The organism is Alteromonas sp. AWM4_230 (genome assembly GCF_056158305.1).
In genome coordinates, this window is record NZ_JBSWTB010000001.1 from 2,930,661 (window position 1) to 3,046,003 (window position 115,343).

General features: G+C 43.6%; 99 protein-coding genes and 1 other RNA gene (1 of these 100 only partly in view). 47 read left to right on the forward strand and 53 right to left on the reverse strand.

All coding sequences use genetic code 11. The features are described from left to right. Positions 1–124: 124 nt before the first annotated feature. Positions 125–1,132 (forward strand): asparaginase, encoded by a 1,008-nt coding sequence (gene ansA, locus ACXACS_RS12635; protein WP_474807038.1) that lies wholly within the window; start codon positions 125–127, stop codon positions 1,130–1,132. 89 nt (positions 1,133–1,221) lie between these two features. Further along, entirely contained in the window at positions 1,222–2,061 is an 840-nt protein-coding gene (locus tag ACXACS_RS12640) for a DUF2797 domain-containing protein (RefSeq protein WP_474807040.1), read from the forward strand. 143 nt (positions 2,062–2,204) lie between these two features. Here ACXACS_RS12640 and ACXACS_RS12645 read toward each other — a convergent pair whose 3' ends face one another. Further along, positions 2,205–2,756, reverse strand: a complete 552-nt coding sequence (locus ACXACS_RS12645) for an NAD(P)H nitroreductase (RefSeq protein WP_474807042.1) — start codon at positions 2,754–2,756, stop codon at positions 2,205–2,207. Positions 2,757–2,954: 198 nt separating this feature from the next. Next, positions 2,955–3,566, reverse strand: a complete 612-nt coding sequence (locus ACXACS_RS12650) for an HvfX family Cu-binding RiPP maturation protein (RefSeq protein ID WP_474807044.1) — start codon at positions 3,564–3,566, stop codon at positions 2,955–2,957. 44 nt (positions 3,567–3,610) lie between these two features. On the opposite strand from ACXACS_RS12650, the gene ACXACS_RS12655 reads away from it, so the two are divergent. The 3 genes from ACXACS_RS12655 (at position 3,611) to ACXACS_RS12665 (ending at position 6,399) form a co-directional block, all read left to right on the forward strand. Next, positions 3,611–3,796, forward strand: coding sequence for a hypothetical protein (locus ACXACS_RS12655; protein ID WP_474807046.1), 186 nt, complete (start codon positions 3,611–3,613; stop codon positions 3,794–3,796). A gap of 195 nt (positions 3,797–3,991) precedes the next feature. Further along, the gene (gene sppA, locus ACXACS_RS12660) at positions 3,992–5,857 is read left to right on the forward strand and encodes a signal peptide peptidase SppA (RefSeq protein ID WP_474807047.1); all 1,866 of its coding nucleotides are present in this window, start codon (positions 3,992–3,994) and stop codon (positions 5,855–5,857) included. A gap of 89 nt (positions 5,858–5,946) precedes the next feature. Next, positions 5,947–6,399 (forward strand): SprT family zinc-dependent metalloprotease, encoded by a 453-nt coding sequence (locus ACXACS_RS12665; RefSeq protein ID WP_474809268.1) that lies wholly within the window; start codon positions 5,947–5,949, stop codon positions 6,397–6,399. A 160-nt stretch (positions 6,400–6,559) separates the two neighbouring features. Here ACXACS_RS12665 and yfbV read toward each other — a convergent pair whose 3' ends face one another. Continuing rightward, on the reverse strand, positions 6,560–7,009 hold the full coding sequence (gene yfbV, locus ACXACS_RS12670; RefSeq protein ID WP_269916513.1) for a terminus macrodomain insulation protein YfbV: 450 nt from the start codon (positions 7,007–7,009) through the stop codon (positions 6,560–6,562). Positions 7,010–7,591: 582 nt separating this feature from the next. Here yfbV and trxB point away from each other — a divergent pair. The 4 genes from trxB to infA all read left to right on the forward strand — a co-directional run bounded on the left by trxB (position 7,592) and on the right by infA (position 10,368). Next, positions 7,592–8,557: a thioredoxin-disulfide reductase gene (gene trxB, locus ACXACS_RS12675; RefSeq protein ID WP_118495102.1), complete on the forward strand. Its 966-nt coding sequence runs from the start codon at positions 7,592–7,594 to the stop codon at positions 8,555–8,557. A 51-nt stretch (positions 8,558–8,608) separates the two neighbouring features. Continuing rightward, positions 8,609–9,355 (forward strand): leucyl/phenylalanyl-tRNA--protein transferase, encoded by a 747-nt coding sequence (gene aat, locus ACXACS_RS12680; RefSeq protein ID WP_474807050.1) that lies wholly within the window; start codon positions 8,609–8,611, stop codon positions 9,353–9,355. After that, entirely contained in the window at positions 9,352–10,074 is a 723-nt protein-coding gene (locus tag ACXACS_RS12685; protein WP_474807052.1) for an arginyltransferase, read from the forward strand. Before aat ends, ACXACS_RS12685 begins: the two co-directional genes overlap by 4 nt. Before the next feature lie 75 nt (positions 10,075–10,149). Beyond that, the gene (gene infA / locus ACXACS_RS12690) at positions 10,150–10,368 is read left to right on the forward strand and encodes a translation initiation factor IF-1 (RefSeq protein ID WP_008844395.1); all 219 of its coding nucleotides are present in this window, start codon (positions 10,150–10,152) and stop codon (positions 10,366–10,368) included. Between the two features lie 163 nt (positions 10,369–10,531). Here infA and clpA read toward each other — a convergent pair whose 3' ends face one another. Both clpA and clpS read right to left on the reverse strand, forming a co-directional pair. Continuing rightward, entirely contained in the window at positions 10,532–12,808 is a 2,277-nt protein-coding gene (clpA, locus tag ACXACS_RS12695; RefSeq protein WP_474807054.1) for an ATP-dependent Clp protease ATP-binding subunit ClpA, read from the reverse strand. Between the two features lie 24 nt (positions 12,809–12,832). Beyond that, the gene (clpS, locus tag ACXACS_RS12700) at positions 12,833–13,153 is read right to left on the reverse strand and encodes an ATP-dependent Clp protease adapter ClpS (RefSeq protein ID WP_118495106.1); all 321 of its coding nucleotides are present in this window, start codon (positions 13,151–13,153) and stop codon (positions 12,833–12,835) included. A 245-nt stretch (positions 13,154–13,398) separates the two neighbouring features. Here clpS and cspD point away from each other — a divergent pair, with 245 nt between their 5' ends. Then, positions 13,399–13,617, forward strand: a complete 219-nt coding sequence (gene cspD / locus ACXACS_RS12705) for a cold shock domain-containing protein CspD (protein ID WP_014949330.1) — start codon at positions 13,399–13,401, stop codon at positions 13,615–13,617. Between the two features lie 398 nt (positions 13,618–14,015). Here the strand turns inward: cspD and ACXACS_RS12710 are convergent, their stop codons facing one another. Then, entirely contained in the window at positions 14,016–16,235 is a 2,220-nt protein-coding gene (locus ACXACS_RS12710) for an NADP-dependent isocitrate dehydrogenase (RefSeq protein WP_474807057.1), read from the reverse strand. A gap of 514 nt (positions 16,236–16,749) precedes the next feature. Between ACXACS_RS12710 and ACXACS_RS12715 the strand changes: the two genes are divergently transcribed. The 7 genes from ACXACS_RS12715 to ACXACS_RS12745 all read left to right on the forward strand — a co-directional run bounded on the left by ACXACS_RS12715 (position 16,750) and on the right by ACXACS_RS12745 (position 23,772). After that, the gene (locus ACXACS_RS12715) at positions 16,750–17,292 is read left to right on the forward strand and encodes an rRNA large subunit pseudouridine synthase E (RefSeq protein WP_474807059.1); all 543 of its coding nucleotides are present in this window, start codon (positions 16,750–16,752) and stop codon (positions 17,290–17,292) included. 424 nt (positions 17,293–17,716) lie between these two features. Next, entirely contained in the window at positions 17,717–18,844 is a 1,128-nt protein-coding gene (gene mnmA / locus ACXACS_RS12720) for a tRNA 2-thiouridine(34) synthase MnmA (protein WP_474807061.1), read from the forward strand. Then, positions 18,844–19,470 carry a high frequency lysogenization protein HflD gene (gene hflD / locus ACXACS_RS12725; protein WP_334058349.1) on the forward strand — a complete coding sequence of 209 codons (627 nt, stop codon included), beginning with the start codon at positions 18,844–18,846 and terminating at the stop codon, positions 19,468–19,470. Before mnmA ends, hflD begins: the two co-directional genes overlap by 1 nt. Positions 19,471–19,483: 13 nt before the next feature. Further along, a complete protein-coding gene (gene purB, locus ACXACS_RS12730; RefSeq protein WP_474807063.1) occupies positions 19,484–20,851 on the forward strand; it encodes an adenylosuccinate lyase in 1,368 nt (455 codons plus the stop codon). 105 nt (positions 20,852–20,956) lie between these two features. Then, positions 20,957–21,799 (forward strand): adenylate/guanylate cyclase domain-containing protein, encoded by an 843-nt coding sequence (locus ACXACS_RS12735; RefSeq protein WP_474807065.1) that lies wholly within the window; start codon positions 20,957–20,959, stop codon positions 21,797–21,799. A gap of 338 nt (positions 21,800–22,137) precedes the next feature. After that, positions 22,138–23,304, forward strand: coding sequence for a cupin domain-containing protein (locus tag ACXACS_RS12740; RefSeq protein ID WP_474807067.1), 1,167 nt, complete (start codon positions 22,138–22,140; stop codon positions 23,302–23,304). Between the two features lie 9 nt (positions 23,305–23,313). Then, positions 23,314–23,772, forward strand: a complete 459-nt coding sequence (locus ACXACS_RS12745) for a GNAT family N-acetyltransferase (protein WP_474807069.1) — start codon at positions 23,314–23,316, stop codon at positions 23,770–23,772. Positions 23,773–23,819: 47 nt separating this feature from the next. Here the strand turns inward: ACXACS_RS12745 and ACXACS_RS12750 are convergent, their stop codons facing one another. Further along, positions 23,820–24,236: a DUF4826 family protein gene (locus ACXACS_RS12750; RefSeq protein ID WP_474807071.1), complete on the reverse strand. Its 417-nt coding sequence runs from the start codon at positions 24,234–24,236 to the stop codon at positions 23,820–23,822. A 416-nt stretch (positions 24,237–24,652) separates the two neighbouring features. Between ACXACS_RS12750 and ACXACS_RS12755 the strand changes: the two genes are divergently transcribed. The 3 genes from ACXACS_RS12755 to ACXACS_RS12765 all read left to right on the forward strand — a co-directional run bounded on the left by ACXACS_RS12755 (position 24,653) and on the right by ACXACS_RS12765 (position 27,988). Continuing rightward, on the forward strand, positions 24,653–24,868 hold the full coding sequence (locus ACXACS_RS12755) for a PGPGW domain-containing protein (protein ID WP_179983293.1): 216 nt from the start codon (positions 24,653–24,655) through the stop codon (positions 24,866–24,868). 355 nt (positions 24,869–25,223) lie between these two features. Further along, positions 25,224–25,730, forward strand: coding sequence for a (2Fe-2S)-binding protein (locus ACXACS_RS12760; protein WP_474807073.1), 507 nt, complete (start codon positions 25,224–25,226; stop codon positions 25,728–25,730). Next, positions 25,727–27,988, forward strand: a complete 2,262-nt coding sequence (locus tag ACXACS_RS12765; RefSeq protein WP_474807075.1) for a molybdopterin cofactor-binding domain-containing protein — start codon at positions 25,727–25,729, stop codon at positions 27,986–27,988. Before ACXACS_RS12760 ends, ACXACS_RS12765 begins: the two co-directional genes overlap by 4 nt. 203 nt (positions 27,989–28,191) lie before the next feature. Here ACXACS_RS12765 and ACXACS_RS12770 read toward each other — a convergent pair whose 3' ends face one another. Then, complete coding sequence (locus ACXACS_RS12770) at positions 28,192–28,341, reverse strand: hypothetical protein (protein ID WP_474807077.1); 150 nt, start codon at positions 28,339–28,341, stop codon at positions 28,192–28,194. A gap of 293 nt (positions 28,342–28,634) precedes the next feature. Next, positions 28,635–31,007 carry a phosphoenolpyruvate synthase gene (gene ppsA / locus ACXACS_RS12775; protein ID WP_474807079.1) on the reverse strand — a complete coding sequence of 791 codons (2,373 nt, stop codon included), beginning with the start codon at positions 31,005–31,007 and terminating at the stop codon, positions 28,635–28,637. 271 nt (positions 31,008–31,278) lie between these two features. Between ppsA and ppsR the strand changes: the two genes are divergently transcribed. Then, positions 31,279–32,091, forward strand: coding sequence for a posphoenolpyruvate synthetase regulatory kinase/phosphorylase PpsR (ppsR, locus tag ACXACS_RS12780; protein ID WP_049586695.1), 813 nt, complete (start codon positions 31,279–31,281; stop codon positions 32,089–32,091). A gap of 216 nt (positions 32,092–32,307) precedes the next feature. On the opposite strand, the gene ACXACS_RS12785 is transcribed toward ppsR, so the two are convergent. Beyond that, the gene (locus ACXACS_RS12785; protein ID WP_474807081.1) at positions 32,308–32,496 is read right to left on the reverse strand and encodes a hypothetical protein; all 189 of its coding nucleotides are present in this window, start codon (positions 32,494–32,496) and stop codon (positions 32,308–32,310) included. A 438-nt stretch (positions 32,497–32,934) separates the two neighbouring features. Here ACXACS_RS12785 and ACXACS_RS12790 point away from each other — a divergent pair, with 438 nt between their 5' ends. Next, positions 32,935–33,399 (forward strand): hypothetical protein, encoded by a 465-nt coding sequence (locus ACXACS_RS12790; RefSeq protein ID WP_474807083.1) that lies wholly within the window; start codon positions 32,935–32,937, stop codon positions 33,397–33,399. Between the two features lie 80 nt (positions 33,400–33,479). Here ACXACS_RS12790 and ACXACS_RS12795 read toward each other — a convergent pair whose 3' ends face one another. Both ACXACS_RS12795 and ACXACS_RS12800 read right to left on the reverse strand, forming a co-directional pair. Beyond that, complete coding sequence (locus ACXACS_RS12795) at positions 33,480–35,468, reverse strand: sulfotransferase (protein ID WP_474807085.1); 1,989 nt, start codon at positions 35,466–35,468, stop codon at positions 33,480–33,482. 176 nt (positions 35,469–35,644) lie between these two features. After that, positions 35,645–38,347, reverse strand: coding sequence for a TonB-dependent receptor (locus tag ACXACS_RS12800; protein ID WP_474807086.1), 2,703 nt, complete (start codon positions 38,345–38,347; stop codon positions 35,645–35,647). Positions 38,348–38,669: 322 nt separating this feature from the next. Between ACXACS_RS12800 and ACXACS_RS12805 the strand changes: the two genes are divergently transcribed. Continuing rightward, entirely contained in the window at positions 38,670–40,640 is a 1,971-nt protein-coding gene (locus tag ACXACS_RS12805) for a BCCT family transporter (RefSeq protein WP_474807088.1), read from the forward strand. A 30-nt stretch (positions 40,641–40,670) separates the two neighbouring features. Beyond that, complete coding sequence (locus ACXACS_RS12810; RefSeq protein ID WP_012518305.1) at positions 40,671–41,147, forward strand: MarR family winged helix-turn-helix transcriptional regulator; 477 nt, start codon at positions 40,671–40,673, stop codon at positions 41,145–41,147. An 85-nt stretch (positions 41,148–41,232) separates the two neighbouring features. On the opposite strand, the gene ACXACS_RS12815 is transcribed toward ACXACS_RS12810, so the two are convergent. Both ACXACS_RS12815 and ACXACS_RS12820 read right to left on the reverse strand, forming a co-directional pair. Beyond that, positions 41,233–41,580 carry an RnfH family protein gene (locus ACXACS_RS12815; protein WP_136781355.1) on the reverse strand — a complete coding sequence of 116 codons (348 nt, stop codon included), beginning with the start codon at positions 41,578–41,580 and terminating at the stop codon, positions 41,233–41,235. Further along, entirely contained in the window at positions 41,577–42,008 is a 432-nt protein-coding gene (locus tag ACXACS_RS12820; protein ID WP_474807091.1) for a type II toxin-antitoxin system RatA family toxin, read from the reverse strand. Before ACXACS_RS12820 ends, ACXACS_RS12815 begins: the two co-directional genes overlap by 4 nt. A 145-nt stretch (positions 42,009–42,153) precedes the next feature. Between ACXACS_RS12820 and smpB the strand changes: the two genes are divergently transcribed. Next, entirely contained in the window at positions 42,154–42,633 is a 480-nt protein-coding gene (gene smpB, locus ACXACS_RS12825) for an SsrA-binding protein SmpB (RefSeq protein ID WP_179983283.1), read from the forward strand. Positions 42,634–42,731: 98 nt separating this feature from the next. Here smpB and ACXACS_RS12830 read toward each other — a convergent pair whose 3' ends face one another. After that, positions 42,732–43,955, reverse strand: a complete 1,224-nt coding sequence (locus tag ACXACS_RS12830) for an NADH:flavin oxidoreductase/NADH oxidase family protein (RefSeq protein WP_474807092.1) — start codon at positions 43,953–43,955, stop codon at positions 42,732–42,734. 393 nt (positions 43,956–44,348) lie between these two features. On the opposite strand from ACXACS_RS12830, the gene ssrA reads away from it, so the two are divergent. The 3 genes from ssrA (at position 44,349) to ACXACS_RS12845 (ending at position 46,700) form a co-directional block, all read left to right on the forward strand. Beyond that, positions 44,349–44,708, forward strand: a transfer-messenger RNA (tmRNA) gene (gene ssrA, locus ACXACS_RS12835). Between the two features lie 89 nt (positions 44,709–44,797). After that, the gene (locus tag ACXACS_RS12840) at positions 44,798–46,432 is read left to right on the forward strand and encodes a tyrosine-type recombinase/integrase (RefSeq protein ID WP_171338576.1); all 1,635 of its coding nucleotides are present in this window, start codon (positions 44,798–44,800) and stop codon (positions 46,430–46,432) included. A gap of 73 nt (positions 46,433–46,505) precedes the next feature. Beyond that, positions 46,506–46,700, forward strand: a complete 195-nt coding sequence (locus tag ACXACS_RS12845) for a hypothetical protein (protein WP_171338577.1) — start codon at positions 46,506–46,508, stop codon at positions 46,698–46,700. Positions 46,701–46,849: 149 nt separating this feature from the next. Here the strand turns inward: ACXACS_RS12845 and ACXACS_RS12850 are convergent, their stop codons facing one another. The 12 genes from ACXACS_RS12850 to ACXACS_RS12905 all read right to left on the reverse strand — a co-directional run bounded on the left by ACXACS_RS12850 (position 46,850) and on the right by ACXACS_RS12905 (position 59,573). Continuing rightward, positions 46,850–48,226 carry an AlbA family DNA-binding domain-containing protein gene (locus tag ACXACS_RS12850; RefSeq protein ID WP_171338578.1) on the reverse strand — a complete coding sequence of 459 codons (1,377 nt, stop codon included), beginning with the start codon at positions 48,224–48,226 and terminating at the stop codon, positions 46,850–46,852. Between the two features lie 529 nt (positions 48,227–48,755). Then, positions 48,756–51,440 (reverse strand): P-loop NTPase fold protein, encoded by a 2,685-nt coding sequence (locus tag ACXACS_RS12855; protein ID WP_171338579.1) that lies wholly within the window; start codon positions 51,438–51,440, stop codon positions 48,756–48,758. 598 nt (positions 51,441–52,038) lie between these two features. Beyond that, on the reverse strand, positions 52,039–52,926 hold the full coding sequence (locus tag ACXACS_RS12860; RefSeq protein ID WP_171338580.1) for a GIY-YIG nuclease family protein: 888 nt from the start codon (positions 52,924–52,926) through the stop codon (positions 52,039–52,041). Between the two features lie 42 nt (positions 52,927–52,968). Beyond that, a complete protein-coding gene (locus tag ACXACS_RS12865) occupies positions 52,969–53,391 on the reverse strand; it encodes a hypothetical protein (protein WP_171338581.1) in 423 nt (140 codons plus the stop codon). Between the two features lie 102 nt (positions 53,392–53,493). After that, positions 53,494–53,808 (reverse strand): hypothetical protein, encoded by a 315-nt coding sequence (locus ACXACS_RS12870; RefSeq protein ID WP_171338582.1) that lies wholly within the window; start codon positions 53,806–53,808, stop codon positions 53,494–53,496. Positions 53,809–54,120: 312 nt separating this feature from the next. Beyond that, complete coding sequence (locus ACXACS_RS12875; RefSeq protein WP_216600867.1) at positions 54,121–54,753, reverse strand: HNH endonuclease; 633 nt, start codon at positions 54,751–54,753, stop codon at positions 54,121–54,123. A 183-nt stretch (positions 54,754–54,936) separates the two neighbouring features. Then, a complete protein-coding gene (locus ACXACS_RS12880; protein WP_171338583.1) occupies positions 54,937–55,401 on the reverse strand; it encodes a hypothetical protein in 465 nt (154 codons plus the stop codon). Positions 55,402–55,688: 287 nt separating this feature from the next. Then, positions 55,689–56,252: a PDZ domain-containing protein gene (locus tag ACXACS_RS12885; RefSeq protein WP_171338584.1), complete on the reverse strand. Its 564-nt coding sequence runs from the start codon at positions 56,250–56,252 to the stop codon at positions 55,689–55,691. Between the two features lie 589 nt (positions 56,253–56,841). Then, on the reverse strand, positions 56,842–57,924 hold the full coding sequence (locus ACXACS_RS12890) for a hypothetical protein (RefSeq protein WP_474807098.1): 1,083 nt from the start codon (positions 57,922–57,924) through the stop codon (positions 56,842–56,844). A 1-nt stretch (position 57,925) separates the two neighbouring features. Beyond that, positions 57,926–58,147, reverse strand: a complete 222-nt coding sequence (locus ACXACS_RS12895) for a helix-turn-helix transcriptional regulator (RefSeq protein WP_474809269.1) — start codon at positions 58,145–58,147, stop codon at positions 57,926–57,928. Between the two features lie 285 nt (positions 58,148–58,432). Further along, on the reverse strand, positions 58,433–58,744 hold the full coding sequence (locus ACXACS_RS12900) for a hypothetical protein (RefSeq protein WP_474807099.1): 312 nt from the start codon (positions 58,742–58,744) through the stop codon (positions 58,433–58,435). Next, positions 58,737–59,573 carry a hypothetical protein gene (locus tag ACXACS_RS12905; protein WP_474807101.1) on the reverse strand — a complete coding sequence of 279 codons (837 nt, stop codon included), beginning with the start codon at positions 59,571–59,573 and terminating at the stop codon, positions 58,737–58,739. The genes ACXACS_RS12900 and ACXACS_RS12905 overlap by 8 nt, the downstream gene beginning before the upstream one ends. 183 nt (positions 59,574–59,756) lie before the next feature. Here ACXACS_RS12905 and ACXACS_RS12910 point away from each other — a divergent pair, with 183 nt between their 5' ends. Next, on the forward strand, positions 59,757–60,452 hold the full coding sequence (locus tag ACXACS_RS12910; protein WP_474807103.1) for a recombinase family protein: 696 nt from the start codon (positions 59,757–59,759) through the stop codon (positions 60,450–60,452). A gap of 123 nt (positions 60,453–60,575) precedes the next feature. Here ACXACS_RS12910 and ACXACS_RS12915 read toward each other — a convergent pair whose 3' ends face one another. Then, entirely contained in the window at positions 60,576–61,340 is a 765-nt protein-coding gene (locus ACXACS_RS12915; protein WP_171338589.1) for a hypothetical protein, read from the reverse strand. Positions 61,341–62,756: 1,416 nt separating this feature from the next. Here ACXACS_RS12915 and ACXACS_RS12920 point away from each other — a divergent pair. Both ACXACS_RS12920 and ACXACS_RS12925 read left to right on the forward strand, forming a co-directional pair. Beyond that, complete coding sequence (locus ACXACS_RS12920; protein ID WP_474807105.1) at positions 62,757–63,449, forward strand: YbjQ family protein; 693 nt, start codon at positions 62,757–62,759, stop codon at positions 63,447–63,449. 388 nt (positions 63,450–63,837) lie between these two features. Further along, on the forward strand, positions 63,838–64,596 hold the full coding sequence (locus ACXACS_RS12925) for a DUF2034 domain-containing protein (protein WP_474807107.1): 759 nt from the start codon (positions 63,838–63,840) through the stop codon (positions 64,594–64,596). A 135-nt stretch (positions 64,597–64,731) separates the two neighbouring features. Here the strand turns inward: ACXACS_RS12925 and ACXACS_RS12930 are convergent, their stop codons facing one another. Further along, a complete protein-coding gene (locus ACXACS_RS12930) occupies positions 64,732–65,334 on the reverse strand; it encodes a thiamine biosynthesis protein ThiC (RefSeq protein ID WP_474807109.1) in 603 nt (200 codons plus the stop codon). A gap of 309 nt (positions 65,335–65,643) precedes the next feature. On the opposite strand from ACXACS_RS12930, the gene ACXACS_RS12935 reads away from it, so the two are divergent. From ACXACS_RS12935 to ACXACS_RS12965, 7 genes are all read left to right on the forward strand, one after another. Next, entirely contained in the window at positions 65,644–66,366 is a 723-nt protein-coding gene (locus ACXACS_RS12935) for an ABC transporter ATP-binding protein (RefSeq protein ID WP_474807110.1), read from the forward strand. Next, positions 66,363–67,805 carry an ABC transporter permease gene (locus tag ACXACS_RS12940; RefSeq protein WP_474807112.1) on the forward strand — a complete coding sequence of 481 codons (1,443 nt, stop codon included), beginning with the start codon at positions 66,363–66,365 and terminating at the stop codon, positions 67,803–67,805. The genes ACXACS_RS12935 and ACXACS_RS12940 overlap by 4 nt, the downstream gene beginning before the upstream one ends. Continuing rightward, complete coding sequence (locus ACXACS_RS12945) at positions 67,802–69,118, forward strand: DUF3526 domain-containing protein (protein WP_474807114.1); 1,317 nt, start codon at positions 67,802–67,804, stop codon at positions 69,116–69,118. The genes ACXACS_RS12940 and ACXACS_RS12945 overlap by 4 nt, the downstream gene beginning before the upstream one ends. After that, entirely contained in the window at positions 69,115–71,310 is a 2,196-nt protein-coding gene (locus ACXACS_RS12950; protein ID WP_474807116.1) for a TonB-dependent siderophore receptor, read from the forward strand. The genes ACXACS_RS12945 and ACXACS_RS12950 overlap by 4 nt, the downstream gene beginning before the upstream one ends. A 187-nt stretch (positions 71,311–71,497) precedes the next feature. Beyond that, a complete protein-coding gene (locus ACXACS_RS12955; RefSeq protein ID WP_474807118.1) occupies positions 71,498–72,550 on the forward strand; it encodes a hypothetical protein in 1,053 nt (350 codons plus the stop codon). Between the two features lie 9 nt (positions 72,551–72,559). Next, complete coding sequence (locus tag ACXACS_RS12960; RefSeq protein WP_474807120.1) at positions 72,560–73,066, forward strand: YfiR family protein; 507 nt, start codon at positions 72,560–72,562, stop codon at positions 73,064–73,066. Further along, positions 73,066–75,105, forward strand: coding sequence for a putative bifunctional diguanylate cyclase/phosphodiesterase (locus ACXACS_RS12965; protein ID WP_474807122.1), 2,040 nt, complete (start codon positions 73,066–73,068; stop codon positions 75,103–75,105). Before ACXACS_RS12960 ends, ACXACS_RS12965 begins: the two co-directional genes overlap by 1 nt. Positions 75,106–75,145: 40 nt before the next feature. On the opposite strand, the gene ACXACS_RS12970 is transcribed toward ACXACS_RS12965, so the two are convergent. After that, on the reverse strand, positions 75,146–76,096 hold the full coding sequence (locus tag ACXACS_RS12970; protein ID WP_474807124.1) for a LysR family transcriptional regulator: 951 nt from the start codon (positions 76,094–76,096) through the stop codon (positions 75,146–75,148). A gap of 190 nt (positions 76,097–76,286) precedes the next feature. Between ACXACS_RS12970 and ACXACS_RS12975 the strand changes: the two genes are divergently transcribed. Beyond that, complete coding sequence (locus ACXACS_RS12975) at positions 76,287–77,117, forward strand: DUF4437 domain-containing protein (protein WP_474807126.1); 831 nt, start codon at positions 76,287–76,289, stop codon at positions 77,115–77,117. On the opposite strand, the gene ACXACS_RS12980 is transcribed toward ACXACS_RS12975, so the two are convergent. From ACXACS_RS12980 to ACXACS_RS13005, 6 genes are all read right to left on the reverse strand, one after another. Continuing rightward, a complete protein-coding gene (locus tag ACXACS_RS12980) occupies positions 77,095–77,385 on the reverse strand; it encodes a DUF3325 family protein (RefSeq protein ID WP_474807128.1) in 291 nt (96 codons plus the stop codon). The genes ACXACS_RS12975 and ACXACS_RS12980 overlap by 23 nt on opposite strands. Continuing rightward, entirely contained in the window at positions 77,385–78,956 is a 1,572-nt protein-coding gene (locus ACXACS_RS12985; RefSeq protein ID WP_474807130.1) for a PepSY-associated TM helix domain-containing protein, read from the reverse strand. Before ACXACS_RS12985 ends, ACXACS_RS12980 begins: the two co-directional genes overlap by 1 nt. A gap of 20 nt (positions 78,957–78,976) precedes the next feature. After that, the gene (locus ACXACS_RS12990; RefSeq protein WP_474807132.1) at positions 78,977–79,270 is read right to left on the reverse strand and encodes a hypothetical protein; all 294 of its coding nucleotides are present in this window, start codon (positions 79,268–79,270) and stop codon (positions 78,977–78,979) included. Between the two features lie 15 nt (positions 79,271–79,285). After that, the gene (locus tag ACXACS_RS12995; protein WP_474809271.1) at positions 79,286–81,649 is read right to left on the reverse strand and encodes a TonB-dependent receptor; all 2,364 of its coding nucleotides are present in this window, start codon (positions 81,647–81,649) and stop codon (positions 79,286–79,288) included. A 305-nt stretch (positions 81,650–81,954) separates the two neighbouring features. Then, positions 81,955–83,073 carry an ankyrin repeat domain-containing protein gene (locus ACXACS_RS13000; RefSeq protein WP_474807133.1) on the reverse strand — a complete coding sequence of 373 codons (1,119 nt, stop codon included), beginning with the start codon at positions 83,071–83,073 and terminating at the stop codon, positions 81,955–81,957. A 77-nt stretch (positions 83,074–83,150) separates the two neighbouring features. Then, entirely contained in the window at positions 83,151–84,122 is a 972-nt protein-coding gene (locus tag ACXACS_RS13005) for an NAD(P)H-dependent oxidoreductase (RefSeq protein WP_474807134.1), read from the reverse strand. 198 nt (positions 84,123–84,320) lie between these two features. Between ACXACS_RS13005 and ACXACS_RS13010 the strand changes: the two genes are divergently transcribed. After that, a complete protein-coding gene (locus ACXACS_RS13010; RefSeq protein WP_474807136.1) occupies positions 84,321–85,220 on the forward strand; it encodes a LysR family transcriptional regulator in 900 nt (299 codons plus the stop codon). 145 nt (positions 85,221–85,365) lie between these two features. On the opposite strand, the gene ACXACS_RS13015 is transcribed toward ACXACS_RS13010, so the two are convergent. Beyond that, positions 85,366–86,172, reverse strand: coding sequence for a DUF3307 domain-containing protein (locus tag ACXACS_RS13015; protein ID WP_474807138.1), 807 nt, complete (start codon positions 86,170–86,172; stop codon positions 85,366–85,368). A 50-nt stretch (positions 86,173–86,222) separates the two neighbouring features. Then, entirely contained in the window at positions 86,223–86,969 is a 747-nt protein-coding gene (locus tag ACXACS_RS13020; protein WP_474807140.1) for a hypothetical protein, read from the reverse strand. 277 nt (positions 86,970–87,246) lie between these two features. Here ACXACS_RS13020 and ACXACS_RS13025 point away from each other — a divergent pair, with 277 nt between their 5' ends. After that, the gene (locus ACXACS_RS13025; protein WP_474807142.1) at positions 87,247–87,765 is read left to right on the forward strand and encodes a TetR/AcrR family transcriptional regulator; all 519 of its coding nucleotides are present in this window, start codon (positions 87,247–87,249) and stop codon (positions 87,763–87,765) included. Positions 87,766–87,829: 64 nt separating this feature from the next. Then, positions 87,830–88,891, forward strand: a complete 1,062-nt coding sequence (locus ACXACS_RS13030; protein WP_474807144.1) for an alcohol dehydrogenase family protein — start codon at positions 87,830–87,832, stop codon at positions 88,889–88,891. A 109-nt stretch (positions 88,892–89,000) separates the two neighbouring features. Here ACXACS_RS13030 and ACXACS_RS13035 read toward each other — a convergent pair whose 3' ends face one another. Beyond that, on the reverse strand, positions 89,001–90,311 hold the full coding sequence (locus ACXACS_RS13035; RefSeq protein WP_474807146.1) for a sensor domain-containing diguanylate cyclase: 1,311 nt from the start codon (positions 90,309–90,311) through the stop codon (positions 89,001–89,003). 339 nt (positions 90,312–90,650) lie between these two features. On the opposite strand from ACXACS_RS13035, the gene ACXACS_RS13040 reads away from it, so the two are divergent. Together ACXACS_RS13040 and ACXACS_RS13045 are read left to right on the forward strand one after the other, a co-directional pair. After that, positions 90,651–91,226, forward strand: coding sequence for an exopolysaccharide biosynthesis protein (locus tag ACXACS_RS13040; RefSeq protein WP_474807148.1), 576 nt, complete (start codon positions 90,651–90,653; stop codon positions 91,224–91,226). A 138-nt stretch (positions 91,227–91,364) separates the two neighbouring features. Beyond that, on the forward strand, positions 91,365–92,138 hold the full coding sequence (locus tag ACXACS_RS13045; RefSeq protein ID WP_474807150.1) for a DNA/RNA non-specific endonuclease: 774 nt from the start codon (positions 91,365–91,367) through the stop codon (positions 92,136–92,138). A 60-nt stretch (positions 92,139–92,198) separates the two neighbouring features. Here ACXACS_RS13045 and ACXACS_RS13050 read toward each other — a convergent pair whose 3' ends face one another. The 8 genes from ACXACS_RS13050 to ACXACS_RS13085 form a co-directional block, all read right to left on the reverse strand. Beyond that, complete coding sequence (locus ACXACS_RS13050) at positions 92,199–93,050, reverse strand: sterol desaturase family protein (protein WP_474807152.1); 852 nt, start codon at positions 93,048–93,050, stop codon at positions 92,199–92,201. Positions 93,051–93,158: 108 nt separating this feature from the next. Then, a complete protein-coding gene (locus ACXACS_RS13055) occupies positions 93,159–93,809 on the reverse strand; it encodes a CDP-alcohol phosphatidyltransferase family protein (RefSeq protein ID WP_474807154.1) in 651 nt (216 codons plus the stop codon). Next, the gene (locus tag ACXACS_RS13060; protein ID WP_474807156.1) at positions 93,803–94,441 is read right to left on the reverse strand and encodes an ATP-binding cassette domain-containing protein; all 639 of its coding nucleotides are present in this window, start codon (positions 94,439–94,441) and stop codon (positions 93,803–93,805) included. The genes ACXACS_RS13055 and ACXACS_RS13060 overlap by 7 nt, the downstream gene beginning before the upstream one ends. Then, positions 94,431–96,194, reverse strand: coding sequence for an ABC transporter permease (locus ACXACS_RS13065; RefSeq protein WP_474807157.1), 1,764 nt, complete (start codon positions 96,192–96,194; stop codon positions 94,431–94,433). The genes ACXACS_RS13060 and ACXACS_RS13065 overlap by 11 nt, the downstream gene beginning before the upstream one ends. Further along, complete coding sequence (locus tag ACXACS_RS13070; protein WP_474807159.1) at positions 96,194–97,540, reverse strand: ABC transporter substrate-binding protein; 1,347 nt, start codon at positions 97,538–97,540, stop codon at positions 96,194–96,196. The genes ACXACS_RS13065 and ACXACS_RS13070 overlap by 1 nt, the downstream gene beginning before the upstream one ends. After that, a complete protein-coding gene (locus tag ACXACS_RS13075) occupies positions 97,527–98,390 on the reverse strand; it encodes a DUF547 domain-containing protein (protein ID WP_474809272.1) in 864 nt (287 codons plus the stop codon). The genes ACXACS_RS13070 and ACXACS_RS13075 overlap by 14 nt, the downstream gene beginning before the upstream one ends. A gap of 29 nt (positions 98,391–98,419) precedes the next feature. Continuing rightward, complete coding sequence (locus ACXACS_RS13080) at positions 98,420–100,573, reverse strand: FAD-dependent oxidoreductase (protein ID WP_474807160.1); 2,154 nt, start codon at positions 100,571–100,573, stop codon at positions 98,420–98,422. 15 nt (positions 100,574–100,588) lie between these two features. After that, complete coding sequence (locus tag ACXACS_RS13085) at positions 100,589–102,928, reverse strand: TonB-dependent receptor (RefSeq protein WP_474807162.1); 2,340 nt, start codon at positions 102,926–102,928, stop codon at positions 100,589–100,591. 166 nt (positions 102,929–103,094) lie between these two features. On the opposite strand from ACXACS_RS13085, the gene ACXACS_RS13090 reads away from it, so the two are divergent. After that, complete coding sequence (locus ACXACS_RS13090) at positions 103,095–103,505, forward strand: hypothetical protein (protein ID WP_474807164.1); 411 nt, start codon at positions 103,095–103,097, stop codon at positions 103,503–103,505. Positions 103,506–103,659: 154 nt separating this feature from the next. Here the strand turns inward: ACXACS_RS13090 and ACXACS_RS13095 are convergent, their stop codons facing one another. Further along, positions 103,660–104,124: an EVE domain-containing protein gene (locus tag ACXACS_RS13095; protein WP_474807166.1), complete on the reverse strand. Its 465-nt coding sequence runs from the start codon at positions 104,122–104,124 to the stop codon at positions 103,660–103,662. Positions 104,125–104,340: 216 nt separating this feature from the next. Here ACXACS_RS13095 and ACXACS_RS13100 point away from each other — a divergent pair, with 216 nt between their 5' ends. Next, positions 104,341–106,695, forward strand: a complete 2,355-nt coding sequence (locus tag ACXACS_RS13100) for a YgiQ family radical SAM protein (protein WP_474807168.1) — start codon at positions 104,341–104,343, stop codon at positions 106,693–106,695. A 148-nt stretch (positions 106,696–106,843) separates the two neighbouring features. Here the strand turns inward: ACXACS_RS13100 and ACXACS_RS13105 are convergent, their stop codons facing one another. From ACXACS_RS13105 to ACXACS_RS13120, 4 genes are all read right to left on the reverse strand, one after another. Next, positions 106,844–107,260, reverse strand: a complete 417-nt coding sequence (locus ACXACS_RS13105; protein ID WP_474807169.1) for a hypothetical protein — start codon at positions 107,258–107,260, stop codon at positions 106,844–106,846. Then, complete coding sequence (locus ACXACS_RS13110) at positions 107,257–108,912, reverse strand: S41 family peptidase (protein WP_474807170.1); 1,656 nt, start codon at positions 108,910–108,912, stop codon at positions 107,257–107,259. Before ACXACS_RS13110 ends, ACXACS_RS13105 begins: the two co-directional genes overlap by 4 nt. Positions 108,913–109,103: 191 nt before the next feature. Beyond that, positions 109,104–112,226, reverse strand: coding sequence for an efflux RND transporter permease subunit (locus ACXACS_RS13115; protein ID WP_474807172.1), 3,123 nt, complete (start codon positions 112,224–112,226; stop codon positions 109,104–109,106). Between the two features lie 8 nt (positions 112,227–112,234). Then, a complete protein-coding gene (locus ACXACS_RS13120; protein WP_474807173.1) occupies positions 112,235–113,413 on the reverse strand; it encodes an efflux RND transporter periplasmic adaptor subunit in 1,179 nt (392 codons plus the stop codon). A 173-nt stretch (positions 113,414–113,586) separates the two neighbouring features. On the opposite strand from ACXACS_RS13120, the gene ACXACS_RS13125 reads away from it, so the two are divergent. Further along, a complete protein-coding gene (locus ACXACS_RS13125; RefSeq protein WP_474807175.1) occupies positions 113,587–114,537 on the forward strand; it encodes a LysR family transcriptional regulator in 951 nt (316 codons plus the stop codon). Between the two features lie 44 nt (positions 114,538–114,581). Here ACXACS_RS13125 and ACXACS_RS13130 read toward each other — a convergent pair whose 3' ends face one another. Then, positions 114,582–115,343, reverse strand: partial view of an SMP-30/gluconolactonase/LRE family protein gene (locus ACXACS_RS13130; RefSeq protein ID WP_474807177.1) — the 3' portion only. It continues 315 nt past the right edge of the window; 762 of the gene's 1,077 nt are visible here — the last part of the coding sequence; the start codon falls outside the window, past its right edge — the gene reads right to left on this strand; it ends in the stop codon at positions 114,582–114,584.

The following is a 115,343-nucleotide window of genomic DNA, read 5'->3' on the forward strand; positions in this document are numbered from 1 at the left end:
GCGGTGTTCTTCACCGCTTTTTTTATGCCCCTATTTCTGGGTGACAAACCCGCAGGTCTTGTTAGAATGCCCTCAAAATACGCACGCCCTTTCTTTAAGGGCTTTGAAGGGTAAGAGCATTTTCATGCGCAAACATATTTATATCGCCTATACAGGCGGAACAATTGGTATGAAGCCATCTAAACAGGGCTACGTTCCAGCCGCCGGCTTCCTGTCAGACACGCTTAAAAATATGCCAGAGTTTCATCGTTCGGAGATGCCCCTTTTTACGCTCCATGAATACGATAACCTCATTGATTCTTCAGATATGGATCCTACGGATTGGCAGCGTATTGCCGATGATATCGCCGATAACTACGACAAGTACGACGGCTTCATTATATTGCATGGCACTGACACAATGGCTTACACCGCCTCAGCGCTAAGTTTCATGCTAGAGGACTTGTCTAAGCCAGTAATAGTAACTGGGTCACAAATCCCTTTAGCTGAGCTTCGTTCTGACGGCCAAGTTAACTTACTCAATGCGTTATTTGTAGCCGCGAACTTCCCTATCGCTGAGGTCGGACTTTTCTTTAATAACCGACTTTTACGTGGTAACCGAAGCCGTAAAGTGGATGCAGATGGATTTAGCGCATTCGACTCGCCTAACTTCCCTCCTCTATTAGAGGCTGGCATTAATATCCGCGTTAAAGCGGGAGAACTCGCAAAAGCGCCCACAAACAACTTAACCGTATCTAATGTGTCGGCACAGCCTATCGGCATGGTGAGTTTATACCCGGGCATTGCACCAGAGGTAATTAAAAACACCCTGCAGCAGCCTGTAAATGCGCTGATCTTACTTAGCTACGGCGTGGGGAATGCCCCCCAGAACCCAGAGCTTATTGCGCAGCTTAAATACGCTAAATCCCGTGAAATACCGGTTTTAAATTGCACCCAATGTATGCGTGGTCGCGTGAATATGGGGGGTTATGCTACGGGACACGGTTTGCAGGAAGTTGGCGTCTTGTCAGGTAGCGATATGACCCCTGAGGCCGCTCTTGCCAAACTGCACTATTTATTAAGTAAAGGGCTTCCTTTTGAAGAAGTGTGCAAGTTGCTAACGCAAAATCTGCGTGGTGAATTAAGCGACTAAGCTTGTATGAAAGGTTAATGTTTAAGGTTTTATTTAAACGTAGCAATAGTGCCAAGTAAGAAAGATTTCAAAGATTAAAGGTTTAAAAAGTGACAACAAACTATTCGGGTATGCTGAAAAAGATGCGTACCTCTGCTGATGAAAACAACAAAGTTAACTATACACTGCCTATTGGCGATGCATTGCTAGATATCAACGAGCTTATCGGAAAAGAGGTGTCCGTTACTTTTTCGGGTGAGATTAATTGTGTTCATTGTAACCGCAAAACTAAGAAGAGTTTTAACCAGGGGTATTGCTACCCCTGCCTAATTTCACTTGCTCAATGCGACAGTTGTATTATTAAACCAGAAAAGTGCCACTACCACGAAGGTACGTGTAGAGAGCCTCAATGGGGCGAAGAACATTGCTTTAGCGAACACTTTGTTTATTTAGCAAATACTGGCACCGTAAAAGTAGGTATTACCCGTCAAGTCACAGATGGCGTATCTACACGCTGGATGGACCAAGGTGCAACCCAGGCTACGGTTATGTTGCGCGTGCCTGACAGGCTGACAAGCGGGTTAGTTGAAACCTTATGCAAAGACCATATTGCCGACAAGACCAATTGGCGCACAATGCTTAAAGGAAAGCCCGATGAGGTCGACTTAGAGCAGGTTAAATCAGAGCTGATGAGCAAAATTGAAAATGATTTAGAGGCGTTAAAACAAGAGAAAGGGCTTCAGGCCGTTTCAGAATTGTCTACGCCGATACACGACATTCACTACCCTGTAGAAGAATACCCAGTTAAGATAAAATCTTTGAATCTTGATAAGGACCCGTCGTTTAGCGGCGTGTTGCAGGGGGTTAAAGGTCAGTATTGGATGCTAGACGGTGACCGCGTTATCAATATAAGAAAGTTCGCTGGCTACAACGTAGATCTATCGTTTTAAAACGTCTGCCAGGTCTGTTGTTAGATCTGGTGTTAGGGTCTGGTGTTAGGTCTGTTGTTGGGGATTAGCAACAACAGACCTGTAGCTAAAAAAGCTCGCTATGAATGTTGGTCACTGTGATGATTTAGCGAGGAAATTAACACTTACTGCCAATATTCAAAGTAGTCATCACTATTTCTTTGCGGCTTAGGTGCGGGTTCAAACACCGGCGTGCCTAAGTATAAAAATCCAACGAGTTCATCGTCTTCACTTAAACCTAAACCGTTTCTTACTGTTTCACAGTGTGCATAGCTGCCGGTGCGCCACATTCCATTGAATCCCTGTGCGACTGCTGCCATTTGCATGGCCATAACACCACAACTCGCAGAGGCAATTTGTTCAACGCGGGGGACTTTTTCGTGTTCTTTGTGTTTTGCAATAGCAACAATTATCATAGGCGCGCGTTTAGGGAGTTGAACTGCACGCTCAATTTCCTTCTGTGACTTCTCATTTTCTATCGCCGATTGCTCGTAAAGCGCACCCAGTTTGTCTAGGCCCTTTCCTGTACATACAATGAAACGCCACGGCGTTAAGCACGCGTGATCTGGCGCTCGAAGGGCTGCCTGCATAATATTTTCCAAGGCATCACCACTTGGCGCTGGTGCTTCTAATCGAGGCTGAGAACTTCTATTAAGTAATAATGTTAATGCGTCCATTTACGTCCCTACTTTTCACTCATATGGTTGTTGGCTCATATGGTTGTTGGCCCACATGCTAGCGCGTAATTAAAATGGTATGGCTGGGTTAAAAAAGCATACCTGTAGTATGTGGTAGATCCTACGGCTGATAAACAAAAAAGACCAGAAAATTCCGGCCTTTTAATGTGAATGTCTTGAGGGTAAATAGCCGTTAAGCTAATCCATTTTGCGACTAAATATTTTTCCTAAATAGTAATCCACACTGAAAAAACGACCGCCTCCATAAATGAACAAGACTAACAACATAACAAAATAGGTCGCCGCGAACTCGATACCGTTATTAAGTACAACAAAGTTGCCGCTTGAGGTTAGCCAGTCATAGTGACCGTGCTCTTGTAACAGCGACTTAGCAGCCGACAACTTTTCCGGTGCAGCCATAATGCTCTCATTTAATAAAATAGTACCGTCGGCTAACCAAGACGAAGCGTCCGCTATAGCTAGCCATCCATTTTCAGCATGCACGCTTACCATGGCGACGACCATAGTTATCATAAGGGGTATACTGACCAACCGTGTTAACGCACCAAACAACAACAAAATGCCACCTACTAGCTCAGCGGCAGTGGCAAGAAATGCCATCACTAAAGGTATAGGTAAACCAAGGCCGTAATCGTCGTTTCCAAACCAGTCGACTATACTGTCGAAACTAGATGCTTTATTCCACCCAGCCTGTATCATCACAGGCGCTAAATATAAGCGTAATAAAAGTAATGGGATGCCGGCGGCTAATTGAAGCCGTGTAACAAATTGTTGATAGAGGTGTGTCATTGTTTTACCTATTCGGTGTGCTTAGAAAATAAGAACGGCGCTTTATGAAAAAAATTTCACCTCACAAAAATAAGCCATCTCCTTTCTCTCGAATAATGCGAAAAGGCCAAGAAAAAACAAACTACAAAGCACGTAATGGCAAGCTTCTCATGCTGATGAGCGAAGAAGATCATGCGCGCATAGCTAAGTTAATTAGTAAATGGCTAGCGCAGGATGAAACAAACCTGTGACCTACACTAACCAACGCTGTTTTTAATTTAAATTTCTTCGATACCGGCACACAAACCGAGAATGCTTACAAAAAATTACAATTAAGTTCGCGATCTTACCCGATTTAGGTAACATAATAGGATGCAGTACATTGGGCTTGATACACCTGTTTCATCTTGCTCTGATTAGTTAATTCAAAAAAGGTAGTGATAAAAATGGCAGCCAAAGGAAATTGGACTAAATCCTTATTTATTGGCTTGTGGACGGTGCTTAACTTCACCCGCAAACTTTTCTTTAATGTGATATTCATTGTTATTTTTGTTGGGTTGATCATCGCCATTGCCGGTCAGGGCGATGAGCCGTTATCAGTAAATAAAGATAGCGCGTTGTTTCTTACCTTGAACGGTAAGCTCGTTATTGAAAAGGAAAGTATCGACCCATTTGAACAGTTTTTGCAAGAATCGCTTGGTAGCGAGCCCGAAAACCCTGAAGTACTCGTTCGCGATGTTATGAAGGTTTTAGAGAATGCCAAGAAAGACCGACGCATAAAAGCCCTAGTGCTTGACCTTCATGGGTTAACTGGTGGCGGTTTAGATAAATTGCGCACTGTCGCGAACGCTATCGATGCATTTAAAGAATCAGGAAAACCCGTTTACGCCATTGGCGATTACTTTTCGCAAGACCAATACTACTTGGCAGCACACGCAGACAACATCTACCTAAACCCAATGGGCGGATTAATGTTTGAAGGTTACGGGCGCTACGGCATGTACTTTAAAGACATGCTTGAGAAGCTAAAAGTAACAACCCATATCTTCCGTGTGGGTACGTATAAATCTGCCGTCGAGCCTATCATGCGAAATGATATGTCTGAGGAAGCTAAAGAAGCAGAGAAGCAATGGTTAGACGGCTATTGGGCACAATATAAAGCTGACGTTGCGGCTGCTCGCGGTATTGATGAAGCTAATTTCGATGAAACACTTCAAGGCCTATTAGCAAAATTTGAAGCGGCCGGTGGTGACTTCGCCCAGTACGCGCTTGAAAACGACTGGGTTGATGCGTTGAAAACTCGCGAAGAAGTGAGAGTAGAGTTAACCGAATTAGTGGGAGAAGGTGATAACAAACACGGTGTAAACCTCACTACATTTAACTCTTACCTCAAAGTCGTTAACCCACCTATGCCTGTCATTGAGTCAGACATGGATAAAGTGGCTATCGTCGTTGCTAAAGGCACTATTTTAGATGGTGATCAAAAAGCTGGCTCTATAGGCGGAGACAGTACCGCTCGCCTGTTGAGAAAAGCGCGTTTAGATGACAACGTTAAAGCCGTTGTCCTTCAAATAGACTCACCCGGTGGCAGTGCGTTTGCCTCTGAAATCATTCGCCAAGAAGTACTACAGCTTCAACAAGCAGGTAAGCCTGTTATTGCGTCTATGAGCACTTACGCAGCATCTGGTGGCTATTGGATAGCGGCAAGTACCGACAAAATTATCGCGAGCCCAAGCACTATCACAGGCTCTATCGGGGTGTTCGGTATGTTCATGACATACGAAAACTCTCTAGATTATTTGGGCATTCACAATGACGGTGTAGGCTCAACAGAACTTGCTGGTTTTTCTACTGTGCGCCCTCTTGCACCAGAGTTTGGTCAAATTCTTCAGCGTAACGTTGAAAATACTTATGGTAACTTCTTATCGCTAGTGTCTAACGCTCGTGGTATGTCAGTTGAGGAAGTGGATAGCGTTGCACAAGGTCGCGTTTGGATTGGTGAAGATGCAATTGAGCTAGGATTAGTTGACCAGTTAGGAACACTTGACGACGCTGTCGCTGCCGCCGCAGAGATTGCAGAACTTGAGAACTATGACACCTTCTATGTACAGCGCACGTTAACCGCACAGGAGATTTTCTGGAAAGAATTTTTCGGTCAAGCCATGACGTTTGTAGGAAAGTGGCAGTTTGCCCACGCCGACTCGTCACTCGTTAACGAGTTCAAGCGCGTACTTAAAGAGTTTAGTTTAATTAATAAGCTAAACGACCCTAAAGGAACCTATGTGCTTTGTTTACCTTGTGATGTCGAGTAGTTAACGTTAAATACAGTTGAATACGAAAAGATATAGAGTGAGGCAGAAACATCGCTTCAAATGATCTAAACCACGAACAGCGTCGCGTTATTACCGACGCTGTTTTTTATTGTTTTGAGCAAGCAGAGCGCTACTTTAACCGAAAGTTTGAACGCCCTACTGTTACGTTTAGACGCTCAGGTAGGAATGCGGGAACGGCGTTTTTACAGCAAAATCGTCTGAACTTTCACCCTATTCTCTTCAAAGAAAATGTCGACGCCTTTATAAATGACGTGATACCTCATGAAGTTAGCCATTTACTGGTATGGACGTTGTTTGGAAAGGTTCAGCCCCACGGCAAAGAATGGCAATCGGTTATGCATGGTGTTTTTAATCGTACACCAGCCGCTACACATCAATTCGATGTAAAACGAGTGACGAAAACCTTCCAGTACGTTTGCGACTGCGACACCTTTGCACTATCCACGCGCAGACACAATAGTATTTTGAAAGGCGGACAGTACAAATGTCGGAAGTGTCAGGCTTTGCTGCGAGCCGTATAAAAAGCTACGAGCCCTATAAAAAGCTACGAGCCGTATAAGCAGCTACGAGCGGCCTAAACAGCTACGAGCCGCCTAAACACTTCATTTCTCGGGCGAGAGTTTGCCTAGTAGCTAGACTACTAATAGTAGGCTACGAGAGTTTGGAAGCAACAGATGGCTTTTAATTAAACCAGTGTTTGGTAAATGCGTTATCGAGATCGTTAAAGGCCGTTTTAAGTAGCTGAGCCAGCTCCTTATACTTAGGCTTAGACTTAGCATTACTGATATTCACTCCCTGCGTGCGCATTTTAGAATGAATTTCCTGATACCAGCTTTTTAGTTGTGGTGGAAGATACTGATCTGAGCGATGCCCCAACCATAGTAAGCCCTGCATAGGTAAGCTTAGAAAAAAAGCACCTATTGTAATAGTTTGAGGAAGATAGTCTGTGCCTAAGTTCTGGTACAAAAGCGCACACGACACCATAGCAACCGGCGGCATAGTTTTAATAGCAAACTTGGTGGCTGCGACTACTCTGCATTCTGGGAAAAAAGCATAAAGTTCTTTTCTCACTGGCCATGTCTTCATGTACTGCTGACCGTTTTTCAACATTGTCATTACTGATTGAGACATGGTTCACCTCTTCGTTCTCAGATAGGTATAGTTAAATTGTAAACTGCTTTTTATCTATTACAATTTAGTTGCGTGATTTTTACTCGTTTTTTTTGCGCTAAACGCAGCACCTTCTACAAGGTATCTGCGAAACAAAACATTTTATCAAATAAGATAACGATTTGGGTAATTAAGTTTTATCTAAGGCGCTGTAAAGCGCTTCAGCGAACCCACTATGACTATTTACGCTCTGGCTTACTTTTTAGATGCGTTCGGCACATTGATTTCAGTGATTATGCTCTAAAGGTACTACAAAGTTAAAAGCATCGTAATAATTAAAAGGTATAAATTGAGCCTATCTTTAAGTGACATTTTTAGCACTTGAAGGCATCATATAGCGCTTTAGCCTGAACATAGTCTTGTATGGCTTAGTTGTTACTTTTGTTAACACAACTAACTGAAGACCTGCAGATAATGCGCTGGCAGATTACTATAAAAAAAGTAACTGGGTATTGAGCTTGATTTACGAATTTTCGCCCCTACCTAGCTTTCTAAGAGAATTTTATAAGTAACCCATAACGGGTGAATTATTTGGAGAGGAAAATGGCAGAAAGCAGACACGTCCGTCTACTTATCTTAGGTTCAGGCCCTGCGGGTTATTCAGCGGCGGTTTACGCTGCACGTGCAAACCTTGAACCTGTATTGTTAACTGGTATTCAACAAGGCGGACAGCTTACTACCACCACTGAAGTAGAAAACTGGCCGGGCGATCCAGAAGGACTTACAGGTCCTGACCTCATGGTTCGTATGCAGAAGCATGCAGAAAAGTTCGATACCGAAATTATTTTCGATCATATCAACAAAACTGACTTTTCAAAGCGCCCTTTCACTCTTTACGGTGACAGCGGTACGTATACCTGTGACGCATTAATTATCGCTACAGGTGCCTCTGCTAAATACCTAGGCCTAGAGTCAGAGCAAGCCTTTATGGGCAAAGGTGTATCTGCCTGTGCAACCTGTGACGGTTTCTTCTACCGCAACCAAAAAGTAGCGGTTATCGGTGGTGGTAACACGGCTGTTGAAGAAGCACTATACCTTTCGAACATTGCTTCAGAAGTACACGTTATCCATAGAAGAGACAGCTTTAGAAGCGAAAAAATTCTAGAGAAGCGTCTTCGCGAAAAAGCTGAGAATGGCAACGTGGTCCTTCACCTAAATCGTACCCTTGATGAAGTGCTTGGTGATGAGATGGGCGTAACCAAAGTTCGTATCAAAGATACCAACAGTGAGGCGACAGAAGAGATTGATGTTATGGGTCTTTTCGTGGCTATCGGCCACAAGCCAAACACTGATATCTTCGATGGCCAACTAGAAATGAAAGATGGCTATATCGTAGTGAATAGTGGAACTAACGGAAACGCAACTCAAACTAGCGTTGAAGGTGTATTTGCCGCGGGTGACGTGAGCGACCACATTTATCGTCAAGCTATTACATCAGCCGGAACTGGCTGTATGGCTGCGTTAGACGCCGAAAAGTACCTAGACGGTACCATGCCTGAGCAAGGTTAATACTCTATACCTAAGCCCTACATTCCTGTGGGGCTTTTTTCTGGCTGAATTATGATAGCGTTACACTACATAGAAGAAGGCGCTCCCTTCCCTTCTGTCGATACCGCATTGGAAGACCCCAACGGCCTGTTAGCGTTTGGTGGCGATCTCAGCCCAGCCCGTTTATTTTCAGCTTATTCGCAAGGAATTTTCCCCTGGTTTAGCGACGACGAACCTTTGTTGTGGTGGTCACCTGACCCAAGAGCCATTATCGAACTCGATAATTTTGTTGCTTCGAAAAGCCTTAAGAAACTCGCTCGTAAGAAAAAGTATCAAGTAACCTTGAATCATGCGTTCGACCGTGTGATAGAAGCGTGTTCATCAACACCTCGTAAGAACCCTAATACGGGTGAATTGAACAGCGAAACCTGGATTACCGACGACATGATTGGCGCCTATCGGCAGCTGAATGGTTTGGGTTTAGCGCACTCGGTAGAAGTATGGAATGGAGATTCGCTAGTTGGTGGGCTGTATGGCGTGGGAATTGGGAAAGTTTATTGCGGCGAGTCTATGTTCCACATTGAAAGCAACACATCTAAGCTTGCGATGTTGTCCTTGGTCGAACATATGAAATCGCAAAACATGGCGTTTATCGATTGCCAGCTCCCCACTGATCATTTGTCATCGCTGGGCGCTACCGTGTTGCCTCGCGACAACTTTATTGAAAAACTGGAAAAAAACAACCACACTTTAACTGAAGACGGTAGGCTGTCTGAAGACTACCTTAATCGTTGGAAGCCAAGAGTGATTACTCCGTGAAGTTTGGTATAACGCAATCATTTTCATGTAGCTATTTGCCTGATGAGCAAGAGCAGTTGTTAGTGTACGCCGAAAATAATGATTTTCAGGCGTGGCGTTATTCACAACTGATACAAGCGGGCTTTCGTCGAAGCGGCGAGCAAATTTATCGCCCCCACTGCCCTGCCTGCCAAGCGTGTAAATCTGTGCGAATACCGGTCCGCGATTTCGCGCCTTCTCGTAGTCAGAAGCGACTGCTTAAAAATAATAAAGGGTTTAGTGTTAAGCTTGTCGATAAAACCAAATCGACTTACTACCCCCTATATGAGCGCTACATTACAGAGCGCCATGCAGACGGCAGTATGTATCCGCCATCTAAAACACAGTTTGATAATTTCGTACTGTGTGAGTGGATGACAACTCATTATTTAGAGGCCTATGATGGCGATAAGCTTATTGCTGTAGCCGTCACTGATATCGTCGATGCCAACGAACACATGGGGGCGCTGTCTGCGCTTTACACGTTTTTTGACCCAGACTATAGTTCAGCCTCTTTGGGTACCTGGATGATATTGATGCAGATTGAGCAAGCGAAGGTTTTAGGCCATCGATACGTCTATCTGGGGTACTACGTAGATGGCTGTAAAAAAATGTCTTACAAACATAAGTTTTTGCCATTTGAGCAGTTTAGTGACAATGAATGGCATCTATTTAGCAAAAATAGTAAAATAGACACTTAATTGCTTTACACCGAACCCAAGATTGGGTAAGGTCTGCGCGGCAAAAATTTTGAATTACTGAGGTAACTGCTTTACATGGCAAAAGAAGATTGTATTGAAATGGAAGGTACTGTGTTGGACACACTACCTAACACTATGTTCCGCGTTGAACTAGAAAACGGTCACGTAGTGACTGCACACATCTCTGGTAAAATGCGTAAGAACTATATCCGTATTCTTACTGGCGATAAGGTCACTGTTGAGATGACTCCTTATGATTTGACCAAAGGTCGTATCATTTATCGCGCAAGATAATGAGCCATTTAAGCGGTAACGCATAAAAAAAGCCCGATGAATATCGGGCTTTTTCGTATCTAGTGGTTACAGCGACAAAAAGAAACTGTAGCGCTAAGATAAACAACCCCAGTTGTATTGCCTAACGCTACGTTCGGTCACTGTTCAGCATTAACGTGCTGTTCTAGCTTGGTTCTGCTTCCTCAGACTTAGCATCAACGCCTGAGTATTCGAAGGTAAGCTTGTCATCAACACAATCTACTTTCACATTTCCGCCTTTAGATAGCTCGCCGAACAATAATTCATTCGCCAGCTCTTTCTTAAGGTCGTCTTTAATAACCCGAGCCATAGGACGTGCGCCCATCGCTTTGTCATAGCCCTTCTCGGCCATGTAAGCACGTGCAGCACTGGTTACCTCTAGCGACACACCTTTAACGTCAAGCTGTGCCTGAAGCTCGATAATGAACTTATCGACCACTTGTAGGATGATCTCTGGGTCAAGGTGATTAAACCAAATAATACCATCAAGACGGTTTCTAAACTCAGGGGTAAACACCTTGTTGATTTCAGACATTGCATCGTGGCTGTGGTCTTGCTGTTTAAAGCCAATAGACTTACGCACCGTTTCCTGCACACCTGCGTTGGTAGTCATAACCAACACAACATTTCTGAAGTCTACTTTACGGCCGTTGTTATCGGTCAGCGTACCGTGATCCATGACTTGAAGAAGGATGTTGTATATATCGCTATGCGCTTTCTCAATCTCATCTAAAAGCACAACAGAGTACGGATTCTTTATTACCGCGTCTGTTAACAAACCACCTTGATCAAAACCTACGTAGCCTGGAGGAGCACCAATAAGACGGCTAACTGCGTGGCGTTCCATGTACTCAGACATATCAAAACGCACTAGCTCAACGCCCATGGTTTTCGCCAGTTGTTGTGTTACCTCTGTCTTACCCACCCCGGTAGGGCCAGCGAACAGGAAACTACCAATAGGTTTTGCTTCATTGCCTAAACCTGAGCGCGATAACAAAATAGCGTCATTTAGCGTCTCTATGGCTTTATCCTGACCGAACACAACCATCTTAAGGTTGCGGCCTAGGTTCTTGAGAACCTCTTTGTCAGAAGCCGATACAGATTTCTCAGGGATACGCGCCATTTTTGCAATAATTTGCTCAATATCGCCTACATTGATTGTCTTCTTGCGTTTTGACGGTGGCAATAGACGCTGGCTCGCGCCGGCTTCATCCATAACATCAATAGCTTTATCTGGAAGATGACGCTCATTGATGTATTTGGCTGACAGTTCAGCGGCCGCCTGAATCGCCTTTTGTGTAAAGCGCACATTGTGGTGCTCTTCATAACGGCTCTTAAGTCCAAGCAATATCTTAGTCGTATCGCTCACACTTGGCTCAGTCACATCTACTTTTTGGAAGCGACGAGCAAGGGCGCGATCTTTCTCAAAGATACCCTGGTACTCTTGATAGGTAGTCGAACCAATGCAGCGAAGTTCACCGCTAGATAACTTAGGCTTAAGCAAGTTAGACGCATCCATTACCCCGCCTGACGCCGCTCCAGCACCAATGATGGTATGAATTTCATCAATGAAGAGAATTGCGTGTTTGTCTTTACCAAGCTCTTTCAAAATCGCTTTTAAGCGTTTTTCAAAGTCACCACGATATTTGGTGCCAGCTAACAGCCCGCCCAAATCAAGTGAATACACTGTGCTCTCTGCGATAACTTCAGGCACGTCATCGTTTACAATCCTATAAGCTAGACCTTCGGCAATTGCAGTTTTACCTACACCAGCTTCACCCACAAGCAATGGATTATTTTTACGTCGACGACATAGAATTTGAATTGTGCGTTCTACTTCTGAATCGCGACCAATGAGCGGGTCAATTTTACCGTCTTTAGCGTGGCGGTTTAGATCAGTGGCGTATTTGCTTAATGCAGAACCGCCCTCTTCACCCGACTCACCTTCTTCAGAAGCTTCAGGATTAACGGGCTCATCGTCATCAGCTTTACTAACGCCGTGACTGATGAAGTTCACAACATCTAGACGAGTTACATCAGCTTTCTTGAGGATGTATACCGCCTGCGATTCTTGTTCGCTAAAAATAGCCACTAGCACGTTGGCGCCGGTTACTTCGTCTTTGCCCGACGACTGCACGTGAAATACCGCGCGCTGTAATACGCGTTGGAAGCCCAGCGTTGGCTGCGTTTCTCGTTCGTTTAATTGGTCATCTAAGATGAGTGGCGTGGTGTCTTTAACGAACGATAACAGTTCGCTTTTGATTGCCTCAATATCGGCACCACACGCTTTGAGCGCATCGCGAGCAGCTGAGTTATCAAGCAATGCCAACAACAAGTGCTCTACCGTCATAAACTCGTGACGGTGCTCTCTGGCAAATACAAACGCGTCGTTTAACGTTTGTTCTAATTCTTTATTTAACATATTGCTCGCCCTCTACAAAAAACCTTATGCTTGCTCCATCGTGCACATCAACGGATGCTGATGTTTGCGTGCGTACTGATTAACCTGCATCACTTTTGTCTCTGCTATCTCAGCAGTAAAAATGCCACACACGGCTTTTCCTTGATAATGAACGGTCAGCATAAGTTGGTTGGCTTTCTCATCGTCCATATTGAAAAACTTTTTGAGTACCTCAATGACAAAATCCATCGGTGTATAGTCGTCATTGTTCAACAACACTTTATACATGGGAGGCGGCTGCGGCTTTTGTCGCTGCGCGTCTTTTTGTTTTTCCTTTTCGATACTAATAGCGTTGTCTTTACTCATAACTTAATAATAGTGGTATACCGGCACATATGTGTACAAACTTTTGTCTAAATTTATTCACATTTGCCCTTGACATAATATGGTTAAAAAATCTACATTTTGTATAGTGGTTTTGAGTATTGCACGTTTGTCACTCTAAAGCAGTCACTTTATAGTTTCTATAGTGAATACTCTTTCCACCGTGTCTCCGGATCTATAATGGGGACATATACTCGTGAGTTCAAGGATTAAGAGGAAGTCGAAGTATGGCGGTTGGCAAAGTTAAATGGTTTAACAACGCAAAGGGTTTTGGATTTATCGTGCCTGAGGATGGTGGTGAAGATATTTTCGCACATTACTCTACGATTCAAATGGAAGGCTATCGTTCGCTAAAAGCAGGTCAGGAAGTAACGTTCGAAGTTCAGCAGGGCCCTAAAGGTCTTCACGCTGAGAACATTGGCTTCAAAGAAGAACCAGAGCGTTAAAAAAGAATTTAAAAAGCCTGACCCTCGTGTCGGGCTTTTGATTTTTTTGCTTTAAGTTTTGCTATGTATAAGTGTTATGGGCGCGATTTGGCGTCAAGTGCTCTGTCGTCTTTAAATCTTCTTATACAGTATTCTCAAACCTCCTACCCCTAGGGCCTTCACCTCTCTTTTCTGTCTTGTTATAAATTTTTAAGACAAACGATATTTCTCTTTAGCTTGCGCGAGCTAATAGTTACAGGCTGCTAAGACTGTTGTTTTTTTAGTTGCGTACTTTTAATACCAGCCCCAATTTGTAAGCGGCATAAAAAAAGCCCGCTTAAATATTTAAGCGGGCTTTTTAATTATTTGTAGATACGTTTACGCGGATGCAATCATACAGCCGCGTCTAAACACTACTATTATGCGCCAAGAATCGCTTTTAATGTCTGGCTAGGAGACATTGTTGCGAAAAGCTTGTCTTCGTCTGGGTAGTAGTAACCACCAATTTCTTGAGCGCTACCTTGAGTCGCATCAATCTCAGCCAAGATGTCATCAATTTTTGCAGATAACTCTTCATACACTGGCTTAAACTGCGCTGCTAGGTCTGCATCTTCAGTTTGGTTCGCTACTTCCTCAGCCCAGTATAGACCTAGGTAAACATGGCTACCGCGGTTGTCTAGCTGACCTGCTTTACGAAGTGGCGACTTACCATTGTTAAGCAGCTTCTCAGTTGCTTTATCAAGCGCTGTAGCAATAACTTTTGCTTTTGTATTGCTGTGCTTGATCGCGACATCTTCTAACGATACTGCTAATGCAAGGAATTCACCTAGTGAGTCCCAACGCAGGTGACCTTCTTCAACAAACTGTTGTACGTGCTTAGGTGCACTACCACCCGCACCTGTCTCATAAAGACCGCCGCCAGCCATTAATGGAACAATTGATAGCATCTTAGCGCTTGTACCCAACTCTAGAATTGGGAATAAGTCAGTTAGGTAGTCACGAAGTACGTTACCGGTTACTGAAATAGTGTCTAAACCGCGAAGCGCACGTTCCATGCTGTAGCGGATAGCGCGTACAGGAGACATAATTTGAATGTCTAAACCGTTTGTATCGTGGTCTTGAAGGTACTTTTCAACTTTCTTGATAAGTTGCGCATCGTGAGCACGCTCGTCATCAAGCCAGAATACTGCAGGCATACCAGATTGACGTGAACGAGTCACCGCTAGCTTAACCCAATCTTGAATAGGTGCATCTTTCACCTGACACATACGCCAGATATCACCTTCTTCAACATCGTGAGAAATAAGTACATTACCGTCCTGGTCAACAATTGACACAGTACCGTCTGCCTCTAGTTCAAACGTTTTATCGTGTGAACCGTATTCTTCTGCTTTTTGCGCCATTAGACCAACATTAGGTACGGTACCCATTGTAGTTGGATCGAATGCACCATGTGTCTTACAGAAGTTGATAACTTCTTGGTAAATAGTGGCGTAAGTACTTTCAGGAATAACCGCTTTAGTATCGTGCGCCTTTCCATCTGGTCCCCACATTTGACCAGAGTTACGGATCATTGCAGGCATAGACGCATCTACAATTACGTCACTTGGTACGTGTAGGTTTGAAATACCTTTGTCAGAGTTAACCATCGCAATTGGCGGACGGTCTGCATAACATGCATTGATGTCTTTTTGAATTTCTGAGCGCTGGCTTTCAGGTAGGCTCGCAATTTTGTCGTAAACGCTACCAAGACCGTTGTTAGGGTTAACACCAAGCTCTTCAAACAGGTCGCCCCATTTGTTGAATAGATCTTTGTAGAATACTTTTACACAGTGACCAAACACGATTGGGTGAGACACCTTCATCATGGTCGCTTTTACGTGTAGTGAGAATAGAACGCCAGTGTTCTTCGCATCTTCAATTTGCTCTTCGAAGAACTCGCAAAGCGCCTTTTTGCTCATGAACATGCCGTCGATAACTTCACCAGCAAGCAAGTCTACGCGAGGCTTAAGAGTTTTCTTGCTGCCATCTTTGCCAGTAAATTCAATGCTAACGTGACCATCTTTTTCTACTGTCACTGACTTCTCACCAGAGTAGAAGTCACCGCCGCGCATGTGCGCTACGTGTGAACGAGACGCTTGAGACCATTCACCCATTGAATGCGGGTGCTTACGCGCATAATTTTTAACAGCAGTAGGCGCACGACGGTCAGAGTTACCTTCACGCAATACAGGGTTAACCGCACTGCCTAGTACCTTACCGTAACGCTCACGAATTTCTTCCTCTTCAGCATTCTTAGGTGAATCAGGGAACGCTGGTACGTTGAAGCCTTTATCATTTAATTCTTTGATCGTTGCACGAAGCTGAGGAATTGAGGCACTGATGTTTGGAAGCTTGATGATGTTAGCATTCGGGTCTTGGGTCATCTCACCCAGTTCAGCTAACGCGTCTGGCACTTTTTGTTCTTCAGAAAGATACTCAGGGAAATTTGCCAAAACACGCGCAGCCAATGAAATATCGCTTAGCTCAACGTCGATATCTGCAGCTGCGGCAAACTTCTGGATGATTGGAAGAAGTGAGTAAGTCGCCAGCATTGGCGCTTCATCAGTCTTCGTATAGATGATCTTAGACTTGGTCATTATATACCTCAATTTTTTCGACAGGGTACTGTCGTTTTTAGTCCATTAGGTCGCAACAACCCGTAACATGTGTCATGTTACGCCCACAGTCATTGCGAAACGTATTTGATGTTTTCCACCTTTTGCTTTTATTAAGCATTAGGTCACTTGCTGTTTTCTTCCCTGCATATTATTCAATTCCCTATGTTAGCAATAAGCCCCTCGTTGCCATGCGCATAACTTAATAGTTACGTAAAGCGGCGAGGTCTAATGTACAAGCAAGCCCGCTTGTCACTGCTAAAACTGTCTAATAATTATGCAGATGCGCTCTCTTATAAAAATGGGAGCGACCATTAGTATAGGGTCGAAAGTTTGAGTTACAAGTCATACCATTGTCTTAGCACATAAGATCACCGAATTTATCGACAAACTACTGTGCAGAAACGTCTATTTGTACTAAATTTTCTCAAGCGCGTTAATTTGATTTGAAGTAAAATCCCCTCCGAAATCTCGACAATCAACAAGCGGAAGTAACATGTCTTCAAACGCCAAAGTGGTGCTGTTTAACAAGCCCTTTCAAGTTCTTTCTCAATTTACCGACGCGGACGGTAGAGAGACGCTAAAAGATTATATTGATATTCCCGATGTTTACGCTGCGGGCCGCCTAGACCGAGATTCTGAAGGCCTTTTAGTACTCACTAATGATGGTAAGCTTCAACACAAACTGGCAAACCCCAAAGCCAAGACCAGCAAAACCTATTGGGTGCAGGTTGAAGGTGTCATGGACGAAAAAGCCATGCAGGCACTACGCGACGGTGTTGAGTTAAAGGACGGTATGACACGCCCTGCCAAAGTAAAAGCAATGCAAGAGCCTGACGTATGGCCAAGAAATCCACCTGTGCGCTTTAGACAATCTATTCCAACTAGCTGGGTGTCAATTACCATCACAGAAGGCAGAAACCGACAAGTCAGGCGTATGACCGCACACGTAGGTTTCCCTACCCTTCGCCTTATAAGATATCGAGTAGGCAGTTGGACCATAGATGGCATTGAAAATGGCAAGTACGTGAGCTTTTGATTATAAAAGCAAATCCGATACTTGAATTCACCTTTGACGACCACACTAATGTGGCACCGAGAAGCTGGAAATATATCGACCGATAGGCCTAGCTGTACCTTATTGTGGTTCTTAATGCACGGAAACATTAATGCGTTAAATACCAAGCTTGTCCACGTACATATTTAATTACTTAATCAGATAAGGATTAGATGTGAATTACCGATCGGAATCTGATAAAATCCGCGACCTCGAAAACGGGCCTGTTTGTTCGTGCTTTCTTACTGTAAAGCTTACGGTGAAGCTCATGTTGCAGCTTGCATTGTAGCTTGGTGGATAGCGGCTTGGTGGAATAGCCCACCCAATGAGTTAGTGTATTGGCAAATTCATAAATATGTTAATGCATGACCCCATTAACAAATAAGGTTTCTTTTTTATTAATCAAATGAGTGTGCAATCTGTAGTGAGTGATATTGAATCTAACGCCAGCAAAAAAGTGATCGTCGGCATGTCCGGCGGTGTCGATTCGTCTGTTTCAGCCTACCTGCTTCAACAGCAGGGATACCAGGTTGAAGGTCTTTTTATGAAAAACTGGGAAGAAGATGATAACGATGAGTACTGCGCCGCTGCGGAAGATTTAAAAGATGCGCAAGCGGTTGCTGACAAGCTAGGCATTGAGCTGCACACCATCAACTTTGCTGCAGAATACTGGGATAACGTATTTGAGTATTTTTTAGAAGAATACAAAGCAGGCCGAACTCCTAACCCAGATATTATGTGCAACAAAGAAATTAAGTTTAAAGCGTTTCTTGAGTTCGCTGCAGAAGATCTTGGTGCAGACTATATAGCCACAGGACACTATGTTCGCCGCCGTGAGGTAGACGGTAAATGGCAGATGTTGCGCGGTCTCGACAACAACAAAGACCAAAGTTACTTCTTGTATACGCTAGGTGAAGAACACGTTGCTAAAACCCTTTTCCCTGTAGGTGATATTGAAAAACCACTGGTGCGTAAAATAGCTGAAGAGCAAGGGCTTATTACCCATGATAAGAAAGATTCAACAGGGATCTGCTTTATCGGCGAACGTAAGTTTAAAGACTTCCTAGCCCGCTACCTTCCAGCGCAGCCTGGCGTTATCGAAACCGCAGAAGGTGAAGAAATTGGGCAACACGAAGGTTTGATGTATCACACTTTAGGTCAGCGTAAAGGCCTTCATATTGGCGGTTTAGCTAAATACGGTGATGACCCTTGGTATGTGGTAGATAAAGACGTTGCCCGCAATGTTCTTATTGTTGGTCAAGGTGCCGATCACCCTCGCCTTTATTCAAAAGGTTTGGTTGCCAAGCAGCTACATTGGGTAGACAGAAAAACACTCAATGAGCCTATGCGCGCGGTGGTTAAGACGCGTTATCGCCAGGCGGATATCCCTTGTACTATTACACCAACTGAACACGACACCATTGAAGTAGTGTTTGACGAACCACAAAAGGCGGTAACACCTGGCCAGTCGGCGGTATTTTACAGTGAAGAGGTCTGCCTTGGCGGCGGTATTATTGAGAGTTACATTCGCTGATGCTAGATACCGATATAGAAAATAATTTGGCCCTAGCTGGGGTATGTCAGGCTGCTGCGCTAGTGCAGCAGCTAGCCAGACGAGGCTCTGCTGAAAACGAAGCCATTGAAGCAAGTTTATCAAGCATACTGGTTACCGACCCTGAAACTCCTCAACAGGTGTTTGGGCAACTGTCTAATCTAAAAACCGGTTACACTACTCTTGCTGCGCAATTATCTGACAAACAAGCAACAAAAGACACAGAGCTAACCCGCTATATCGCAAGCATCTTAGGTCTTGAAAGAAAGCTAGCCAGAAAGCCTAAAGCTATGCAGGAACTCGGTGAACGCATTTCACATGTTCAGCGCCAGCTTGCCCACGTAGACTTTCAAAACCCGCAAATTGTGTCCTCATTAGCCAGTATTTACAGCGATATTATCAGCCCGTTAGCTCCGCGTATTCAAGTGGCGGGCAACCCAGACTATTTGAGCCAACCTGCTAATCAGCACAAAGTACGTGCCCTTTTACTTGCGGGCGTAAGGGCTGCGGTGATGTGGCGTCAGATGGGCGGCAAACGAAGAAATATATTATTTAAACGCAAACACATTCTTAACAGTGCTGTTAAAGCACTACGATTAATAAACTAGTGAGGAGCTTAAGGTGGAACTGAGTCAGTTAACTGCAATTTCCCCTGTCGATGGTCGATATGCTGGCAAAAGCGTAGAATTACGCAGTATTTTCAGTGAGTACGGCTTGTTAAAATACCGTGTAGAAGTAGAAGTACGTTGGTTACAAATGCTTTCTACTAACCCACAAATTGAAGAAGTTCCTGCCTTTTCAGACACGTCAAATGCACTACTAGACAAAATAGTAGCGGAATTTAGCGTTGAAGATGCGATGCGCATCAAAGAAATTGAGCGCACTACAAATCATGACGTAAAAGCTGTTGAGTACTTCCTTAAAGAGAAAGTTGCAGACAACAGTGAGCTTTCTGCGGTTAACGAGTTCATTCACTTTGCGTGTACGTCTGAAGACATTAACAACCTTTCACACGGCCTAATGCTTCGTGAAGCCCGTGAAACGGTTATTCTTCCTTACTGTGACAAATTAATCGAAGCGCTAGTAGAACTTGCTAAGCGTTATCAGAATGTACCTATGATGGCCCGTACCCACGGTCAGCCAGCCTCTCCTACTACTATGGGTAAAGAGATGGCAAACGTGGCTATTCGCTTGAAGCGTCAGCGCAGTCAAATTGCGGGCGTTGAACTGCTTGGAAAAATTAACGGTGCTGTGGGCAACTACAATGCACACTTGTCTGCCTATAAAGATGTAGACTGGCACGGCGTTTCAGAAAAGTTCGTTACCTCACTTGGCCTTACCTGGAACCCATTCACTACGCAAATCGAACCTCACGATTATATCGCTGAAATGTTTGATGCTATTGCCCGCTTTAACACCATACTTATCGATTTCGATCGCGACGTTTGGGGTTATATTGCACTTGGTCACTTTAAACAGAAGACTGTTGCTGGCGAAATTGGCTCATCCACTATGCCGCATAAAGTTAACCCTATCGATTTCGAAAACTCAGAAGGTAACTTAGGTTTAGCCAATGCTATCTTTGACCACCTTGCTGCCAAACTGCCAATCTCGCGCTGGCAACGCGACCTTACTGATTCAACGGTACTTCGTAACCTTGGTGTAGGTGTGGGATATGCAGTTATCGCTTATCAAGCCACGCTAAAAGGTATTAGTAAGCTAGAAGTTAACGAGCAGAGCTTGCTTAACGAGCTAGATAATAACTGGGAACTATTAGCAGAGCCTATCCAAACGGTAATGCGTCGTTACGGTATTGAAAAGCCTTATGAGAAACTTAAAGAGTTAACGCGTGGCAAGAAAGTTAATGCTGAAGTTATCGCCGAGTTTATCGACAATTTAGACATGCCGGATGCTGCGAAAACCGAGCTAAAAGCCTTATCGCCGGCAACTTACATTGGTGATGCAATCAGGCTTGTAGATCAGTTATAAGGGCTAACCCTTTCCACTACACTAAAAACGCGGTCAAAAGCACCGCGTTTTTTTATACCTACTTTTTATTTAACCGTTAAACGGGTATTAATTGGGAGCATGTAGATGGACTTACGCAAAAATAACGATAAAGGTCATGTCACGCCTAGTGAGCAAGGCAGTCTGACTTCAAAGCCCCCTTTCCCGAACCCCTTACGAAATGCTGACCATGTACAAAGCGGTGATAATAAAGCTGTAAGCGTAAAACACGAAGTGCAATGCGCCGTCGTCATTTTTTGTGACCTGTCGAATTATCAAGGTTTAGCAAAGCAATACGGTGACACTATGTGCACGGGTATTGTGGAAACGCTATTTAGCCAGTTTGATGAAACAGCATACGATTTAGCGCTCGTGCCCTTAAAAACCAACGGCGATCAATATATTGCCGTGGGGTTTTGCAGTGAAACTAGTTTTGCTAAACCTTACCTTCACAACGCTTATCAACATGAATCTTTTCGGGTACTTCAAGACGTAGCACACTGTGCGATGGATTTTGCCATAAAGGCTCGCAATCTTGTTAGTAGCCACACTTTATTGATGTCTTCGTCTTGTCAGCTACGTTCAGGTATTGCCGCCGGTGCTCTACTGACAGGTTACTCTTCTCGCGTATCGTCAGGCTTTGATATTTGGGGAGCAACCGTGAACAAAGCAGCAATGTTAGAACAGTTCACCGCTCCTAACACTATTGCGATATGTGAAAAAACTTACCACGCGCTAAACGCAGGTAATATAAAAAGTGACCTCCCAGCAACCGAAGGTTCAGTTAAACATTATGAATCTAATAACTGTGGGTCTAATAACGGTAACCAAAGCTCAATTCGGATTTTAACAAATCAAGTTGGCCCACTAGCGCTTTACAACACGAAGATTAAAGTGAAAACGGCAGTATTGAGTGCCTACATCTGCTAGATAGGCACGAGGGTAAAAATACAATTTGAGCAACAAGCATTTATCTCTACTCTATATATTTTTTTCTTTTTCATACTTTGAGCGCTAGCCTATGTTTATCATCAATGCTCACCAATATTCTCGCTAAGCTTTTCAGACAATAAGGTGGCAATCCCTTTTTCAATAATTGATAATGCCGCTTTTACACTATCACCTCGCCTTAGTTCTATTTTTACGCTTTTGTCTATGCTTTGCGCTAACTTGTGCTTTATTCATATGTAAACCGCGCTTTGTGTAATTAGTTTCACTAAGCTTTGCGAGGAAACACCACTAATTTTGGCTTATAAAAAAGAGATGCGATGAGCACCAACGACAATACATACTTTATTGATGCACAAACAGGTGCAGGTTTTAATGCCGAAACTTTCTTAAAGCATTACTGGCAGCAAAAGCCGGTGGTAATAAAGAATTTTTTTCCAAACTTTGCAGATCCTATAGATGAAAATGACTTAGCAGGGCTCGCACAAGAATCAGATGTCGACGCTCGAATTATAAGTAATGACCAAGGAAACTGGCACGTTGAACAAGGCCCAATTACTGATTTCGAAAAAGCATGCAAGGGCAAATGGACGCTACTTGTTCAAGGCGTTGATAAGTATGTACCGGACGTTGCGCCAATTCTCGCACCTTTTTCTTTTGTTCCTAACTGGCGACTAGACGACCTGATGGTAAGCTTCGCAACAAATGGAGCGGGTGTTGGGGCTCACATCGACCAATACGATGTGTTCCTTGTACAAGGTCAAGGAAAAAGGCGCTGGCGTGTAGGTAAACCTGCAGACTACAAAGAAGTGTGCCCACACCCGAAACTAAGACAAATTGAAGGCTTTGAGCCTGTCATAAACGTTATTTGTGAACCTGGCGATGTGGTATATGTGCCGCCGGGCTGGCCTCATGATGGCGCTACGATTGAAGACAGCTTGACCTACTCGGTGGGCTATCGCGCGCCGGACAACCTGCAATTGGCAGAAAGCTTGGCAATGATGCTGGATAAAGGTGCTGGAAATTACCGCTTTACCGATGCTGGCAGAACAATACAATCAAGCAGCGCGTTAGTTAATGCTAGCGATGTTGCAGCACTAAAACAGCAACTGATAGACGCTATTAATAGTGAAGATTTCACTCTTTCTCTTCTCGAAGCCATGAGTGAGCAAGGTGTTCCGGAATTCCCTCTCGACGATGAAGTCACCTTAGAGCAAATTGCAAATGAATTCGCGGCAGGGATTAGCTTTGCTCCTGCGCCCGGTATTCGCGCATTAATTTGTGATGGCAAACGTGGCTTACCGCGCGCTCTTTATGTAAACGGAAGTCAGTTCACTTTTGCGAAAAGTGACCAAGAATGGTTCGAAGTGCTAGCATCGGGTACGGTTTTGAACGCAACATGTTGCCAAGATGCGCCTTCTTTTACATTTTTAGAAACCTTAACTACACTTATTAATAATGGTTATTGGGAATGGGCCGAGGATTAACAAAAAAATATGGCGTTTACGATACAAAACGTCGATTGGGAAAAGGATAAACATCGACTTAAAGCACTTAGGGAACATGTATTTGTTTTAGAGTGGCAAGTACCGGAAGCTAGCGAGTTCGACGAACACGACAGCTCGGCGTGCCATGTGCTGATAGTCAACGATCAAAATGAACCCATTGCCACGGGGCGCTTAACGAAAAAAGGTGAACTTGGCCGTATTGCCGTTAAGCGCTGTCACAGAACACTCCCAGTTTATCGCGCTTTGTTTGGCGCTTTAGTTGCGGCAGCTAAACAAAATAACCTTCCCATAATCAAAGTTATCTGTAATTTGGAAAGCGTGTCGTATCACCAATCTATTGGGTTTAAACCAGACGGAAACGTGTTTATGGACGCGGGCGTTCCCAGACAAAGGCTTCAATGTCCGGCAGAGCGATTTCCTCTGCCAGACGTTACCCAGCTTCACTAGCTCGCTTGTTACCTAGCGCAACATAACCTGATTGTAAGCCTTGCTTGTTACGCCCAAAGCTCTGGGGTGTTTTGCATGGCAAACAAATTCTCTGCTCTATTGATTAAGAGTGCACCAAATTCCTTTTGGCTTTCATCAGCGTTTTTAGCGTTAATCAAATTTTCTGCTTTAAGTTGCCAATGCATAGAAAAATGGCGCAGTACTTCTTTCGCATTTTTAGCGTTGTCCACTGAAGTGTAATCAGAAGGTAAGTCGCCACTAATTACCCAGTAAAACTTACCGTCCATTGCTTTAATCTTCCAAACCGCCAAATATGGCATTAAGTAACGGCTATCCTCAGTGATAACAGTGTCAAGCAATACACCGTTTTCTGCTAGAAACTTATTTGCTTTTTGAAACTGCTCTCTTACCCAATTCCCGTGTTCTTCTTCACTGATAGGTTGTCTTTCTTGTTGTTCAGCCATAATTGGTCTCTTTCTTATATTTGTTTTTGTTACGCAAAACTTCGTTGCGTGAATTCCTAAGCAATAGTTGCGCTATAGTTTACGGTTTTACACTGATCTTTTTTCAAAGAACCCTGTGGTATAGCGCTAACTATTACTCTGTCTTTGCCCCTTTGTACTGCATTTCCAGCGCGCTTTCCACCGCATTCGGCTTGATCACAAGACTTGGGCCTTTAAACGATTATTTATTCGACAATAGTACGAGGCTTACTTTGTGTTTGCCTTTTAATAACAGCCCTTCAATATTGTTTTCTAATGTTGAAATGGGCTTTCCCCCATACTAGACAGGCACAAACATTTACATTTTTATTATTGGCAAACCGTTGAAGTTGGGCGACACTTAAAGACATCAAATATTTTAAGGCGAGTTCAGGCAAATGCGTATACTAAGACTTACTCTGGGAGCAATTTTATTTGTCGGCGGAATTGTGTTAACACTACTTCCTGGCTCTATCCTATTTGTCGTAGCAGGTTTAGTACTGTTGAGTTACGACTGGCCGAGAGCACGTGGCTGGCTTAAGTATAGTCAGCGAACAATGACAATGAGCGCACGCAAAATAGACCGTTTTCTTCTTATGCGAAAGCTTCGATAGCGCTTACCGAAGTTTTTTCTACCCCAATCGCATACTCGCTTCGCTCATTCAACTCACATTCCTCTTACTTCAAAAGAATGTCTGTCGCAATTACTGCGTTATTTTATCGCAGACACTTAACATTTAATCTTATGTAAATGCGTAACGATTAAATGCGTGTTAACGTAATTTAAAATAACAATTGCGAAGCCTTTAATAATAATAGTAGTGGCATATATCTCTGCATGTTCAGCATCTTAGATAGTTCGTATCATCAGGCAATGTAACCGTATAAGTATGAATCTTGTAGTGTGTTCAGATAACACAGTACTGCTTGGGTAGTTCATCTTTATCGCTTACCTATGGAGACAAGACCATGATCACGTTTACCGTTAATGGTAACAAACACGAATTTTCTGGTGACCCATCAACACCAGTGTTGTGGTACCTTCGTGACGAATTAAACCTTACAGGACCTAAGTTTGGCTGTGGTATGGCGCAATGTGGCGCCTGTACTGTCCATATAGACGGCATGGCACAACGCTCTTGCGTATTGCCTGTGTCCGCAGTTCAAGGCAAAAAGATTACGACTATCGAAGGGTTAAGTGAAAACGGCGACCACCCCGTTCAAAAAGCATGGGTAGAACATAAAGTTCCGCAATGCGGATTCTGCCAGTGCGGACAAATTATGCAGGCAGCAAGCCTGTTATCCACCAACCCAACACCGAGCGACGAAGAAATTGTCCAGAATATGTCTGGCAACATCTGCCGTTGCGGCACCTACCCTCGCATACATAAAGCTATTAAGTCAGCGTCGAAGTCAATAAGTGGTAATGCGGGCGTTAGCTACTTTGACCCAAGCAAAGCGGGAGAAGAAGCATGAGTGAGAACACCTATTTCGATATGAATCGTCGCAGCTTTTTAAAATCGACAGCTGCGGCAGGCGCTCTAGTTCTTGGTACTTACTTTATGGGCGGTGCTCCTCGCGCTATGGCAGGCGTTTTAGCTAAACCAGCAGAAAACGCAAAGCGCGCAAACTTGTTTATTGCACTTCGCCCAGACGGCATGGTTGAAGTTACCTGCCACCGTAGTGAAATGGGTCAGCAAATTCGTACCGCAATTGCTCAAATTGTGGCAGACGAAATGGAAGCGGCTTGGGATAAGGTTATTGTTATTCAGGGCAAAGGCGACCCTAAATACGGTGACCAAAACACCGATGGCTCGCGCAGTATCCGCTTTAATATGCAGCGCCTGCGTGAAATGGGCGCCAGCGTACGCTATATGATGCAACATGCTGCAGCCAAGCGTTGGGGTGTTGAACCTACTAGCTGTGTTGCCGAGCAACATGTGGTAACCCACACTTCAGGTAAAACCCTTGCCTATAAAGACTTAATTGATGATGCACTGACTATTACGCCGCCAGAAGCAGATAAGCTTACCCTTAAAGATAGAAAAGAATGGCGTTACATTAATACCGGTATGGCGCACATTGACCTCCAAGATATCGTTACCGGCAAAGCCACTTTTGCCGCCGATGTTCGTGAGCCTAAAGCACTTGTTGCCATTATTGAAAGGCCGCCTGTAGTGGGTGGAAAGGTAAAAAGCTTTAACGCAGATAAGGCAAAAGCGGTTAAAGGTGTGGTTGACGTTATTGAAATGCCTGCGCCTAAAGGCGCGCCACAATTCCAGCCTAAAGGTGGTATTGCAATTATTGCAAACAACACATGGGCGGCGTGGCAAGGCCGCAAGGCACTTGAAGTCACTTGGGATGATGGTGCAAACGGCGACTACAATTCACAAAGCTTTAAAGAGCAGTTGCTTAACACGGTAAATGCGCCACAAGCTCTTGTTAGAGAAAAAGGCGATGCGGTAAGCGTTTTAGAAAAGGCCAGCGACAAGCTAATTGCCGACTACTATGTGCCCCATTTAGCACAAGCCCCCATGGAGCCGCCATGCGCGACTGCCATGTACTACAAAGACCGCGTTGACGTATGGGCTGCAACACAAAATCCACAGGCTGATATGGAAACTGTGGGCGCTATGGTGGGTATGGACAAAGAAAAAATCAATGTTCACGTAACCATGCTAGGCGGCGCATTTGGTCGTAAGTCTAAGCCTGATTTTTCTGCTGAAGCAGCATACCTTTCAATGAAGACGGGCAAACCAATTCGCGTTCAGTGGACCCGTGAAGACGACATTCAACACGGTTTCTATCATGCAGTGTCGGCCCAACATGTCGAAGCGGCGTTAGATGAAAGCGGTAAGATTGACGCATACCTTCACAGAACTGCGTTTTCTCCTATTGCTTCAACCTTCCAAGAAGGTGCAAACGCACCGTTTAGCTTTGAGCTAGATTTGGGCTTTACTGACAACCCTATTCTAACGCCAAATATGAAGTTAGAGCGCGGTGAAGCACCAGCAAAAGCACGTATTGGATGGATGCGTTCTGTATCAAATATCTTTCACGCCTTTGCCGTTCAGTCGTTTATCAATGAAGCGGCGCACAAGGCAGGGAAAGATGCTAAGGATTACCTTTTAGAGGTTATCGGTCCTGACAGAGTTATTGATGTTACCGAGCAAAAAGCCGAATACAACAACTATTGGGGCGATAAATCTGTTTATCCACTAGATACCGGCCGCCTGCGCAATGTCATCGAAAAAGTATCTGATATGGCAGGTTGGGGGCGAGAGATGCCTAAAGGCCGCGGCCTTGGAATAGCAGCACACCGCAGCTTCTTAACTTATGTAGCTACAGTGGTTGAAGTTGAAGTGTCTGACGCTGGCGATCTCAACGTGATCAAGTCATGGGTAGCGATTGACGCAGGTACTGTAGTTAACACCGATACGGTTAAGAACCAAACTCAAGGTGGCTCGGTTTACGGTATTACGACCGCTATCAGTGACGGTATTACCTTTGATAAAGGTCGCGTACAACAAAGTAACTTCCACAACTGCCGTGTACCGCGTATGAGCGATTCACCGCTAGAAGTAGACGTAGAAGTAATCGAAAGTGATGCACCGCCAGCAGGTGTGGGTGAACCTGCAACGCCGGTATATGCGCCAGCTTTGTGTAATGCTATTTTCGCTGCGTGTGGTAAGCGTATTCGTCAGTTACCTATTGGTAACCAGCTAAAAGCTTAGAAACTTACCCTTACCGCAAAAGGCTTTTTGCGGTAAAGGTGAAGATTGATAGAAAAAAGGGTAATCACCAAATGATGTGATTACCCTTTCTTTGAAAGCAGAACTGAAAGTTTCACTGAAAGTTATCCTGAATGATTACAAAAGATAGAGCTATTCTTGTAATCAATCAACGCTAGTTCCACTTCTAATTTGAAAGGCAATACTTATTCGTAGTTGCGTTCCATCCACATCAGCTGCATCTTAAGTTCGTTAATTTCTTTTTGAGCTTGCGCCAACTGCTCCACTACTGAGCCAGCCTGCATAACATTTTCTTCGGTATTATTTACTGAAACCGCGCTGTCATTATGTGCCATGAGAATTCAACCAAGTTATTTATTAATGAAAGATTCAAAGTGAAAGTCACTTTGAAATATTACACTTTAAATTACATAAAGTCATGTAAACAATGTTCAAAAGCGCATACTTTTAGGAAATAACCATAGTTTTTTTGAGGAATGTGAAGCTGGCATAAATCTTACTTAAACCGACACGAACTGTTACAGTTGCCCAAACAAAAAAAGAGACCCAAAGGTCTCTTTTTAACTCTTATCTACTGAGCGCTACACTGGCAAGTCACCTTGCAAATATAGAACTCTGCGCTTGTATTTTAGCCATGCTTTTCAGCAAGGTATAGCCATGTCTCGACCACAGTATCAGGGTTAAGCGATACGGAATCGATACCCTCTTCTACTAACCAGGCGGCGAAATCTTCGTGGTCAGATGGGCCTTGACCACAAATGCCCACGTATTTACCGCGTTTCTTCGCAGCTTGGATTGCCATTGAAAGCAGTGCTTTCACCGCTTCGTCACGCTCGTCAAATAAGTGTGCAATAAGGCCGCTGTCGCGATCTAGTCCCAGCGTTAGCTGCGTTAAGTCATTAGAGCCGATTGAGAAACCGTCGAAGATATCCAGGAACTTATCGGCAAGCAATGCGTTCGATGGTAGTTCACACATCATGATAACGCGAAGGCCATTTTCACCTTTCTTAAGGCCCTGCTCTTCAAGAAGTTCAATGACCTGACGACCTTCTTCTAGCGTGCGAACAAACGGGATCATGATCTCAACGTTGGTCAATCCCATTTTGTTACGAACGCGTTTAATTGCTTCACATTCAAGGGCAAAACAGTCGCGGAAGTCTTCAGAAATATAGCGACTCGCACCACGGAAACCTAACATTGGGTTTTCTTCATCTGGCTCGTATTGATAACCACCCACTAGGTTGAAGTATTCGTTCGATTTGAAATCTGACATACGAACGATAACTTTCTCTGGTGAGAAAGCTGCACCAATGGTTGAAATACCTTCTACCAATTTCTCGATATAGTATTCCGTTGGTGATTCGTAACCTGCGATCATGTCGCTTATTTCTTCTTTCAACTCTTCTGGCTGGCTGTCGAAATTAAGCAGCGCTTTAGGGTGCACACCAATCATACGATTAATAATGAACTCAAGGCGAGCAAGACCAACACCTGCGTTTGGCAAGCGAGCAAAGTCGAATGCGCGGTCTGGGTTACCCACGTTCATCATCACTTTAAGCGGAAGGTCGGGCATGGCATCAATGCGTGATGTCACTACGTCGAACTCTAGTTCGTCACCGTAGATGAAGCCGGTGTCACCTTCGGCACAAGACACAGTAATCTTGTCGCCATTTTTGATGCTTTCAGTCGCGTTACCACAGCCTACTACCGCAGGAATACCTAACTCACGAGCAATGATTGCCGCGTGACAGGTACGACCGCCACGGTTAGTAACAATGGCAGACGCCTTCTTCATGATAGGTTCCCAGTCAGGGTCTGTCATGTCAGTTACCAGAACATCACCCGCTTGGATTTTGTCCATCTCTTCAATTGAATCAAGTACTTTCGCTACACCAGCACCAATTTTGTGACCAATTGCGCGGCCTTCAACAACGATGTTGCTTTGGCCTTTTAGTTGGAAGCGCTCAATACTTTGTGAGTCTTCACGGCTGCGCACTGTTTCTGGGCGAGCCTGAACAATGTAAAGTTTGCCGTCTGCGCCGTCTTTGGCCCATTCAATGTCCATTGGGCGCTTGTAGTGCTGTTCAATAATTTGTGCCTGCTTAGCAAGCTCCATGACTTCATCGTCGGTTAATGAGAAAGTTTTGCTGTCGGCAGCATCAATATCAACAATAGATACCTGTTTACCGTGAGCTTCATCATCTGAATACACCATCTTAGTAAGCTTGCTGCCTAGGTTACGACGAACGATTGCAGGTAAGCCTTTGTCTAGCGTTGGTTTGTGAACATAGAATTCATCAGGGTTAACCGCACCCTGTACCACCATTTCGCCTAAACCGAATGAACTGGTGATGAATACAACGTCCTCAAAACCAGACTCTGTATCGATAGTAAACATAACGCCCGATGAAGCGATGTCACTGCGCACCATGCGCTGAATACCAGCAGATAGCGCTACACCTTTATGGTCGTAGCCCTGGTGAACACGATAAGAAATAGCGCGGTCGTTAAACAGTGATGCGAATACGTGCTTGATAGCCACCAGCACGGCTTCATAACCTTTAACGTTTAGGAAAGTTTCTTGCTGCCCTGCGAATGACGCGTCAGGCATATCTTCTGCGGTAGCCGAAGAACGCACTGCAAATGATGCTTCTTCACCTGCATCACCTTGAAGCGTGACAAAGGCAGTTTTGATTTCTTCTTCTAATTTGCCTTGAAATGGCGTGTCGATGATCCACTGACGAATGTTTTTACCCGCTTCGGTAAGTGCATTCACATCGTCTACGTCTAGCGAGTCTAAGACTTCGTGGATACGCGCTTCTAGGCCGCTTTGCTCTAGAAACTCATTAAATGCTTCGGCGGTGGTAGCAAAACCACCCGGCACCTGCACACCGGCGTTCGCCAGGTTTGAGATCATCTCGCCTAATGATGCATTTTTGCCGCCTACGCGACCCACATCATGCATGCCCAGTTCTTGATACCAAAGTACGTATTCTTGCACAGCCCAAGCCTCCAGCTTTTTTATGTGTAGGGTATGAGGTTAATTTCAGGTTTGTGCTTTTTATCACCTGAAACTCATCAAATTGTTGTCGATACGTGGCGAAAACCACTGTTAACGCTGTCCATTACGTTTGACAGCAAACCTTTGAAATTTGCCGTCATTCACAAGAACCGTGTAGCTTTTCGACGAAATCATCTTAGAATGGGGAAATTCAGAAAGTAAACCCTTTATTACTTTTGTAATAAAATTACACCAATGTTAAGGATATGTTGTGCGCACAGCTTTTTATATTTCAGATGGTACAGCCATCACCGCAGAGGTCTTTGGCCACGCCCTGCTTTCTCTGTTTCCCGTTTCTTTCAATCACAACACTATTCCTTTCGTTGAAACTGAGGAACAAGCTCACAAAGTTTTGCAGCAAATTTCTGAAAGTTTTCAAGACACCGGAGAAAGGCCGCTCGTTTTTTATACAATTGTGAATGTAGATATTCGCAAGATAATCTCTAAATCCGTAGGCATTAACTATAATTTTCTCGATCAATTTGTCGCGCCACTAGAAAAAGTATTGGGTGTTCCTTCAAAACCAGAAAAACATCGTACACATAGTATCCACGAAACCACCTACGACATTAGAATTGAAGCCGTGAACTACGCGTTGGCTAATGACGATGGTTCTAACCTAAAAGACTACGACGAAGCCGATATCATACTTACCGGGGTATCCCGTTCGGGTAAAACCCCCACAAGCCTTTATTTAGCGCTTCAATACGGAATAAAAGCAGCCAACTACCCTTTCACAGAGGAAGATATGGGCGACATGCTAAAGCTCCCTCCTGCTTTACGTAGATTTAAACATAAGCTTTTCGGGTTAACGATTGCAGCGGATAGACTCCATCAAATACGTTCAGAGCGCCGTGCAAACAGCAAATATGCATCGCTGCCACAATGTCGAATGGAGCTTCGTGAAGTAGAGAACTTATATAGAAAGGAAAAGATCCCGTTTTTGAATAGCACTAAGTATTCAATTGAAGAGATCTCAGCAAAAATACTGGCAGAGACGGGGCTCAAACGTCGTAAATACTAAGCGGGCTTTTAAATTATCAGTAACTTTGTACGAAGCTGCGGTATTTACCCGCTGTGTTTTATAGAGCGCTCTTTTATGTCGCGGCGGTGCCTTTAACTTTTGTAAAGCAACAGGGCACCACATGACCTAGATTCTGGTCTAGTGGAGGCTAACCAGGCAAAAGCGCCCCCTGTCTTTGAGGTATTGCGTGGCCTTTTATCATTTACTATTGAAGCGTCATTTTTTGTTGCTTTCTACCCATTCTTCAAGAGCTACACCTGGGTCTTCTTCACCTGCAACAGATGATGCATAAGGGCTCGCAGCTTCTGCATCCTGATGTGAAACGTCCGCTTTACTATCAGATTGGTTTTCTTCATCTGAAGACAACGTCGTTTTTTCTCGTGAACTTTTTTCTTTTGCTTTCATGCCTCTTATCAACTCCTCTACATATAGATAAAAACTTTAAAACGGTAGCAACGGCTGTTGAATTAAAGACTCCCTCGGCCCTGCGGTAGCAGCAATATAATGAAATACATCAATATTAGCTGTGTAACGTCATTCATGACCAAACCTTCCACAATAAGTCTAAGCATTTAAGATGTACGAGCTTAAAAACTCGACATCAGATAACGTTGTAACGGTGAAGACAGAAGATTAGATTAGGAATGATTACCATTTTTTAATGTCTAACAGATAACAGCTTGTCTTATTGGAAAAGTTAAAGTTATGCAGTCGGCAGGTCTAAGCGCTTACTGATAGAAAATGACTATCACGGATAAACAGTTACAATTCATCAATTTATCGATATTGTAAACAAATCAATTGATACAATATAACATTACACATCGTCTTAGGAGAAATAACATGTTCACAGAAGAAATGGTTCATAGCGCACTACAAACTTGGTGCGACAATGTAGTAGCGGTAGGTAAAGTGCACGCTGAAGGTGGCGATGTAAAAGCATTCGCTTCACAAGTGCTGTCAGATAACTACGACTACGATAATGGAAAAGTACTCTTTAAACCTACGCTTACTTTCGGCTCGCAAACATTTCGCCCAACTAAAGAAGGCGCGTTATCTTATTTCGTAGGCGGTAATAGCGACTATCCAAACGATAATGGCTTTAAATTGAAGCCATGGGTGAAGGTTTGGTACAGCAAAGAAGACTTTATTTTGAATGGTGAACTTGCCATTGTTCAGTGTAACGTACACTTTATCGGCGAAGACGACAGCCATATCTTCGTAAACAAGAGCTTTGTTTTCAAACAATGTGAAGACGGAAAAATTCGCATTATCCTTCATCAATCTTCTCTACCTTATCAGCCTTAAAAGGTGGTTGATACGCTTTAACTAATTCATAAAAAGTCATGGCTTAAAGGCAGCCATGACTTTTTATTTTCGGCTATCCATCAAGTATTTGTCTGCGACGTATCTCTACCGAGCGCTTGTTTAAGCTCAGCTAAATAGTTTTCGAAAGGTTTCCACTGCCCCATACCTGTTTTGTATATAGGTTGGCGAACCTGCTCAGAGCTTGGAGTCTTAATCACACGTTTGGTTTGGTGAAACGCTAAGCATGATTCCTCAAAGTCTAACCCACAAAAATCTAGAATGCGTTTAACCTGCCCTTCCAAATCATCCAGAACATCTTCGTGCTGTACAGTTAGAATTTCCCTGGGCATTACACTATGCCAATGATCCATAAGCTGTTCATAAGCATTATAGTAACGGCCAATATCGTCAAGTGAATAGCTGAACTCTTGCCCTTCACCGAATAACTGTTTGAAGCCACTAAAACAGCAGTCCATTGGGTTTCTGCGTGCATCAATAATTTTGGCGTTAGGCAGTATCTTTTTAATTAAGCCTATGTGAATGAAGTTATTAGGCATTTTATCAATGAAAAATGCCGCGCCCTGTCTGTACGCTTTCGTCTGCTGAATATATTGCTCACCTAGTTTTAACAGTGTTTCTTCATCTAATGCTGATACATTTAATGGGTAAGGCGTAGTCTGATGACTAAGTGACGACGCTATCCCTAATATGTCATGCAGTTCCATCGTACCGTCCACTTGAGAGTGCGACGCGAGGATTTGCTCTAGTAGGGTTGAACCAGCCCGAGGAAGGCCAACAATAAAAATAGGAGCGGACTCCTGGCAGCCTTGCGCTTTGTCAAAGCTTTCCTTTGTAAAAGCCTGCTTCTGAGCCTGCAATGCCTTCTCAGTTTTAGCAATATCAAACTGTAGCGTACGCCTTTTAAGACTGTTGCCCCGTGCGTAGTACTTAAACGCGCGGGAGGCATTTGCTCTGTCTTCAAATCCCTTTCCTAAAGCAAAGCAAATATGAATTTCATCATCCAATTTTGTCGCATCAGCATCTACCAGCGCGACCATTTGCCTGAGCAGGTCATCACTAAATCGATAGGTTTTTGTGTTCGCTAAGCTCCAGTATGCATCGCCAAAGTCCTTTTCAAATACAATGGCTTTCTCATACGCCTGTATCGCATCGTCAATATCACCTTTTGCTTTTAGGGCATGCCCAAGTGCTACCCAAACTGCAGGCCTATCCTCGCTTTCTTTTAATAACTCTTTATAAAGGTCAATGGCTTGCTCTAACTCACCAATACCAACCAGCGCGTGCGCCAAGCCTACTTTTACAGTGAAGTTATCTGGTGATTGTCTGAGTCGCTTGTTCGCAACAGCCGCGGCATCAGGAAATTTACCCAGTTTAGATAACAGGTTTTGGTAGGCCGCGGCAGCTCTGTCATTTTCAGGGTAGAGAGTTACACAGCTTTCTAATAGGAATTCAGCGTCGCTATATACTTTCAATTGAATCCCAATTTCGGCAAGTAACATCATTGCTTCAGGGTGATGCTCATGACTAGCTAGAAATTGTCGGCATACTTGTTCAGCTTTGTGCAATTGCCCTTCGTGCATTAGATCTGTCGCACCTAATAACGGCTTGGGCAAAGATGTTAGAAATGCAATTTGCTGCTGACAAAGCGCTAGTGCTTGTGTTTGAGCATCTGCTTTGTACACTTTTTCAAGCTGAAGCCATGCCGTTAATAACGCTGGGTTGAATCGTGTTGCCTGATAAAAACTATGCGCAGCCTTTTTGCGATCAGAAGCCAAGTAACAGTAACCCTGTTCTTGGTAAGCCCGGGCGTAATTTGGGAAGTATGCAATGAGTTCATTTAACGTTTCGATGGCGCTGCTTACATCAGCCAATAGACGGTATGCTACCGCTTTTAAATATAGCACCTCTTTGAGGGTGTTTTGGCTTACCCCCAACGGGTCTTTAGCCCGTCGAAGTATATCGTTGCATCCAGAAATGACGGCCTGATGCTGTGATTGCATAAGCCCTTGCTTTAACTGCTGTATTTCTTTTTGTTCTTCTTGTGTCATTAAAAACGCCTGTTTTTAAATTAGCGTAAAAACAAAAAACGGCGAACTCATAGAGCTAGCCGTTTCAAAATTGGGGGCGAACACACCTTCATTTAGTTAAAACTTATGAAGGCGTGTTGCCCCGGCACCGTTGTGTGCTAATCGTAAATCGCCAATTTAGCCTTACTAACTTAACCTTAATAGTAATCGTATGAGAAACGAAGGCCAATAGTACGCGGTCTATTTGTTACTACCTTAGGCGTGAATTGCTGCGTATCAATATTCAAAATTGCACGCTCATCAAACACGTTATCAATGTAAAGTTCGGCTTTCCATACGTCGTTTGTTACACCAACAGCAAGGTTCGTCAGGATATACGACTCCTGTACGTAGCGGCCACCACGGAATGTTTCACCATTTGAATCGGTATAAGTGACCCCTTCAAACACGTCAGCTTCTTGTTCAATCTTAAGGCCTGAACCTGTGCCGTAAATAAGCGAAGTTGCATCTTCCATTACATAGGCATCCATCACCATACCTGCTAAGCGATCGCCGGTATAACTTACAGAGCCGTTCACATACCCACGCTTATCACCCTCAAGCTCGAAGAAATAACGCGCATTAATGTTTCCAGAGAATTTCGCTGAGTATGGAAGCTCTGAGCCAACACCAGCCGCTATACCTTCAAGTTCTGAGTTTACGCGAGTTAATTCGGTATCTAATACGCTGAAAGCAGCATTAATGATAAGGTCATCAGTAGCAAGCCACGTCATGTCAGCATCAATACCTTTGATCTCAGCATCGCCTACATTGTCGGTGAATACCAAGAACGAGATGTTAGTGGGGTCGAAGCGCGACGTTTGCAGTTCTTCAATTTCAGAATAATAGGCCGTAGCGTTTACTCGGAATTGACCATCAAAGAAGTCACCTTTAAGACCCAATTCGTAGTTATCTAGCGTATCGGTTGTTGAGTATACTGGAATACGGAAGTTTTCAAATTTACCAGACTGATTCGTTGCCAGGCCACCACCAACACGGTTAGTAACCGGAGGTCGGAAGCCTTCTGAGTAGTTAGCGAATAGTAATACGTCTTCGTTAACCTTCCAGTCTAGCGAGAACTTAAAAATAGTGTCGTCAACGGTTAGCACGCCGTTGTCGTCTAACAGGTCTACCTCTAACTGCCCGCTTTGAATAGCCGCTGCTACTGCATCAGGGTCTAGTCCAACGGCCGCAAGCTCGTCTGGGTCTTGTGTACCGAATGCACGAATACGTCGCGTTACGTCAACTGTTGACGTTGAGCCCACGTAGATATCATCGATTTCATACCAACGTGCGCCAATACTTGCTGTAATCGTGTCGGTAATATCATACTCCAGCTGACCAAATACAGCGATTTGTTCAATGGTATGCGTGATATCGTTGATAAAGCTCACTTCAGAAGGGAAAGGGCCACCATCACTATTAATGCCTTCATTTCCTACTAGGGTGCGTTGAAGGTTATCAAACCCGAATGTCGTCATTTCTGTGTTGGCAATCTTGAACTGCCCAACAGTTGCAACTTCTTGTTCGTCATAGAACAGTCCAGCCGTCACGCGCCATGGCGTATCCATGGTGGTATTGAAACGAATCTCGTGAGTATTACGGGTAGTAGATGTGTCTTCTTTATAATATTTGGTGGGGTCTAAGCAGCGCTCGTCTGCGGTGTTATCAGGCGTATCGTAGTGGTTACACACGTAATACGCAGAGAATAAGCCACCGTTTGTATAGCCTGTATAGTCCGCTAGCGTATCAATTTCGCGGTCTAAATAACCACCGGTATATACCACGTTTAGTTTTTCTAAACGCCCTTCAAGCGTCCACGTAGTTAACCCGAATTCGTCTTTGTTCTCTTCTTGCTGGAAACGCAGCGCAGAGCTTTCACCTTCAAGCGTAGGGTCGTAGGCAAATACACCTTCTGTGTCTAATGTCTGTTGGGTGTGCTGTACAAGTAAGTCCCAGTCGTCATTAAAATGATAAGACAATCCAAAACGTGCACCTGTGTACATAGCATCATTGAAGTCTTCTTCGACAAGGGCATCGTTTTGTGGAGAAACAACGGCCGCTTCGGTATTAGAATTGATATTGGGGTTGGTAATTCTGTTTGCGTCCATGCCCACCGGATCTGCTAATGGACCACCTGAGATGCGGTCAATAACCACAGCACTGCCAATGTAGCCACCCTCGCCCGGCACATTCATGACGTTGTCTATCCAACCGCCTTGTTTGTCGTTGTACGCGGCAACACGAACAGCTAGGTCGTCGGTAAGCGGCATATTGAAATACGCTTGTACCGAGTTGCTCATTTCACCGTCTTTAGTAAAACCGATGTTGGTATCGAAACCTGCAGCGAAACTCGTATGCTCAGGTTTGTTGGTGATTAAACGGATAGTGCCCGCCTGAGAACTAGCACCAAACAATGTGCCCTGTGGCCCAGGAAGTACCTCTACACGTTGAACGTCTGTAGCGTAAACATCTAAATTACGTCCAGCCATTGATACTGGCATTTCATCAAGATAGAAGGCAACGGACGGCTGAAGCGCCTGTACCGAGGACAGCATAATATTAGATTGGGTTGTTGCAGCACCACGAATGTAGATTTCATTCTGTCCCGGACCTGTGCCCTGAAATACCACGTTAGGTAAGAATTCAACATAATCTTGGAAATTGTCTATCCCAAGATTTTCTAGTGCTTTGCCGTTAAGTGCAGTTACGGCAACCGGAACGTCCTGAATCGACTCACTTCTTTTAGTGGCGGTAACTTCAATGGTTTCAAGTTTAGCAGGCGCGTCTGATTCTTGCGCAGCCAGAGAGGTAGATGCCAATGCAGCGATGATGGCACAGCTAAGCTGAGTTTTACGCATTTGTGTGTGTTTCCTTCAATTGGTTTTTATTCTTCGGACTGTGTTTACTTCATACACATATCAAAAAGATCATATATTACAATACAACAACTATAATTAATTTCTACACTAACGATTAATATTTAACCATAACGTAGTAAATAATAGCAGAAAGTCTAATATTGGAAGGCTATTTAGAAGACCCTGAGTGCGAGGCAATGAGCAAAGCTTTAAATTGCATATAAATCGAATTATTTCATCTGATATTTATTAAAAGTGCTCCATGCTGTATATTTCGCCGTAATAACCTAAGTTGAAATAAAAGGTGAAAGGAAATTACTGCGTGATTGAGAACGAAAAGAAATCTCCACTCAATAAGCCGGTGTTTATAACGTCTTCTGCGTTAATCATCTGCTTACTAATCTTCGCTGCGGGCACGCCCGAACTTGCAGACTCTGTCTTCCAAAAATTACAAAGTGTAATTGTTTCAAATGGCAGTTGGTTTTACGTTCTAACCGTTACTATCATTGTTCTAGCAGTGGTGTATTTGGGCATGTCTCGCTATGGCGAAATTAAGTTAGGGCCTGACCACGCCACACCAGAGTTTAGTTTTGGTACTTGGCTAAGTATGCTGTTTGCTGCAGGTATGGGCATTGGGTTAATGTTTTTCGGTGTAGCTGAACCATTAATGCACTTTATGTCTCCGCCCACGGCACAGGCAGAAAGTATAGATGCCGTGCGCGAAGCGATGAAAACGACCTTCTTCCATTGGGGTATACACGCGTGGGCTATTTACGCGGTGGTAGCACTCATACTCGGTTATTTTGCCTACCGCCAAAACTTGCCCTTAACCCTTCGCTCTGCACTTTACCCACTTATCGGCGACCGTATCTATGGCTGGCCTGGCCATGTAGTAGATATATTTGCAGTAACCTCAACGGTATTTGGTATTTCTACGTCGCTTGGCTTTGGCGCTTCGCAAGTTAACGCGGGCTTTAACTATCTGTTTGGTTTGCCCTCTAATACTGGTGTTCAAATTGCCATTATGGCAGGCGTAGTTGGTCTGGCGGTTATTTCGGTAACTACTGGTCTAGATAAAGGTATTCGTCGCCTTTCAGAAACCAACATGGTTCTGGCTATTATTTTGCTGCTAATTGTATTGTCTTTAGGTCCAACGGTATTTTTACTACAGGCCTTTATGCAAAACACAGGCGCATACTTGTCTGACATAGTGCGAAATACCTTTAATTTGTACACCTATGAAAAAACCGATTGGATTGGTGGCTGGACCATCTTCTATTGGGGATGGTGGTTAGCATGGGCGCCTTTCGTAGGTCTATTTATAGCGCGTATCTCGTTCGGCCGAACTATTCGCGAATTCGTTATGGGCGTTCTACTTATCCCTTCTGCGTTTACGCTATTTTGGATGACCATATTCGGTAACGGTGCTATCGACCAAGTATTGGTGCAAGGAAAAGACGTACTGGCACAAATGGTTAACGACGATACCTCCGTTGCGTTGTTTGTATTCTTAGAACAGTTTCCATTTGCTTCAGTTCTTAGTTTTATTGCCGTGCTTATGGTAATTATATTCTTTGTAACATCGTGTGATTCTGGCGCAATGGTAGTCGACATGCTTTGTTCCCACGGTGAAAACGATACGCCGTTGTGGCAACGTGTTTACTGGGCGCTTGGAGTAGGTATAGTCAGTTCAATACTTCTTTATGCTGGCGGACTAGGCGCACTCCAAACAATGACAATTGCAGCTGCCCTGCCTTTTGCTATTGTGCTGCTCATCGCTATTTCCGGTTTGCTAAAAGCACTGAGGATTGAGTCTTATAAACGAGAAAGTCTGCAAGTAATGGCTGGTACGCCTTTGCATAACGATTCAGATAAAAACTGGAAAGACCGATTAGAGAACATCGTTACTTTCCCAGATGAAAATGCGGTTCGCCGATATGCAAACAAGGTGGTGATGCCTGCACTAACGGAAGTGGGTGAAGAGTTTAAGTCTCAGCAGTTTGATATAAAAATTGAAGATACTGCCGAAGCACTTATTCTGACCGTTGATATGGGTAACGACCCAGAATTTATCTATGCGGTATACCTAGTGCCGACAGAACAGCCTGAATTTGGTCCAAGCGATACAGCAACACTGGACGAAAACAAAAAGGCAACGTACTATCGCGCCGAGGTTCACCTGAGTGAAGGTGGTCAGAACTATGACATTATGGGTTGGTCGAAAATCTCAGTCATTAATGACGTAATCGATCACTACCATAAGCACCAACATTTTATTCATTTGCTTAAGTAACCAACTGGTTACGCATTTGTTGGAAGTAATATGCGAAAAGAAGAAGAACTATTAGTGGCACTACGGCGCGTTATTCGCGCTGTAGACCTACGCAGCAAGCAGCTAAGTAAACACGTGGGTTTGACAGGTCCACAACTGTTAGTAATGCAAAATATTGAAGAGCGCCCCGGCATTATGGTGCGCGAAATTGCAGAGAATATTAATTTAAGCCCTGCAACTATAACCAATATTTTAGACAGACTAGAGTCTAGAGACTTAGCTACGCGCATTAGAAGTACACAGGACAAGCGTAAAGTGGGCGTGTTTTTGACCGAGCGCGGAAAAGAAGCGGTGGTAGACGCCCCGCGCCCGCTTCAGGAACACTTTGTCGAGCGTTTTTCTCAGCTAAAAGAATGGGAGCAAAGCCAAATGGTAGCTACCGTTCAGCGTATTGCTAGTATGATGGATGCTGAAGATATTGATGCCTCACCTTTCTTGGAGCTAGGCAGCATTTCAGAAAAAAGCTAATAGCTTCTATCTTTTCTAAAAAAATGGCCTTCAATATGAAGGCCATTTTTGTATCTGTAATAAACGTATATTGCATGATGCGAAACTAGGACTTCGCTTTCAGCGGGTTTACTTTTCCACCGGTAATTTTGTCTGCCCTACCTTCTTCTTTGGCCTTTTCAGCACGACGTTTTCGAATCTCTTTAGGATCAGCTATCAGCGGGCGATAAATTTCAATTCGATCGCCATCGTTAAGTGTATCGCGTAACTTAACAACGCGGCTCCATATACCCACTTTTGTGGCTTTTAAGTCGATTTCGGGAAACTGCTCAAGCACGTTAGACGCATTAATCCCCTCTTCTACCGTCGCATTTTCATGAATAGCAACATCAATGATAGTTTGCTTGGTGGGCAGTGCGTAGGCAACCTCAATATTGATGAGCTTATTACTCATGCGTACACACTCCGCGCTCGGTCTGTGAAAGCTGTAACCATACTAGTAGCTAAACTGTTGAACACTTTTCCGAATGCCATCTCTGCCAGCTTATTACTGAATTCAAATTCAAGGTTAAGCTCTATTTTACACGCTTCTTCAGAAAGCGCTGAAAATGTCCAGCCGCCAGTTAACGAACGAAACGGCCCGTCTACTAGCTGCATTTGAATACTTCTGCCTGGCTCTAGAACATTATGTGTTGTAAACCACTGTTTGATACCGGCTTTTGCAACAAGCAAAGATGCTTTCATGCTTTGCGCTGAGGTGTCGAGGATTTTACTATCGGTACAGCCTGGCAAAAACTCAGGGTAGGAAGCTACATCGTTGACTAAGTTAAACATGGCTTCTGCGCTATGAGCTACAAGCGCGCTTCTATGAATACTTGGCATTGATCCCACTACAATTAAAACTCTTAGAGGCATTGTATCACAGAAATTTTGTATCGCTTGTATTCGGTTTTGAACCAAATGCCCCAATATAAGATAACAATGACAACTAAAGACATTCCTTTGAACAATCAGTATAATAGCCAGCATGAAAAAGAATAAAGCCAACAAAAACACCTCAGGAAATATCGCGCAGAACAAAAAGGCGCGTCATGACTATTTCCTAGAAGACAAGTTCGAAGCCGGACTTGAGCTTCAAGGGTGGGAAATTAAAAGTATTCGTGCCGGTAAAGTAAACATTACCGACGCGTACATTATTATCCAAAATGCCGAAGCCTATTTGGTAGGTTGTAGAATTAGCCCGCTAAATCAGGCATCTACCCACGTAATTGCTGCGCCTGAACGCGCGCGCAAACTCTTGCTTAAAAAGCGTGAGATAGATCGCTTAATGGGCGCCCGTGACCGCCAGGGCTACTCGATTGTTGCAACGTCTATGTATTGGAAAAAGTGTTGGGTGAAACTAGAAATTCACTTAGCTAAAGGTAAGCACGCTCACGACAAGCGCGACACTTTGAAAGATAAAGACTGGCAACGCCAAAAAGAAAGAATGATGAAACACAGCGTTTAACGCTGTGTTTTTATAAGTGGTGCTGTAAAAGGAAGCTGTTTAAGGCAGCGTTTAAATAAAGTAGCCTTCTGAAAAATCTTACCTAAACAGTATTTGCGTTAGCCTACATCTCGTTTGGTCATCTTCTTTCGATGCAGCATATCAAGAATAAGACTCCAAAGCGGTGACGGGTTTCTTAGCGTGGTTAGGTTATTTCCCAATCGCCTAAGCTGTCGTCGCACCATCGCCATATTCGCAAGGCTTGCCAACGATTTATCTTTCCAAGCACAGTGTGGAATAATGCCAGAATAAGTCCATTCTTGCTGCCATTTTTTAGCCAGGTCGGGCGTAATAGCCAAAGCACTGGCTAAGCCTACCATCGCGCAGCCTTGCTCTATCACCTCTTCTGCCACTTCGGCCCGTTTAATGCCGCCTGTGGTCATAAGTGGGATATGGGTTTTACTCACTAAGGCCTGTGCAAATTCTAGAAAGTATGCCTCTCTGGCAAGAGTGGTATCGTCCCGTGTTTGGCCCTGCATAGCAGGCGCTTCATAACTACCGCCAGACAGTTCAACCACATCTACACCCAAGGCTTCTAAGCGGTTTACCACTTCACAAGCATCATCAAAAGAAAATCCGTTCTTTTGAAAATCAGCAGAGTTAAGCTTTACCATAACAATGAAGTTTTTAGCGCAAACCGCTCTAACTTGGCTGACTATATTTATTAATAAACGAGCGCGGTTAATAATAGAACCGCCCCACTCATCTTGGCGCTGATTAGTAAGCGGAGATAAAAATTGTGTAAGTAAGTAGCCGTGAGCGGCGTGAATTTCAACGCCATCAAAGCCAGCTTTTTCAGCTTGCTTAGCCGTTTCGACAAAGCGCTTGCATACATCATGGATGTCTTGGCAGGTCATTTCTCGCGGCTGAGCAAATAGTTTAGAGTGTTTGCCCATATCCAGCGGTACCGCAGAAGGCGCAATAGCTTTGCCCTGCATAGCTTTAAATACTTGGCGACCAGGGTGATTAATCTGCATGATGGCTAATGCGCCATTCGACTTAATGATCTTTGCCCACTTTTGAAACGGTGCAATATCGGTATCTTTTTCTAGTGCAACACCGCCTGGCCCCGTCATAGCTGCTTTATCAACCATAACGTTGCCCGTAATTACCATGCCTAAATTACCATGGGCCCAGTATCGATAAAGTGAATATAAAGACTCACCGGGAATGTTTCCCATGCTCGACATATTTTCTTCCATTGCGGCTTTAACAAGACGGTTTCGCGCTGTTACGCCACACGGCAGGGTATAAGGAGAATACAATATGGAATCTGAAGACATTTACACTACAAGCCTTTTAATTATGCTGACGTACTTTAATGGTTCTTGCCGCTAATTGCATCCTTACATAGGTACTTATTCCTTAAAAATTCTCTAAAAAATTATTAAGCAGATTGTTCTTTTAATTAAAACACAAAGCTATCTTTAAACATTCTTACCTCAATAGTAGTGCAGGCCCTTGAAAACTAATGTTACTAGCCACATATTAAAGTTAAGTCGATAATAGATTTGCTGTTATGAAGGTAACTTTGTTTACTAGCTTGCATAGTAAGCTTTTGAAAACATAAGTGTTATTTTTGGTTGTTTTATAGCCAAACCCTTAAAATTTAAAGCGTTTTCTAAAAGAAAGCATTTAATGACGTAACATTTGTGCTATTATTGAAAATCACACTCGGGGCTGATTAGGATTCGACAGGATCTAGGAAGCCGGAGGTGCATGCAGAGGAGCGGTTGGCCTCTTAAAAAAGCCGCATTTAAATAGTCGCAAACGACGAAACTTACGCACTAGCCGCTTAATAACCGGTATAGGCCCTTCCACCCTAGTCTCTTCCTGCTAGCGGGGATTCGGAAGGTCATCCAAGTAGGATAGCGAGGGAACCTTGTCTAAGGGTGAACCGCGAAACAGTATTAGGCCAGCTGCAAGGAAATCCTGTTTGTCGGAGTTCCAAGCAGTTAAATAAATGACAAACTAAGCATGTAGTACCAAAGGTAGACATTTTCTGGACGCGGGTTCAAATCCCGCCAGCTCCACCAAATTAGAGGTGCAAGTTATTATAAAACAGTAACTTGCACCTTTTTTATATGTGTAGAGTTAGCGTAGTGTCACGATAAGGTGTCACGAAATGAAAACCCGCTACCTCTATAGAAACAAGCATGGCGTTTACTGTTTACGCTTTGAACTTCAATCTAAGCCTAAAAACACGTATCGCCAACTTTTGATATCATTGCGAACCAAAGAACCACGTATTGCACTTCAGCATTACAGCACGGTCATGCCCGAAATTTATAGAGTTCTTTGTAATTACAGCGACAGTCTAAGGTTGAACGTGTCTGAAGCACCCAACGTTTTTGAAGTGAAACGAACGATTAGAGAGTTAGTAGCCCGAATCGTAGAGACAGAAAAAGACTCTTCTGTCTCAAATTTAATGTCACAGGTTCGTTATCGTAAACTGGACAACTATCTAGACGCAACATTTGAATCTCTGGACTTGACTGAATCGCAGCTTATGGCTCTAAAACGCAAGCTGAGTATTTCAGAGTCAAGAGAAAGAGCATTGGTTACCTCACTGACGAGTCAATCAACGACAGCCTCACCTGCTAGCATAGAGAGCCATCCTATAGGTGAGCTCGTAGACGATTACTTTAATTTTAAGCGAAAAAGTTGGGGCACTAGGACAGCTACGCAAGCTTTGTCTAACCTTATTCGGTTTGCCGAGATTATCAATTTTGAATGCCCTTCAGCTCAAATCGACGGAAAATTGATACAGCATTATGTAAATGTCATGACTAAGCTCCCAAAAAATGCTGGTAAACGGAGGAAAGAGGTCACGACAACCGATGCAGAATTAGTGGCAAAGTGGTGGCTAGACTTATCTGTAAGCCACACTGAAACTGTTTTAGGAGCGGGTGGCCTAGAGAAGCACTTCTCCGACATTCGAATGTTTATAAAATGGTTACACGAACGGCACTACGTCTCTCTCGATTTCTCGAAGCACCTTGAATTAGCTAAACCAAAAGGCGCGAAGTTTGTAGAGAAAAGAGCAATGTATGATACGGCGCATATATCCAAGATCTTTTCGAGCTATATATATGGCGATACGTTAAGAAATAGAGAAGCCCCTAAATCATATCATTTCTGGGCACCATTGATTGCGCTTCACACAGGCATGAGAATTTCAGAGATTGCTTGTTTAGAGGTGCAAGACATCTTCTATGAAGATGGAATATTGGTGTTCTCTGTCAATGATGAGTGGAAGTCAGATGAACTAAAGAAAAGCCAATTTTCCAAATCTAAAAAGACTAAGGATTCTTTGCGGAACATACCTGTTGCCGATGCTGTTTTGAATTCTGGTTTGCTTGATTTCATAGGGAAACGAAAGTCTGGCTTACTCTTTTACGACCTAAATCTGAGCGATACAAAGGGTTTGGGCAACACTATTTCTAAATGGTACAACGAAGCCTTTGTTAAGTATGCCAACATCCCGAAGCGAAATGATAAAAACACTCCGCTAGCCTTTCACTCATTTAGGCACACGTTTACTTCGCTTCTTGATAAAACGACTATTAAAGAACAGCCTCTAAGACGAAATGAAGCCTTTTATGTTACAGGCCATAGAGATGACAGCGTGAGAACCCAAACGTACAACCACGGCAGTTACAGCGGCTCGTTTATAAAAGCTTATATTGATGCTATCGACTTCGGTATTGATTGGAGTGCGGTGTCATACAAAAAGTTTCGAGAGCGTCGTAAAGCATAAAAACTAGTCATAGGTCCAGTTTTATCTCCAGCCGCTAATGGCTACTCTGCCAAATAAGCATAAGGAAATTAACATGGAAAAACTGGACTTCATCAACGCATTGGACGAAATCGATTTAGTCCTTACTATCACAATATCCGCTTTCGACGCTGAGATAAATGAGCAACATTTATGCCTTCTAAAAGATAGTATTAACCTGTCTCAACGCGAGCTTTCAGCTCTGCTTCAGAAACTAGAGTTCATGAGTCAGAGTGATTGGTTAGTTTAGGGACGAGCTTAGCAGGTTTCATATACCAGAGTTTCTATTCTTTAAGCACGAACACGTGAGTGAAGCTTTAAGTACTTAAAGTAGCCGCCAGTTACTTCCAAATGAGTTAAGTAAACAAGCCCCTCACCAATGATAAAAGTTGATATTTTTTAGAGATTAGGTTGATTGTTAACCTTACTAAAGCCCCACGCCTCTGTATCATCTATAAAAGTCTCATATTCGGGAGCTATCCCTACCGCTTCAAATACGCGGTAGACAATTTGAGCCGACAGTAAATATGGTATGAACTGACGATTTTTTTCAGAATCAAGATTAACACAGCGCTTAGCGCTCTCAATTAATAACATATTTTGTTCACAAGGTTCTTGTGGTACAACAATAATGTTGTCCACAGTTAGTGGAATAGAATGTGTCTGAGCCCTTTCTATAAACTTTTTGGAATCCACAAATGGAGATGTATGAAATACATTTCTTAGCGTAAAGCATGAATAAATATCTCGTGTATCCTCCGTGACTTTTAGCAGATGAAGATAGGTGTTAAGCAGCGAAGCCACAGCTTGAACAAAGAGCGAATAATCAACTATTTTGATTGTTGAATAGCCAGCTTCATCTGCGAGAATGCAAAAATCCCTAGCATATTTATTCTGTGCGTGCGTTTCGAGAAATCTCGCTATATCAAAACAACTCAACGGTATGTCGAACCGCGCCATCCCATTGTGCCACCATCTAAATGTTAGGGTGGCTAGGCTGGGATCATTCTTAACAATTTGACGTGCAACAAAACCGTCAGCTGTTGAGTTAATGCCTTGCATGGGTGCATGAACGCCTTCCACAGTTTTGTCAGCATTTCTTACAATGTTAGAAAACTTAGCAAATGTTAACTCCTCAGCAGGACCTAGTTGACCTTGAGATGGTTTGAAATAGATATGTGCCCATGGTTGCTCTGATTGGCTAGGTGGTAATGCTGGGATGCTCGTTAAAAACTCAGCGATCTTACTTTTCTTTTCATTGCCGCGCTTCCACAAATCATCAAGTAGATATCTATCTATTTCTTCTTTTGGCTTAGATTGGTCAGCTAATCTTCGATAAATTCTTCCTGATGAGTGTATATGTGGGGTATTTTGGCTCATTGGAATTCCAATAATTAGTATTGATTTCCCTTCAGATAATCCAACTTCATCAACGGGCCCCTCTACTACTCTCTCTTCATACAAAACTTCTGGATTAATATGTGAAGATGATGCTTCCCGAATATCCCTAGAGACTTTTTCAAGCTCAGAATTTTGTATACCTACAAATTCGGATGCTGTTCGACTCCCGTCAGTGTTCTCTTTAACCCCAAGAATTAACCAACCACCATATTGATTAGCAAAAGCAGACATATGTTTTGCGAAGTCAGTGATTTTTAATCCCTGACTTTTGTAGTCAATATACCAACCCTCCGAAACTTCTTTAAGTATAAGTAGATCTTCGTGGTCAATGTCCTCAATATTTTTTTGAAATGGGTAGTAAGAATAGTTCAACAAGTCCATGTCTCCCAAATAATTTATTCTGAAATCACACTGTAAAATTTGTATGTTCTCTTCACATACGCTACGGCCATACAAAACAACGTAGTTGAGAAAAAGCAGATGGTCCGCGATACCGTTTTTTTTTCGCTCTGCGCGAATTGCAAAATATCAAATAATGTTTAAATTACCACGAATTACTTTGATAATTGATTACGTTACAAATATCCTTTCTTTATTATCCAATGCATACCGAGATAGATAGTGCTAAACCTTCGTGTTTGCGCTCGATAGATTAGCGTGAGCGCCTTTAAGAACACTTTTCATGTTCTGAAACACACACGCACTACAAATTTTGATTCGTACCTCATTCGAGCTTATAGTGCGCCTAAAGCGTATCCTTCTTGTCACAACTGGATATCTTTTTAAATATTCCTTCAACATGGACTTTCTATAAGGGTTCTTTGATACGTTCGATTTTTTTGAAACCATACCCACTGCACCAAAAACTTTATATCTAGGGCTTTGGGTCTAACAACTGTGATAATTAACCCTTAACGCTATTAGGTTGACTATTTGAAACAGTTTCTGTGTCGACATCAAATCCATCAATAGCGGGGAGCGCGAAGTTTTCTACATAGCGCAACAATTTTTCGAAGCGTAACGCGGCTTCTGTTTGTGAATAGAGTTGTTCTGCAGCACTCTCAATTACAATACGTGCACCAATAAGCGTTGCTTTGTGTTGCTGATTGGCCATGGCATTCAATCGACAAACAGTGCCTTTACGAAGAAATCGCGAAGCATTTTCACGCAATGCGGTTACTTCAATGCCATTTATAAATTCTAATGTCATCAGTGTGACCAAATAGCCATAGCTGAATTTAAGCTGTTGTTTATCAACACTATCAACCTTTTGCGTTAATGCTATTTTATCTTCTTCTTGGGCCACTAGTCGAATCAAGTTGTAACTATTGTCCAAGCGCTTTAGTTGTCTAGCATTAGTCAAACCAAAATGGGTAGCCCAGTAATAGAGCGCTGCTTTTTGGTGGTCACTCAAGCCCTTAAGGACTTCTGGTTTTGGAGGCTCTGATTTTGGCTCAGTCTCTAATATCAATTTAGCAAGCTCGTATTCGCTCAATCCATCGTCTTCAATGAATGAATCTAAATCTAGTCCATCAAGTCTCGAAGAACGAGTCTTTATCTCTAGGTGCTCTGCTGGCGCTTGAAGTTCATCGTCTTTAATCAGATGTGCTAACCAATTCTGTTTGTTAGTGCCTTCTTCCAGCCATATATCACTTAAAAATTCAGTCAGTGATTCATTGTCGCCGTCGCTAATCACAACAGGCAATTGAATAACTTTTGCCAGATAGTCGCGAGCGATTGCGCGAGCATCCTGCAGAGTATGGTATGGCTCAACTCCCTTGTAATGCAATGCTAACGCGGCCAACGCAATACGTTGATCAACTGCCACCACTACGGTCACATGCGGTATGTGAAGTACCAGTCGAATTGCTTCAAAGGTTTTTACAATTCCCTCTGGACTACAGCGGTCTAGGTCGTCTACTACAAATAACAAACGACGGAAATTCGATAGTTTGCCTAAATAGTCGTGACATGCATCGTCTTGAAATCCTAAGCGGATTTTTGCTATTAGACGAATATCTTTTTGCATTTCGGCGATTTCACCAATGTGTGAGGCATAGTTCGGCAATTTAATATAGGTCAGGAATTCCTTGGTCATTGGCTGAGAGATAATGTACCGCAATTGTTTGGGAAGCTGCCACAAGCTAGCAATTATTGCTATTAATGCTCCGCTGGTTAATGGCTTCGAAAAATCAGGTATCTGATTTTGGTTAAGGCCCTGCCCGGCTAACCATGCCGACGCTATAACGAAAAGTGATAACCAACCAATAGACTGTAAAACTTTATTAAGATGCTTTCTTATGGCAAAAGCATAAATGATACGAACACGGCCACTCATTATCCAACCTATCTGTCGAAAAAGGTTCAAAATCGACTGTTTAAGGCGTGAGCCAGGGTCGCTTTCCATATTAACAGTCTGAAACTTATCATGACTGGTTAAAGCTGAAATCACTTCGTGGGCCATCGCCGCTTGACTGCTTTTAGCATGCTCATAGGCCCAAGCATTAAATTCACCAAACAGAAATGGCTGTTCACAGTCACGGGCTTTAAGCTCTTTCTTTAATAATGCTAATACTTGAGATTTACCGCTTCCCCAGTTTCCCATTAATCCAATAGTAAGCGGATGTATGTGCTCTTTGTCACACAAAATATTTGCCAGCCCGTTAACCAATGCACCGCGGTTTAAGGTGTCTTTATTAGCATTAATGTCTTCGGAACTTACTTTACTCAATGCCTCGTACGAAGCCTTTGTCGATCCATTGTTTTTATTTATATTTGCGATACCACTCACATATCCATTATAAAGCTTTAGCATTTGTTCTAGCGCTTCTGCTCCCTCCGCGCTAATACCAGAGCTTTCGCTAAAAAGAGTTTCGACCGCGGACTGAAATTTACCGATATGACTCATCTCAACCACCCCCTGTCGTGTGTTCGACCATAATGGTTCGTCAATTACACTATGAGTAGACAAAGCATCTTCGGCAGCTTTTAGGTCCTGAAAAAAAGCGTGAGTAGCCCCATTGGTATCTAGAACCTTACTCGCGTTATTGCAGGCAGCGATGGCACTCTCAGCTGCTTCAACCGCTCTAGAAGCTCCATATTTGGCGGTGGCAGAGGCGAACGAGGCAGCTTCCGCAGCGAACGCTACGGCTTCAGTTTTGTTTATTCCTATGGTTGAGTATGCGTCGCTAAAAGCAACCTCGGCGGCTTCTAAAGCTGTTGAAGCGATAATATCGAATGTTTCTAACTGTCGTTCTTCAACGGGCAATTTCGCCTGATGAAGTACTTCCCCGCTAGCTGAAAAACTTGCCAATACAAAACGTACGCGGTTATCGCGCCACCCAGTTGAGTCTCCACCTTCTTCTGAGGGAACAATGTGCTTATCAACTTTTTTTTCAGCTGCGGTCTGATTAGGTCGAGACTCAATCCAAAAATTAAAGTGACCAGCAATACCAATAATCGGAAGCACTCGTAAAGCCTCGCGTGCGGCCAAAACTCCGGGCCATAGGGGGTCTTTTTTACATAAGGCCTCTAGACGTTCTTTTATCTTAAGTTCACGCAAATCCATACTTGCATTTACATCCACCATAATCTTATTACATTCCCTTGTTTTATCGAAAAATTATTGAGTTTTGAGTGAACTTACTAAACCGATATTCGGCATCGGTTCTATAACAACCTTTTTATAAAGCTCAGAGAGGGCTACAGCGACTTCAACTAAATGCAAACAGTTCTTTTCGTTGTGAGCTTCTCTAGACTGCTACAACCTAGAAACCTAAGTATAAGGGTTGTTGATGAAGACAGCTTTTTTTAAGAAAGCATAGCTACCAAGGTGCATGCTTATACCTAGGACTTCGTTTACTTTACCCGAGTGATTAACGCAGTGCGAGCAGCTTTTAAATACGCTCCTCGTTTTGGCCCACCAGCAGGGGCAACCTTCAACTTAACAACTGTACCGTTTGGAAACTCATCGAGAGACGCTTTGTGAAAATATATTCGATAGGCTCTTCTCTAGCATTTAAAGGCGTTTCTGGCCGCGCTATCTAGATACCTATCTCATAGACGAAGTATATATAGATTAATATCATACCCAGTGTCATACATTTTGTGTTCATGTAGACGGTGAAACAAAGCCGAAGTAGCGAGGCTACAATTTGGGTGATTGAAGCCTATTTTTGCATGTTAGATTAGGCTTTACTTACCAACTTTTCTTCGAGAGCTTTTAATGTTTCACCTTGAGATGTTTTCCAACTTTGTGGCCCACTTCGGCTGTTTCCCGCTACTAAAGACGCTGCATATGAAGATGAACTGATCAATTTGTCCTTTATCAGTAAAAAGTAGTCCATATGTTCCTCTAGGACCCCATCTAGTATCATTCTATCCTTTATTGCCCTGCTCTTGCCCGGCATGCTTTGAGATGACTTTTTTGATATTTGAGATCCGCTCAATAACAAAAAACCATCATCGGTCAATTTCCCGCTAGCAGTAAGTTTGTGAACATTAAATTGGAATATATAGTTGATTAGATTATCGTCATCTGGTGTTGGTGAGCTAGCCGTCGATTTAAAAGACACGGGTTCCAATATTTTGTGACTAAGGCTCCCAAGTATAAGCCTAATATTGTCAATAAACTCTTCCATCGCTGCTGTATCTGCTCGCGGTAAGTTAGAGCGGGTCGGTGTATTTCCGTTCTCTAACTGATACCGGTCTGCGGATTTAGAGACTTCAACTAATCTTGACTCAAGATATTTGATATGGCCCTTGGTAAGATTTTCATCCTTACTAGTAAATATGATTACTTCATTCCAAAACTCTTTCTTACGGTCGTGATCTGCGAGTCTTTTAAAAACGTCTTCTGACTCACCAATATAGGCCAAATTGTTATCCGCGTTAGGACTCTCAAACAGGAAATAGACGCCCGGCCTTTTGCTTTCCTCCCACTTAGCTAACTCAGAAAACCTGCTCCGCGGACAGGCTAGTGCCTGACCGGTCCAATTTGCTATTTCAACGTGCCTTAAACCTGTTGGACTTCCATCAGCAAGAAATATACGAATACTTCTTCCAAATTTTGACATTAAACCTCCTTGTGTTGACCATTATTTTTTAAGCTCTATACCCTATGGATTATGCAATTTACCATCTAGCGTTTGCGACGGAGAAAGCACCGTTAGCGACTGATTTTCATGAACAAATATCCAGTGAAGATTCAAGCTTTCTCTTACATAAGGCGCCACCAATAAAGCTTGCTCCCTAAATTTTTCAATATTAGGTAAAGCAATCGCGTAAAACGAGCTCTGCACTTTCATTCTTTGAACCAACTGACCTATACAGGTTCGAAAGTCTAACCCAACTTGTGATGTTAGCCCTTTCGCTTCGATATACCATGTATCCCCGTTAATGGGATGCTTACATACTAGATCGGTATACTTGTCATCTAGAATTATGTAGCCAGCCGAAATAAAATAAGTGTCGATTGCTTCCTGAATAAAAGACTCATTTGGGAAAGCATGCTCCTTTTTATAACCACTCTTTATAGCCAATTTTCACCTCATTTGTTCTACATGTATATGCAAAATAAACGCTTACATGTAAATAGTGGTAGGAGCTATTGAACCTCCGGACTATCAAAAGACCTTACTTTACTACTTTATTCGCGGCCAGCTTTGGGTGAATTCACTAACGATCCCATTTGCGACCTTGTCGTATTCGCGACTAAGTATTTCCCAAGATAAAGGTGCGAGTTTATCAGCTATTTCAGGCTGACCAAGAACCGCAAAGCACGCAGCCAATTGTAGTTTTATAGAGGTAATCTGATCAATATTCCTGCTGTAGAACTCGTCTGATAGCACATAAGCGTCACTCTCTTCAGTAATATATTCAAGAATCTCTGATTCGCCTATATTAAACAAATATCTTTCAAGTTGGCCTATGTCACATAATTTTTTAGAAGTATTCAAACTTCACTCCTTTTGAAATTTTTAAACGCGTCTTGTTGGCGGCTTAAGGTTAGTGAAGATGATGACATACATATTCAGACACTTCCTTATAAATCTACATTTGTAACAGAACCTTCCACTTGAACAATAACCATTTCTCGCTCATTGGCTGTATCAGAATATTAAAGTCTATAATCACCACTGCTCTACTTACGTGAGTACTATCGTGGCGGCAATAGGTAATCTGAATAATGAGTACGTCAAAATTTCTTTTAAAATTGGGTGGTCTTAAGAATGTAGCAGGATTTTGTTTGACTATATTTGTCTCAAAAGTCATCCATAGTGTGCTTTTCTATGACAATTCGGACAAAGTGCGATGGCGTTGGAAACAGTATCAGTACCGCCCTTAGACAACGGCTTTTTATGGTGAACTTCGAGAAACGGCTCGCTACTTGATTTTTTAAAGAAAGGGGCAGGTCTTTTGCAACTTTCACAAATACCACCAGCTCTCAACAGCACTTCTGCTACAACGTCTGGGTTGCGAATAAATACAGCCGTTAATACCATCGCTACACGTGGTTTCTGCGAAGCTTTTTTAAGTCGCTTCCTTCGCTGCTCTTGTGAGTCATTCTTGGAGTTAATTACTTTTTTTTGAAATTGTTTGTCTAGTTCTGAATGACTACATATCACCGTAAATCCAAGTCGTTCAAAGACCGGCCGAACTCTTTGGTATACCCCACCAGAACTCTTCTTTTTTAGGTGAAACCCAAACTGCTCCTTAAACGCAGCCCAGAGAATTGGTTTAGCATCGTACTGCTTCCCTTTGTACAAAACGAAATACTTTGTAGCACGAGAGAATCCAGATTTCTCGAGGAACTTGTCTCTACCTAACGAATTGAACTTACCTATCGCGCGTATAACTGCTTGTTTATCGTTTACGTCTTCGAAATTCAATTGTTTGTCCACTGCTGTTTCCTTCGATTCAAGTCTAATAACTTTTCAAAATAGCCGTCCATCAGGTTCAAGTCCACTTTATCAGTGTACTGATGAAGAGATACTGTCACCAAGATTCCATGTTCAAAAAATGGCCGCCGAAAATTGGCGACCATTTCACTTTTTAGCCTTAGACGGTGTCACACTAGCAGTGAATCAGTCTTGACGTTCTTGAGTTATATGAGCCATCAATTTTTGTGAAATTTCATCTAACGTTTTATCAAGCGCGCTATCCCAAGGATGTCCATTTCGATTACTACTCTGCATAACGAAGCTTTTATCTCCAATTTTCGCCTCTGCTGTGCTTTCACAGTCAGGAATAAAGTGGCCACCACAACGAACTGAAAGAATTTTTAAATCAATCACTTTATCAAATCTACCAATTTGGTTAGTAATTGCAGCCTGATGAGTTCTCGCTATCAACCTTTCGTTTAGTTCGTAGTAACTCCCCTTAATCGTCGTAATACCATCAGTGAGAACCGTTCTAACATCACCAGGACTTTGAGTATTGCGGATTTCTAATAGGGGATCTCCGCTTATTTCAGGCGCTGCAAATTGTCTATAGTGTGTTGTACAGCCACCTAGAGCCGAGATAAGAACCAAAGATATTATTTTTTTCATTGCTGTCCTCTAGCAAACTTCTTCTGCGGGGGTTATTAATTAACCATGACGTTCCCCGTGCCAAGCATTGCTTGAACGCCATGATTCAGTGGTCTAACTAATAAGAGGGAGAGTCGATAAATTTCAAGACAGAAAGCGTACTTAGAGTTGATTTAAAGGAGGCATTTATCAAATTACAAACTCTAACTTACCGAAACGCGCTGATTTAATCGTACTGAACTTCTTAGAATCCTATCGGCGCACCAAATATAGAATTACGATTGAAAACAAATATTAATCCTCTTAAATCATCTAGCACGTGCAAAATATCTGATATCAGACAAATAGTGCACAATGGTTCCAAGAGCGAGCCAAATAACAGCATTTACTAGGCAAGCAGCAAACCACATGTGCCCAAAAGGAGTTGCTTCATAGAAGAAATATTGAATAATTCCGAAAGCAATTGAGCAAAATGAAAATAGAAAAAGAACCCAGCTTACAAAAGGTATCCGTGGATTTTCCACTGTAGAAGCTTCTCCACTATCCGAGACAGCTATATTATCAGGAGTTTGCGCAATAGCTTGATTTTGAAGAGATTCGTTTAACTCATATTGTTTCAAGACGTATGGTCGGAAGCTTAATCCCAATGGCTCACCAAGAAGTGAAGAAGTTTTGAACATATTACCTTCACGTATATATTCAATTTCGCAAGACGACTTTCCAGAGCTTTCTGCTACGCTCATTTCATGTCGAAGGGATTCTTTATCAACTAAGGCTTTGCCATCAAGGTTTACTAAAACGTCTCCAGGCTTGAGCCCAAGTCCGTAAGCTTGTGACCCATTATCGACTTTAGTTACTTTTAGTCCTTTCATTTCAAAATCCTTTTTGACTCTTTGCTTTAAAATCAAGCCTTTAACGGCTCATATAACCATTTCTCTTATGTCGATAAAGCTAACACAAAAATGTATGCGATATCAAAATGAAAAGTTACACTTTGTCTCAAAAATGCACTGTTCTCAAAGACTAAGCGAACGCTCAGTCTTATATACGCTCTAGTTTGAATAGCCTCAATCGCACGGAAGAATGGTAACCGAAGGCCTGAGACCTATACATCAACGAAGACATAAACATCGTTCACAATCAATAGGGTGATGTATCATTATTCCCTTTTCGATGTCATCTAACTATAAGGATTCTATGGGAGAGGATTTTTTTTAATAAACCGTACCCACTGACAAAAGCAGCTTATACCTAGGACTTTTGGATTAATATGAACCATGAGCTTGAAGTGGAGCACTAGTCGCTATATTAATACCTAACGACCTATGTGCCTACACAACCTTTCTATAAGCTTTAAACAATGTCTTTTTTTAGGGCAAATTGGGGCAATGTAGGGGAATAAACTGTTATATCTATTAGGTAAGACAGTTTGAGTAAACTGCCCCACCCTTCGATAGCTCTTTAGCTTTGATTCAATCTCACTAATTCTGGGGGTCTTGGAACCGATTTAACCGCGTTATCAAGCGTTTTATCGACGTCCCCTATATCAGTCGAGAACTGCGCCCGTGACTTAAGATGACTTGCCGCAGCGTTAAGGCTTTGTAATTGTTTATATCTCCATTTGTGGCGAATGCTAACTGTATTGCCCATATTGAAAAAACCAAGGTTTGAGCACCCTTTTACAATTGGTTTATCGAGTTCTTTGCAAAGATAGTCCGCAATACCTAAATCAATATCTGTGATACGCTCTGACGTATATGACGGGCCATACTCATTAATTCTATTAACTCGTTTTCTTATCTGCGCAATCATTGCATTGTTTACGTGCTCATTAGCAATCATTTCTTTAAACGACTGTCTGATTCGCCTTCTGACTTTGAGGTCAAAACCATCAGAATTATAAATAATCGCATGTATATGTAATTGGGGCTTTGTTGATGTCAACTTGTCTTTTAAAGACCGTCTGGGCGTACTTATTTCAAGAACGACCATCCCTCTAGCCTCGTTTCCTAAAGCGCGCTTAAAAGCTCTTTTGCTGCGGCTCTTGAACCAATTAAACTCTTGCTTACCGAGTTGTGCGTTCTGGCAAACATCTTTTCGCAATTGCATACATATATGCGCTACTTCACCGCCGTGTTCGTTTTTTACTTCTAACAATTCTTCCATACCAAATGTGGTCGCTGGGCAATGTTTGTAAGAAAGAGGCTTACCGCCGGTTATGCTGGGGACTTCAATTTCTGCGACTTTCGTCATACTTTCTCGTCTGTCTGAATTTATGTCACCCATTAGGCTTAAAAGAGTCTTTTGTCTTTGGTCTATATCCTTATTAGAGATATTATGGCTTCTGAATATGCTTACTTCTGATCTATATAACTGTCCATATACTGGTCGCTTGCTGTTACCGTTAATGGTGTATAGGCGTGAAGAGTAAGCCTCATCTATACTATCGTGGATTTTTGCAAATCTTTTTGCATTTGGTGAGTGCCCATATCCCTCATATAAGTTTGAATTTTGAGCACTAGAATTAGTGTTAGTTAGTGTCATATTAGTTTCTCCCCTCTAACCATCTGTATATGTCTGATAAACGATAAGCTACACACCTAGCACTCACTTGTATTGCGCTAGGAAAATCTTTCGATGATTCAAGCCTATAAAGTGTGGATTTACTCAAGCCGGTGAGTTTCAGAACCTCACCTCTCCGAAGCAGTCCTCTAGACTCCAAGTTAAACCGTGTATTTTTTTTCATAAAATTCCTTGTTGATTCCATGTTCAAGAAGAATCATAAAGGTCTAAGAGGGGCCACAAAGATTTTCGAAAAATCATCGAAGAATGGTACTCGCAAAAAACTGGTTGAAACTTTTCAAACGCTAAAAAGGAAAACAGCTTCGCAGGTATACAATTTGATGGGGTTTAGTTTATGTACATAGGCGGTCTCAATGACATTTGACAATGTCAGCGAGCTTAAGACGGACTATTTAACACTATGACCGTGCCTGAAAATCTGAATAAGTGCTGCATAGCTTTTCTTCAACACTTAGTTATGAGGCCAGGTTTAGGAATTTGAAATTTCGGAAAGTTTGACTTCGACTTTCGACAAAAATTTATTTAAAACATATTTTCCTTTTCTTACATTGCTATCTACGATACTTGAGCATTTATCTTCTGACATCTTCAAATTTAGCTCCTCTCTTGCTGAAATTACTACCTTAGGTAATTTTGAAGCTAAATGAAAAAAATGCTCCATATACAGTTTCGTAAAGTTCAAGTGCTCGATAGTTTGTTCATGACATAAGCAGTCTAATTTTTCATTGAACTTACTAAGTTGCTTGAATTCCACTTCGAAGGATTCACTTACATTACTCATTGCTTCTCCGCAGAATAAAATTCAAAACTTTTATGGCATACGTCTCTTGATAAGCTTTCCATAAATCGTGCTTAACGAAACGCGAATCTTCAAAGTACACAATATTTTCGTCGCTTTTCGAAACTTCATAAACAGAAGTAATAGTAGCCCACATTTCACTCTCTGCTGTCTGGTCTTTTCCTATTTTGAGAGGCAATTCACCGTGCTCTCTGACGTATCGTAATACAGCATAAGGCACAGGGTGAACCTGTTTGCCATCTAATAACTCATGTAGGTCAGACTCTAAATTTGACCTCAGCCGTAAGTATGGTGCTATTTTGCTTTTAATAAGATTCTGATACTCAAGACCATCTACCCGTATGTTTTTCTTGTCGATAGTATGAGGTTTGTCAAATTTGATAAAAACTTCCAAACCTTGACTACCACCCAAGTAAAAAGTGCTAAGTTCAATTTCCCCTCCACATCGGTCTAGCTCATCTACTATGCTTGAGCTTAGCCTCAGGGGATTACTTTTATAATATGTACTTTTCCTTCTTTCTTTTGAGCTGAAACAATCCCAAACACCTGTTTTTCTGTTCAATTCTCCTAGGTCAACCTGCCCAATAATTTCAAAATACCTATTGAGATAATCAACTACATCGTCAAACGAACACACCTCCTCGGTGCTCCTATCAGCTTCACCACAAATTGATATAAAGGTTTTGTAATCCAGTGCCACACTTGGATAAAAGCGATAAATATCTGCAAAGTGGAACGATGGATCATTTAGAAGGCGCTCTCGCACTTTCGGTACTAATTGAGATAGTTTGAAATCCTTAGGTATATTCATAGCTTTGGACTTAATTTAAAAATCCGCAATGCTAATCTGAGCCTAGCAGTAATTCAACGTGTAAAACCGTCTTTAAATCCAAAACATCCAACCAAAATATACCGATTTACTTGCCTTTATCTTTTAGACTGTAAAACACACAACCACCGTTGTTGTTTTTTACAGCATGAATGGAGAGCTAACTTGAACGAAAAATACATCGCCTACCTAAGGGTAAGTACGAAGGAGCAAGGTCGGTCAGGTTTAGGTTTAGAAGCACAAAAAAGAGATATCAATCTTTTCATCTCAAACTACGCCTCAGAGGGCGACTTGTTGGAAACTTACACAGATGTGGTCAGCGGCAGTAATTCCTCTCGACAGACGCTTACAGAGGCCATAACAAGGGCTAAACAACTTAACGCGACATTGATCGTTTCGAAGCTTGATAGATTAAGCAGAAAAGTGTCATTCGTAGCAACCTTAATGGAAGACAAAACTCTAAAGCTTAAGGTCGCCTCAATGTCAAACGCAGATAAATTCCAGCTACACATCTATGCCGCACTGGCAGAGCAAGAGCGAGACTTTATTAGTATGAGAACCAAAGCAGCTCTCCGAGAGAAAAAAGAGCAAGGCGCAATACTCGGAGGGTTACGGGATAAGACTAATGCTCGGAATAGAAAAAAGACAGAAGAAGCTAATAAAAGAGCGATAAGACTATCGCCTTTGCTAGGCCCAATGATTGAAGCGCGGCTTAGCTACAGAGAAATGGCGAAAAGACTAAATCAAATAGGATTAAAGACTGAGCAAGATAAACAGTACTCAGCCCAGACGGTAAGAAACTATGTCAAGCGCTGTCAAAGCCTGACTGAAATGAAACCATCCGGCTCAAAACAGAATTAGTGAACAAACTAAGGTCAAGTATTGCGCAAGACTTACATTGGCAGAAACTAATGTATCACGTTTAAAAAAAGCTTAGAACTAACCTGACAGGTAGCGAAAGCTCTTTAAAATCTCAAGGCAGGCTTACTTTTCTATAATTTTGAATTGTTTTGATTTAAAACGTCCAAAACTTATGTCGGCAATTTTATCGAGTCTATAACCGCGGAGTCCATACTTATCTAAACGGGTACTTGAAACAAGGGGCACCGAAATCAAGTTGTTTTTTAAAACTGTTACATTACTCCATTGTTTAGTGTCTATTTCTAAGGATGCAATGATAATTTGGCTTCCTGGAGGACCAGATATGCCCAACAATAAAGTCGGAGACTCATCTTTGTCAGCAATCCAATTCTCAAGAAACTTTTCCCCACCAAGTTGCCAATATTTCTGAACCCTATCAACAACAGCTTCATCTTCAGGGGGGCTTACTTGGTCATATCCGACCCTATTTTCAAAGTCTTCCTCCGTTATCCGCACGAGTAAGATTTTGTTTGTTTTACCTTTAAAGAGGTCTTCTCGAGTTAATCTGTTTTTCTGCAATCTAGCAATATACTTTTCAGGAACACCTATTGGTCTGAAAACATACTTTGATGACTCTTGTCGCTTATTAAACGTGGGAGAGTGAGAAGATATCAAAGCAGCTTCCACAGCTTTTGACATACCTTCTGAGTCGAATGGTCCAGCTATTTCTAATTTGAAATTCGCCTTTCTTAACCAAGACTCTAGATCTTTATTATGTGACTTAAGCTGGTGTGCTGAGGCTCTCGTTATCTTTGCCCCTCTCCCAATGTACTTAACTGCGCCGCTTTTGTTATCTCTGTATAGATAAACATAAAACAAATCATTCATTTTACTTCCTTATTCAAGCCGAGTCGCTCTAAACGCTAGCATACTGGATAGACTTGTCTAGGCGAATTCCCCCCCTTAAATTCATAACGATTCAATTGTTTACACTAACCTTTGGCAATGAGCCATTCGTTTGCGTCACTTTCGAGCGTTATCACTTTCCGGAATAGAAAGGTAAAGGGCGTTCAAGGCTGCCAGAAACGCAACAGTTTGCAAGATTTCCTGAGCATTAAGAATGAATTTAATCTATGGAATTGTACTTGCTAACCATTCTCTCTATTCTGTCTAGGAAGCGAGTGAAATCACTTTTACTCCATTGCTTTGTGTAATCTTCCCTTAACGTAAAGCTCATTAGAATACTTCCGACATCTGCTGACAAATGTTTTAGAATGTAAAGCTCTCTCCGTATAGAGATCAGTTCCTGGCAGACAATCCCCCCGAAACTAACAATTGAAGCCACTCCGTCAAGAGCTGATTTATAGAAATGCGCGTGAATTGCACTCAGAGTATTCTCTTCATACCACTCTGACACACACGATTGTTGAGTGATTCGCCCTAGTGTCCTATTTGACAGCTCTTCTGGTGAAATATTAGGAGAAAGCTTCCGTTTAAGTTCCGCTTCTAGCGAATATGCGAAGGTCTTCGAGTCTATCTTTAGTAAAAGTGAATGAGGAGATGGGTTACGCACTAACGAATAAAACGCTTCCTGTCGTCGTATAGGAAATTTGGTAACTCCTATTTTGACTAACCCAAAATCATTGTATTCAAAGCAATAAACATAAAAGCTCATTTTCACCTCCAATCATAAGAACTTTGAAGGTGACACAATTACAACGCGTAAGCAATTGTATTAATTGAACTTTATGTATTATAGCATTGACATTGAGAACTTCTTCCCTAATTCCAGACTTCGTAAAGAGCAAATTTCAATGGATGTCGTATTTGCTTGAAGGTAGAAGTTAGCATTGTCCATTTTTGACTGATGGATTCACGAATAGTTGAATGGCGAACGCCTGACTCATATTTGAAAAAGCAATTTTAAAGACTACTGATATCACGATTTGAGCGTTGCCAATCAGATAACATTTTGCACATTTGAGGCTAGATCAGCATATAACGCCATTATAGAATGGTGAGTGATAAAAAATTTAATAATGTTAAAAAGGGAATTTTATGTTCGGAAAGACCAATCCTAAAAAGGTACATCCAAGCAGGTGGTATATAAAGACTTTCAACCCATACACTGTGACCGACTCATTTAACAAAATTGACTATGACATCAACTCCTTATTCGCTGCATACGAAAATAAAGCGCTAACTCTGTGGCATGAAGGAAGATATTTAACAACTCTCGAAATTTCAAAAAACGAGGCCAACCGACTTTTTGAAGTTCATAAGTTAAATAGGTGCAAGACGTCAGTGCCTTTAAACTTTTCAGTCATTTTCACATCTAGGAATGGAACAGAGTTTTTCTTTATTGGAAAAGACTTGTGTACGAAAGAGCATGCGTTCTCCGTTGAAAGGTTAAGTTTTACAGAGACCCAAGGTTCGTTAAATGTGTCCGTAGATGGTAAAAACATCGCTGTTTTCGAATCAGATAACGAAAAGGAAACGTTTTACAGAGCCCAAAAAGATGCAATGTCCATCGCAGAAGCGAAAATGGATAGCCAAAGCTTAGAAGATTCAAAAGCGATTTCGGCTCTTAGGACGGCAGAGAGAGCCAAAGCAGAAGAAGCTGAAAAGAAAAGTGAGCAAGAGGCCGAATTTAGAAGAAATGGATATAACCACATAATTCTAACCACCGAGTCGATTTCACCATTTGCTGTTCGTAAAAGATTGGGAATCGTAACTGCCGAATACGTCTACCGCTCTACGATTTTATCTTCATTAGTAGCCGAGATAAGCAGTATCGGCGAGACCAGACAATCGTCTACGCAAAACGCTCTCAAAGAGGCTCGGGCCATGGCTTTAACCGAATTGAGACGTGAGGCGCATAATCTAGGCGCAGACGCCGTTGTAGCTGTAGATTTAGACTACAGCGAGGTAGCTGGCGCAGGTAGTCCTATGATGTTCCTCGTGGCGAGTGGAACCGCAATAGAGATTGATAAATGATAGATTAAAAAGGTTGGTTCGCGAACCCTCGCCAATAAACAGGTATCACGATTAAGTGTCACGATATCTACCGAAAAAGATTTGCACTTAACTATAAGTAACTGTAAATTCTAGGTTAATTATTAACCTCTGAACTAGGTGGCACTTCCCGCCAGCTCCACCACTTTCAAATACTAAGACGTCCTAGGACGTCTTTTTTATGCCCTCAGCAACGTAAAATCAATAAGTTAGCATATTATAACGTTCAATTGCCTCCCCTAGCTTCTATGATTTCTAAGCTGAATACGCAAAGTTGGCTATCTCTCTTACATACTTAACGTTAGACAATAATACCGAAGATTTTCAATTGGCCGTGTATGATGAGTGTTGTAGAACAAGGAAGTAATATATGCCAAGAAACAAAACTAATTTTATCGATTTACTTGTTGAATTACCTTGGTGGGTGTCGGTAATACTTTCAGCAAGCGCTTACGTAATCATGGTGTATGGATTACCAAATGTACAAACCGATAACCCAATGATAGCCATGATGTTTAACGCGTTTGCAATCCCCGCCCCGTTCATTGCCGCAATGATTTTACTAGTTGCACCGTTTGCATACTTCAATTCACACCGCAAAGTTAAACAATTAGATACGCAACGTAGTCTAGATACTATTCGCGATCTGCATTGGCGTAACTTTGAAGAGCTTGTGGCTGAAGCCTATCGTCGCCAAGGATACAGAGTTACAGAGGGAGGTTACGGAGCAGACGGTGGCATTGATTTGGTATTAAGAAAAGGTGATGAGATAACACTTGTTCAATGCAAACAATGGAAAGCGCAAAAAGTTGGTGTGAGTGTGGTACGTGAGATGTTTGGTGTGCTCACTGCAAGCAATGCTAGCCGTGTTTTCATTATTTGTTCTGGTAAATTCACACAACAAGCAATCGATTTCGCGTTAAGCAAGCCTATTACTCTGTTGGGCGCAGATGAGCTACTTTCCCTCATTCAAAATGTGCAATCTCAAACTACGTTAGAGACTGCTAAACCAGCAGTCTGCCCAAGGTGCGGAAGCGAGCTTGTAGAACGTCAGGCAAAACGCGGGGCTAACGCAGGCAACCGCTTTTTAGGTTGCTCTAGCTTCCCCAAATGTCGTTACACCGAATAATGTATCTATACGTGCGAAGTTGTTAGCGGCAAGCTCGGTGCACTAAACAGTATATCGCTGCTCACGCCCCCACCGACCACTAACACGCTTCGACGTTTTACTTGATAAAGTACCTTATTCGAAAGTTACTAAGCTCTAGTCAGCTTTGCGGTTTAAGCTGATTAGGCAGATAGCCAATAACAGCGTAGCAATCATACCTGAAGCGCCAGCTACGCCTGATGGTAGAAAGCCATCACGACCAAATATAATTAGTATGGTATTGGCAAACATAGCGACCATGCCAACTATAGCGGTAAGACCACCAATCTTTTTACCACCTTTTACCATCAAGAATAGGCCGAAAACGACGGCTGCTAGTCCTAATAATAGTTTAGCCGCGTAGTAAATCATGAAAGACAAAGACACTACGCCGCCAATTAAAGGCTTAGCACCTTCTACTGCACCAGCAACTTGGCCGAAGGTTGAAAATAACGTTAGGCCAATGCTTACCTGCACTATATTCAGAACGGCGCTAAAAGTAATAGCCGACCAGCCTAGCTGCGCGTTTTTTGCCTGCACCATAGCGGTACTAGCAAAAGCAGCTAGCACGGTAAAGATTACGGCTTCAAATCCCCAGGCATACTGCCTTGAAAAGCTAATCCCGCTGCTGTAAAGCGCTGTGAAAACAGCCTGTGTTATTGCTAGCAGTAATAATAACGACGCTGTAATTTGAATGGTGCGCTTGTGTGTAAATTCCATTATGGCTCTCTTTTCATATGTAAATAGCATTTATTGATGTGGCTATAAGACAGGTAAGACAAAATAATAATTTCACTAAATTTGGTAAAAATTAAAAATCATCTATAAAGAAAGGAAACTTAATCTACTGAGATAGCTCACAACCAATCGGCATGTCTTTTTCATTTAAATCTTCAACACTTTTCTACTTAAGCACTGTTTTTTCCTTTAGATTGGTCATTCCACTCTCACTTAAGAGTAAAACGTATTCCCATCTAATTAGTTATAATATAACATTGCTCGCAAATTTCAGTTACAGCACGTTATACAATGCAAACAAATTCAGTAATATGCGCAGATGCGCTGACCGTGCGCGTTGAAAACCGCACGCTTTTAGATAATCTAAACTTCAACGTTGGTAAGGGCGAAGTTTTCGCGCTTTTAGGCGGAAACGGTGCCGGTAAATCTACTACACTTAAAACCTTTTTAGGTTTGATGAAAGCATCTAGCGGTAGCGCTACTGTGTTAGGTCACAACGCCACTACTCACCCTAACGATGTTCAAAAGTCTGTTGCTTACTTACCTGAATCTGTAACGCTTTATGGTCACCTTTCTGGTCTGGAAAATATCCGTTACTTTCTTTCTGTAGCTGGTGTAGAAAAATCAGACGACGACATATTTGCGGCACTTCGCAAAGTGGCGCTTCAAGAAGATTCATGGAATAAGGCGTTATCAAACTACTCAAAAGGTATGCGCCAGAAAACGGCAATTGCCCTTGCTTTACTGCGCAATGCACCAGTGCTGTTTTTAGATGAGCCCACGTCAGGCTTAGATCCTGCCGCTATTGACGAATTTAATGCGTTGGTTTCTGAGCTAGCGGCCAACGGCGCTACCATTTTTATGGTAACCCATGACGTGTATGGTGCTTGCCAAGTCGCTCACCGTATCGTGCTTTTAAGCAACGGTAAGCTAACCGGCTCCTTCGAGCGTGTTGGCGATACGCCTATTGATACTGAAGCGGTACACGCAGCATTTGCAGGGCGCAAAGCATGATATTTAGTGTAGTTAAAACCATTTGTGCAGATCAGTGGCGCTATTGGCTGCGCACGAAAGTCGCTGCTACGGTACTCTTGCTAGGGGCCATACTGACCCTTGCGGCATTGGTTGTGAATGCATTTCACATTGAAGAAGCCGCGCACGCTAGAGAGCACCTTCAAACTGAAGCGGAAGAAAGTTTTAAAGCACAGCCTGATAAGCACCCTCATCGCATGGTGCATTATGGTCACTATGTCTTTCGTGCCCCTACTCCATTAAGCGTAATCGAACCTGGGGTAGACACCTACACAGGTAACGCTATTTTCTTAGAAGGGCATCGCCAAAATAGCGCCATGTTTGCAGAGCAGCGACAATCAGCTGGACTTACCCGTTTTAGCAGCTTAACCCCAAGCTTTCTGGCGCTAGTGCTTGCTCCATTGTTTATTATCCTTATTGGTTACGGCAGCGTATCGCGAGAGCGCGAAGCGGGAACACTTACCTTGTTGTTGTCACAAGGAACGACTCGCTGGCAGCTAATGTTAGGTAAGCTATTAGCGTTAATTGCAGCTAGCGGTTTGTTCTTACTCCCTTTGCTTCTAGCCTGCTTATACGTGGCTTTTTCAAGCGAAAGCGCGCTTGTTGTACTGTTATTTTGTTTAAGTTACGCCGTTTACTTCTTGCTATGGGCGACCGTTGTAACTGCTTGTTCAGCGTTATTTGAGAAAAGTAGCGTTAGCTTCACCATGCTTATTGTTATTTGGATGGCCGCATGTGTGTTACTTCCTCGTCTTGGAAGCAGCGTAGCGACAAACGCTGCCCCCTCGATGGGCAAGCTTGAAGCGGACTTCAAAGTAGAAGAAAAGCTTCGTAGTTTAGGCGATGGTCATGACGTTAACGACCCTGCATTCAAAAAGCTAAAAGAAGATTTATTAGCGAAATACAATGTCGATTCTGTTGACGACCTTCCCGTTAACTTCCGCGGTGTTGTTGCCCAATTTTCTGAAGGCAGACAGGCAGAAGTGCTTAATGAGTTTGCCGAAAGCAGAATGGCTGAAGAGTTAGAGCAAGCACATATTGCACGTCAGTTTGGCTGGCTATCCCCTACCGTCGCCGTTCGCTCTATCTCAACACTGTTAGCAGGCACCAGCCTTGAAACCCATCATCGTTTTTTACGAGAGGCAGAAGCCCTCCGTCTTGATTTCGTTCAAGGGCTTAATAAAGTTCATGTTGAAAAGCTGGATTACAAACTCGACATGAACCGCAACGCAAGCGAAGAAGCGGCTGATAAAGCGGTTGTCGGCGCAGACAATTGGGCGTTGCTTTCGGAGTTTAATTTTGAACCAGAAGCAGCAAATACACGCATTTCATACGCGCTTATTTACTTTTTACAACTGTTTGTTTGGGTATGCATTACCGCCTTGCTTTTAAAAGCGGCTGTTAGGAGGTTAAACCCATGATGCGTTTTACCGATCTTAAACGTGAAGCTAATTTTGTGTTTGGTCACCGCCAATTAAAGCTTACATTATTAGTCGTTTTTCTTTTAAGCGCGGTGTCATTGTGGTCGGGTTATGCAGAGATGCAGGAGCAACAAGCCACGATTGAACGCTTATTAGAGAAAGACCAAGTAGAGCGTGAAGCCGTTATCACTCACCAGTCTAACTATGGCATGGTGGCGTATTACGCGTTTCACCTTACTTATGCCCCTCCCTCTCCCCTGGCTTTTGCTGCCGTAGGCGAAAGAGATGTATTTCCTTGGAAACATCGTATACGCATGCTGGCATTAGAAGGGCAAATTTATGAAAGTGATACAGATAACCCAGAACTGGCGTTTTTAGGGCGTTTCGATTTTGCCTTTGTGACCAGTGTTTTGCTGCCGCTATTTATCATATTGCTACTTTACGATTTAAAAGCGAAAGAACGTGAAGCTCGTCGTTTTGATTTACTCAACGTAACCGCGCGTAATGCACATGCTATATGGACGGCACGAGTAATCGTCACGTTGGTTCCTTTAGCGCTTGTTACACTTGTTCCGTTTGTTGTGTTCGGGTTAATTAATGGTGCATCTTTGGCTTCTATACTAACCATTTGCGCGATAGTAATAGGTAACATTGCGATATGGAGTGCCATTGTTCTTGTGATTGGCGCCGCAAAACGTTTTGCAAATTTCAGTGCAACACACCTTGCCTCTATTATGCTTGGGGTTTGGCTTGTTACAACAGTAGTCGTGCCTGTGACCGGGCATACCGTCATTAATGCAACTGTCGAAACACCTGAGGGTGGCGATATTGTGCTTACCCAACGCGAAGCGGTAAATAGCGCATGGGATAAGCCTATTGAAGACACTTGGACTCCATTCATTGCTACTCACCCGCAGTGGGCCGACTACACAGAGTTTGACCCTGAACGAGACAGCTCATTTAATTGGAAATGGTACTACGCGTTTCAACAAGTGGGCGACCAAAAGGCCAGCGAATTGTCGGAAGACTATCAAGCAGCCACACTTCAAAAAGACAATATCGCCAGTTACGTAGCCTTGCTTTCGCCGTCTTTGCTTACCCAACGTTTATTATCAAGCGCTGCTGATACTAACGTTGAAGCTATGGTGGGCTACGAAAACGACGTACGTGCTTTTCATAAGGCGCTGCGAGAATTCTATTATTACCACCTTTTTAAAGACCCTGAATTTTCTCAGGAAAGCTTTGAAGCTCTACCACAATTTACACCAAACACTAAAACCTCACACAAAAACCGCACAGGAAAAGAAGAATGAAAACTTGTTGGGTGAAAACATCACTTGCAGCCACTATATCGGCGCTGCTCAGCACATCGGCTTTAGCACAAAGTGAAAATAATCAGGCTGAAGCTGATGTTGAGAAAATTACCGTACACGGTATGCATCGCGCGTATCAAGGGGCTTTTGAATATAAAGAAGTACCTGCTGCAGCACAAGATATAGACTTAGGCTTACTTAGTGATGCCGGTGCCATTAACTTGAATGACGCATTAGACCTGTCAGCATCTGTAGCGCGCCAAAATAATTTTGGCGGCCTATGGAATAGCTTTGCCATTCGTGGCTTTTCAGGTGACGAAAACTTACCTAGTGGTTTTTTGGTAAACGGTTTTAATGCAGGTCGCGGTTTCGGCGGCCCTCGTGACCTATCAGGCATCGATCACGTAGAAGTACTGAAAGGCCCGAAAGCGGCCCTGTTTGGCCGTGGTGAACCGGGTGGCGCAATTAACCTGGTAACTAAACGTCCTCAGTTTCGTGAAGGTGGTGAAGTTAAAGCCACTTACGGCAGCTGGGAGCAAATGCGTGTTGAAGCTGACGTACAAACCGTTACAGGCGCGTCGGAAAATGTTGGCGTACGACTCGTTGGTTTTTATGAAGACGCGGAAAGTTTTCGCGATACAGTAGAAACCGAACGTTTTGGGTTTTACCCGTCGGTAACCTGGGAAGCGTCGGCAGATACTACAGTAACCTATGAGTTAGAGTACACCGAACAAAAGATTCCGTTTGATCGCGGTGTAGTCGCTATTGACGGCGAGTTGGGCCATCAGCCCATTGAAACCTTTACTGGCGATCCGAATGGCGACACTATTGATACCGAAGTTGTTGGCCATCAAATTGAGATTTCGCACAAGCTTGCTGATGACTGGAACTTACTGTTAGGTGCTGGGCTGCGCGATACTACGTTTGAAGGTAATGCGCTTGAGAATAACTTTGGCGGCCGTCAAACGCTATTTATCGACCCAGATCAAGCCTTGTTATCGCGCTTTAAACGCTATCGTAATTTCGAGACAGATTATCTGGTTTTACGTGGCGAAATTGCGGGTGAATTTGAAACTGGCTCACTGACCCATCGCGTAATTATTGGTGCTGACTACGACAAATTTGAAAACGATCAGGTAATTCTGCGCTATCGCCCGCCGTTTTTCTCAAGTGATACTGACATCAACGATTTAGATTTAGATCAGTACCTTGTGGTCGATATATTTAACCCTGATTACACACCCCTTCCCGATGTTGAGCTGTCTGACAATCTAGACCGCTTTGAAGTTCAAAAAGCCTGGGGCGTTTATTTTCAAGATCAGATAAACCTAACCGACAAACTTCAAATTCGTTTAGGTGGCCGTTTTGATAAGTTCGAGCAGGAAATTGATAATCGCTTAGCAAGTCCAGTAAGCACAACCTCGCAAGATGATACCCGTTTCTCGCCGCAAGTGGGTGCCGTTTATGTGTTTAACGACAGTACCAGCGTGTATGCCACCTACGGCGAAGGCTTCCGTCAGTTAACAGGTTCAGACTTTGCGGGTAATCCTTTCGAGCCGAACGAATCAGAATCTGCTGAAATTGGCCTTAAAACCGATTTAACGTCTATGTTCGACAGTGTGCGCGGCGACATCACGCTTTCACTATTTAATATTGAACAAAGCAATATCCTAGTGTTTGATGACAGCGAAGAAGCATCAGACGGCTTTTTCTTAACTCCAGCAGGCGAAGCGCGAAGCCGTGGGATCGAGCTAGATATTAACGCTGAATTTGAAAATGATATTTCGCTATGGGTGTCCTACACATTTGTTGATGCAGAAAGTACAAATGATGCAGCAGATGCTAACTTTGTTGCAGCCATTGAGTCTGGCGACCCGCTCATTAACGTTCCAGAAAACCAGCTTAGTATTCAACTGAGTAAAGGTTTTTCTTTGGCTGATATGCCAGTGCGCATAGGTTCTGGGCTGTTATACGTTGATGAACGCTTGGGGCAAACCGCCACGGACTTCTACCTACCTAGCTATACTACGGTACGTGCGTTTGCTGAAATAGAGCCAGTTGAAAACCTATCGGTTAAAGTGGCAGTTGATAACCTGTTCGATAAAGAATTTTACACGAACTCTTTCGCTGACGTATGGGTTGAACCTGGTACACCGCAACGCTTTAGGCTAACGGCTGCCTATCGTTTCTAAGCGCCTACGGCGCTTAGCTATCATAGAAGCTATTTAAGGCACTGCTTTTAAGCAGTGCTTTTTTTAAAACCAATGAATTAAAGTTATATTTTTTCCATACCTACACTACAAAAGACTAACTTATTGTCATTAAAAGTTTTCTCGAAATACACTATACTTCACATATTGTTATTCTCGCGGCTTTCAAATGAAATATACCATCCTTTCATCATCTATTTTCCTGGCCTTTTCTGGCTTCGCCATGGCGCAGAGTACACCTTCAGAATTTGCAGAAATGAGCTTTCAAGATTTACTTAATGTAGATATAACTGAAACAGATATCGATACCTCCCCCCGCAAATGGTCGGTGTCTTTGCAATATAAAGCCGCCGAATTTGATGGATACATGATTGACGACAGTGATGTATCTCGAGACGAAGTACTTTTTGTACCCGGTGAAGAAGCGCGAACTGATGAAAATTTTCCTGTACTTCCGACTGTCATAAATCAGTATGCAAAAGTTATTCAAATAGGTTATCAGCTTCAACATGATTTCAAGCTAGGGCTACAGATTCCGTTGATAAGGCAAGAAACTGACCATATCAGCGTAGTGCCAGGTTACGATGAATTTCTCATTTCATCTGAAGGATTAGGAGACGTGGTAGTTACAGGTCACTATGAATACCTATCGAACGAGCAGTACAGCGTATGGGTAAGCGGTGGCATCAGTTTTCCTACTGGCTCTATTGATGAGCAGGGAGACACGCCGCGCGCCGCTGGTGATCAGCAACTTCCCTATACGATGCAATTGGGGTCCGGCACTTTCGACTTACCTTTAGAAATTGGTTATCGTAATAAAGGGGATTATCCTTTCTCTGTTTCACTATCGGCAAGAATACGTACCGGTTCCAACGACCGTAATTATCGCTTAGGCAATAATTATGAACTAAATGGTAAGTACAATTTTGTTTTAGACGAAACAAGCACCCTCTTCACCGGCGCCGAGATAAGTTACGCAGATTCTATACATGGGCAAGACGACGAAATTACCGTAGATGGTGCTTTCCCCTACCCGGCTGGCATAACTAATCCTGATTTATACGGTGGGACAAAAGTAAGGTTATACGCTGGACTGAACTATACGGCTACTGACTGGTTACAAATTCAGATAAATGGGAGTAAACCTGTATATCAGAACCTGAATGGCCCTCAGCCTAAAGAGTTGTGGCGATTTGGCTTTCAATTATCAACCTTGTTCTAAGCTAAAAACGTGACGGCAAAATTGACTCGTTTTTTACAAAAGTTCTCGTGGTTGCTTTTATTGCAGTGCCTCCTTGTTCCCGCAGCATTAGCTGAGCTTCAAAAAGTAGACAAGTTGAAAGCTGCTTATATGTATAACTTTACTAAATTTATCACATGGCCCGAAGGTAACGCTGTTCCCATCTCCTTCTGTATTCATAACGATCAGGAATTATTAACTTTCCTGAAAGCACTAGTGGAATCTAGAGAGCCAAATAGTAAGTCATTGCTTGTTTTAGACAGCGTTGATGCCCAGTCTTGCGATATACTGTATTTGACTGAAAGCGATGATCTTTTAGAGCAGCACCTAAGCCATAGTGTAATCATATCTGATATTAATAACGTATTGGCGCTCCCTGTTGTCTTCAGGTTTTATGAAGAAAATCAGAAATTGCGTTTTGAAATTGATGTAGCAGAGGCTGAGCGGTTAAATGTAAAAATAAGTGCCAAACTTCTTCGAGTCGCGAGGATCAAGTGATGTTTAAACGTTCCTCGTTCTTTACCAAACAACTTCTAGCTGTCCTAGTCGTTAATTTCTTCTCGTTGTGTTTGGTAGCGGGTTTGCTTTACAACAACTTCGTCGCCGATTACAAAAGCAACTTGGTAGATGTACTAGACAACCAATCTACCCTTCTTGCGTCAGCAGCAAGTACATCAGTTCTATTTAGCGATGCCGATACAACGCAAGAACTGCTTGATGCCGCGTCTAAGCTGCCCGCGATAAAAAGTGCAAAAATTTATGACGACGCGTTCACCGTAATTGCAAGCTACACAATGGATGACTTTCGGGATGATATATCCCCCTCAACCGTTAAAGAAGGCGCAACTTTCGGTGAACACCTGATTTATTACCTTAAGCCCATAGAGTTTAACGATGAAGTAATTGGTTATCTCATACTTACCGCAAGCACCACTTCGCTAGAAGAACAACAGCAGCACGCTATGTATGTAGTATTTGGTGTGCTCACTATAAGCATGCTATTTACTTACCTCTTTCACTGGCGACTTCAAAGGTTTCTATCAAAACCCATTCAACAGCTTATTTCTCTTGTTAAGTTTGTAGGAAGCAAACGTGAATACTCTAAACGCCTTCCTGACAAGAGAGATGATGAACTCGGTGAACTGTTTGGAGGTGTTAACCACATACTGGCCACTGTAGAAAGCCATCAAGCTCAGCTGAAAGCCCAGAACACAAAATTAGAGCGTGTAGTAGAACTGCGTACTCGGCAGCTATACCAAAAAGCGAATTACGATGCGCTAACGCAACTTCCAAATAGACATTTGTTTGTAGAGAAATTAGATGAAGCCGTAAACAAAGCTAATACCCAAAACTCTGCGCTTTCTATTTTATTTCTCGACCTTGATAGGTTCAAACTCATTAACGACACACTAGGTCATGATATCGGCGATGAAGTCCTGATTATTGTTGCGAAAAAGCTAACAGCAATAGTTACAGAAAAAGATTGTGTCTGTCGCTGGGGCGGTGATGAGTTTGTAATAATGCTAGAGGGTGTTGCCGAACATGACAAACTTGTCGCTTTATCTTCTGAGATTATCGAGAGCATTAGCCAGCCTATGGCGATAGGTAGCAACCAGCTTCACATTTCAACCAGTATTGGTATTGCACTGCATCAAAGAAATTTAGAAACGGGAATAGAAATATTAAAACATGCAGATACAAGCATGTATCACGCTAAAGAGAAAGGCCCTGGGCACTATAGCTTTTTTAATATTGAAATGCTTGAAGAGTCTTTGGTACGCCTATCTCTAGAAAGTAGAATTCGACAGGCCATTAAACTTGAAGGGGCATTCTCGCTAGTGTATCAGCCTCAAGTCTGTATAAGTGGTGATAGAATTATTGGACTGGAATCGCTAATACGCTGGAATGACGAGGGCACTGAAATCCCGCCGTCCCAGTTTATACCAGTTGCTGAGGAAGCAGGTTTAATTAACCCTATTACTACTTGGGTACTTTCTGAGGTGTGTAGGCAGATTCGAAACTGGCTAGATGAAGGGCTAAATTTAGTGCCAGTGGCGGTTAATTTGCCTGCAAGCTTTTTGATACAGCTAGACTGTGCAGAGCAAATCGAAGAAGTATTGGGTAAGTATCAGGTCCCACCACATTTACTGGAAGTTGAGCTAACCGAAAACACCTTTATTAGCTCTACAGACTTTGCACTAACGTCGCTTAAAAAGCTGAAAAAAATTGGCCTTAACATTTCCATTGATGACTTTGGTACTGGCTACTCTTGCCTTAGCTACATAGGCACGCTTCCTATCGACAAGCTTAAAATTGATGGTAGTTTCGTTTCTCAGTTAGGGCAATCAAGCTCTAATGACGGTATTGTTAACACCATCATAATGCTTGCAAAAAGTTTAGAATTGACCACTTTGGGCGAGTGTGTAGAAACTAAAGAGCAGCAGCAGGCCCTTGCTGAAATGGGGTGTGACGCTGTCCAAGGTTACCTGCACCATAAGCCGCTTAAAAGCACTGAGATAGCGGATTTGATGCGGTAATCAGGTAATCCATGCCTAGTACTAATCACCTGAAAGCGAATTAATCGCAGGGCCATTCATTTTCATTAAGTAAGCCTTTTTCTATAAGCCTGCTTCGACGGTCCTCAATAGCTAATTTCAGTTCATCTCTAACTAATCTTACTGCTGGGGTGATCAAATGTCGGCTGGGTAACATTATCCACATTTCAGTTAATGGAACTTGATACTGATGCAACACCCGCTTTAACTTACCGCTTAATAAATCTTCTGCCACGTCAATGGCTGACTTTTTGGCAATACCCATACCGTCAACGCACCATCGCCTAACAATGTCTCCGTCATTCACGGCGCGATTGCTGCGCACTTTAACCTTAATTTTTTCGTTCTCGTTCACCAATTCCCATGTGTTATGAGTTTGATCGTAAAGTTTATAAAGTAAGGCATTATGCTGAATAAGGTCGTTTGCTGTGAGTGGTTCACCGCACTTTTCAATGTATTCGGGAGATGCGCAGATAACATGTGGAATGTTGCACACTTTAAAACCATACATTTGTGACTCTTTTACTGCTTCTTTGGTCATTGCACGAAGCGCTACGTCAACACCGTCGCGATAAAAATCTACTCGGCTATCGCTTACATGTAGTCGCAAAGAAAGTTCGGGGTTTTCACTCTGTACTTTATTCAGCAGCTCGCGCATTAAATTACGTCCCATCTCCGAAGACATCGCCATGCGAAGCTCACCATTAACACTTTGCCTTTCCTCTGTAATGAGTGATAAACCTTGCTGGAGTGTATTTAGCGCCTGTTGAGCCATAGGTAAGTATTGTTCCCCTTCGTGGGATAATCTAATTTTGCGTGTACTCCTTACAAATAGCGCTACGCCAAGCTGCTCTTCTAAACGTTTAATAGCCATGCTTGCAGCTGATGAGCTGATATCAAGTTTCTTAGCCGCTGCCGTTATTGAATTGACTTCAGCGACTTTCACAAACACAGAAAGGTCTTCGGTTTTCATTCTTTCCTCACAGGTTTAGCCCACATACGCCTTTTCAAACTTAAAAAGAAAAGGCAAATGGATCACTTTTATTATCCACGTTTTCGGGAAAGTCCTTATCGATTTTGGTCGTTTATTATCCGTTAACCAACGAATAAACTGTCATTCATTCGTTAATGACGTTAGTAGCAAGGATAAACAGGAGCTTTATATGAAACATATCGCGTGGCGAAAACTCACCATGGCATCGCTATTTGTAGGCGCTTGTGCTGCTTTTTTACCCAGTGCCTATGCTGAAACCAAGGTGATAACTGCAGAAAATGTTGAGTGGGGCTATTTGAATCCGGCACGGGGTGACAAAAGCCCGGGGGCGGCCGACCTGTGGGGAGATAGAACCAAAGACACAGCTACCGGTATGCTAGTGCGATTTAACAAAGGCTTTGAATCGCCGCCACACATTCACAATATCACCTATCGCGGTATTGTTATTGAAGGTGAAATGCATAATGACGACCCAAATGCCGCTAAAATGTGGATGCCAACAGGTTCGTTTTGGACACAACCTGCAGGCGAAGATCACACTACCGCAGCAAATGACAAGACTAACCTGATTTACCTAGAAATTGACGAGGGTCCGTATTTAGTTAAACCGTCAAAAGAACATTTCGACAATGGTGAACGACCAATCAATATTCATGCAGATAATATGGTATGGCTGCAAGAGAGTGACCTGGTCAACATTGCGGCTGACGGCGTATCCGCCACCTATCTATGGGGCGATACCAATAGTGTTTACGGTACTTTAGTTAAACTGCCAAGCGGCTTTGAAGGCTCAATAACATCTAACGGTGATGAATTTAAGGCGGTAGTAATAAAGGGCAGCCTAAACTATAAGCAAGATAGTAAGGCTAAAGCACTTGCCCTTGATGCGGGAAGCTATATTGAATCATCTACGCCAACAACACACGAAGTCCTTAACGCGAGTGATGCTGACGCCATCGTTTATGTCAGAAGCTCATCTAAGTATCAAGTAAAGAACTGAAGTACACGGCAATAATCAGGAGGGCTGCACTTAATGTGCAGCACCACCAAACTATCGCAATACTGGTGATTTCGATACTCGTCAAGGCCAGGCATAAGGATGCAATATGTAGCGTCCAGCCTAAAAACTTGGTAAAGGATGAAGAGGGTAATATTCGTAACACCCCCACTAATATCCTACTCTTCCCTGCCTGCTTAGCGTGTTTATTCATTGCTAACATCAAACACAAGAAGCCTAACAGTTGTAGTGTAAAAACCAGCGTTATCATTACTGCTCCTTATTTATGTAAGGGCTAGGCGCAGAGCTTTTTGTGGTCATTTCCCTATTCGTAAAACGTTGGCCTATCCTCTTTGCTGCCCAAAGCAAGATGATACCTGAAACGAAAAATACAGGAAGGAAGCTTAAATAAACGCTATCCAAATATTCGATACTGTTTGCCATTCGGTCTCTAAATAACACGAGTTCTATAGCAACGGTGACAAAACAAAGCCCGCTTGCTAGCGCGAACTGCTCCTTCCAAGCAACTGAAGCTTTTGCTCGCCAAAATGCGTGCACCGCACTTAATGCCCACACCGTGAAAAATGCGTTTACTTCTAATTGGGCGCGACCTGCAACATCGTGTCCTATCAATTTGTTAGCAATGAAAAACGATAGGCTGGCCAATATTAAGCCAGCAACAGCTGTCACATTGCCTTTTTCCACAAGCGCCAAAGTGAACGGGTTTAGCCTTGCGCTTTTCTTCCGCTGAGCTACCCAAATGATATTGCCAGTGGCTATAAGCGCGCAGCCTAAAATACCTAATCCAAATAGCAACCATCGCATGTCAATAGGGGCAAAGTTAGCCTGATGAAGCCCGTATAGAATACGTCTTATTTGAGCTGGAATGGTTTCGTCATCGTAGCCTTTAAGCGATTTACCTGTATAGGTTTCAAAAACTAAACGATCTGCACGGTTTGATACTGTTGTGGCCTTGCTACGCTCTACAATCATTCGGCTATTTTTATACCCTACGCCTTCAACGGTAATTCTTGCTATTGGGTTGGGCTCGCGCCACTGATTAGCAATTTTTTCTTGTATAGGGGCAAAATTAAGCGTAGGGAGCGGCTTTGAGGACGGCACGTTTAACAAGTGCTCGCTACCAATAACTTTTTCATTTAGCTGCAGGCTCGGCAGTGAAGGAATAATCTGGCGATTTACGCCTCGCTCTCCCCGCTCGAAGTTAGCGTTAGCGGTATAGGGCAAATACATAATCGCGTAAATGAAAATGCCGCTTAGGCAAATCATAATACAAAAGGGAATAGTGAGAATTCCGGCTAAGGCATGAAAGTCGGTGGTCCACTTTTTTAGCTTTTGAGGGCGAAGCGTGAAAAAGTCCTTAAAAAACCTGCGGTGTGTATAAATTCCAGTAAAAATAGCAAGCAACATTGCCATTGCGGCGATTCCCGCAATGTACCGCCCGCCATAGCCTCGAAGTTGCAATGTGTAGTGAAAATTCCTGAAAAACAAGCCGCCTTTTGTTTCTGTTTCATTTTCTCTTACAGCGAGTTGATTATTGAAGGTCACGGTTTGTCTTTGCTTACCCTCACGCCATTGCACACTCCAAAGTGCAGAACGCTCTGAAGGCAAGGCTATCCGCCACTGTTCAGCTTCACCTGCATGTTTATTTAAATAAGTAAAAGAATGGGCGATTATCGACTGCTGACTTTGAGAAAGGCTTCCTCGTTCAGGCATCAGATAGCGCGTTATTTCCGGTGTGAAATAGCTTAGCGTGCCAGTAAAAAATATGGCGAAAAGCAACCAGCCAAGTACTACACCTAAATACGTGTGCAACCAGATCATACTTTTTCTGAATGTAGCTTTCATAATGGGGTGCTTAAAGGTGAAACTAAAGGAAGCGCTAAGACTAGAATGGCAGAAAAAGTAATTAAAAGCGCGCACCACTTCAGGGTGTGTTTAATAGCAAAGCTTGCGATAAATACAGCAAAAAACACAAAATAGCTTGCCATACTGCCACTTAGTATTGCCACGCCCTCTTGCTGGTTTAATGTATTGAAAAATATAAAAGCGAAATAAAAGCTTATTAGCGCAGAAACGGCATAGCCGCCCAGAATGGCGGCTATGCTACGCAGCGCAACGTCTACGTTGTTATTCAATGTGCTTACTCTTTTTTAGAAGCGATATGCAACTGAAAGTTTCGCATTACGCTCTTCGCCAGGCAAACCACCTAGGTACATAGCACTGCTGTAATAGTCAGTATTATCAAGGTTACGAATGTTCAGCTGTACGTCCCAGTCGTCCGATACATAGCTAACTGCCGCATCCCAAACTGTGTATGAATCTACGAACGCGTAGTCAATGCCAAATGCAGAAGCTGAGATGGTACGCTCGTCTTCATAGGTTACACCCACGCTGAACTTAACTGGCGCAGGTAGCGCTTCAAAGCTATGGCTATAAGTTAGCCATGTGCTTGCAAATTTCTCAGCAATACCTTTGGTTTGTTCTTCATCAGTGCTCGATGCAAATGCACCAGGTTCAGTACGCGGCTCTTGGTAAGTACCGTTTGCATTAAGTGACCACTGCTCATTAATATCGAAGTTAATATCGACTTCAACACCCGTAGTACGATCTTGCTCGTCATAGTAAAACTCAGGAACATCAACATTGTATGACGGATCTTCAATATTATCTTCATACAGTGGGTTGGTGTATTGAAGGTTTGTACGCGCTGTATCAAACACAACTACCGAGCCAATGACCTGTTCGTTTAGGGCGGTAAAACGCACGCCTAAATCCCACGACTCTGATTCAGAGTCAGGTCGGTTGTTTTCTTCTGATAGAGAACCTAGTGTGCTGTATGCAGTGCGACCTTTTGAGTGGTTAATGAAAGTACTTAGACTGTCGCTATACATGTAGGTTAAGCCTAGGTTGTAGGTGAAACCATCATCGTTTGCATCGTACTCTGGGTTACCGTCGCTAAATTGGTTCTGATAGGTTTGCTTTACGCCACCGTATGCTCCACCAATACGTGCAGTAAAGTTATCATTCAAATACAGAACTTCTTGGAAGCTCACGCCCCAGCTAGATACCTCTTTATCGTATTTACTACGAAGCGCTGGATTATAGTCTTCAAATGTACCTGTAGGCCAATTCGGGTTACGAATATCTAAGATGTAAGGTACGGCATCGCTTCGTGTATCGTCTGCATCCCAAATAGACCATTGGGTATATTCCACATCCATATTTTCGTAGTTAGCACTAAATAGATGCTCACCACGAATGTCGCCTAACGACCAAGTATTGGTCAGGTCAATAAAGTATTGCCAAACACTTTCTTCTGCTTCAATTTTGCGATATTCCTGTCGGCGCGCTGCGTACGGATACAGCACATCGTCAATAACAAGCGGCGCACGAGGCTCTAAATTGGTAGTGCCGTTGCGGTCAACATAGACATAGTTGTAAGCACTCGTCTGGCGAATGTACGAGGTCTCATAGGTACGGTATTGCAGTTGCTGAGTTAAAGACCAATCGTCGTTAATCACTAGGTCTTGGCGAAGCTTCACGCGGAACTCTTCACCTTCATTAGGACGTGAAATTGGTGATATAAGGCTGGTATCGCCTAAGTCAAAAGGCTGAACGCCATCGGTAGAAACTAGTGTTGCAGCTAATTCGTCGCGCTGTGCGTCGGTTAGCTGTAAACCACCTGATTCTGCAGTATCGTTAACTAAGTCAGCGCCAGTTAAGCTACCTGCATCGGTATCAAACATGGTTAAGTCGATTAGACGAACCGGATGACCTACCGAATCGATTTGTACAGCATCGTCAATATATGCCGCAGACAATAGGAACTGGTTATCACTTGATGCGACGTATTTAAGAGATGTGTAAAGCTCGCTTCGCTCATCGCTAAGCCCGCGATAGCCGTCAGATTGTTCACGGTTTGCTACAACTCGATAAGCAAGGTCCTTATTAATCGCACCTGTTGCGTCAGCCATTATTGAATAGCTATCCCAACTACCTACAGAGGCTTTAACCTCATAGGCTTCTTGGAACTGCGGCTTCTTCTCAATAAGGTTGATAATACCACCCGCTTCGCCCATGCCGTATAGGCCAGTAGCTGGGCCTTTAAGCACTTCAATACTTTCAATATTAGTCATTGAGCGGGTTGGGTTATAGCTGTTGCCCAAGTCAGCACCAGCGTAAATGCCGTCAAAAGTGTAGTTAACACCAAGGCCGCGAATCGCTAAATTATCACCTACACCGTAGTTGTTACCGTCTTGGCTCAAACCACTAATGTTGCGAATACTTTCTTGCAGCGTATCAACACCCTGCTCTCTTAGTAAAGTACCGTCAACAACAACGATAGCCGCTGGCGTTTCCATTAGGCTCATATTCGATTTAGTGGCCGTACCCGACTCTAAAATAAGTCGATTGTGGCGACCGTAAACAGTAATGACGTCTAAATTCTCTTCTGAACTCTTTGCTTGCTGATCTACAGTTGTTTCAGCATCGCTGTCTTGCGCCAGTGCCGACATGGCAGTAACTGTAGACGTTACAGATAAAAGAGAGAGAAGAATTGCATTAGCAACTTTACTTTTTTTGTGTGAAATGTGGTTCATTTTCCGCCCAAATCTAAATGATAATAGTTATCGCTTTTGATAAGGGCGCGAATGTTAAGGGGGGATGTTTAGTAAATCAATATAAAAATAGACTTTAGTTCAATTTTTCTTAAAAAATACTTAAATTCTGCACATTTTTACGTTTGGCCAACAAATTACTCATGGTTTTCAAACAACTGGACAGTTTCTTAAGATAGTATAAGAGTTTCGTTTTTTTACTTTCAATTCATTGTTCTGCGCTGCAACAGGTACTTAGCAAGAACTTCGTAACCATTTTGCCTAGCAAGTTCCTCTGGTGTATTGCCATCATAACCTTTCAAATCTAACCTAGCTCCTGCTTCCACCAACACTTTTGCTGCCTCTAAATGCCCATGCCACACTGCGTCATGAAGCGGTGTATACCCGTTGTTTGGCCCTTGCGTGTTAAGTACTTCATGAAAGCCAGGATATTGACTAAGTAACGTCAGCATGTCTGCACGCCCAAAATATGCGGCTTTGTGTAAAGCAATTGCGGCCATGTAGGCGCCGGTAAGCGTTTGATCTGCGCCGTTATCTAGCAACAGCTTTGCTACTCTCAGGTAGCCTTTCATCGCTGCAAGCAGCAGCGCGCTATGAAAATCACTGCCTTGTTTCAATACGGGCGCAACCGCATTAACGTCATACCCTTTTTCTAGTAGCACTTTTATTTCAGCTACCATTTCTTCTTCAGACAGCGCTTGGTTAGCAACAACCATATAAATGGCTGCTTTTTCTTGTGCTTGCTGCAGCGTTTTTGCTTTATGAGCCGCGAATAGCGCGTTAATAGTGGCAACATCCTCATTTAACGCTTTATCGTTTGCTTTTGCACCGCTTCGATTAAACCCAAGGGCTGTAGCGCCTGCCGCTGAAATAACGGTGGTATCGATGTCAGGCAAACTTAATAAATATTCCACTGCGGGAATATTTCTGTGCCACACGGCCAATAGCAGTGGCGTTCCGCCCAAGCGTACTGACTGCAAGTTTACGAATGCTCCCTTTTCTACAAGCAGTTTAACAAGGTCTAAGTTTCTTCCTTGAACAGCTAGATGAAGCGGCGCTACCCCCATTAATCTATCGAGTCCGTTAACATCTGCGCCGCTGTCTATAAGTGCCTTAACACGCTGTATATCGTTATCCCACACTGCTTTGTGCAGCGGTGTTAGGTTCTGATTTATGTTGCTTTCAAACTTACTTGAATAGAGCGCCCCAGTTGCCTCGTTTGCCACGGCTTCGCTAAACGAAGCGGTAATGCCCATGGCAGAGAGCACTATTAACGCCAGAGACTGACACGCTTTTCTTGTATTTGGGATAGGTTTATTCATTGTCTCGCCTAACTTTTTAAATGCTTTTTGTCTTGGTTTTAAATTCTGGTTTTGAGTTTTTAGCACGTTGTTAATCCCTACAAAGGACTAACAACGTAACTGTCGATGATTACTTTACCTTCGGTATCAATATGCACATGCCAGCGCTCTTTTACCTGTAGCTCAACCGATTCCCCTTTAAAGTCAGACGACTCAAATGTGTCAGCGCGAAGGTTAATTCGAAGGTCTACTATAAATCCATTGGGCTTCGCTGAATCAGCATCGGGTTTGATATCAATTTGATCTACACGGTGCTCACAGTTAGGTTTAAACGTCTTGCGTGCCCACGCGTACCAGTCGTTGAATCCAGCATGGCCTTGAAATCGTCCCTCTGGCGCTTGCCAGACAACCTCCTCGCTGAGATTTGGTAGAAACGCTTCACTTGACGCTGGTAATTGATCGAACTGCCCAAACCACGTCGTTACAAACTGTTTGATACGCAATTCTGGTGAGTTCATCAAAACATCTATAGCATCGGCTACCCGCTTACCATGTTGGTCACCACGGGCCTGAACGTCTGAAAGCGTGTTGTAGACACCTTCAATGTACACCATGCGATGGCTGTAAATTGGCTTGTGGTACTGCATTTTTGCAAGATAAGCGAGCTGTTCTAGCGGGCGTAAAAACTCTTCCACACTGAAGTGGTTATAGCCTAGCGGTCCATAAGACTCTTTTGGGCCACCTACCGAAATGGACAGTAAAAAGTGCTTATTCGCCAGCTTGTCTCCTTTAGGGCCAAACGCAAAATTATAAGTAAATACTTGGTCAATCCAGCGCTTAAGTAAAGCTGGTACAGAATACCAGTAGAAAGGAAACTGCAGCACAATTACCTCAGCTTCAAGCAAGGCTTTTTGCTCTGCCTCTACATCAATTGGGTTGTTAGAATAAAGGGTGTCCAAACGTCTAACTTCAATGTCGTTTATGCGCTTAGTCAGGCTTTGCAAAATAGCACTATTAGCATTGGACTGGTCTAAATTAGGATGGCCGGAGATAACTAATACTTTACTCATTATTTCTACCTTTGCGTGATAATTTTATGATTGGTTCAAAGTGAACAGATAGAAGTTTATGCTTGAATGACCTTTAGTTTTAGATGATGATTAACTCAAAGATTATTAGTTTAAAACTAACAATTAAATTCTAGATATAATTTTGGGCTTGAAACCCTTTGACCAATTTGTCACTTAGACTTTCAAGAGGCGCTATAAGTGAACGGCACCACATTTCAACAACTTATTGTTTTTCATGCTATTGCCGATGAAGGCAGTATTAGTGGCGCTGCTCGCCAGTTAGAAATGGCACCGCCGTCTGTAAGCCACGCGCTTAAATCTCTAGAAGCAAGTGTGGGCGTTCCTTTGTTCAATCGAACCACGCGTAGAGTTGAATTAACCGATGCGGGAAAGTTACTTAAGCAGCAAACTCATCATGCTATCGACACGTTAGATATTGCATTTGAAGAGGTCAACGCCCTTAGCTATACCCCTAGGGGCACGGTTCGTATTACCACTCCCCGCTTCGCCTTCCAACAGCTATTGGCGCCTTATTACCAAGAGTTTTGCGAGCGCTATCCAGACTTAAAGCTTGAGGTATCGATAAACGATGCAGCCGTAAATTTGATTACCGATGGGATGGATGTGGGTATTCGCTTTGGTGATAGGATAGAAGAAGGCATGGTGGCAAAGCGATTAACTAAAGCCACTAAAGAATGTTTGTTCTGCTCACCCCACTACGCTAAAAAGTATGGCCTTCCCTCGTCTATTGATAGCCTTCAGCAACACAAGCTCATTCAATATCGTTTTATTACCTCTAACAAACTTGCGCCACTTCATCTGTGGCAAAACCAGCAAGCTGTTAGTGTTTCAATGCCGATTGCTATGGTAGTCAACGATACAGATTTGATGATTGATGCTGCCAAAAAAGGGTTAGGTATAGGAAGAATTGTTGAACCTATGGTGGATGAATTATTTGAAACTGGCGAGCTTATTCCCGTACTTAAAGAGAACTGGTTTCCTTATTCAGGGCTGTTTATGTATTTTCAGCAACATAGTCAAAAGGCCCAAAGAATTAGGGCCTTAATCGACTTTCTTGAAGAAAAACACGCCGTTTGACACTAGCCTGTTGTTCTTTACTGTGCATCAAATCTCAACAGGTGTTAGTAGCTTGTTTGCTTTCAGTGCACTAGCGTATCGTTTTTAAGCTGCTGCAGATCCGCTAAGCGGTCTTTCGCACAATAATAACGCAATAAAGCCCTTGCTAAGACTTTATGGGTAACTGCCCTAATGCCGCTGCGCATGCCAAGCCAATGGCAAACGTCATCGCCACACTGGTGAAGGTGCCCAGAAGCACATATTCAGTTAACTTCCTGTCCTGGTGTTTAGTGAGGTCGCCAAAGCGAAATATGGATTTGGCCGCAATAAGAAAGCCTATGGCAGAAAACTGATTTAACAATACAAAGGTAAGCATGAGCACGCGCTCTAAATAACCAATTCGTTGACCTGCCAGTGATAAAGTTTGTTGTGCCTCTGTACTTATTGTGGGCGGATCATTTGGGTGAGAAGACGGCATTTTGTTAGCTAATACTTCATCGCTCCAAGGCGACAGCAGCTGTTTAATAATAACTGAACTGGGCTTGAGTACCGCCAAATAGGCCAAGGCCACTAATAGATGCGATGTACCTATCTGCTGAAGTAGTCCCACTGCCTCGCGCCACTGATTGGTGGCATACAAAAATACGCCTAAGATCACGACAATGTGCGCTATTTGATCGACAACAAAAGACGTGGTGTTTTGCTTACAATACGATTTAATCACGTCAATTTTGAAGTGAGAAACGGCGACTACAATTGCACCAACACCTATACTTGCGATACTTATCGTTGATGAAAACAAGAACATTGCTGCTGCCGCGAGTATACCGTGTATGATTGCGTGTAGGTATAAAGGCAAAGCCAGTGCGTGTCGTTCGTTTCTTTGCTGTACCCAGGTAAACGGTTGAAAATAAAAGTCTGCTAATAGATGCGCTAACACGAGTGCCACCAGCATTTGAGGTTCAGCAAGCATTTGGCTCTCCTGTTGCGAGCATTATGTTTTTTGTATAACCCGTCATCACGTTAGTCTTCCTTGGTCAATTGTTCCGTTTTTAATGAGGCTCCATCTAGAGCCCATAAAATGAGCGCTTTCTCCATATAATCGAGATATTCTGCTATCAGTTTATAGTTACTGGCATTGAGAATTCGACTTACATTACTGCGATTTTTACCTAGTATGGCCGCTACACTTTCATGGCTCTTATCCGTGGCTTCAAGATACGCGAGTAAGGTTTGCGACTGGGTTTGTGTCAGTCCATTGATATGCGCGTCGGCAAAACGTGTTAAGAGCTGCGTTTTGTCGTCGAGTGTTTGTTCACCGCTACAAAAAGTAAGATGGTGCGGCTTTATGTTATCTAACCCTCGTCCTGACAACACAAATGCGTCTCCAGTGCCCGTTTTTACGTCTGAAGGGCGAAATTGCGCTTCTCCCACAGCAACACTCATTCGCACGTCTACGCCTGAAGCGTGCGCCTTGAGTGCTAGCCGCAATCCAACTGCGGCTGCAATGCTATACTGTGGTTGTGCAACAACTAGCTGGAATGCGTCTCCTCGATAAATATCAAAGTCTCCACCGTAGTACTCGGCGTAGTATGTTAAACGCTCTCTCAGCGTAGCAATTATCTCTCTGAATTCAGCATCAGAATAGGACTGAGAGTTGGAGACGTCACCGGTAATTACACCAGCGCGCTTTTTTGTATCACTTGATAAAGCACTCTTTCTTGTCATTTCACTATGCGCCGCGTTGTCTTTTCTGCTTTCAATAGACACTTTTTCCCGTTCAGAGGTCCACTATGACACGCTACCATCTCAAATTCAAAAACAATCACACAGTGAAATGTGATTATTATTAATCACAAAACCACATGTGAGTAAATTAAGTAACGCAAAGCAAAATATAACAAAGAACGTGTAGCAGTTGTTGATTAAGTAGAATACTTACTCTACCCTAAAGTAGAATATTTATTCTACTTAAAATCTGTTTAATTGGTTAACAAGCGATTTACCAAGTAGACGAAAATAACAAACGCTTTCGAGGAGACCCGGTATGACCGCGTCCAAACAATCTGAGTTAGCTTCGAAACTAGAGCAAGCTTTCGCCCTTTACGGTTTCGCAGAGCCTAATGTGGCTAAACTCAAGGACCACACTGGCACCACACTAAAAACCTTGTACAAATACTTCCCTTCAAAAGAAGACATGATTATTGGCGCGCTTGACTATCGTCACAGCCGTTACATCGCGTTTCTGGAAGAAAACTGCCCCTCGCCGCGTAACGAAGCAATTAACCACATATTTGAGCGCTTGTCGGTATGGCTAACGACATTCGCTCCCAGAGGTTGCATGTCATTGCAGGCTTTGGCGAGTTACCCCAATAACCTTCACATTGAAACCGCTGTGAACAACCACAAACACGCGGTGTTAACGTGGCTGAATGAAAAGCTCGAAGACCCAGCCCTTTCAAACAGCGTGTTCCTGCTACATGAAGGCATGTCATCAGCGTGGCCAACGATTGGTGATAAAGCATTAACTGCAGCGAAAGGCGCATTAACAGTGCTACTTGATTAGCCCTTCTTAGTACTTGCATTAACCATTACCTTTCTCTTTAAAAGCAAAAATTCTGGAGGACAATATGAAATCATTGCCAAGTAAAATGTACGGCGTACAGTTAACCAAGCATGGCGATCTCGACGCACTTACATTTAACGAAAACATACCTATGCCTACACTCAGCGACAACGATGTACTTATAGAAGTACGCGCTGCGGGGGTAAACAACACCGATTTAAATACGCGAAAAGGTTGGTATTCCAAAGGCGACAATGACGCTGAAGATGCTAGTTGGGGTGGTAACGCGCTGGCTCTGCCACTTATACAAGGGGCTGACGTGTGTGGCTACATTGTTGCTGTGGGTAAAAATGTTAGCCAAGAACGCATTGGAGAGCGAGTGATCATAGAGCCATGCCTGGCTGAAGTAAACAGTCAAAAGCTTGATTCGCCTTGGTACTTCGGCTCGGAATGCAATGGAGGTTTCGCACAGTTTACTAAAGTCGCATCGCGCCACGCCCATGCCGTAAACTCAACCATGACAGATGAGGAGCTAGCGTCTTTTCCCTGCTCTTATTCGACTGCCGAAAACTTGCTACACCGTGCAAATGTGAAAGAAGGTGAACGGGTATTCATTACGGGGGCATCGGGTGGCGTAGGCTCAGCGGCAGTTCAGCTAGCGAAAGCGAGAGGCGCATACGTAATAGCGGTAACAAGTGAAGAAAAACGTGAAACCCTTCAAGCGCTGGGCGCGGATGAAACCGTCCTGCGCGATGGTGACTGGGCAAGCCTAGCAGAACCCGACGCTTTCGATGTGGTAATAGACCTTGTTGCTGGCCCCCGCTGGCCTGAACTCCTCGATGTCCTTAAACCGTTTGGACGCTACGCTACCTCTGGCGCAATCGCCGGCCCTGAAGTGACGTTAGATGTGCGTACACTCTACCTAAAAGACTTAACCCTTTTAGGGTGTACAATTTTGGAGAGTGAGGTGTTTGAAAACTTGGTAAAACACATCGAAAAAGGAAGCATTACACCGCTTGTATCTGCTACCTACCCTCTCGCTGAAATTTGTCAGGCACAACAAGACTTTGAGAAGAAAAAGCATATTGGCAAGATGGTACTGACAGTTGGAGAAAACAAATCCTAGTACGATAGGTTCAATTTCGCTAACGTTATTTACATGGTAAGTGTCTTGGAGCCGGACTGCGCTAAACAAAAGTGTAAAGTAAAATGTAAGAGTTTGACGTTTATACGGACTAAAGCTTAGCGCAGTTTCTTCCAGACGCTTTAGCTTGATAAAGGGCTTGGTCTACCTGCTGAACCAGCGATAAAGCGCTCTCTTTGCTTTGCGGAGCATCATCATGGCGTGATGGATTCAGCTCCATAGACGCCATACCGATACTTACCGTAAGTTTACCGTCATAGTCCGACGCCTTATGTTGAATATCCAAAAACTTCACGTTCCGAATAATTCGTGCAGCGATAGCGTGGAGTTCATCAAGCCGAGTATTAGGTAAAATAACGGCAAATTCTTCACCGCCATAGCGGGCAACTAGATCGTCGCTACCTAAGCAGCTATTAGTTAATGTATCGGCAATTTTTTGTAATGCTTTATCGCCAGCCACGTGACCATAAGCATCATTAAACTGCTTGAACAAATCCACGTCAATAAGCAGTAAGCTTAGCGCCGAGCCTTGTTCTTCACATCGCTCCACATCTCGCTGCAACGTACTGTCAAATAACCTTCTGTTTGCAATCCCTGTTAAGCCATCAATATTCGCTAAACGTTCTAGTTGCTTGTTAGCTTCAAGCAGATCGGTTTGCGCTTTTTGAAGCGCTTTTCGGTTGCGTAGACTTTTTAATGTGTTACCAAGCATCTCGCCTATTCGGCGCAAATATTCAATATCAAATGCGTTCCATGAGTATGGGCTGCCTATAATGTCACAGCCAATGAAACCGTAAATAGTATCGTCCACCATAATACGGACACACAAAATAGAGAAAATTCTCTCTTCTTCAAAAACGAGTTTTTCCGCCGCAGCCTCTTCAGGAAGCGTCGTTACATCATCAACTTTAAACATTCCATTAGAAATATGGGAAATGAAAAAGGGTAGCGAACTCGTTGGCATGTTCTGAAGTTCATCAATAAAAGGCGTTACACCTGCGGCAACCCATTCGTGAGTATTAGACATACATTCACCATCATCGCTAAACTCAAAAAGGTAGCATCTATCTACATCACAGAACTTACCTAAGGCAGCCAAAGCTTGATCAATAATGCCGTCGAGTTCATACACACTGGCTGTAATGAGCTTGGATGAAAAATTAGTGAGAAGCTGATTAAAAACTATATGCTTGCTCACTGCTGAGCTTTTACCGTTATCGCTAAATAATGCCGTAAAGTTTGTTTGAATCTGTAACACAATCCATTCCCCCACGGGAGTGGTGATCACACCACTTTCAACAAAACAGTTCATTGTCCTAGAACCTGTTTGAAGTCTGTAGTGCTGCGCTACTGCCTGCCCCTTTTCTGCAAGGGCAAATGGCGACTTACCTGGGGAAATCATTTCTTTTGTTTCGAGGTCAAAAAAAGTAAAAGAATGCGTATCAACAAAAGTAGATTGTCGTATCCCGAAATCCCGTTCAAAGCCCTTACTGACATGAATGCTGGTGGACTCTGGGCACTTGAATAAGATGCTCGAGGGCATTTGTCTCAGAATGGAAAGTATATCTGTCGTATTCAATTTGAATCTCACGAACTTCTATTCAGTAAATGTAGCAGTTAATCTTTAACTAGTGAAAAATCTATTTATCCCACGACGTGCACCGGCACTTCATTAAACTTATTTAAGGAAAAAGCGTAATGATAAGTATAGCGATCATTAAATTGGAATTAGTAGGCGAATATGGGAAATTCAATTGTTGAATTAATGGATAACATGTACAGCGAGAACGAAAACACTACGTCACTAGGTGAGGTAATAGAACGCTTCGAAGACAGGGGCTTTGGTCCCCTTTTATTGATGCCAGCCCTGATCGCTCTGCTTCCCACTGGCGCCATCCCAGGCGTACCCACGCTGTGTGGAATCACTTTATTTTTTATATGTTCACAAGTCGCCATAGGAAAAACCAGTCCGTGGCTTCCAACATTTATTAAAAATAAAGAGGTGTCTACTAACAAACTAGATAGCGCAGTTGAAAAAGCCAAGCCTTATGCGCAGAAAGCTGAAAAGCTATTAAAACCTAGGCTTACCTTTCTTTCACATACCCCATCAAAGAATATTATTGCGGCATATTGCGCGATTGCATCACTTTGCATGATACCTCTGGAGGTACTGCCCTTTGCAGTAGCCTTGCCCGCTTTTGCGCTATGTATTACCGCGCTTGGAGTAACTAACCGTGACGGCGTCTTTCTTATTGTTGGTATGCTTCTTCAATTAGGCACCGGATACTTAGTATTCAAGGCACTGGCGATGATGTAACACTGAGTACTAACTAGAGACCCCCTACTTTAGGCGACAACCACTTGTTTTTTCGTGGTTTTTACGTACTATTCGTGAAATTAAAAAACTGTACTTTGGTACAGATTATTACTTTCATTAGAATAGAGCCGAAAAATAATGAAGAGACTTATTGCCGTATCTCTTGCTGTATCATTTGTTTTCCCCGCGTTTAAAGCCTTTGCTGAAAACTGTGTATTCAGCTGCCCTATTGGATTAAGTGGGCAAACCATAACTCGCTCCATTTATACGCTGAATAATAACCCACAAACAAAGTTTGCTAATTGGGTGGCGTATCATGTTACGCCCGAGACTATCGATGGCCCATCTAGAAGCCGTAACTGGAAAGCAGACCCTGAGTTGGATGATGAAAGCACTTTAGAGCCCAATGACTATAAAGGTGCGTGGCGCGGTATAGGCACAGACAGAGGTCATCAAGTTCCTCTTGCCTCCTTTAGTAACTCACCAAATTGGCGAGAGTTGAATTACCTTTCAAATATTACGCCTCAAGACTCTGATTTGAACCAAGGTCCATGGGTTAAATTAGAAAATGCTGTACGCAGCCTAGTGAGAACAGGGCAAGATGTGTATGTGGTTTCAGGCCCACTTTACGAAACATTTTTCGCTGCGTTGCCCGGTGCCGATGAGTTACACAGCATCCCTAGCGGTTATTTTAAAGTCATCGTGAGTGAAGTTAACGGTTTAATGGAGGCCTCTGCATTCATCATGCAGCAAAACGCTTCTCGCCGCGATGATTATTGCGCAACGCAAGTTACCATTGACGAAGTAGAAGCGAGAACCGGGTTAGATATTATGCCCGTTTTACCCGATGAAAGTGAGGAAACCATTGAAGGAAGGCTCGGCAGGCTAGCGATGCGACTTGGCTGTAGCTAAACTTTTCATGGGCATACAAACGTAAAGCTATCATTAATAGACAGCCTTTTTATTTGCTAACTAATTACTTTTAAAAGGTTGCAGTAGCAAGGCGCGAATTGAAGCATTTTCTTTTGTCGCAGGTACATCCTGTTGGCCTATGGAAAGTGTTTCGTCGCTTTGCTTCGCTCTAGGGGTAAAACTTTTAAAAAGCCTGTCCCACCAAGATACACTAAAGCCATAGTTAGAATTTGATTCTGCCTTTGCTTGGCTATGATGTATGCGATGCAAACGCTGGGTAATAAGCACCCAACCCACTCTGTCGTCCCACTTTTGCGGCAATCGAATGTTAGCGTGGTTAAATAGCGCAAACCCATTTAGTGCAACTTCGAAGATAACTATAGCAATGGCTGGTATGCCTAATATCGCTACTGCCAAAGCCTTTACGCCTAGGCTAATAGCAATTTCCACGGGGTGAAATCTAAGGCCTGTAGTGGTATCGACATGGCTGTCGGCGTGATGCATTTTGTGAAAACGCCATAAAAGTGGCACCGTATGAAACAATCGGTGCTGCCAGTAAATGAGCATATCTAGTAGCAGTACACTTGCCACCACAATAACAACAAAGAAAGCGCTGTCGTATTGGCCATTATTCAATTGGCCAGTGGATGAAGAAGCACTGTATGATTGCTCTAGCATGAAGTTAAACAGCCCAACACCTTCTTGCTGAGCCCATATCGACACGCCTACTAAGGTTGCTGGAAGTAAAACTCTCGATACAAGTGCGCCCATCACCACCATGGAAAGGTTTCCTATCCAGCGTGTTTTTCTATTTAGCACAGCATTGCGCGCAGGAAACAAGGCTTCAAGTACTGCCATAAAGGCAAAGATACCTAGAAATACACTCAGGCGAATAACAGATGCATTATCCACTGTAGCTCTCTTTTCGACTCGATTTCATATTTACTTCTTAACGACTAATTACGCTTTGAACTCGTAGAAGGAGCAGTTCTGGCCCCTTCCTTTATCAGTTGCAATGCCCTAAACCTGATCAGTTGTCGAACACTGACTTTGTTCTTCTACTTTATTCAAGGTACTAAACCCACCCGCAATTCGTGTGACCACCGTTACGGCACAAGCAGCGGCAAAAATATAAGCAAGTGCAGCGAAATGCTCAGGCCAGATGCAAAAAGCAAGAAACATAAGAATAGTTTCTGTACCCTCGGTTAACCCCTGCATATAGTAAAAGCTCTTGTTAGCGAACTGGGGTCTGTCGATATGAAATTTTTCAGCTGCAATGGCAAAAGCCAAAAAGCTACTGCCCGTACCGATAAATGTGGCAAGTAACACCATTGCGGGTATGCCCCAGTTATTAGGGTCAGCAATACCAAATGCTAACGGAATAGATGCATAAAACAAAAAGTCTAAGCATATATCAAGAAACCCACCTGCACTGCTGCTACTTTGTTGATAGCGTGCTAACTCACCGTCAATACCGTCAAATACCCTGTTGAGTATAATGCAGCTAAGTGCCATTCCCCACCAGTTAAGAATAATAAAGGGGACGGCAAGAATACCCAAAATAAAGCCTGCCACGGTAACTTGATTCGGGCTGATGCCTCTTGCATTCAGTGATGTGATCAAAGGCTTTAATAGCGGTTTAATAAAGGGGGTAATTTTCGCATCTAGCATGGTAATAACTCTATTATTTGACCGCCGGCAGCAAGGGCGTCCTCTTTGTCGTGTGTTACAAGTACTGCGGGAATGTTTCGCGCTTTAAGCTGCTTAAATGTCCAGCTTCGAATTTGCTCACGAAGGGCGAAATCTAGCTTACTAAAAGGCTCATCTAACAATACGACGTCAGGTTGCGAAGCGAGCGTTCTTAGTAACGAAACACGGGATTGCTGCCCGCCTGATAATGAAGTGACTGCACGCTCCCCTATGCCTGCTAAGTCGACAGCGCTAAGCATTTCTTCGATAGCCTCCATTTTAGTCTTTCGATTTGAATGGCTGTTTTTAGGCATGGCGAAGGCAATATTTTCTGCAACCGTCATGTGCTCAAATAACAAGGCGTCTTGAAACATTATGCCTACTTTACGCAAATGAGCTGCTTTATCGTTTACTACAACACCGTTAATTTTAATGATACCGCTAAAACTGAACGGCGCGTTAAGTTGACCAGTAATTGCCTGCAGTAAAGTAGACTTTCCGGCTCCACTTGGCCCCATTACCGTTAAAATTTCTCCGTCCTTCACACACACATTCACTTTCAATAGTGTGTGTTGTGCATGAGAAACCACTAGGTTTTCTAAACTAAGCGCCATGAAATACTGCTCTACTCTTTTTCTCTGAAGTACGTACTTTGTTACTTGGTTTTACTAACGCGGCGGGTAAATACCACGCCATCACAAAGCCAACTAAAGGCATAATCGCTTGGATAATAACGAATACCGCCGTTAAGCGCGTACTGCTTCCCGACACTGAAGCCACGGCTTCTGTAGTAATAGTGGCAATAGTGCCCCCGGAGGCCAATAACGTGGGCAAGTACTGGCTGAAACTTATAGCAAGCCCCAGCGCCCACGCCACCATAATGGCTGAAAACAGGGATGGTAATTTAATATGGTAGAACACTTGCCAAGGCGTTTTGCCTAGACTTTGTGCAACCATTGCGTAGCGAATATCGAATTTGCGATAGGCTACCGCCATAGACAAAAACACGTAGGGCACCACATAAACCATATGAGCAATATAAGTATGAAACCAAACAGCGTCTTGCAGCACAAGCTGCTGGAACCAAACCAGTCCATATAAAAAAGCCACACCAGGGACCAATAGCGGCAAAAATAACGAGATAGAAAACGCCCTTTCAGCATTTTTACCTGCGGGTTTAAGCAGCTCACTTTCCAGTGTAAATAGTACTAACCCCAATGCTGAAGTACTTACCAATATTCCAAGTAATAAACTATTAGAAAGTGGCGTCGCAAGGGTTTCCAGTGCTGTTCGCCAATGTAATAGCGTGGCACCTTCTGGCAATAAATCAGGGTAATACCACTGCTTAGCGATTGAGTACATAAGTACCGAATAAACCACTGCGCCAATCAAAGCAATGTATAGCACTACAGTGCTATAAGCGGCGCATTGCACAAGGCGATCAAAAAAACGCCTGTTCCCTTTCGCAAGCCTTTTCCTTCCCGCATATATCACTATACGCTCAACACCTAACAACAGCAGTAAAGCCAAACCACTAACGGCAACCTGAAGCACGGCTGCACTGCTTGCCAATAGGCGCATAGATAAATCGATATGATTAAACCAATGCATAATGGCTACGGCCAAAGTGCTGGGGTTATTTCCCCCTAATATAAGTGGAATTTCCACGTTAGAGGTGGCAAAGACCAATACTGCTAATATAGGTAATCTGATTTGTGTGAAGACAGTGGGCATTACAAGCTTAAAAAAGGTTGCCACGGGGGAATATCCAAGCGCCGTGCCCACTTTGATATAGCCAGAAAGTTTACTTTTCACTAATGGCTGGGACATCACACTTAACGCCATTAAAAGAATGAACGGCAGTTCTTTTAAGCTTAACGCCAGCAGAACGCTTAGCCCCCAAGAGTCATAGGGGAAAAAAGCGTCGTATGGGAAAAGCGCCTCGCCACTACTAGGAATAACCGTATTTGTTCCTACTGCTGTTATTCGCGCAAATATGCCTGACGGGCTGAATACAAATAGCAAGGCAATGGCTGCAGCGGCGTGTGGAAAAACAAGAAACGGACTTAATAAACCTTGAATTTTGTTTAGCCAGTTCGATTGATAAAATGAAGCTAGTAATAAAAACGCGCCAGCCATGGCCAGCAATGTAGACCCCACCCCGGTAAAAAGTGAAAGCCACACCATCTGCCAAATATCATCAATAGCAAATAACGTTCTAAAAACGTCGAGTGAAAAGCTGTTTGCGCCTATTGCAGGAAAATAGCCTAACGCAGGAAATGCCACGCCAACTAGACCGGCTAAAACAGGAATGCACAGTAAAAGTAATAAGCACCAGCGTGCAACACGTGTAAATTGAGCGAACATCAGTAGCGCGCTCCATAGCGTTCGTACCATGCCTCTCGCAGCGCATCGGTCCAGCTTGAATGAGGCTCGGCCAGCAGTATAGTAGCTTGCGATTTATCTAACGCTGATGAGTGAGTGTTACTTTCAACAAACAGTGCTTGGTTTGGCGCTGAAAGGCTTTCAATATCAAGCACGGTATCGTCGCCCCACACTTCTACCTTCTGTTTTTTAGCTTGTGCCTGTGGAGAGAGCAGGAAGTTAACCACCGTTTTGGCCGCCGCTTTGTTTTTTGAGTTATAAGTAAGGCCTACAAAATGAACATTTGCCAAGCTACCGTCTTGCATAACATAGGTACGAACATCGTCAGGTAAATCGAAACGCGTTACCGCAGAAGGAATTTCCGAAGCGGTAAAAGAGAAGGCCATTGAAAGCTCCCCGGTTCCCACCAAGCGTTGTAATTGGGAGGCTTGACGTAACATGTGCTTACCCTGTTGCCACATAGTAGGATGCAGCGCGTCAAGATACGCCCACAAACTCGGTAAAACAGCATCAAGCGATTCATCATTCGCTGGCTGATAGAAAAGGCTTCGCTTATCTTTATTAAGTGCAAGCGCTGAATACTTAATAAAACTAATACCTAAATAATCACTCGGTACTGGGTAGGTAAATCTACCTGGGGATTTTTGGCTAAATCGTAGAAGCTCTTCAATGGTTTTTGGCACCATAAGCCCTAGCGTATTTAAGTGTGCGCTACGGTAGTAAAAAACCATAGATGCTTTGCCCCAAGGCGCCTCCATTCCTAACGTTGGCTCACCGAAGTCTGTTGTTACAGCGGGGTTTTGATCTGGATTGGTTAGGCTAAAATTGTCAAGTTCACCTACCCACGAAGTACTTAACAAATCGTGCTTTTTCATCGCAGCGAAGTTTTCGCCATTTATCCATATAAGGTCAACACTCCCGTTTTTGTGATTCCCTGCCGCCTTTTCGGCCAGCACACGAGACACTGCGTCACTGGTGTCGGCCAGTTTTACATGCTGTAGTTCAATATTAAAACGGGCTTTAACTTGCTCGGCTACCCACTGAAGGTAGCCATTGACTTGGGCGCTGCCACCCCAGGCATGAAATCGAACAAGAGGCGGTTTTTCGCTGGCTGCTTCATCGCTGGCGCTGCCCACCGCCGGCTGGGCCTCAACAAATACGGAAAAAATGACTATGCAGGTAAAAAAGAATACCTGCATGGGGGTAAACAAGGGTCTATTTGTTCTTAACTGTGCCGCAGCTTGCCACTCTGAATTCATTTGCGAAGCATTCAGAGCTCTAGCATTAGCGTTAGCGTTAGAGTTAGCGTTAGCGCTACTGTGCCGCATTAAGCGCCCAGTCATAGTTTAGGTATTCGATATCGGCAGTGTTATTTTTTAACGCAGAAACTTGTGTTTCAGTTAATTGCATTGCGTCTTTATACAGCAAGATAAACTCGTTGAGCGTCGAAGTATCACGCCACTCGCCGTTTTTACCTTCAAAATCCTCACTGTACCAATCAAATATTTTTGATAGATACAGTGTGCCTTCGGTCATTTTATTACGAGAGGTGTCAGCCAAAAATCGCTTAGTTTGTGCCTCTAACTGCGAGTCCAGTTTGTCTGCTGTGTATGCTTCTTCACGAAGCGCTGGGCAACCCACGCTTGCGCAATTCACCGCAAAATGTATGCGAGGCTCGTTATAGTTTTTTGTAGTTTGGTTTGTACCGCGAATAAGTTCGTGTTCAATTTCATCTAACGTACGGGCCTTACCAAGCAGCGGGGCTATCTCTTTTTTCCAAGGTGAAGAAAAGAAACTGCCCAAATCTCGAATGGAGTCAATAGCTGGGTACTCAGTTAGAATAAGTTCGATAGTGTAGGCGTTGTACGCGTTAATAAGAAAAGCGAGCTGTTTATCCTTATTCCATGAATCGAATGTACTTTGCTCAACCTTAGCCAATCGCGCTAAATACTCGTTAAGCCTAGTCTGCTCTTTTTTAAAGCCATCGTAATTTACCTGAGTGCTAGCGCCATTTGAAATCGGCGTTACATACTTACTTAATAAATTATCGAACGTGCTATGTAGGCCTTCTTCAGCGCTAGCATAGAAACTTACGCTTGCAGCAAACAGCGCTACGCTGCCTACTGCTACACCACGTAACACTTTACTACTACGTGATAAACGGACGACTTTACACATGAAAGGCGATTGAGTAGTTTTCACTTCTATTACCCTCTGCGCCATGTGTGGAATTTCTCAACGTAGCTTAAAAGTTTTTCAGGAGCATTAGCGCGCTTCCAGTTCCCCGCTGCGTATTTCGCACCTTCTGCCCATGTTGGGTAGGCGTGAATAGTGCCAAGAATTTTGTTAAGTCCTAAGTCGTGTTTCATAGCAATAACGAATTCAGCGAGCAGATCGCCTGCGTGCTCAGAAACAATAGTAACGCCCAGTATTTTATCTTTACCCGGCGGTGTAAGCACCTTTATAAACCCTTTACGCGCACTTTCGGCAACCGCGCGGTCAAGCTCAGCAAATTCGTAGCGCGTTACTTCTACATCAATCTCTTGTTCAGCAGCATCTCGTTCACTAAGACCTACCCTCGCCACTTCAGGGTCAATAAAGGTTGTCCAAGGAATAACGCGATAATCCACTTTAAACTTCTTAAAGGTTCCGAAAAGCGCATTTACTGCCGCATACCACGCCTGGTGAGCGGCTACGTGGGTAAACTGATACGGACCCACCACATCACCTGCAGCAAAAATATTTGGCATAAGCGTTTGCAAGTATTCATCAGTTTCTATGGTTCTATCGAACTGAATACCCAATTCTTCAAGACCAAACCCATTTAGACGCGCCTTTCGACCAACCGCCACGATCACTTCGTCATAGGCGATAGTTGATTCAACACCTTCTTTAGCAACCACTAATACTTTTTCACCGTCTTTCGTTTCAAAGCGCAATGCGTCATGAGATGTCAAAACATTAACTCCGCTTTCACGAAGTACAGATTCAGAATATTCGGCTACATCCGCATCCTCGCGGCCCATTAAACGGGGTGCACGTTCAACTTGCGTTACCTCACTACCCAGGCGAGAAAATGCCTGTGCCAGCTCACAGCCGATAGGCCCACCACCCAACACTATTAAGCGCTTTGGCGCTTCTTCAAGGTCAGCAAATTTAGACCATAAGGTGTCAGAAGTGACATAACCGCTTTGTTCGATACCAGGCAGGTCCGGAACAAAAGGCGCTGCCCCTGTGGCAACAACAATGTTCTTTGTTGTTAGCGTTTGGGTGCCGCCATCATTCTTTTTAATCTCTACTGTCCAGGGGTCGATGATCTTTGCATAGCCTTTCACTACATCCACACCTAAACTAGTGTAACGCTCTACACTGTCGTTGGGCGCGATAGCCGCAATGACTTCATGCACACGGGCCATCACTTTTTTAAACGACATCGCTGGTGTTACCGGCTCTAAACCATAGTTATCGGCATGGCGCATTTGGTTTGCTACTTTCGCCGTTTTTATAATGGCTTTACTGGGTACACAGCCATAGTTAAGGCAGTCGCCCCCCATTTCCCCTGCTTCTACCAGCGTTACTTTTGCTTTCACCGCTGCGGCGATATAGCTGGTAACTAACCCACCTGCACCGGCGCCGATCACAACTAGGTTACGGTCAAATTTCTTTGGTTTCTTGTAGCCTTTATAGACGCGGCGGCGATTCACTATTGCCACAATGCCTTTAGCTATCCAAGGGAATATTCCCAGCAGAACAAATGAAAAGATAAGTCCAGGCGATACGATGCCTGACAGGCTGTCAATTAGCGCAAGCTGCGTACCTGCGTTTACATAAACAGCAGTGCCAGCAAGCATACCTATTTGGCTTACCCAGTAAAATGTCCAGGTTTTAAGTGACGTCAGCCCCATTAACAGGTTGATTAAAAAGAACGGAAATACCGGTACTAAACGCAGCGTAAACAAGTAAAACGCACCTTGTTTTTCTACGCCCTCATCTATCTTTTTAAGCTTTTCTTTAAACTTGTTGCGTACGGTATCTCTTAGGATGAAGCGCGCGACTAAAAAAGCTAACGTAGCACCAACACTTGATGCGAACGACACAATAACTAAGCCCTGCGCCAGCCCAAACAAGGCACCTGCAGCTAAGGTCAAAATTGCTGCACCTGGCAGCGACAGTGCGGTAACCGCCACATAAATAGCAAAGAACACCCCAATGCTTAATACAGGGTTTTCTTCTATTTGCGCTTGAAACGTATCGAGTGAGTCCTTCATCCCCTGAAGGGTTAGATAGCTATTCAAATCAAAATAGAAAAAGCTAAATATAGCGGCGGCAATAACCCCTAAAAGCGCTATTTTCTTAAACATAAAAATCCTTAGCGCTTAAAACGCGTATTGCATGGTAATTTGAGCGTGACGAGGCACGTTTGGCATAACCAGAGTCGCACCAAAATATCCGCCTTCAAAAAGCGGCTGCCAATTTTCTTCATCAGTAACGTTAATAACATCTAAGCGTAAACGAAGATCATCGCTAACTTGGTAATCAGCATTTAAGTCTATAGTGTACTGGTCGCGAATATGCACGGTTTGTAAAAAGTCTAAAGGGAAAGACTTGGTGTATAGAGCACTCGCACCAAGCTGAACATCGTCAGTTACCTGCCAGCCAGCATTAATGGATGCTATTTGCGGAGGAATACCTTGCACTCGGCTGTTCGATGCAGGGAACGCGGCAAACGACGGTGAGCCCACTCCCGTGCCCTCAATAATATCTGGACGACTGCTATCGAACGCGTCTATCACCTGCGCCGTACCTTGGAACGCTGCAGAGTCATCAAAACGCGCGTCTAAATAACTGTAGGCCGCATTGACCCATACGTCGTCGCCTTGGTAAAACATTTGCAACTCAAACCCTTTGGTTTTCACGCCACTGTTGCTGCCGTCGCGATTGCGTAAGCTACGGGTTTGTTCGAACACTGCCGCTTCAGCGTACCATTTGCTGTTTGGCGCGTATTTTACCCCTGCTTCGTACAGGGTATTTTCGGTAGCAAAATTAAGCGGGTTAATTTCATTATTACCGCCCAATACTGTGCCCCCCGCCATACTGTTTGACGTGGCATCGTTCTCTGAAAACGCCGCGTATACATTCACATCACCCGTCAGCTTGTAAACCGCACTTAACTGATAGCTAGTTAATGTATCGCTATAGGTATCAGACGCTGCCGTTACTCCATCAGGCGCTAATGGGTCACGGGCTTCAACATCGTAATAATCTATTCTAACGCCGGCAATGGTCGAGAACTTGTCTGTCCATGTAGAGCGTTGTTGGAGCGCCAACCCAGTTTGCCACGACGTGGAATCAGTGGTGTCTGACAGGTTAAAGTCGCCGCTTCCATCGCCGTCCAAATCATACTGAGCTCCCGGAGATACGAACACACCCGGACGTAACTCGACTAAGCGCGCTTTTTGCGCGTCGGTAAGGGATATCACACGGTTTGAAATAGGCCCGGTTAAGTCAATCGGATTGTCGGCCTCAGTGGTAAACTGGCTATAGCCCAGCACGTCGTTATAGCGAAGCGCTAAGCCTACAGTAGTAAGTTGATTATCGTTCCACTGGTAATCAACTTCAGTGCGATTTTCAAACGTATCAGCGCCGTCGATAATCTCTACAAAGCTATTTTGCGCAATTTCCTCACGTTCAAGATATTGATAATAAGTCATGTTGCGAAGCGCCACGTTATCAGCCACTTTGTATTCCACATTGCTGCGAATAACTGTGGTTTCAGCACCATTGATGTCGTCAGGGTTAGTAAATACGCGGTTACGAGGAATAACCACTTCACCGGTAGGTGAAATAATGGCTCCAGCGCCCGGAACTGAACTACCATTAGGCTGAGTGCCTTGGCCAGTAATATAAATACCGTTGTCGATAAGGTCTTGCGTTGGGCGGTTTATGCCTGCGTTGTCTGGATAGTCTGTGTCGTAATATTCCGCGCTAATATCCCAAGTGAGCGCGTCGCTCGGTGTATAGCGATATGCAACAAATAGGTTTGTACTATCGCGCTCAGCAAAGTCATAGAAGCTGCCGTGATCTAGGTACTCAGCACTGAAGCGAATGCCGCTTTTCCCTTCTTCTATTGCAGTACCGTAATCTACTTGGGCTGAATACTGATCCCAGCGCCCGGCGCGAAGGGTAACTTTACCCTTGCTTTCTGTGGTAGGCGCGACCTTGGTTTGAAGGTTAACAAAGCCACCATTACGCTGCGTACTACCAAACAAAACGGGAGAAGGCCCTTTCACTACGTCAATTTGCTCTACGCTGTTAAAAGATAACGGCAATCCAAAACCGTTATTACCTGCCTGGCGACGCACGCCGTCTTGAAAAAGTTCGCCTAACTGACCGCGAATACTTGGCAAGCTGGGTGTACCGAAGCCGCTTGAAGCGTAGGCATTAGGGGCTGCCTTTACGATATCGTGTAAATCATTAATGTTAAGCGCTTCTATCGCTGCTGCCGACAATGACGTTACTGCACGAGGGGTTTCTGCTGCACTTAAACCGCTACCAAATAACCCTTTTAACGTATTGTCGCCCGGGTTTAGCGTGTTTACGCTTTGTTGATTGCCTGTTACTTCTACGACTTCAATATCTGATACTTGCTGGGCAGCTAACGACTGACTGATGGCAAGCGCGAGTGTGCTAACGGCTAGGCCGATTATTCTTTTCATTAACGATTCCGTATTTTTATTTATTATTCGACTAGACCGATACGTGTCACAAAAAATTTCAGTACATTTAATTTTTAAAAAATTTTAGAAAACATAAAATTAGTTGAAATTTTTATTTTGAACGGTCGTTCTAGTATGCTTGCACTATTATACTTTTGGAGCATGTATGCAAAACAACACAGATATTCAAAACCGACTCGAGTGGTCGTTACTTTCTCTTCGCGTAACTATTTTTATCGTTATGTTCGTTTGGACCTTAGATAAGTTTGTCAATCCAGCTCACGGCATGGCTATTTTCGAAAAATTTTACGGTATAGGCGGAGTACCTGAAATGGCCGTCTACATTATGGGCGCATTACAGCTAGCACTGGTTTTAGCATTTCTAGCAGGCCTTGCGAAAAAATATACCTACGGCCTTATTTTCATTCTTCACGGCGGGTCTACCCTTTCGTCTTTCCCGCAATATCTAGACGCCTTTAATCACCTGCTATTTTTTGCCGCATGGCCTATGTGGGGTGCGTGCTTTGCACTGTTCCTACTGCGCGAAGCTGACACTAAGTTTGCCTTTGGCAAGTAGTGACTATTCGTTGAATAAGTACGCTATATCGACTCGAAAGAGGCACGAACTAGGTATACTCGCTAGATAGGCTGACTGCTAAAAAATTAGCGCTCGAATGTTTCTCGTTATCGAATTTATAGGGCGCGAGGGCCACGCCGTTTTAGCATGAGGTTTATTTTTTGGCAGCAGCATACAGTTGCTGCCATTCGCCCTCTTGTACCGGCATTATTGATAACCTTCCACCTTTTTTCACTAAAGGCAGTTCAGTAATACCGTCCATCGTTTTAATCACTGAAAGTGGCAATACGTTGGAAAATTTTTCTACAAACTTCACATCTACACGATACCAACGAGGGTTTTCTTCACTAGATTTAGGATCGTAGTATTTTGACTCAGGGTTAAACTGTGTAGTGTCTGGGTATCCGTCTTTCACCACTTCTGCAACACCTGCAATACCCACTAGCTTGCAGCTGGAATGGTAGATAAACACCTTATCACCTAGCTTTACGCCGTCACGCAGAAAGTTGCGAGCTTGGTAGTTTCTAACGCCGTCCCACGGTTCAATTTGGTCGGGACGGTTTGCCAAGTCGTCTATAGAAAATGCATCAGGTTCTGTTTTAAATAGCCAATACGCCATGTTTTTATTCTTTCTCTTAATCTTTGCACGCTCATTAAAGCACATATAAACAAACACACGCTGTTCGCGTTTTATTACCTCCAGTATACAAAGCGCTTTTATTTAATGACAGTGCTATACCTTAGCTTGGCTAAGACTGCTATAATTACGTACTTAATCTGAGCTTACGCCTAATTTGAGTTCAGCAATTCCCTGATTTATCTAGATGTGATTACTATGCAAGCCACCATTAAGGCCGACCGCGGCCTGTTTTCTTACCCTAAATATTGGCCACACTGCCTGGGTACCGCACCTTTTCTTCCTATGTCAAAAGAGGAAATGGATGCCCTTGGCTGGGACAGCTGTGACGTTATTTTGGTAACCGGCGATGCGTATGTCGATCACCCTAGTTTCGGTATGGCGGTTATTGGTCGAGTACTGGAAGCCCATGGTTTTCGCGTTGGCATTATTTCTCAGCCAGATTGGAAGAGTAAAGACGACTTCATGAAGTTGGGGAAGCCTAACCTGTATTTCGGCGTAACAGCCGGAAACATGGACTCTATGATCAACCGCTATACGTCTGACAAAAAGCTTCGTCACGACGATGCCTATACGCCAGGCAACGTAGGTGGTAAGCGTCCTGACCGTGCCGTAACTGTTTATGCACAGCGCTGCCGCGAGGCATTTAAAGGCGTACCTGTAATTGCGGGCGGTATTGAAGCCAGCTTGCGTCGTATTGCGCACTACGACTACTGGAGCGAAAAAGTACGCCGCTCAGTACTGTTCGACTCTAAAGCCGACATGCTGTTTTTCGGTAACGCCGAGCGCCCCCTTGTTGAAGTCACCCATCGCTTGGCGGCAGGTGAAGATATTGCCGATTTACGCGACATTCGCGGTACCGCAATCATCGTTAAAGAAGCCTTACCAGAATGGCAAGGTGTTGACTCTACCTCTCTAGATAGACCCGGTAAAATTGACGCCATTCCAAGCCCCTATCAAATGGAGCCCGAGTGCGACTCGCAGGATAAAGATACGAAAAGCAGTGAAGCACCAGAAGCATCGCCCATTGTTATTCAGCCTGCGCAGAAAGAAAAAGAAAAGCGTAAGCCTTGGGAGAAGGTGTACGTTAAGCTGCCAGCGTACGAAACGGTAAAAGATAACAAGGTCTTATACGCCCATACATCGCGTATTTTGCACCAAGAGACCAACCCAGGTTGCGCTCGTGCACTGATGCAGCGCCATGGCGACAGACACATTTGGATTAACCCACCCGCCATGCCGCTTGAGACAGAAGAGATGGACGCGGTATTTGACTTACCGTATCAGCGTGTTCCTCACCCTGTATATGGCGACGCCAAAATTCCTGCGTACGATATGATCCGTTTTAGTATCAATATCATGCGTGGATGCTACGGCGGCTGTACGTTCTGCTCAATTACCGAGCACGAAGGCCGTATTATTCAAAGTCGTTCTGAAGATTCGATTATTCGTGAAATTGAACAAATACGCGACACCGTTCCTGGCTTTACTGGCGTAATTTCAGACTTAGGCGGTCCGACAGCGAACATGTATCGCCTTCGTTGTAAAAGCCCGAAGGCAGAAGCGACTTGTCGTCGCCCTTCCTGCGTGTACCCAAGCATATGTGCACATATGGATACCGACCATAAGCCAACTATCGACTTATACCGCCGTGCTCGCGAATTGCCTGGAATTAAAAAGATTTTGATTGCGTCTGGCGTGCGTTATGACTTAGCGGTAGAAGACCCAGAATACGTGAAAGAGCTAGCCCTTCACCACGTAGGCGGTTATTTGAAGATAGCACCAGAGCACACCGAAGACGGCCCGCTTTCAAAAATGATGAAGCCGGGTATGGGAAGCTATTACCGCTTTAAAGAACTGTTTGATAAATACTCACAAGAAGCGGGTAAAAAGCAGTACCTTATCCCATATTTCATTGCTTCACACCCGGGTACCACCGACGAAGACATGCTAAGCCTTGCGATTTGGCTTAAGGAAAATAAGTTTAAGCTCGATCAGGTACAAAACTTTTATCCGTCGCCAATGGCAACGGCAACAACCATGTACCACACCGAAGTGAATTCTCTTCGCAAGGTGACTAAAGAAAGTGAAGAAGTACCGTCAGCGAAAGGTGAAATTCACCGTAGACTACATAAGGCTATGTTGCGTTATCACGACCCGAAAAACTTTGCGCAAATTCGAGAAGCACTTAAACGTATGGGTCGTGAAGACTTAATTGGCCGTGGTCCTCAGCACCTTGTGCCGCCAGAGACCGCTGACGAAAAACGCCAGAAAGCACAAAAAGGCCGTCGCGGTGAACGTGCGCTTACTAAGCATACCGGGCTTCCACCCACGTTTCAGGGTAAAAACGGGAAAGGCAAAAGCCGAGACGGTAGCGCGTTAAATAAAAGCCGTCGTAATACAAACGGCAATAAGCAAGGTAGCGGTAATAGGCAAGATCAAGCCAACGGTAATACCGCCAATCGAAATTCCGGTAAAGCTTCTAAGGCGAATAATGGCGGCGGAAACAATCGTGGCCGCTCTCAAAAACAGCCAAACATGCATAAACGTTAAGATAACAAACGCTAAAAATATAAAAGCCCGATGCTTTTCAACATCGGGCTTTTTTTGTGATTTTTAGCAATAGCACTGCGCTATTTCAATTTACTATTTTAGTATCCAAACTATATGTACCCAGGCTATATGTACCCAAGCTATACGCTTACATTCCGTCGTCATTAGGGTAGCACTCCACATTTTCAAGTTTAGCAAGCTCACCAGTTTGATCATTTCGCAGCAAACAGTGCTTGCCATCACTTAGTAACGTAAAGCTGTAAACAGGGTTGTTGTGCCTTCCCTCAACGGGTAAACCTCTGCTATCTACCTTCGCTTTCCGTTCAATTGTAATGCTTGAAGCACTGCTAAATGCATTATCAGCAACAGTGATTGCTATACCGCCGAACCAGTTACTGATGGTATTTTCAATAGTTTGCTTTTGGCTTGCACTCGTGCTGTTAGTGATTGCTTTATGCAGCTCAGTCTCCTTGGTTGCAGCACAGCCAGATGCCGATGATAGCGCTATAGCAAGGGCTGCAGCTGTCAGCCCTTTGCTTTTGCCTTTACCGAATAAAGCCGTCATTCTTGTTCCTTGATAACAAGCTGATTGATCTTGTTATGTAAAATAAAGTTTTCTCTGCGCTTTTCAGGCGTATCGATAGGAATAAGCTTTTCACCCACTAGCGCGCTTTGATTACTGCGCAGTGCGTTTACATCAGCCGTGCCGTTACCCGATACCACTTCAGGGCATGCGCCCGTAGCTGCAAATTCTAGTGCTGCAGACAACATACCTTCATTCGGGTCGCCTAAACTAGCAGTAAAGTCATCTTCAACTTCACATCCTGGCAGTTCAAAATCAAAGTTTGGAGTACTGGTTGGCATAAAGCCGTCGGCATAATCACCAAAGCCTTTATTGTTCACTCCTTGGAACTGAATAGTGAAGTAAGTTTCACCACAGTTGTCTGTAGGATAGAAACCATAAGGCTTACCGCACGTTGTAGAGCCAATTTGTACCACCTCTACATCTATGCCTCGAAGCGCGTTCATTACCGCTTCACTGGCTGAACAGGTTGCATCTGTTGAAATTACGTAAACACGAGTCAGTGAAAGGCTCGGTAGTAACGTATCGGTAAGCCGTCCGGCGTTGTAATCGATAACATTGCTGTAAAAAGGCGTAGGACTAATATTGTCGCCGGTTACAGGGTTAGTCGTTGGGTTCTTGTCGTTAAATTGCAAAGTTTCAAACGTAGCGTTGTTCGTTTGATTTGGACCCGCTACCATATAAGAAAGCTGAGAAGCTAACGCCAAACGTCCCCCACCGTTGTAACGCAGATCCATGACTAACTCGGTTACATTCTGCTCAACAAAGGTATCAAATGCCTCGATTAACCCTTCCTGCGCGGTAACAATGAAGGTATTAAATTGGAAGTAACCTGTTTTACCGTTTTCGGTATCGAACACCTTAACGTTTTGCACCGGCGTTTCGCTCACATCAGCAGAAGTTATATCTACAGACATAGTCGTACCGTCAATCAGCTCAAACTCAAAGCTCGTAGTGGTTCCGGCATCATCAGGAAACAGTCCATCGTTTAAAGCGTTTACACCTTGTTGGGTATTGTCATTAACGAAATCAACGCCGTTAATACTCACAACCTTAGCGCCTCGCGGCACATTCGCTGCAGCAGCAGGTGAACCAGGCTCTGTGAACCGCACCGTTAGCTCTCTTGGTACCGTGTTTGAGCCAAATTCCCAATCAAAACCAAAACCTGACGATATGCCAGATTGAGATAGCTCGTTATATTCAGCAGTATCTTGTGAAAAATGAAAATTGTCTTTAGGCGTGCCGCTTGGCGTTAATTCATTGGTTTTTAACTGGTCGAAGTATGCCAATACTGAAAAGTTTTCTGGGTCGTTGTCGTCTACTTCGTCATACCATAAGTAGGTGTCGTTAGTCCAAGAGCGCAGCCAAAGCTTTTCATCCATTGCGGTGCCTTGGGTATCTGGATAAGCACTTCCCGTAAAAGGGTCGATACCAGTTCTTGGCGTTTCACATTTGGCGATGAAGTCAGATTGTGGCTCATAGACACCGGCTTCCCACTCAGGCTCAGAGGTAACGGGAGTCGTTGGTGTTGTAGCTACTGGCGAGGAATTAGATGATCCACCACCTCCCCCACACCCTGCCAATAGAGAAATCGTCACCGCTAATGCAACTGAAGAATACACATACGCTTTCATAGTTCTAACATGTCCTTATTGTAAATGGCTAACTAAGGCCTACAGCTCAATACTTAAACAATAGCATAGCCAATAATGACATATCCTTATAAATCTAACTACATAACAAAAGTTTAAAATGTTTCTAATTGTAAAATCAACGAACGTTAGCTTAAGGGCCTGGCACTGCCCTTAAGCCAAGCGCTAGGTCACTATTTTTTAGCTAAAAGCGCGTAAAACACAGGCGTGAATATTAATCCAAACACCGTAACGCCAATCATGCCGAAAAACACTGCGTTACCCATAGCATGACGCATTTCCGCGCCTGCTCCACTGGCTAACACAAGCGGAACTACGCCTGCGGTAAACGCGAACGACGTCATTAAAATTGGGCGTAATCGCTGACGGCAGGCGGCGATAATTGCGTCCATATAATGCATACCGTCCATTTGCTTCTCCCTTGCAAATTCCACCATAAGTATGGCGTTCTTAGAGGCAAGCGCCACTAAAACGACCAACGCTATTTGGGTAAATATATTATTATCACCCCCCAAAATAAATACACCAAACAATGCGGATAATATTGTCATTGGCACTATCATGATGATGGCTAACGGTAAGCGTAAGCTCTCATACTGAGAGGCCAGCACCATGAATACGAAAATAATAATAAGAGGAAACACAAAGACCATAGTATTACCGGCTAGTATTTGCTGGTAGGTCATATCTGTCCACTCATAATCAATACCCGCTGGCAAGACCTCAGTTAACACTGCCTCCATTGCCGCCTTTCCTTGGTCAGAGCTATACCCTGGTGCTGGGCTACCGTTTAATTCGGCGCTAATGTATCCGTTGTAATGTTGAACGCGATCTGGCGCGGTAATGGGTTCCACCGAGACAACTGAGCCTAAAGGCACCATATTTCCTTGAGCATTTTTAACTTCAAGCCTAAGTATTTGCTCCTCACGCTCTCTAAATTGACTGTCTGCCTGTGCAGTTACCTGATAAGTGCGCCCAAACATGTTGAAGTCATTTATGTAAGCAGAGCCCAAATAAACCTGCAGCGTTGTAAAAAGTGCCTCTAAATCTATACCCTGTATAAGCGCTTGCTCCCGGTCGATTGTTAAATTCATTTGGGGCACTTGAATACGGAAACTGGAAAATAAGCCGCTTAGCGCCGGGTTTTCGTTACCCACTTTTATAACCTCTTGAAGCGTGGCAAACATTTTCTCAAAACCCACGTTCCCCCTATCCTCTAACTGCAATTTAAACCCTCCGGTAGAGCCTAACCCGAGAATCGGCGGCGGTGTAAACACTGCGACAAATGCTTCGTCAATATCGGCATACGCCTTGTTAAGTTTCGCCGCAATTGCCGCCGCCGTCATATCCTCGCTCTGACGCTTATCAAAGTCTTCAAGTGGAACAAACACCATTGCACTATTTGGGCTGTTACTTGGTCCGTTTATGGAGCGCCCCGGAAACGCTACAGTATTCAGCACCCCAGGTACGTCTAACGCAATTTTTTGCATTTCTACGGCGACGTCTTCAGTTCTGTCGAGGCTAGACGCATCAGGCAGCTGTGCAATTGCGATTAAATACTGTTTGTCTTGCTGGGGAATAAAGCCCCCGGGAATAGAAGAAAATAAAGCCCCAGTTGCACTTAACAATGCAACATACACCACCATTACCGCACCGCGTTTACCCAATAATTTGCCGACAAAAACCTCATAATACTTCGCACTTTTGTCAAATACTCTATTGAATGGCGTAAACAACCTTTTCCCAAGTAAACGATTAAGGAACAGGGTAATTTTATCGTCCGGTGCATCGTGACCTTTTAACAACAGCGCCGATAACGCAGGGGACAACGTAAGTGAATTAATGGTAGATATAATGGTTGATATGGTTATGGTTACGGCAAACTGTTTGTAGAATTGACCGGTTACACCGGTAATAAAAGCCGTGGGGATAAATACCGCACAAAGCACAAAGGCAATAGCGATAATGGGCCCACTGACCTCAGACATAGCACGCTTAGTCGCGGTTAGCGGATCGTAGCCAGCTTCAATGTTCCGCTCAACGTTTTCAACCACAACAATCGCATCATCAACCACAATACCAATAGCGAGCACTAGGCCAAACAAAGACAAGGTATTAATCGATAACCCGAGCAGGTGCATTACCGCAAAGGTGCCTATTAAAGACACGGGAACAGCAATCAGCGGAATGATAGATGCACGCCATGTTTGTAAAAACAAAATGACGACAATGACCACTAAGACAATAGCTTCAAATAAGGTATCAATAACGGCATCAATCGAGCCGCGCACAAACAGCGTGGGGTCGTACGCAATATTGTATTCCATTCCAGGAGGAAAATTTTGCGCTAACCGTGCCATGGTTGCTCTCACATCGTCTGATAAAGCGATTGCATTTGAACCCGGGCGCTGAAAAACAGGTAAACCAACCGCGGGCTCAGCGTCTAACATAGCTCTTAATGCATAGTTTTCTGAGCCAAGCTCTATTCTGGCCACGTCTCCTAATCGGGTTAACTGGCCGTCATCGCCAACCTTAAGTACAATGCCTTCAAACTCTTTAACGCTTTCCAAGCGGCCTTTTACATTAAGCAGTGTTTGAAACTGAATAGATTCATGGGCAGGTTGTGCCCCCAATGCACCCGCAGAAATCTGCTTATTTTGCGTACTTATAGCCTGAAAAACTTCACCTGCGGTAATGTTTCGACTTGCAAGCGCATCAGGGTCTAGCCACACGCGCATAGCGTATTTGGCACCGCCATTTAGCATGGTGTCGCCAACGCCAGGTAGCTTTTTAAGCTCGTCGATAATGTACATGTCGGCATAATTTGCAATGTAGCTTACACCCAGAGAGCCATCTGGCGAATACAACTGTATGCCCATAGCGAGATTAGGAGACGCTTTTTCAGCGGTAACCCCCAAGCGCTGTACTTCTTCAGGTAAGCGGGATAACGCATTGCTTACACGATTCTGAACCTGTACTTGCGCGACATCTAAATCTGTCCCTAAGGCAAAGGTTACAGTTATTGTTAAGCCTCCATCACTAGTTGCTAGTGAAGAGTGATACAACATATTTTCTAAACCATTAAGCTCTTGCTCAATAGGTGTAGCTACGGTTTGCCCGATAACCGTTGGATTCGCGCCTGGGTAACTTGCATTGATGACCACCGTTGGTGGCACAACCGCTGGGTATTCGCTAACAGGTAATTGCTTCATTGCAATAAGCCCGGTAATGACGAACACCAAAGAGATCATTGAAGCAAAGATTGGACGTGTTATAAAAAAATGGGAAAACTTCATAGCACTTCCTAACGCTTAGCCGTAGTCGCTACAGATAAATTGGCAGCGGGGAAATCAGCAGCCAACAAACTGCTTTTCCCTACGTCGATTTGCGATTTCCTCGGTGCTACTTTAGCACCACTTGAAACACTTCCGGCGCCATGAATAGCGATGACTTCAGCCTTTGATAAACCATTTTTGATTTGTCTGAACTGGCCGAATCGTTCACCAATATCTACCTTGCGATATTGCAGTACATTGTTTTCATCAAGGGTCAGTACAAACTTGTTTTCAAGATCAGTACCCAATGACGTCTCAGGTACAAACACGCTTTCTTCAGCGGCGCCTAGAGGAAGCCTCACTCTGACAAATGCGCCAGCTTTCAGGTTGTTATTGCTCTGCTCGAACACCGCACGAACGCGAAGCGTACCTGTTTGACTATCAATTTGGTTATCGACAAAGTCGATGTCGCCAATATGTGTAAATTCGCTTTCACCAAGTAACTGCATTGCTACCTGTGAATGAGGTTGTGAATCAGAAGCAAAAAATGCATTCCACGTTCGCTCGTCAATGTCGAAATAGGCGTAGCGTTTTGCGTCTGAAACAATCGAAGTGAGAACGGATTGCGCGCTAACCACATTGTTGCCCTGAGTTGTAAAGGCGCGAGATACTATTCCTGAAATAGGCGCAGTGACCTTCGTATAGGATAAGTCGAGCTTAGCACTGTGAAGCTGCGCTTTTAACGCAGACAATTCAGCTTGGCGCTGATGATAAGTGGATTGACGAGCGAGGGCCTGTTCTTGCGAAAGCACCCGCGTAGCGGCCAGCTGCTCTCCTCGTTCAAACTCACTTTTAGCCTGAGCCAGTGCTGCTTCAGCACCGGCAATCTGTGACTCTATAGTTTCCACTCGACTTTTAAACTGTTCATCATCGATAGTAAAAAGCACATCCCCTTTACTTACCTTACTTCCTTCTTTAAAGCGCACCTCCTCAACAATGCCTGATATTCTCGGCATTAATTGAACGACTTCTGGCGCTTCAAGGCGAGAGGTATAGGTTTTCCACGACTGAGCAGCGAGAACGGCAACAGGCGCTACATCCACAGCAGGCATTTTTTCCTCGACCGCTGTAGCATTATTTCCCGCCCCACAGCCCTGTAAAAACAGAAATGTGGCTATTATTAACCCTGAGGTTATGGCTGCTTTCATATTCACTCTCCCAATCTTTGTGTACCAAATCGCGGCAAGTATAAAGCGTCAATTAATGCCTAAAAACACGCATTCAGACATCAATTTGTTGCCCATTTTGCAACAAAGAATTAATGTTTCGCGTAAGCCTTTGATGAGATAGCCGTAAAAGACAAATTAAACTGAGAGCGATAATGGACACAGCAAGCCGATTACTTTTATTTTTAGACGTTGTTGAACATGGCTCACTAATGGGAGCCGCAGAATCAAGGAAGATTGATCGCTCTGTAGTGTCAAAACAAATTAGCAAGCTAGAAGATGATTTAGGTGTTCGTTTACTTAATAGAACCACACGTTCGATTTCTCTTACCGCTGCCGGTGGCGAAATGATAAAAAAGGCGTCTGAGCTTAGAATGCTAATGCAAGATACCTTTACCGTAGCAGAAAACTTTCACAGTGAACCTACGGGTCTACTGAAAATAGCGGCAGCTCCGCTAATAGGCCGGCGTTATTTGCAACCGGTTATCAATCAATTTCAAAAAGACTACCCCCAAGTCGACATAGAATTGCGTTTAGACTCAAAAGTGGCAGACGTAGTCTCTGAAGGCATCGACCTTGCTTTTCGTGTGGGAGAGCCTAAAGACGGCTCATTCATTGCCAGGCGTATAGCCCCAAATAGGATGATCATTGCCGCGGCACCCGCATTTATAAAAACCTACGGCATGCCCTCAACAATTGGAGACCTCAAGCACCTGCCAGCAGCTACCTTTGTTAGCGCGAACGCGCGTATTAAGGAAATTCACTATTTTAACAAGCAAGGTCATCCGTGCACTCAGCCAATGAAAAGTGTGTTTAGCGCCAACGATGGTGAAGTATTAATAATGAAAACACTAACCGGTGACGCTTACTTTGCAGGTCCGTGCTTTATTCTGGGTGATGAAATTGCAAAAGGAGAGTTGATCCCATTAGTCACGGATACACACTTGGCCGAATACAGCGGCATGTACGCCGTTTATCCCCACCGTGACCTGCCAAAAAGGACACTGCTTTTTTTCAACGCAGTGCGTGAATATATTGGCGAAAAAGTCCCTATTTGGGAAAGTAATATAAAAGGCTTTGAAAATATGTATCGCGCACGTACTTAAAGCAATGCGCTTCCCTCTATCTAACTCGCTTGCATACTTTATATTTACTGATGCTGCACCGGCAAAAGCCCAACGCTTTTAGCCGTGAGACTGCTAATAAAAAGCCCCTCATCAGTTTTTATCGCGCCTGTCACAAAGGGGAAAGCGCCGGTAGGGTCTTGCCAACTTTGTGCTATTTCACCTTTTTCGCTTAATTCTATAAGGTGCCCATAAGACTGCCCTTGAGGACGCATAAAACCGGGAAGGCGCTGTATCATTTTTCGAATAAATGGTTTATCAGACAGCATATCGACAGGGGCTGAGCGCGGCGACGCAAGGCCAATGTAGTAGTTGCCATTATCTGCACGGCTGATGTTATCTGGAAAGCCTGGCAAGTTATCAATAAGTACGTCAACTTGCCCTTTGTTCGGCCCCACCAGCCAATAACGCAGCACACGGTATTTTCCGGTTTCGTTAACCAATATCGATTGCTCATCGTGACTAACTGCCACACCGTTCGCGAATACCAACTTATCCATGAGTATTACACTATTGCCAGTGTCGGGGTTGTACTCGATTAACCTGCCATTACCTCGATGTTCGAATATCTCAAGCAAGCTAGCATTAAGGGTACCCCCAAAGTCTTGTGCCGGAAATTTAGTGGTCGCGTCGGTAAAATAGATGTTGCCGTTTTGAGCTATATCTACATCATCTGCATAAACGACAGGTGTATTGTTTACCTTATCAACCAGCACAGAGACCTTGCCCGCTGAATTTATTTTAAGTAACCCAAGGTGGGCGTCAGCGACAACAAGGTTGCCTTTATT

Bases quoted from the DNA above. Each gene is read 5' to 3' on its own strand.
- ansA (WP_474807038.1), top strand. From the start codon at position 125: ATGCGCAAACATATTTATATCGCCTATACAGGCGGAACAATTGGTATG.
- ACXACS_RS12645 (WP_474807042.1), bottom strand. From the start codon at position 2,756: ATGGACGCATTAACATTATTACTTAATAGAAGTTCTCAGCCTCGATTA.
- ACXACS_RS12650 (WP_474807044.1), bottom strand. From the start codon at position 3,566: ATGACACACCTCTATCAACAATTTGTTACACGGCTTCAATTAGCCGCC.
- ACXACS_RS12655 (WP_474807046.1), top strand. From the start codon at position 3,611: ATGAAAAAAATTTCACCTCACAAAAATAAGCCATCTCCTTTCTCTCGA.
- sppA (WP_474807047.1), top strand. From the start codon at position 3,992: ATGGCAGCCAAAGGAAATTGGACTAAATCCTTATTTATTGGCTTGTGG.
- yfbV (WP_269916513.1), bottom strand. From the start codon at position 7,009: ATGTCTCAATCAGTAATGACAATGTTGAAAAACGGTCAGCAGTACATG.
- trxB (WP_118495102.1), top strand. From the start codon at position 7,592: ATGGCAGAAAGCAGACACGTCCGTCTACTTATCTTAGGTTCAGGCCCT.
- aat (WP_474807050.1), top strand. From the start codon at position 8,609: ATGATAGCGTTACACTACATAGAAGAAGGCGCTCCCTTCCCTTCTGTC.
- infA (WP_008844395.1), top strand. From the start codon at position 10,150: ATGGCAAAAGAAGATTGTATTGAAATGGAAGGTACTGTGTTGGACACA.
- clpA (WP_474807054.1), bottom strand. From the start codon at position 12,808: ATGTTAAATAAAGAATTAGAACAAACGTTAAACGACGCGTTTGTATTT.
- clpS (WP_118495106.1), bottom strand. From the start codon at position 13,153: ATGAGTAAAGACAACGCTATTAGTATCGAAAAGGAAAAACAAAAAGAC.
- cspD (WP_014949330.1), top strand. From the start codon at position 13,399: ATGGCGGTTGGCAAAGTTAAATGGTTTAACAACGCAAAGGGTTTTGGA.
- ACXACS_RS12710 (WP_474807057.1), bottom strand. From the start codon at position 16,235: ATGACCAAGTCTAAGATCATCTATACGAAGACTGATGAAGCGCCAATG.
- ACXACS_RS12715 (WP_474807059.1), top strand. From the start codon at position 16,750: ATGTCTTCAAACGCCAAAGTGGTGCTGTTTAACAAGCCCTTTCAAGTT.
- mnmA (WP_474807061.1), top strand. From the start codon at position 17,717: ATGAGTGTGCAATCTGTAGTGAGTGATATTGAATCTAACGCCAGCAAA.
- hflD (WP_334058349.1), top strand. From the start codon at position 18,844: ATGCTAGATACCGATATAGAAAATAATTTGGCCCTAGCTGGGGTATGT.
- ACXACS_RS12735 (WP_474807065.1), top strand. From the start codon at position 20,957: ATGGACTTACGCAAAAATAACGATAAAGGTCATGTCACGCCTAGTGAG.
- ACXACS_RS12740 (WP_474807067.1), top strand. From the start codon at position 22,138: ATGAGCACCAACGACAATACATACTTTATTGATGCACAAACAGGTGCA.
- ACXACS_RS12745 (WP_474807069.1), top strand. From the start codon at position 23,314: ATGGCGTTTACGATACAAAACGTCGATTGGGAAAAGGATAAACATCGA.
- ACXACS_RS12750 (WP_474807071.1), bottom strand. From the start codon at position 24,236: ATGGCTGAACAACAAGAAAGACAACCTATCAGTGAAGAAGAACACGGG.
- ACXACS_RS12755 (WP_179983293.1), top strand. From the start codon at position 24,653: ATGCGTATACTAAGACTTACTCTGGGAGCAATTTTATTTGTCGGCGGA.
- ACXACS_RS12760 (WP_474807073.1), top strand. From the start codon at position 25,224: ATGATCACGTTTACCGTTAATGGTAACAAACACGAATTTTCTGGTGAC.
- ACXACS_RS12765 (WP_474807075.1), top strand. From the start codon at position 25,727: ATGAGTGAGAACACCTATTTCGATATGAATCGTCGCAGCTTTTTAAAA.
- ACXACS_RS12770 (WP_474807077.1), bottom strand. From the start codon at position 28,341: ATGGCACATAATGACAGCGCGGTTTCAGTAAATAATACCGAAGAAAAT.
- ACXACS_RS12785 (WP_474807081.1), bottom strand. From the start codon at position 32,496: ATGAAAGCAAAAGAAAAAAGTTCACGAGAAAAAACGACGTTGTCTTCA.
- ACXACS_RS12790 (WP_474807083.1), top strand. From the start codon at position 32,935: ATGTTCACAGAAGAAATGGTTCATAGCGCACTACAAACTTGGTGCGAC.
- ACXACS_RS12795 (WP_474807085.1), bottom strand. From the start codon at position 35,468: ATGACACAAGAAGAACAAAAAGAAATACAGCAGTTAAAGCAAGGGCTT.
- ACXACS_RS12800 (WP_474807086.1), bottom strand. From the start codon at position 38,347: ATGCGTAAAACTCAGCTTAGCTGTGCCATCATCGCTGCATTGGCATCT.
- ACXACS_RS12810 (WP_012518305.1), top strand. From the start codon at position 40,671: ATGCGAAAAGAAGAAGAACTATTAGTGGCACTACGGCGCGTTATTCGC.
- ACXACS_RS12815 (WP_136781355.1), bottom strand. From the start codon at position 41,580: ATGAGTAATAAGCTCATCAATATTGAGGTTGCCTACGCACTGCCCACC.
- ACXACS_RS12820 (WP_474807091.1), bottom strand. From the start codon at position 42,008: ATGCCAAGTATTCATAGAAGCGCGCTTGTAGCTCATAGCGCAGAAGCC.
- smpB (WP_179983283.1), top strand. From the start codon at position 42,154: ATGAAAAAGAATAAAGCCAACAAAAACACCTCAGGAAATATCGCGCAG.
- ACXACS_RS12830 (WP_474807092.1), bottom strand. From the start codon at position 43,955: ATGTCTTCAGATTCCATATTGTATTCTCCTTATACCCTGCCGTGTGGC.
- ACXACS_RS12840 (WP_171338576.1), top strand. From the start codon at position 44,798: ATGAAAACCCGCTACCTCTATAGAAACAAGCATGGCGTTTACTGTTTA.
- ACXACS_RS12845 (WP_171338577.1), top strand. From the start codon at position 46,506: ATGGAAAAACTGGACTTCATCAACGCATTGGACGAAATCGATTTAGTC.
- ACXACS_RS12855 (WP_171338579.1), bottom strand. From the start codon at position 51,440: ATGGTGGATGTAAATGCAAGTATGGATTTGCGTGAACTTAAGATAAAA.
- ACXACS_RS12860 (WP_171338580.1), bottom strand. From the start codon at position 52,926: ATGTCAAAATTTGGAAGAAGTATTCGTATATTTCTTGCTGATGGAAGT.
- ACXACS_RS12880 (WP_171338583.1), bottom strand. From the start codon at position 55,401: ATGAAAAAAATAATATCTTTGGTTCTTATCTCGGCTCTAGGTGGCTGT.
- ACXACS_RS12885 (WP_171338584.1), bottom strand. From the start codon at position 56,252: ATGAAAGGACTAAAAGTAACTAAAGTCGATAATGGGTCACAAGCTTAC.
- ACXACS_RS12890 (WP_474807098.1), bottom strand. From the start codon at position 57,924: ATGACACTAACTAACACTAATTCTAGTGCTCAAAATTCAAACTTATAT.
- ACXACS_RS12895 (WP_474809269.1), bottom strand. From the start codon at position 58,147: ATGGAATCAACAAGGAATTTTATGAAAAAAAATACACGGTTTAACTTG.
- ACXACS_RS12900 (WP_474807099.1), bottom strand. From the start codon at position 58,744: ATGAGTAATGTAAGTGAATCCTTCGAAGTGGAATTCAAGCAACTTAGT.
- ACXACS_RS12905 (WP_474807101.1), bottom strand. From the start codon at position 59,573: ATGAATATACCTAAGGATTTCAAACTATCTCAATTAGTACCGAAAGTG.
- ACXACS_RS12915 (WP_171338589.1), bottom strand. From the start codon at position 61,340: ATGAATGATTTGTTTTATGTTTATCTATACAGAGATAACAAAAGCGGC.
- ACXACS_RS12925 (WP_474807107.1), top strand. From the start codon at position 63,838: ATGCCAAGAAACAAAACTAATTTTATCGATTTACTTGTTGAATTACCT.
- ACXACS_RS12930 (WP_474807109.1), bottom strand. From the start codon at position 65,334: ATGGAATTTACACACAAGCGCACCATTCAAATTACAGCGTCGTTATTA.
- ACXACS_RS12935 (WP_474807110.1), top strand. From the start codon at position 65,644: ATGCAAACAAATTCAGTAATATGCGCAGATGCGCTGACCGTGCGCGTT.
- ACXACS_RS12940 (WP_474807112.1), top strand. From the start codon at position 66,363: ATGATATTTAGTGTAGTTAAAACCATTTGTGCAGATCAGTGGCGCTAT.
- ACXACS_RS12945 (WP_474807114.1), top strand. From the start codon at position 67,802: ATGATGCGTTTTACCGATCTTAAACGTGAAGCTAATTTTGTGTTTGGT.
- ACXACS_RS12950 (WP_474807116.1), top strand. From the start codon at position 69,115: ATGAAAACTTGTTGGGTGAAAACATCACTTGCAGCCACTATATCGGCG.
- ACXACS_RS12955 (WP_474807118.1), top strand. From the start codon at position 71,498: ATGAAATATACCATCCTTTCATCATCTATTTTCCTGGCCTTTTCTGGC.
- ACXACS_RS12965 (WP_474807122.1), top strand. From the start codon at position 73,066: ATGTTTAAACGTTCCTCGTTCTTTACCAAACAACTTCTAGCTGTCCTA.
- ACXACS_RS12970 (WP_474807124.1), bottom strand. From the start codon at position 76,096: ATGAAAACCGAAGACCTTTCTGTGTTTGTGAAAGTCGCTGAAGTCAAT.
- ACXACS_RS12975 (WP_474807126.1), top strand. From the start codon at position 76,287: ATGAAACATATCGCGTGGCGAAAACTCACCATGGCATCGCTATTTGTA.
- ACXACS_RS12980 (WP_474807128.1), bottom strand. From the start codon at position 77,385: ATGATAACGCTGGTTTTTACACTACAACTGTTAGGCTTCTTGTGTTTG.
- ACXACS_RS12985 (WP_474807130.1), bottom strand. From the start codon at position 78,956: ATGATCTGGTTGCACACGTATTTAGGTGTAGTACTTGGCTGGTTGCTT.
- ACXACS_RS12995 (WP_474809271.1), bottom strand. From the start codon at position 81,649: ATGTCGGCACTGGCGCAAGACAGCGATGCTGAAACAACTGTAGATCAG.
- ACXACS_RS13000 (WP_474807133.1), bottom strand. From the start codon at position 83,073: ATGAATAAACCTATCCCAAATACAAGAAAAGCGTGTCAGTCTCTGGCG.
- ACXACS_RS13005 (WP_474807134.1), bottom strand. From the start codon at position 84,122: ATGAGTAAAGTATTAGTTATCTCCGGCCATCCTAATTTAGACCAGTCC.
- ACXACS_RS13015 (WP_474807138.1), bottom strand. From the start codon at position 86,172: ATGCTTGCTGAACCTCAAATGCTGGTGGCACTCGTGTTAGCGCATCTA.
- ACXACS_RS13025 (WP_474807142.1), top strand. From the start codon at position 87,247: ATGACCGCGTCCAAACAATCTGAGTTAGCTTCGAAACTAGAGCAAGCT.
- ACXACS_RS13030 (WP_474807144.1), top strand. From the start codon at position 87,830: ATGAAATCATTGCCAAGTAAAATGTACGGCGTACAGTTAACCAAGCAT.
- ACXACS_RS13035 (WP_474807146.1), bottom strand. From the start codon at position 90,311: ATGATTTCCCCAGGTAAGTCGCCATTTGCCCTTGCAGAAAAGGGGCAG.
- ACXACS_RS13040 (WP_474807148.1), top strand. From the start codon at position 90,651: ATGGGAAATTCAATTGTTGAATTAATGGATAACATGTACAGCGAGAAC.
- ACXACS_RS13045 (WP_474807150.1), top strand. From the start codon at position 91,365: ATGAAGAGACTTATTGCCGTATCTCTTGCTGTATCATTTGTTTTCCCC.
- ACXACS_RS13055 (WP_474807154.1), bottom strand. From the start codon at position 93,809: ATGCTAGATGCGAAAATTACCCCCTTTATTAAACCGCTATTAAAGCCT.
- ACXACS_RS13060 (WP_474807156.1), bottom strand. From the start codon at position 94,441: ATGGCGCTTAGTTTAGAAAACCTAGTGGTTTCTCATGCACAACACACA.
- ACXACS_RS13065 (WP_474807157.1), bottom strand. From the start codon at position 96,194: ATGTTCGCTCAATTTACACGTGTTGCACGCTGGTGCTTATTACTTTTA.
- ACXACS_RS13070 (WP_474807159.1), bottom strand. From the start codon at position 97,540: ATGCGGCACAGTAGCGCTAACGCTAACTCTAACGCTAACGCTAATGCT.
- ACXACS_RS13075 (WP_474809272.1), bottom strand. From the start codon at position 98,390: ATGTGTAAAGTCGTCCGTTTATCACGTAGTAGTAAAGTGTTACGTGGT.
- ACXACS_RS13080 (WP_474807160.1), bottom strand. From the start codon at position 100,573: ATGTTTAAGAAAATAGCGCTTTTAGGGGTTATTGCCGCCGCTATATTT.
- ACXACS_RS13085 (WP_474807162.1), bottom strand. From the start codon at position 102,928: ATGAAAAGAATAATCGGCCTAGCCGTTAGCACACTCGCGCTTGCCATC.
- ACXACS_RS13090 (WP_474807164.1), top strand. From the start codon at position 103,095: ATGCAAAACAACACAGATATTCAAAACCGACTCGAGTGGTCGTTACTT.
- ACXACS_RS13095 (WP_474807166.1), bottom strand. From the start codon at position 104,124: ATGGCGTATTGGCTATTTAAAACAGAACCTGATGCATTTTCTATAGAC.
- ACXACS_RS13100 (WP_474807168.1), top strand. From the start codon at position 104,341: ATGCAAGCCACCATTAAGGCCGACCGCGGCCTGTTTTCTTACCCTAAA.
- ACXACS_RS13105 (WP_474807169.1), bottom strand. From the start codon at position 107,260: ATGACGGCTTTATTCGGTAAAGGCAAAAGCAAAGGGCTGACAGCTGCA.
- ACXACS_RS13110 (WP_474807170.1), bottom strand. From the start codon at position 108,912: ATGAAAGCGTATGTGTATTCTTCAGTTGCATTAGCGGTGACGATTTCT.
- ACXACS_RS13115 (WP_474807172.1), bottom strand. From the start codon at position 112,226: ATGAAGTTTTCCCATTTTTTTATAACACGTCCAATCTTTGCTTCAATG.
- ACXACS_RS13120 (WP_474807173.1), bottom strand. From the start codon at position 113,413: ATGAAAGCAGCCATAACCTCAGGGTTAATAATAGCCACATTTCTGTTT.
- ACXACS_RS13125 (WP_474807175.1), top strand. From the start codon at position 113,587: ATGGACACAGCAAGCCGATTACTTTTATTTTTAGACGTTGTTGAACAT.